Origin of the sequence: Natrinema pellirubrum DSM 15624 (genome assembly GCF_000230735.2) — an archaeon.
Lineage (GTDB): Archaea > Halobacteriota > Halobacteria > Halobacteriales > Natrialbaceae > Natrinema > Natrinema pellirubrum.
This window is the reverse complement of sequence record NC_019962.1, coordinates 1,850,212-1,965,554: the sequence shown is the minus strand read 5'-3', so window position 1 is coordinate 1,965,554 and position 115,343 is coordinate 1,850,212. Positions and strand designations below refer to the sequence as shown.

Annotated in this window: 97 protein-coding genes and 16 pseudogenes; 54 read left to right on the top strand and 59 right to left on the bottom strand. The window is 58.1% G+C overall.

Annotated elements, in window-relative coordinates; translation table 11 throughout:
- Positions 1–88: 88 nt before the first annotated feature.
- Positions 89–364, bottom strand: coding sequence for a PadR family transcriptional regulator (locus NATPE_RS09430; RefSeq protein ID WP_006180711.1), 276 nt, complete (start codon positions 362–364; stop codon positions 89–91).
- A 189-nt stretch (positions 365–553) separates the two neighbouring features.
- Between NATPE_RS09430 and NATPE_RS09425 the strand changes: the two genes are divergently transcribed.
- Both NATPE_RS09425 and NATPE_RS09420 read left to right on the top strand, forming a co-directional pair.
- Positions 554–880: a hypothetical protein gene (locus NATPE_RS09425; RefSeq protein WP_006180712.1), complete on the top strand. Its 327-nt coding sequence runs from the start codon at positions 554–556 to the stop codon at positions 878–880.
- 132 nt (positions 881–1,012) lie between these two features.
- On the top strand, positions 1,013–1,648 hold the full coding sequence (locus NATPE_RS09420; protein WP_015298673.1) for an IS6 family transposase: 636 nt from the start codon (positions 1,013–1,015) through the stop codon (positions 1,646–1,648).
- A gap of 231 nt (positions 1,649–1,879) precedes the next feature.
- Here NATPE_RS09420 and NATPE_RS09415 read toward each other — a convergent pair whose 3' ends face one another.
- The gene (locus tag NATPE_RS09415) at positions 1,880–2,836 is read right to left on the bottom strand and encodes a permease (RefSeq protein WP_006180713.1); all 957 of its coding nucleotides are present in this window, start codon (positions 2,834–2,836) and stop codon (positions 1,880–1,882) included.
- A gap of 2 nt (positions 2,837–2,838) precedes the next feature.
- On the bottom strand, positions 2,839–3,222 hold the full coding sequence (locus NATPE_RS09410; protein WP_006180714.1) for an ArsR/SmtB family transcription factor: 384 nt from the start codon (positions 3,220–3,222) through the stop codon (positions 2,839–2,841).
- A gap of 1,083 nt (positions 3,223–4,305) precedes the next feature.
- Here NATPE_RS09410 and NATPE_RS09405 point away from each other — a divergent pair.
- On the top strand, positions 4,306–5,202 hold the full coding sequence (locus tag NATPE_RS09405; protein ID WP_006180715.1) for a hypothetical protein: 897 nt from the start codon (positions 4,306–4,308) through the stop codon (positions 5,200–5,202).
- Between the two features lie 277 nt (positions 5,203–5,479).
- Here the strand turns inward: NATPE_RS09405 and NATPE_RS09400 are convergent, their stop codons facing one another.
- Positions 5,480–6,796 (bottom strand): RNA-guided endonuclease InsQ/TnpB family protein, encoded by a 1,317-nt coding sequence (locus tag NATPE_RS09400; RefSeq protein ID WP_015298989.1) that lies wholly within the window; start codon positions 6,794–6,796, stop codon positions 5,480–5,482.
- Between the two features lie 240 nt (positions 6,797–7,036).
- On the opposite strand from NATPE_RS09400, the pseudogene NATPE_RS09395 reads away from it, so the two are divergent.
- Positions 7,037–8,030 (top strand): annotated as a pseudogene (locus tag NATPE_RS09395) (transposase).
- 194 nt (positions 8,031–8,224) lie between these two features.
- On the opposite strand, the gene NATPE_RS09390 reads toward NATPE_RS09395, so the two are convergent.
- Positions 8,225–8,503 carry a PadR family transcriptional regulator gene (locus NATPE_RS09390; protein ID WP_015298988.1) on the bottom strand — a complete coding sequence of 93 codons (279 nt, stop codon included), beginning with the start codon at positions 8,501–8,503 and terminating at the stop codon, positions 8,225–8,227.
- Between the two features lie 227 nt (positions 8,504–8,730).
- Between NATPE_RS09390 and NATPE_RS21360 the strand changes: the two genes are divergently transcribed.
- Positions 8,731–9,003 carry a HalOD1 output domain-containing protein gene (locus NATPE_RS21360; protein WP_015298987.1) on the top strand — a complete coding sequence of 91 codons (273 nt, stop codon included), beginning with the start codon at positions 8,731–8,733 and terminating at the stop codon, positions 9,001–9,003.
- A 477-nt stretch (positions 9,004–9,480) separates the two neighbouring features.
- On the opposite strand, the gene NATPE_RS23560 is transcribed toward NATPE_RS21360, so the two are convergent.
- Both NATPE_RS23560 and NATPE_RS09385 read right to left on the bottom strand, forming a co-directional pair.
- Positions 9,481–9,624 (bottom strand): DUF7563 family protein, encoded by a 144-nt coding sequence (locus tag NATPE_RS23560; RefSeq protein WP_015298986.1) that lies wholly within the window; start codon positions 9,622–9,624, stop codon positions 9,481–9,483.
- Between the two features lie 124 nt (positions 9,625–9,748).
- The gene (locus NATPE_RS09385) at positions 9,749–10,204 is read right to left on the bottom strand and encodes a hypothetical protein (RefSeq protein ID WP_006180718.1); all 456 of its coding nucleotides are present in this window, start codon (positions 10,202–10,204) and stop codon (positions 9,749–9,751) included.
- Between the two features lie 316 nt (positions 10,205–10,520).
- Here NATPE_RS09385 and NATPE_RS09380 point away from each other — a divergent pair, with 316 nt between their 5' ends.
- Entirely contained in the window at positions 10,521–11,048 is a 528-nt protein-coding gene (locus NATPE_RS09380) for a DUF7342 family protein (RefSeq protein ID WP_006180717.1), read from the top strand.
- A 741-nt stretch (positions 11,049–11,789) separates the two neighbouring features.
- Here the strand turns inward: NATPE_RS09380 and NATPE_RS09370 are convergent.
- On the bottom strand, positions 11,790–13,016 hold the full coding sequence (locus NATPE_RS09370) for an MFS transporter (protein ID WP_015298983.1): 1,227 nt from the start codon (positions 13,014–13,016) through the stop codon (positions 11,790–11,792).
- Positions 13,017–13,139: 123 nt separating this feature from the next.
- On the bottom strand, positions 13,140–13,274 hold the full coding sequence (locus NATPE_RS23250) for a hypothetical protein (protein ID WP_006180725.1): 135 nt from the start codon (positions 13,272–13,274) through the stop codon (positions 13,140–13,142).
- Between the two features lie 58 nt (positions 13,275–13,332).
- Between NATPE_RS23250 and NATPE_RS09365 the strand changes: the two genes are divergently transcribed.
- Positions 13,333–14,574: an RNA-guided endonuclease TnpB family protein gene (locus NATPE_RS09365; RefSeq protein WP_015298982.1), complete on the top strand. Its 1,242-nt coding sequence runs from the start codon at positions 13,333–13,335 to the stop codon at positions 14,572–14,574.
- 24 nt (positions 14,575–14,598) lie between these two features.
- On the opposite strand, the pseudogene NATPE_RS21355 reads toward NATPE_RS09365, so the two are convergent.
- From NATPE_RS21355 to NATPE_RS09335, 6 genes and pseudogenes are all read right to left on the bottom strand, one after another.
- A pseudogene (locus NATPE_RS21355) lies at positions 14,599–15,356 on the bottom strand (cation transporter); the annotation flags it as partial.
- A gap of 12 nt (positions 15,357–15,368) precedes the next feature.
- Positions 15,369–16,195: pseudogene (locus NATPE_RS09355) on the bottom strand (sulfite exporter TauE/SafE family protein).
- Between the two features lie 181 nt (positions 16,196–16,376).
- Positions 16,377–18,365 (bottom strand): copper resistance CopC/CopD family protein, encoded by a 1,989-nt coding sequence (locus NATPE_RS09350; protein WP_006180723.1) that lies wholly within the window; start codon positions 18,363–18,365, stop codon positions 16,377–16,379.
- Between the two features lies 1 nt (position 18,366).
- Complete coding sequence (locus NATPE_RS09345; protein WP_006180722.1) at positions 18,367–19,572, bottom strand: YncE family protein; 1,206 nt, start codon at positions 19,570–19,572, stop codon at positions 18,367–18,369.
- Positions 19,573–19,693: 121 nt separating this feature from the next.
- Positions 19,694–20,218 carry a winged helix-turn-helix transcriptional regulator gene (locus NATPE_RS09340; protein WP_006180721.1) on the bottom strand — a complete coding sequence of 175 codons (525 nt, stop codon included), beginning with the start codon at positions 20,216–20,218 and terminating at the stop codon, positions 19,694–19,696.
- A gap of 293 nt (positions 20,219–20,511) precedes the next feature.
- Positions 20,512–21,510: an IS5-like element ISNpe2 family transposase gene (locus NATPE_RS09335; protein WP_015298795.1), complete on the bottom strand. Its 999-nt coding sequence runs from the start codon at positions 21,508–21,510 to the stop codon at positions 20,512–20,514.
- Between the two features lie 38 nt (positions 21,511–21,548).
- Here NATPE_RS09335 and NATPE_RS09330 point away from each other — a divergent pair, with 38 nt between their 5' ends.
- The 6 genes and pseudogenes from NATPE_RS09330 (at position 21,549) to NATPE_RS21335 (ending at position 24,932) form a co-directional block, all read left to right on the top strand.
- Positions 21,549–21,773 (top strand): winged helix-turn-helix domain-containing protein, encoded by a 225-nt coding sequence (locus NATPE_RS09330; RefSeq protein WP_006182401.1) that lies wholly within the window; start codon positions 21,549–21,551, stop codon positions 21,771–21,773.
- Positions 21,774–21,946: 173 nt separating this feature from the next.
- Positions 21,947–22,087 (top strand): annotated as a pseudogene (locus NATPE_RS22235) (integrase core domain-containing protein); the annotation flags it as partial.
- A 505-nt stretch (positions 22,088–22,592) separates the two neighbouring features.
- Positions 22,593–23,096 carry a winged helix-turn-helix domain-containing protein gene (locus NATPE_RS21345; RefSeq protein WP_081597637.1) on the top strand — a complete coding sequence of 168 codons (504 nt, stop codon included), beginning with the start codon at positions 22,593–22,595 and terminating at the stop codon, positions 23,094–23,096.
- Entirely contained in the window at positions 23,096–23,602 is a 507-nt protein-coding gene (locus tag NATPE_RS21340; protein WP_015298980.1) for a hypothetical protein, read from the top strand. Before NATPE_RS21345 ends, NATPE_RS21340 begins: the two co-directional genes overlap by 1 nt.
- Positions 23,603–23,779: 177 nt before the next feature.
- Positions 23,780–24,715, top strand: a complete 936-nt coding sequence (locus NATPE_RS09315) for an ArdC-like ssDNA-binding domain-containing protein (protein WP_006182398.1) — start codon at positions 23,780–23,782, stop codon at positions 24,713–24,715.
- A gap of 10 nt (positions 24,716–24,725) precedes the next feature.
- Positions 24,726–24,932 (top strand): HalOD1 output domain-containing protein, encoded by a 207-nt coding sequence (locus NATPE_RS21335; protein WP_081597636.1) that lies wholly within the window; start codon positions 24,726–24,728, stop codon positions 24,930–24,932.
- 57 nt (positions 24,933–24,989) lie between these two features.
- On the opposite strand, the gene NATPE_RS21330 is transcribed toward NATPE_RS21335, so the two are convergent.
- Positions 24,990–25,217: a MarR family transcriptional regulator gene (locus NATPE_RS21330; RefSeq protein ID WP_006182396.1), complete on the bottom strand. Its 228-nt coding sequence runs from the start codon at positions 25,215–25,217 to the stop codon at positions 24,990–24,992.
- A 165-nt stretch (positions 25,218–25,382) separates the two neighbouring features.
- Here NATPE_RS21330 and NATPE_RS09305 point away from each other — a divergent pair, with 165 nt between their 5' ends.
- Complete coding sequence (locus NATPE_RS09305; protein ID WP_006182395.1) at positions 25,383–27,125, top strand: sensor histidine kinase; 1,743 nt, start codon at positions 25,383–25,385, stop codon at positions 27,123–27,125.
- 102 nt (positions 27,126–27,227) lie between these two features.
- Here NATPE_RS09305 and NATPE_RS09300 read toward each other — a convergent pair whose 3' ends face one another.
- The gene (locus NATPE_RS09300) at positions 27,228–27,500 is read right to left on the bottom strand and encodes a hypothetical protein (protein ID WP_006182394.1); all 273 of its coding nucleotides are present in this window, start codon (positions 27,498–27,500) and stop codon (positions 27,228–27,230) included.
- Between the two features lie 117 nt (positions 27,501–27,617).
- On the opposite strand from NATPE_RS09300, the gene NATPE_RS22230 reads away from it, so the two are divergent.
- Positions 27,618–28,238, top strand: coding sequence for a DUF4267 domain-containing protein (locus NATPE_RS22230; RefSeq protein ID WP_152422604.1), 621 nt, complete (start codon positions 27,618–27,620; stop codon positions 28,236–28,238).
- A gap of 1,265 nt (positions 28,239–29,503) precedes the next feature.
- The gene (locus NATPE_RS21320; RefSeq protein ID WP_006182392.1) at positions 29,504–31,225 is read left to right on the top strand and encodes an MBL fold metallo-hydrolase; all 1,722 of its coding nucleotides are present in this window, start codon (positions 29,504–29,506) and stop codon (positions 31,223–31,225) included.
- 8 nt (positions 31,226–31,233) lie between these two features.
- Here the strand turns inward: NATPE_RS21320 and NATPE_RS09275 are convergent, their stop codons facing one another.
- Entirely contained in the window at positions 31,234–32,226 is a 993-nt protein-coding gene (locus NATPE_RS09275) for an IS5-like element ISNpe17 family transposase (protein WP_015298976.1), read from the bottom strand.
- Positions 32,227–32,556: 330 nt separating this feature from the next.
- Here NATPE_RS09275 and NATPE_RS22225 point away from each other — a divergent pair, with 330 nt between their 5' ends.
- The 9 genes and pseudogenes from NATPE_RS22225 to NATPE_RS23035 all read left to right on the top strand — a co-directional run.
- Positions 32,557–32,706 (top strand): hypothetical protein, encoded by a 150-nt coding sequence (locus tag NATPE_RS22225; protein WP_015298975.1) that lies wholly within the window; start codon positions 32,557–32,559, stop codon positions 32,704–32,706.
- 21 nt (positions 32,707–32,727) lie between these two features.
- Entirely contained in the window at positions 32,728–33,423 is a 696-nt protein-coding gene (locus tag NATPE_RS21315; protein ID WP_152422608.1) for a Shedu anti-phage system protein SduA domain-containing protein, read from the top strand.
- Positions 33,375–34,010, top strand: coding sequence for an IS6 family transposase (locus NATPE_RS09270; protein ID WP_015298673.1), 636 nt, complete (start codon positions 33,375–33,377; stop codon positions 34,008–34,010). The genes NATPE_RS21315 and NATPE_RS09270 overlap by 49 nt, the downstream gene beginning before the upstream one ends.
- Before the next feature lie 880 nt (positions 34,011–34,890).
- Positions 34,891–36,166 (top strand): annotated as a pseudogene (locus NATPE_RS21310) (IS4 family transposase).
- A 15-nt stretch (positions 36,167–36,181) separates the two neighbouring features.
- A pseudogene (locus NATPE_RS09250) lies at positions 36,182–36,809 on the top strand (IS1595 family transposase); the annotation flags it as partial.
- A 308-nt stretch (positions 36,810–37,117) separates the two neighbouring features.
- On the top strand, positions 37,118–37,582 hold the full coding sequence (locus NATPE_RS21305) for a hypothetical protein (RefSeq protein WP_015298974.1): 465 nt from the start codon (positions 37,118–37,120) through the stop codon (positions 37,580–37,582).
- 127 nt (positions 37,583–37,709) lie between these two features.
- Positions 37,710–38,015 (top strand): toxin-antitoxin system TumE family protein, encoded by a 306-nt coding sequence (locus tag NATPE_RS09245; RefSeq protein ID WP_006182387.1) that lies wholly within the window; start codon positions 37,710–37,712, stop codon positions 38,013–38,015.
- Positions 38,016–38,037: 22 nt separating this feature from the next.
- Complete coding sequence (locus NATPE_RS09240) at positions 38,038–38,442, top strand: HVO_A0114 family putative DNA-binding protein (protein ID WP_006182386.1); 405 nt, start codon at positions 38,038–38,040, stop codon at positions 38,440–38,442.
- 238 nt (positions 38,443–38,680) lie between these two features.
- Positions 38,681–39,070, top strand: a pseudogene (locus NATPE_RS23035) (hypothetical protein); the annotation flags it as partial.
- Between the two features lie 79 nt (positions 39,071–39,149).
- Here NATPE_RS23035 and NATPE_RS21295 read toward each other — a convergent pair.
- The 3 genes and pseudogenes from NATPE_RS21295 to NATPE_RS21290 all read right to left on the bottom strand — a co-directional run.
- Positions 39,150–39,705 (bottom strand): annotated as a pseudogene (locus NATPE_RS21295) (IS5 family transposase); the annotation flags it as partial.
- A gap of 83 nt (positions 39,706–39,788) precedes the next feature.
- Positions 39,789–41,033: a digeranylgeranylglycerophospholipid reductase gene (locus tag NATPE_RS09235; RefSeq protein WP_015298973.1), complete on the bottom strand. Its 1,245-nt coding sequence runs from the start codon at positions 41,031–41,033 to the stop codon at positions 39,789–39,791.
- A gap of 142 nt (positions 41,034–41,175) precedes the next feature.
- Positions 41,176–41,508 (bottom strand): DMT family transporter, encoded by a 333-nt coding sequence (locus NATPE_RS21290; protein ID WP_006182383.1) that lies wholly within the window; start codon positions 41,506–41,508, stop codon positions 41,176–41,178.
- Between the two features lie 83 nt (positions 41,509–41,591).
- Here NATPE_RS21290 and NATPE_RS21285 point away from each other — a divergent pair, with 83 nt between their 5' ends.
- Complete coding sequence (locus NATPE_RS21285; protein ID WP_006182382.1) at positions 41,592–42,380, top strand: TrmB family transcriptional regulator; 789 nt, start codon at positions 41,592–41,594, stop codon at positions 42,378–42,380.
- Between the two features lie 333 nt (positions 42,381–42,713).
- On the top strand, positions 42,714–43,598 hold the full coding sequence (locus NATPE_RS09230; RefSeq protein ID WP_006182381.1) for an IS1595-like element ISNpe23 family transposase: 885 nt from the start codon (positions 42,714–42,716) through the stop codon (positions 43,596–43,598).
- A 12-nt stretch (positions 43,599–43,610) separates the two neighbouring features.
- Here NATPE_RS09230 and NATPE_RS21280 read toward each other — a convergent pair.
- Positions 43,611–43,962, bottom strand: a pseudogene (locus NATPE_RS21280) (zinc ribbon domain-containing protein); the annotation flags it as partial.
- 22 nt (positions 43,963–43,984) lie between these two features.
- Positions 43,985–44,785 (bottom strand): sulfite exporter TauE/SafE family protein, encoded by an 801-nt coding sequence (locus NATPE_RS21275; protein ID WP_015298972.1) that lies wholly within the window; start codon positions 44,783–44,785, stop codon positions 43,985–43,987.
- 444 nt (positions 44,786–45,229) lie between these two features.
- On the opposite strand from NATPE_RS21275, the gene NATPE_RS09225 reads away from it, so the two are divergent.
- Together NATPE_RS09225 and NATPE_RS23360 are read left to right on the top strand one after the other, a co-directional pair.
- Entirely contained in the window at positions 45,230–45,754 is a 525-nt protein-coding gene (locus tag NATPE_RS09225; protein ID WP_172637288.1) for a hypothetical protein, read from the top strand.
- Positions 45,755–45,881: 127 nt separating this feature from the next.
- Positions 45,882–46,166 (top strand): annotated as a pseudogene (locus tag NATPE_RS23360) (DUF6884 domain-containing protein); the annotation flags it as partial.
- Here NATPE_RS23360 and NATPE_RS22220 read toward each other — a convergent pair.
- The 5 genes from NATPE_RS22220 to NATPE_RS09205 form a co-directional block, all read right to left on the bottom strand.
- Complete coding sequence (locus NATPE_RS22220) at positions 46,130–46,282, bottom strand: hypothetical protein (RefSeq protein WP_015298970.1); 153 nt, start codon at positions 46,280–46,282, stop codon at positions 46,130–46,132. The pseudogene NATPE_RS23360 and the gene NATPE_RS22220 overlap by 37 nt on opposite strands.
- A 690-nt stretch (positions 46,283–46,972) precedes the next feature.
- The gene (locus NATPE_RS09220) at positions 46,973–47,482 is read right to left on the bottom strand and encodes a hypothetical protein (protein WP_006182378.1); all 510 of its coding nucleotides are present in this window, start codon (positions 47,480–47,482) and stop codon (positions 46,973–46,975) included.
- Positions 47,483–48,086: 604 nt separating this feature from the next.
- A complete protein-coding gene (locus NATPE_RS09215; RefSeq protein ID WP_015298969.1) occupies positions 48,087–49,370 on the bottom strand; it encodes a Cdc6/Cdc18 family protein in 1,284 nt (427 codons plus the stop codon).
- A gap of 390 nt (positions 49,371–49,760) precedes the next feature.
- Positions 49,761–49,952: an HNH endonuclease gene (locus NATPE_RS09210; protein ID WP_006182376.1), complete on the bottom strand. Its 192-nt coding sequence runs from the start codon at positions 49,950–49,952 to the stop codon at positions 49,761–49,763.
- 36 nt (positions 49,953–49,988) lie between these two features.
- Positions 49,989–50,723: a helix-turn-helix domain-containing protein gene (locus NATPE_RS09205; protein ID WP_006182375.1), complete on the bottom strand. Its 735-nt coding sequence runs from the start codon at positions 50,721–50,723 to the stop codon at positions 49,989–49,991.
- Between the two features lie 89 nt (positions 50,724–50,812).
- On the opposite strand from NATPE_RS09205, the gene NATPE_RS09200 reads away from it, so the two are divergent.
- Positions 50,813–51,925, top strand: a complete 1,113-nt coding sequence (locus tag NATPE_RS09200) for an MBL fold metallo-hydrolase (protein ID WP_015298968.1) — start codon at positions 50,813–50,815, stop codon at positions 51,923–51,925.
- 3 nt (positions 51,926–51,928) lie between these two features.
- Positions 51,929–53,218 (top strand): MFS transporter, encoded by a 1,290-nt coding sequence (locus tag NATPE_RS09195; RefSeq protein WP_006182373.1) that lies wholly within the window; start codon positions 51,929–51,931, stop codon positions 53,216–53,218.
- A 317-nt stretch (positions 53,219–53,535) separates the two neighbouring features.
- On the opposite strand, the gene NATPE_RS09190 is transcribed toward NATPE_RS09195, so the two are convergent.
- Positions 53,536–53,883, bottom strand: a complete 348-nt coding sequence (locus NATPE_RS09190; protein ID WP_241432770.1) for a hypothetical protein — start codon at positions 53,881–53,883, stop codon at positions 53,536–53,538.
- 327 nt (positions 53,884–54,210) lie between these two features.
- Here NATPE_RS09190 and NATPE_RS09185 point away from each other — a divergent pair, with 327 nt between their 5' ends.
- The 7 genes from NATPE_RS09185 (at position 54,211) to NATPE_RS09150 (ending at position 64,067) form a co-directional block, all read left to right on the top strand.
- Positions 54,211–55,692 (top strand): SLC13 family permease, encoded by a 1,482-nt coding sequence (locus NATPE_RS09185; protein ID WP_006182371.1) that lies wholly within the window; start codon positions 54,211–54,213, stop codon positions 55,690–55,692.
- 109 nt (positions 55,693–55,801) lie between these two features.
- Complete coding sequence (locus NATPE_RS09180) at positions 55,802–56,452, top strand: helix-turn-helix domain-containing protein (protein WP_006182369.1); 651 nt, start codon at positions 55,802–55,804, stop codon at positions 56,450–56,452.
- 117 nt (positions 56,453–56,569) lie between these two features.
- Positions 56,570–58,480, top strand: a complete 1,911-nt coding sequence (locus NATPE_RS09175) for an ABC transporter substrate-binding protein (RefSeq protein WP_006182368.1) — start codon at positions 56,570–56,572, stop codon at positions 58,478–58,480.
- A gap of 193 nt (positions 58,481–58,673) precedes the next feature.
- The gene (locus tag NATPE_RS09165) at positions 58,674–59,669 is read left to right on the top strand and encodes an ABC transporter permease (protein WP_006182366.1); all 996 of its coding nucleotides are present in this window, start codon (positions 58,674–58,676) and stop codon (positions 59,667–59,669) included.
- Complete coding sequence (locus NATPE_RS09160; protein WP_006182365.1) at positions 59,666–60,586, top strand: ABC transporter permease; 921 nt, start codon at positions 59,666–59,668, stop codon at positions 60,584–60,586. Before NATPE_RS09165 ends, NATPE_RS09160 begins: the two co-directional genes overlap by 4 nt.
- Positions 60,583–62,682 carry a dipeptide ABC transporter ATP-binding protein gene (locus NATPE_RS09155; protein ID WP_006182364.1) on the top strand — a complete coding sequence of 700 codons (2,100 nt, stop codon included), beginning with the start codon at positions 60,583–60,585 and terminating at the stop codon, positions 62,680–62,682. The genes NATPE_RS09160 and NATPE_RS09155 overlap by 4 nt, the downstream gene beginning before the upstream one ends.
- A 5-nt stretch (positions 62,683–62,687) precedes the next feature.
- The gene (locus NATPE_RS09150; protein WP_006182363.1) at positions 62,688–64,067 is read left to right on the top strand and encodes a hemolysin family protein; all 1,380 of its coding nucleotides are present in this window, start codon (positions 62,688–62,690) and stop codon (positions 64,065–64,067) included.
- Positions 64,068–64,086: 19 nt separating this feature from the next.
- On the opposite strand, the pseudogene NATPE_RS23465 reads toward NATPE_RS09150, so the two are convergent.
- Positions 64,087–64,209 (bottom strand): annotated as a pseudogene (locus tag NATPE_RS23465) (universal stress protein); the annotation flags it as partial.
- A gap of 580 nt (positions 64,210–64,789) precedes the next feature.
- Complete coding sequence (locus tag NATPE_RS23460; protein WP_006182361.1) at positions 64,790–65,155, bottom strand: hypothetical protein; 366 nt, start codon at positions 65,153–65,155, stop codon at positions 64,790–64,792.
- A 254-nt stretch (positions 65,156–65,409) separates the two neighbouring features.
- On the opposite strand from NATPE_RS23460, the gene NATPE_RS09140 reads away from it, so the two are divergent.
- From NATPE_RS09140 to NATPE_RS09125, 3 genes are all read left to right on the top strand, one after another.
- Positions 65,410–65,994, top strand: coding sequence for an LURP-one-related/scramblase family protein (locus NATPE_RS09140; RefSeq protein WP_006648190.1), 585 nt, complete (start codon positions 65,410–65,412; stop codon positions 65,992–65,994).
- 9 nt (positions 65,995–66,003) lie between these two features.
- Complete coding sequence (locus NATPE_RS09135; RefSeq protein ID WP_015298964.1) at positions 66,004–66,555, top strand: hypothetical protein; 552 nt, start codon at positions 66,004–66,006, stop codon at positions 66,553–66,555.
- Positions 66,556–67,097: 542 nt separating this feature from the next.
- Positions 67,098–69,536: a heavy metal translocating P-type ATPase gene (locus tag NATPE_RS09125; RefSeq protein WP_015298963.1), complete on the top strand. Its 2,439-nt coding sequence runs from the start codon at positions 67,098–67,100 to the stop codon at positions 69,534–69,536.
- A gap of 8 nt (positions 69,537–69,544) precedes the next feature.
- Here NATPE_RS09125 and NATPE_RS09120 read toward each other — a convergent pair whose 3' ends face one another.
- The 4 genes from NATPE_RS09120 to NATPE_RS09105 all read right to left on the bottom strand — a co-directional run bounded on the left by NATPE_RS09120 (position 69,545) and on the right by NATPE_RS09105 (position 72,460).
- On the bottom strand, positions 69,545–70,207 hold the full coding sequence (locus NATPE_RS09120) for an SOUL family heme-binding protein (RefSeq protein WP_006182359.1): 663 nt from the start codon (positions 70,205–70,207) through the stop codon (positions 69,545–69,547).
- A 233-nt stretch (positions 70,208–70,440) separates the two neighbouring features.
- Entirely contained in the window at positions 70,441–70,731 is a 291-nt protein-coding gene (locus NATPE_RS09115; protein WP_006182358.1) for a YgaP family membrane protein, read from the bottom strand.
- Positions 70,732–71,033: 302 nt separating this feature from the next.
- Complete coding sequence (locus NATPE_RS09110) at positions 71,034–71,363, bottom strand: hypothetical protein (protein ID WP_006182357.1); 330 nt, start codon at positions 71,361–71,363, stop codon at positions 71,034–71,036.
- 293 nt (positions 71,364–71,656) lie between these two features.
- Entirely contained in the window at positions 71,657–72,460 is an 804-nt protein-coding gene (locus tag NATPE_RS09105) for a hypothetical protein (RefSeq protein WP_006182356.1), read from the bottom strand.
- Positions 72,461–72,563: 103 nt separating this feature from the next.
- On the opposite strand from NATPE_RS09105, the gene NATPE_RS09100 reads away from it, so the two are divergent.
- Entirely contained in the window at positions 72,564–72,971 is a 408-nt protein-coding gene (locus NATPE_RS09100) for a CopG family ribbon-helix-helix protein (protein WP_006182355.1), read from the top strand.
- 185 nt (positions 72,972–73,156) lie between these two features.
- On the opposite strand, the gene NATPE_RS09095 is transcribed toward NATPE_RS09100, so the two are convergent.
- On the bottom strand, positions 73,157–74,017 hold the full coding sequence (locus NATPE_RS09095; protein WP_049804940.1) for an SDR family oxidoreductase: 861 nt from the start codon (positions 74,015–74,017) through the stop codon (positions 73,157–73,159).
- Between the two features lie 351 nt (positions 74,018–74,368).
- Between NATPE_RS09095 and NATPE_RS09090 the strand changes: the two genes are divergently transcribed.
- Together NATPE_RS09090 and NATPE_RS09085 are read left to right on the top strand one after the other, a co-directional pair.
- Positions 74,369–75,376, top strand: coding sequence for a DMT family transporter (locus NATPE_RS09090; RefSeq protein WP_015298961.1), 1,008 nt, complete (start codon positions 74,369–74,371; stop codon positions 75,374–75,376).
- A gap of 117 nt (positions 75,377–75,493) precedes the next feature.
- Positions 75,494–76,738: an inorganic phosphate transporter gene (locus NATPE_RS09085; RefSeq protein WP_015298960.1), complete on the top strand. Its 1,245-nt coding sequence runs from the start codon at positions 75,494–75,496 to the stop codon at positions 76,736–76,738.
- Positions 76,739–77,059: 321 nt separating this feature from the next.
- Here NATPE_RS09085 and NATPE_RS09080 read toward each other — a convergent pair whose 3' ends face one another.
- The gene (locus tag NATPE_RS09080; RefSeq protein WP_006182351.1) at positions 77,060–77,656 is read right to left on the bottom strand and encodes a hypothetical protein; all 597 of its coding nucleotides are present in this window, start codon (positions 77,654–77,656) and stop codon (positions 77,060–77,062) included.
- A 48-nt stretch (positions 77,657–77,704) separates the two neighbouring features.
- Between NATPE_RS09080 and NATPE_RS09075 the strand changes: the two are divergent.
- A pseudogene (locus tag NATPE_RS09075) lies at positions 77,705–78,091 on the top strand (hypothetical protein); the annotation flags it as partial.
- A 146-nt stretch (positions 78,092–78,237) separates the two neighbouring features.
- On the opposite strand, the gene NATPE_RS21260 reads toward NATPE_RS09075, so the two are convergent.
- Positions 78,238–78,726: an AAA family ATPase gene (locus tag NATPE_RS21260; protein WP_081597634.1), complete on the bottom strand. Its 489-nt coding sequence runs from the start codon at positions 78,724–78,726 to the stop codon at positions 78,238–78,240.
- 73 nt (positions 78,727–78,799) lie between these two features.
- Positions 78,800–79,162 carry a DUF5658 family protein gene (locus tag NATPE_RS23025; protein ID WP_006182348.1) on the bottom strand — a complete coding sequence of 121 codons (363 nt, stop codon included), beginning with the start codon at positions 79,160–79,162 and terminating at the stop codon, positions 78,800–78,802.
- A gap of 169 nt (positions 79,163–79,331) precedes the next feature.
- Here NATPE_RS23025 and NATPE_RS09060 point away from each other — a divergent pair, with 169 nt between their 5' ends.
- The gene (locus NATPE_RS09060) at positions 79,332–80,768 is read left to right on the top strand and encodes an IS66-like element ISNpe24 family transposase (RefSeq protein ID WP_015298959.1); all 1,437 of its coding nucleotides are present in this window, start codon (positions 79,332–79,334) and stop codon (positions 80,766–80,768) included.
- A 53-nt stretch (positions 80,769–80,821) separates the two neighbouring features.
- Here NATPE_RS09060 and NATPE_RS09055 read toward each other — a convergent pair whose 3' ends face one another.
- Entirely contained in the window at positions 80,822–81,346 is a 525-nt protein-coding gene (locus NATPE_RS09055) for a type IV pilin (protein WP_006182347.1), read from the bottom strand.
- Positions 81,347–81,660: 314 nt separating this feature from the next.
- On the opposite strand from NATPE_RS09055, the gene NATPE_RS09050 reads away from it, so the two are divergent.
- Positions 81,661–82,452 (top strand): hypothetical protein, encoded by a 792-nt coding sequence (locus NATPE_RS09050; RefSeq protein ID WP_006182346.1) that lies wholly within the window; start codon positions 81,661–81,663, stop codon positions 82,450–82,452.
- Positions 82,453–82,758: 306 nt separating this feature from the next.
- Here the strand turns inward: NATPE_RS09050 and NATPE_RS09045 are convergent, their stop codons facing one another.
- The 6 genes and pseudogenes from NATPE_RS09045 to NATPE_RS23020 form a co-directional block, all read right to left on the bottom strand.
- A complete protein-coding gene (locus NATPE_RS09045) occupies positions 82,759–83,241 on the bottom strand; it encodes a hypothetical protein (RefSeq protein ID WP_006182345.1) in 483 nt (160 codons plus the stop codon).
- Positions 83,228–83,893, bottom strand: a complete 666-nt coding sequence (locus tag NATPE_RS09040; protein WP_006182344.1) for a nucleotidyltransferase domain-containing protein — start codon at positions 83,891–83,893, stop codon at positions 83,228–83,230. The genes NATPE_RS09045 and NATPE_RS09040 overlap by 14 nt, the downstream gene beginning before the upstream one ends.
- Before the next feature lie 232 nt (positions 83,894–84,125).
- Positions 84,126–84,620 (bottom strand): site-specific integrase, encoded by a 495-nt coding sequence (locus NATPE_RS22215; RefSeq protein WP_049804938.1) that lies wholly within the window; start codon positions 84,618–84,620, stop codon positions 84,126–84,128.
- Between the two features lie 4 nt (positions 84,621–84,624).
- Complete coding sequence (locus tag NATPE_RS21250) at positions 84,625–85,062, bottom strand: DUF1810 domain-containing protein (protein ID WP_006182343.1); 438 nt, start codon at positions 85,060–85,062, stop codon at positions 84,625–84,627.
- A 140-nt stretch (positions 85,063–85,202) separates the two neighbouring features.
- Entirely contained in the window at positions 85,203–85,820 is a 618-nt protein-coding gene (locus tag NATPE_RS09030; protein WP_006182342.1) for a peptide-methionine (S)-S-oxide reductase MsrA, read from the bottom strand.
- Positions 85,821–85,995: 175 nt separating this feature from the next.
- Positions 85,996–86,144 (bottom strand): annotated as a pseudogene (locus NATPE_RS23020) (PadR family transcriptional regulator); the annotation flags it as partial.
- A gap of 160 nt (positions 86,145–86,304) precedes the next feature.
- On the opposite strand from NATPE_RS23020, the gene NATPE_RS09025 reads away from it, so the two are divergent.
- Complete coding sequence (locus NATPE_RS09025; protein WP_015298958.1) at positions 86,305–87,735, top strand: S8 family peptidase; 1,431 nt, start codon at positions 86,305–86,307, stop codon at positions 87,733–87,735.
- A gap of 1,451 nt (positions 87,736–89,186) precedes the next feature.
- On the opposite strand, the gene NATPE_RS09020 is transcribed toward NATPE_RS09025, so the two are convergent.
- Positions 89,187–89,603, bottom strand: a complete 417-nt coding sequence (locus NATPE_RS09020; RefSeq protein ID WP_006182339.1) for a cobalamin B12-binding domain-containing protein — start codon at positions 89,601–89,603, stop codon at positions 89,187–89,189.
- Positions 89,604–89,732: 129 nt separating this feature from the next.
- Positions 89,733–91,430, bottom strand: coding sequence for an acyl-CoA mutase large subunit family protein (locus NATPE_RS09015; protein WP_006182338.1), 1,698 nt, complete (start codon positions 91,428–91,430; stop codon positions 89,733–89,735).
- Between the two features lie 187 nt (positions 91,431–91,617).
- On the opposite strand from NATPE_RS09015, the gene NATPE_RS09010 reads away from it, so the two are divergent.
- A complete protein-coding gene (locus NATPE_RS09010) occupies positions 91,618–93,255 on the top strand; it encodes an acyl-CoA synthetase (RefSeq protein WP_006182337.1) in 1,638 nt (545 codons plus the stop codon).
- A gap of 48 nt (positions 93,256–93,303) precedes the next feature.
- On the opposite strand, the gene NATPE_RS09005 is transcribed toward NATPE_RS09010, so the two are convergent.
- Both NATPE_RS09005 and NATPE_RS09000 read right to left on the bottom strand, forming a co-directional pair.
- Positions 93,304–93,690: a Zn-ribbon domain-containing OB-fold protein gene (locus tag NATPE_RS09005; RefSeq protein ID WP_006182336.1), complete on the bottom strand. Its 387-nt coding sequence runs from the start codon at positions 93,688–93,690 to the stop codon at positions 93,304–93,306.
- Positions 93,690–94,856: a thiolase C-terminal domain-containing protein gene (locus NATPE_RS09000; RefSeq protein ID WP_006182335.1), complete on the bottom strand. Its 1,167-nt coding sequence runs from the start codon at positions 94,854–94,856 to the stop codon at positions 93,690–93,692. The genes NATPE_RS09005 and NATPE_RS09000 overlap by 1 nt, the downstream gene beginning before the upstream one ends.
- Positions 94,857–94,986: 130 nt before the next feature.
- Between NATPE_RS09000 and NATPE_RS08995 the strand changes: the two genes are divergently transcribed.
- Together NATPE_RS08995 and NATPE_RS08990 are read left to right on the top strand one after the other, a co-directional pair.
- Positions 94,987–95,850 carry a 3-hydroxyacyl-CoA dehydrogenase family protein gene (locus NATPE_RS08995; protein ID WP_049897277.1) on the top strand — a complete coding sequence of 288 codons (864 nt, stop codon included), beginning with the start codon at positions 94,987–94,989 and terminating at the stop codon, positions 95,848–95,850.
- Positions 95,851–95,899: 49 nt separating this feature from the next.
- The gene (locus NATPE_RS08990; RefSeq protein ID WP_015298696.1) at positions 95,900–97,012 is read left to right on the top strand and encodes an IS630-like element ISNpe13 family transposase; all 1,113 of its coding nucleotides are present in this window, start codon (positions 95,900–95,902) and stop codon (positions 97,010–97,012) included.
- Between the two features lie 10 nt (positions 97,013–97,022).
- Here NATPE_RS08990 and NATPE_RS08985 read toward each other — a convergent pair whose 3' ends face one another.
- Complete coding sequence (locus NATPE_RS08985; protein ID WP_006182334.1) at positions 97,023–98,147, bottom strand: acyl-CoA dehydrogenase family protein; 1,125 nt, start codon at positions 98,145–98,147, stop codon at positions 97,023–97,025.
- 138 nt (positions 98,148–98,285) lie between these two features.
- Here NATPE_RS08985 and NATPE_RS08980 point away from each other — a divergent pair, with 138 nt between their 5' ends.
- Positions 98,286–99,854 (top strand): acyl CoA:acetate/3-ketoacid CoA transferase, encoded by a 1,569-nt coding sequence (locus NATPE_RS08980; RefSeq protein ID WP_006182333.1) that lies wholly within the window; start codon positions 98,286–98,288, stop codon positions 99,852–99,854.
- A gap of 141 nt (positions 99,855–99,995) precedes the next feature.
- Complete coding sequence (locus tag NATPE_RS08975; protein WP_006182332.1) at positions 99,996–100,784, top strand: enoyl-CoA hydratase/isomerase family protein; 789 nt, start codon at positions 99,996–99,998, stop codon at positions 100,782–100,784.
- Positions 100,785–100,800: 16 nt separating this feature from the next.
- Here NATPE_RS08975 and NATPE_RS08970 read toward each other — a convergent pair whose 3' ends face one another.
- The 8 genes and pseudogenes from NATPE_RS08970 to NATPE_RS08930 all read right to left on the bottom strand — a co-directional run bounded on the left by NATPE_RS08970 (position 100,801) and on the right by NATPE_RS08930 (position 113,302).
- The gene (locus tag NATPE_RS08970) at positions 100,801–101,553 is read right to left on the bottom strand and encodes an IclR family transcriptional regulator (RefSeq protein WP_006182331.1); all 753 of its coding nucleotides are present in this window, start codon (positions 101,551–101,553) and stop codon (positions 100,801–100,803) included.
- Between the two features lie 1,313 nt (positions 101,554–102,866).
- Entirely contained in the window at positions 102,867–105,512 is a 2,646-nt protein-coding gene (locus NATPE_RS08960; RefSeq protein WP_275040179.1) for a hybrid sensor histidine kinase/response regulator, read from the bottom strand.
- 58 nt (positions 105,513–105,570) lie between these two features.
- A pseudogene (locus NATPE_RS08955) lies at positions 105,571–105,957 on the bottom strand (IS6 family transposase); the annotation flags it as partial.
- A gap of 451 nt (positions 105,958–106,408) precedes the next feature.
- Positions 106,409–107,575: pseudogene (locus NATPE_RS08950) on the bottom strand (ISH3 family transposase).
- A 121-nt stretch (positions 107,576–107,696) separates the two neighbouring features.
- Positions 107,697–107,864, bottom strand: a complete 168-nt coding sequence (locus NATPE_RS22210; protein ID WP_015298955.1) for a hypothetical protein — start codon at positions 107,862–107,864, stop codon at positions 107,697–107,699.
- Positions 107,865–108,861: 997 nt separating this feature from the next.
- A complete protein-coding gene (gdhB, locus tag NATPE_RS08935; RefSeq protein ID WP_049804936.1) occupies positions 108,862–110,163 on the bottom strand; it encodes a glutamate dehydrogenase GdhB in 1,302 nt (433 codons plus the stop codon).
- Positions 110,163–110,306: a rubrerythrin-like domain-containing protein gene (locus tag NATPE_RS22205; protein ID WP_006182322.1), complete on the bottom strand. Its 144-nt coding sequence runs from the start codon at positions 110,304–110,306 to the stop codon at positions 110,163–110,165. The genes gdhB and NATPE_RS22205 overlap by 1 nt, the downstream gene beginning before the upstream one ends.
- Before the next feature lie 113 nt (positions 110,307–110,419).
- A complete protein-coding gene (locus NATPE_RS08930) occupies positions 110,420–113,302 on the bottom strand; it encodes a bacterio-opsin activator domain-containing protein (protein WP_015298954.1) in 2,883 nt (960 codons plus the stop codon).
- Positions 113,303–113,632: 330 nt separating this feature from the next.
- Here NATPE_RS08930 and NATPE_RS21230 point away from each other — a divergent pair.
- Positions 113,633–114,792: pseudogene (locus NATPE_RS21230) on the top strand (MFS transporter).
- The last annotated feature ends 551 nt before the right edge of the window (positions 114,793–115,343 follow it).

Below are 115,343 nucleotides of genomic sequence, written 5' to 3'. Positions count from 1 at the left end.
GGATCCACCGACCATGTCCACCTCACTGTTTGAGGTCACCATCCCAAGAGTGAGTTGGAGAGTGGGAGCAACTACTCTCTGCGAAGAATCAAACTTCGACGTATTGTTCCTCCCATTCACGCCGTTCTTGGATTAGGTCACGCCCGGCGTCCGTGATCGCGTAATAGTTCGTCCGGCGGTCTAACTGCCCTTTTTCGACTAATTCCTTGTTGACAAGCGTATCCAAATTTGGATACAGCCGGCCATGATTGATCTCGGAACTGTAGTACTGCTCGACTTCATCTTTGACGTCCTGGCCGGATGGCTGGTCGGCACCTGTGATCACGTACAAGAGATCGCGTTGGAAGCCAGTCAAATCGTGCATATGCTGTTCTCCAGAACCAGCGTATTTGTTATCGTGCTTGTATATGCAACTCGTGGAGGTTATCGCCTGCTAAATACATTCTACCCGTAGCTCTCATCCCTGTTCCAATTCCCGGATTCCACAAACTCTCTCGTTCATGTATTTTTCCAGATAAGAAGGCCTATACAGAGGTGATCGAATTATCGAGGTATGACACGCACCAACGGGAAAACCGCATCAAGCGAGTCAAATACTCAACTCCTGCCGAACCGCATTACGGTTGTCGGACGCGGCGTCCCGTCGAACTTCGAACTCTCAGTTGCCGGCGACATCGAAATGATGACAGCCGATCCAGTGAAAGAGGCGACCGTCGTCACGAAGAACGCCGTTGAAGGATCGATCGAGGTCGGTGTCCAGCGCTTCCGATTCTCCGGTGAGTTAGCAAACATCCACGTCACCGATTGGAACGGCGTCGAAGGGGCCGAATCCGCGAGTACGCCAACTATTCACGTCGATTATGGCGTCCCTGAACAGTAACTACAGAGCGACTGGCTGACAGTCGGTTGCTTTCTTCTGCTGTTGCTGCTCAGTAATCCAGGCGATGGATCGAACGAACGGCGGTGTTCAGATAAGGATGAAGGGTGAGGCGGAACGATTTTTGAGTGGTCTATGCTCGAAACCGCCCGCCTCAACAGAGGTAGCGACTGCTTCGAGTTAGATTTTCTGGAGCGAGAGGCGACACCCGAGCCCGCGATGAAGCTCGGTATCCGGCTCCATCTGGCTGGACTATCACTTTCGGATACCATCTCTATTCTCGAGAGGTTGGGTGTCGAACGCTGTCGATCGACCGTTCACAACTGGGTGCAGAAGGCAGATTTACAGCCGCTTGATGGCGCAAATCCGGATCACGTCGCGGTTGACGAGACCGTGATCCAACTGAATGACGAACGATTCTGGCTGTACGCCGCCGTTGATCCCGCAACAAACCGCTTGCTACACGTCAAGCTCTCACCGACGAGAAATCAAGCAATTACCGAGATGTTCCTCGCGGAACTCCGCGACAAACATCTCGTCGATGACGCGCTCTTTCTCGTCGATTCTGCACCGTGGCTGCAAGCGGCACTCCACCGACATGGCCTCGATTACAGATACGAAAAACACGGTAATCGGAACAGTGTCGAACGTGTATTTCGAGAACTAAAACGCCGAACTAACCAGTTCTCAAACTGTTTTAGCCATGCTGAAGCAGACACCGTCGAAAATTGGCTCCAAGCGTTCGCCTTCGCATGGAATCAGCTTATCTGAACACTACCCGTGGGGTATTCGGCCTGCAACCGACGGTGGAACGCGAGGCAGTTGTCGGCTTCACGCCCGCCGTGAACGGCGGGATTCTCGCCTTGAAAAAAGATAGGAAGTACAAATGGTTGAACTGACCAGAACGGAACAGAGGAGCGTGACTAACGTAACAACGAAGACTCAACGGCGGTTCTGTATCGTCTATCTTGTAGTACACTTCTCAAACGGATATGAGACTGATTAGGCGATAAGGAAGTTGAATACGACGCCAACGAATATGCCTATCGTCACGACGGTTCCCGCGTAGACGAGCAAAAGCCTGCGCTTGAACAACTTATTTAGAAGGATCAGATTAGGGATGCTAACTCCGGCCCCGCCGATGACAAACGCCAATACGGTTCCGATGGCGATCCCCTGCTCGCTGAGAGACGCCGCGATAGGCAACATCCCACTGAGACTGATGTATACTGGTGCACCTGCCAGGGCAGCCAACGGAACCGCAAGCGGATTCTCCGGCCCAAGCACTGCGTGGAGGAGTTCAACCGGGATGACACCGTGAATCAGTGCACCGATTGTCATGCCGAGAAGGAGGTATGGGAGCGTATCGATGAAGAACGACCACGCTTCGCGGGCCGCAGTCTCGATGTGGTCACGGTGCGTCGTTGTCGGCGTCGTCTCAGCAGCACAGCAAGCGGTTGCCCCACCATCCGCAGCAACCGCTTGTCCTTGGTCATCGCCGATTCGAACATCCTTCACGTATTCTGAAAGCTCAAGCCGACCGATGACGAACCCACCGACGATTGCTGCGAGGAGCGTGATTATGACGTACCAGACGGTGATTTCGACGCCGAAGAGCCCGAGCAGCAGCAGAACGGCAATCCAGTTGACCAGTGGCGATGCGAGTAAGAACGAGAACGCCAGTCCGAGTGGTGCGCCTGCTTGAAGCAGCCCTGCTAATACCGGGACGGTCGAACAGGAGCAAAATGGCGTTACTGCGCCGAGACCAGCGGCTGCGATGTTGCCGGTGCCTTCGTCGTGTCCACGGAGTTTCCGTTCCACTTTTTCTGGGGGAAGATACTCTTGGGCGAGCCCGACGAGGAAAGACGCGCCGATGAACAGGGGGATGAGGAGGACTGCGAGGTGAAGGAAGTAGTCCCACGAGTCGAGGAGTGCGTTGGAGAGACTGGGAGAGAGCATTCTTAGGCGTCCTCCTGAATTGCGTGGGCGAGATCGAGTAATTCGAAGACGGCGGTATCAGCGATACGGTAGTAGCTCCATTTGCCTTTCTTCCGGGACTTGACCAACCCTGCGTCTTTCAGTTTCCGGAGGTGGGTGGCAACTGTTGACTGTGGTGCATCAAGGACGACCTGTAGCTCACAGCCGCAGCACTCGGATTCACGGAGTGCGCTGAGAACGCGAAGTCGGTCTTTATTCCCAAGTGCCTTGAAGACGGACTCCTGACCGGAGACATCTTGCTCGGGTGGTTTGATCTCTTGGAGCGCGGTGACTCGTTCGTCTGGATCATCGTAGAGGCGATCCAAGGCGTTGTAGGCGTCGTCAGGTGGTGATTCAGTTCCAGTCATATCGTGGATTTCCGATTCGATTTATTCACAGCAACTGTCCGGTTTGTCCTCTTCCGAGTCAGATTGAACTTCTTCGATGCGGAGGCTGCAGCAGCCTGACTCGCCATCTTGGTCGTAACGGTTTATGAGGCGATTCCAGATGCGGTTGAGGACGCTTTTAGCCATTACCTCATATTGTATTTTCTCGATGTGAATAAACCTTTGGGAGGTAGATTACCGACGAATTTGTTATAATGCATTGTCTGCCGCAAGAGTATCGAAACATCCAAACTGATAGAATATTTAGCGATTAGTTCGCATCTGTAGTGTGCGGATGGGTCACTGAAACAGTTGTGAAGGAGTAGGTCTCGGTAAGTGGCTTGCAACCATCGTTTTTGATAACAGGGAGAAAGCCCTTGGCACGCTCGAGTCCCGCGTCTCGCTGCGCACCTCACAGGTTGCGGTGCTTGCGTCGGCGGGGTTCCTCGAGTGCGCCAGCCCCTTTTGATCCCACCCATGTGGACTGATCGGGCTGCTGTTGCGTCGGTTGCTCGCGCTTGGGTATCGGCCCGCCCCGCTCGCCGCGTGCCGCCCTCCGCGTCGCTCGCGACCGACCATTCCGGGCTGCGGTTCGCTCCTGACGTCGCTCACCGTTCCGGGCTCCAATGAATCTGGTCTCGACGCCAGCATTAAGCGCGTTTTCGGTTGCGCTCCTCGCGGGCTTTCGCGTTCCAGCGCTTGGTGCCGCCTGCGCTGTCGCGCGCCACACCGCGGCGCGCGTTCTCGACGACAGTCGCGCTGGAACCCGCAGTCCGGGCCGGACACGAGAAACGGCTTAAAGCTGGCCGCTCGCTCCGGGCGGGTCGCCGAGGCGCTCACTCCGTTCGCGCCTCGAGTCCTGCCTCGCTCCGCTCGGCAGGACACCGCGCGGTGCTGGTTGGGACACCGCATTCAGGCCCGCTCTCGCTCGCGCCCAGATGGGCGCTCACGAAGGCGCGAGCGAGAGCGCGCAGATAGATCTAGTCGGTCGGTGTCGTCGGAAAACCGCGATGCAGGGACATCGCGGTGGCAGGCGCGTGAGCGCCTTCGGATCAGTGAGATCCAATGTCTAGTAACAACTCGAGTAACAAGGTCGTTACGGTCGATGAACAGGCACTCAAACAGGCGGACGAGCAGGCAATCGATGAAGACGGCTTCCCGGTCGTCAACGAGGCGCCGGAATTCGAGGCAACGGTCGAACAAGAGGTCCAAGCAAAGGTGGATGCAAACCACCCAGACGGCATTACAGATACGAGCGATGAGCGGGTTCACGGTGCCACCCTCAAGCAGGAAGAGCGCATTCGAGCACGAGAGGACGAACTCGAACTGATCAGTGCCCAGGCCGAAATGGGACCGCAGGAAGGTCGTGCAAAGCGGACACGAGTGATCGCTGCGAACCAGAGCAAAGTGCGGCGTGTGGAATTCCAGAAACGGGCGGCGAGCGTGGACCCAATGGCGGATCCGGAGCGACCAGATCCCCGGACAGAACTCTCTCGAGAACAGTTGGCGGCTGTGAACAAGCAGTCGATGCGACTCACAAAGCAGTTAGATGGCTGGTCCCGAGCGGCGATCAGCCGGCGGTTGGGAGAGGCCGTCGTCAGTGGTCAGGACCTGACGAGTGCGGTCGTCAACGTGTTCGAGGAGCTGCAGACGGCGCCCGGACACGTCATCCCCATCGGAAAACTCGAGGAGGTTTCTCGGAAAGAGGTGAGCATCGAAGGGCGTGTCGAAACCCTGTGGGATCCCTCGCATCCAAGCATTGCACAGGTTGGGCTCATCGCAGACGACAGTGGACAGACACGCGTGACGATCTGGAAGTCCTCAGACGCGCCGTGGATCGAGGAAGGTGAGCAAGTGCGCATTCACAAGGCTGCCCGGAACTGGCACGAAGGCCGTGTCTCACTGGCCGTGACTGGCTGGACGACGATCCACTTCCCCGAGCGCGGTCGTTGGTGGGAATAGCCAGGCCTGTGCCCCTTTTTTGTTGGTGTGAACGCAGTCACCGCTACCTCCCACCACCTCCATGGTCCGGGCTGCTCACGGCCGATGGCCGTTTCGCTGCCGGGCTTTCGCCACCGCATGAATCCGTCCCACGACTTCTTCATTCAGAAATATGCCTGAAACTGAATCGAGCAATTCGGTAACTACAGAGGCTGTACAGACCAGCTTTTTCACCCACTACTCTGATTGACATCCTCCTCCGCCTGAAGGCGGAGGAATCCCGACCGCGGTTGGGATATTAGGGTTTGCAGTCCACCACCTCTGTCTGCGGTTGGAATCCGCAGGAGAGGCTATGAAGGTAGACTTCGGGCTGTGCCAACCAGCCGGTACTCCTATCTCCACCCAAACTGGGTGCAGACTCGGAGTTACTTTCGTCGTTGATGTTGAGACGGATGTTCTCAGCCCCGTTCACGTCAGCGTTGAACGCCGCGTCACACGCCTCGCACACGTACAAGCCGCGTTGAACACGCTGACTATCGTCTTCCCTACCGCAAATACAACACGTCTTACTCGTGTCCCGTTCAGACACTTCTACGACTTCGATACCCTCGACCTTCGCCTTGTACGTGAGAATCTTGGTGAAGCGATCGAATGCCCACCCGTGTAGGTCGAGGTTGCCGTGCTTACCCCAGTTTTTCGACTCGCCGTGTTCGTCCTCTCGAACCCCCTCCAAGTCCCCGACGTTGATGCGGCAAACGCCGTTCTCCACGCATCGTTGGATGATGTGTTTGGCGAGACTGTGGAAGAAGTGAGTACGGCGTTCTGACCACTTGTGGTGCAAGCGGGCGGCCCGTTCACCACCGCTGTCGTCACAGTTAGCGATTTCTTTCAGGAAGTAGTACCCGTCTTGCTTTAGGCGGTTGCCGGGGTACAGGTCGGCTTCGTTTGTGCTGTATGCGACAGCGGCGAAGTTGCTGATACCAAGGTCAATGCCTGCTGTCTCCTCGCCGGGAGCGTTGGGTGTCTCGATTTCGTCTTTGCAGACGAGGTGGAGTTCCCACCGCTCGTTCTGCTGATCGTAGACGGCGCGGACTTGTTGCAGGTTCTCGACCGTGACTCCAGGTCGTGTCTCGTACTCGACAAGGATGTATTCCCATGCTCGAGGGTGTTCCTTGTGGTTCGCCCCTTTCGAGAGTCGAACTCGGTTATTCTTGGTGTCGTGACGGATGCCGTTCTGTTTCCACGTGACCGTGCTGCGTGGGTGTTCTTCGTGGACGCGACGGCCTTGCGAGTCGTAGTAGTTTTCTTTGCGGTAGCCGGGCGGATTGTCCCTGTCATCGTCACTGGAGTACCACGAGTGGAAGGCTTCAGCGAGTTCCTCCAGAACCCGCTGACTGGACTGACTGTGCAGTCCCTTGTACTTGTCGTGACCTTTCAACTCGTCTTTCAATTCCTTATGGTCCGGAATTTTGCCCGTCTCCTCCCAGACTTCTCGGGAGTGGTAGTTGGCGACGTTCCAGAGTTTGCTGACACTCCAGCCATGCCGGTCGAGCGAGTCCGCTACCTGTGAGTGGTTGCGGATTTTCGCTCGGTGGGTGCGGTGGACTTCCAGCATTCGTGGAACGCCTCTATAATCACTTATACTCGCTCAAATTGTAAAAGTTTGGATTAAGAACAATAGAATATCCAGCCCTGTCGGGGACTGTGGAATGAGTCACGGAGTGACGGCGCGTATCCACGGCCTTCAGGCCGTGGTATTGCGCCTGTTCAGCGTATAAAGAAAGCGTATTGGCAACTACTGAGGGCGTCATAGAACAGTTACCACACCAAAGAGCAGGGTGAATGCTGAGGTGGCATGTACTCAGCGACCCTGCAAGATGATCCTTCGGTAGAGTCGTTCTTCAATGTCGTGGAGACAGAGACGCTAGCGTTGTTTGAAGCATCTCTCCTTCGGGTTTCTCAGAGAGTTCGACGTGTTCGCCCCGGCGGAGACGGGGCGAACACGAGACCACGAGGCACCAGAGTTGATGCGTGGTTTTCTCCACTGCTACTACAAGGACATCTACGGTATCCGTCCCGTTGAGCGAGAGCTTCAGAACACGATAGTCTGGCTCAGCTGTGGCTTCGATCGACCGCGTCTCTCGACGGCGGTCGATCGATTTCTCACCGACCTCGAACATGTCGTTGACGATGTCTTCGATAGACTCGTCGAGCAGGCCACCCGCCGCGGCCTGCTCGACTTGACCTACTGCATCGATTCGACCGACGTGAGAGCGATGCCTGCCAACCAAGATGCGTCAAACTGCTATGATCCCACCGCGGACAAGTACTACTACGGCTACGGCTGTACAATCGTCTCGACCGGACAAAAGATCCCGATTGCAGCCGAGTTCACCGAGAGTAAACAAGCGCCAGAAGAGACGGCGATGCGCGTCACACGTGACGCGCTCGCCGTCAAGAAACCAATGTGGATGGTTGGTGACAGCGCCTGCGACACGCTCGACTGGCACGACCACCTGCTGGCCGCAGGGGTCGTGCCAGTCGCCCCATACAACGCGCGAAACACTGACGAGCCGAAAGACATCGAGTACAGGGTTGAAGACCGTATCGAGGAACACAGCGAGGACGTCAAGTTGAAGAAATCGACCCTAGACGAGACGTACAACCGTCGTACGGGCGTCGAACGAACCAATGAATCAGTCAAAGACTGCGGCCTCGGGCGCACCCACGCCCGAGGCCGCGTCCACGCGCGAGCACAAGTGTTCCTCGAGCTGTGTCTGCGCCTCGTCGTCGCAATCACCAACGACGAACGAGGAGACAATCCGGGAAGTACCGTGATCACGGTGTGAGAAGTCTTCTATGACACCCTTGTCTTTTGATAGTGGTGTATTTTTGTCCATACTCGAAACCACTTTCCCATACCAATCAAACGGCTATCAGCAGTAAGGATTTTTCGTCGTTCAGTTCGCACACGTAGTTACTGAACCGCCCGATTCAGTTTCAATCAGAGTTCTGAATAAAGAAATCGGGCTACTATCTACTGCTATACGTCTTCGACGTACTGACTTTCCCACTCACGGCGGGCCTCGAGTTCTCGATATCCCCGATCGGTAATCGTGTATGAATTCGTCCGTTTGTCGAGTGTCCCCTTCTTGACCAGCCCTTTCTCGACGAGCGTATCGAGATTTGGGTAGAGCCGTCCGTGGTTGATCTCTGCTTCGTAGTAGTCTTGGAGTTCATCTTTTATCGCCAAGCCATGAGGCTCTTCGTGGCCAGCAATGACGTACAGCAAGTCGCGTTGGAAAGCTGTTATATCATACATGAGAGTGAATTTATCGTTCACAAGAATAAAACTGCCCGTTTGGCTCTGTTGAAATCCACTTCTTTAGAGAATTATTCACGTGAATCTACTGCACACTACACGTGCTTACTGACCGATTTAGAGTCGTCAAACCACTAATAAACTCATTTGAGAGATTATTTCAACGATAGTCTCATGATTTCCTATCTGAACAGTTATACCAGCGATTCACAATAGACTGTACCGCAATGTCTGATCAACCTGATAGGGAAGTTATCAATCGAGAACTTGACCCAGATGACGAGAATCCTTCAGTACAGGTAATTGAAGCGATCATGAATTTTGAAGGAGCAACTTCTACCGAGTTACCCACGATCTACGACTGTATTGATGGAACTCTTAATGAACTCTTTTCTAATCCACCGGCACCAGAAGCCCAAATGGAGGTCACGTTCAGTTATCACAGGTATCGGATTACTGTCGAGCAGAACGGTAATGCGAAGTTCGTGAAAACAGGGTAAACGCTTGGCCCCCGCTAATAGCCGTAGAGCGCACAATACTTGCCCTAGACTGAGCAGTTGATGACGGTCACCCAATTCATCACATAACAGTTATAGCGGCTCTCAATCAAAAATAGAGGCTCTGTTGAAATCCTTTAGCGTTGACATTCAGAAGAGCCACTCTTCCCACCGAGTTCCGCGGATCCGATGCGAAACTAGCTTCTGAGCAAATCGCAAGACGACAAGAGGGTTTCAACAGAGCCGCCCGTTTGTAACGGGGCTCTGGCGACGATCTTTCGCGATCAGCGCTGGGTCTCGACTGGATCTTTCGCCAGGAGATATGCGTCTGGATTTCCTTCTTCGTGGACACAGAGCCCCGCTCGAGTAAATGTCACCGCCAATCGTGGTGCATGGCCAGCAGGGCCTGGAATATGACCATGTTCAAGGCCGTGAGCTGGAAGAACGAATTCAGATTTCATTGGTTCGTTTCTTAAATTGTTACGTCTCTTCTGCTGACTCACCGTCTGAGATCTCGGCGTAGGTCATACAGGAGGGACATCCGTGGACGTTATTCTCATCAACGGCAAAGACACGGACGAAGGCTGAGGTAACATGGCTTCCACAGTTAGAACATTCAGGCATGTTGATTGGTTAGTTTCGATATTCAGGATTCAGCATCCTTGAGTGTTACGTAGTTCGCCTAAACAGAGCGATCTTGCCAGCCATCGCCCGTCGGGACCTGGCCTATTGATTCTGAGGGCCGCGCTCATTCAGTTCCGTAGTTACAGACGGTATCTGGAGTCTCTGCTTCGTAGCGCTCACAGTCGTCCCAGCTGAACCCGAGTATTCCAGACTCTTCAATGCGTAGAAACACCATCTGACAGGGGTCATCGCCTTTCGAATCGTCTGATGCTGTTTCTACCCACGAGTCATCTCCGGTCAGACGCGCAGTGATTTCAAATTCGCCGGGTTCGTCGTTCGGCCACGCACACTCTACGAATTCCGTGTTCAACACGTTATCGTCGTCTTCCATACCGGGGATCTCCACAGTAGTTCCGTGAACTTGATCTCCGTCTTTTCGCACCTGTATATCGACACTTTGAGTTGTCTCAGCAATATTTTCGAGACGTAACGCACCGAGATAGACTTCTTGATCGAGGCGTTCAAGACAGCCAGAGAGACCGATAGTAACCCCGAGAGCGAGATACGAGCGCCGGTTCATATTATACGACAGTCAATAGACTGTGATAAAATTGATCGGTACTGATCGATCCAGATTGTCTGTGCGAGATACGCGCCCTGTATCTTGCACGACGCTTAGAACATCATCTGCTACTGGTAGGAAATCCAGCGGTATGTTCGAAGTCCTACTTAGTGGCTGTTCCAGCGGCGAAATCGTCGAATTAATAATATTTCAACAGAGCCACTTATTCCCATTCTAGATGGGACTCTTCAACGATAAGACATTAACTAATCTCGAATATAACGAACCATTCTCAATCTATAAGGGTGCGCAGGTCAAACTCTTGAGCAAGCCCATGGATGACTGGACTGAAACGATGACCGCCCGCGATCGGATCGAGGACGTTGCTCTCACACTCCGCAAGCCGCGGTCAGTTAATTGGATCAAAGAGCAAGCAGAAGTTGGCTCCTGGGAAACGGCGAAATCCCATCTCGAGTCACTTGTCGACGCTGGACAGTTGACTGTCGTTACAGTCGACGGGGATACGCTCTACAAAATCGATCCGATGCGCGCATATCTCGATCACATCCAGGAGCTCGTTGTCGAGAACACGAAAGACGAACTGCGAGACGAACTCGAAGCAATCGCCGCAGAAATTGCAGACTGGAAGCGCGAGTACGACGTCGACTCTCTCGAGGAACTCGAGGCATCGCTCGGCGAGGAACTTCCGCCAGAGGAAATCCGAGATCGCCGAAAGGTCATCACCTACTGGGAAGAGAATAACCACCACCGACAGCTAATCACGAACGCTCTCGGGTTGTACGACGATCTCTCGGCACAGAGTCACGCTTCGGATTCCAATCACCCCCAATACGCGGATTAAAATGGGACGGTTCACCAGCGGTGGGAATCCGTACGACAAGCGGCGTGTCTACAAGCGAATTCATCAACGACTGAGTACGCAACCGGAGTTCTCTGACGTCCAGTATCTCCCCTCCAAAAACCGACCCCGCGAGATCCATGCTGATGTTGACGTTGCGCAGTTTCTCCAGCAGTCGTATCCGTCGACGACCGCTCGAGTCGAAATCGAATTCATGTTTCGGCAGGACTGGAGCCACTACTGGATTCAGTGGGTTGAACCCGAACGTGGCCTTTCCTGCGGGTGGCACCAGGACAATACTCATTCAGACTTAGGTCAGTGTCACTTCCAGATTGATTATCCAAATGGGTGCGTAGACCGAGAGGAAGCCACATTTCTAGATGCTCATCCGCTATCAGTCGTCGAAACTCGACTCCAAAGTCTTCCAGAGAAGCTTGTGGAAATCTCTATTGAGTAGCCCCTAAGAAGTAATAGAAATCCCAACTAAGTTAACGAGGTTGCCAAACAGGTTAGTCCATCAGAATATAAAGTCATCAATGCATCGGGGATCGCCGACGCGCCACCGGTCGCAACGGAGATCCCCTCCGAGAGTGCGGTGAACGCTTCGAGGAACGGGAACATCGCACCACCGGAGACGTCCGGACCGAAGTTGATGTGGAGTGCCCAACAGGCCATCTACGTCCGATTTTCGTGGATGCAAGGCGACCGTGCTCGGGACCGAGACACGCTCGTAGAGCGGATCGATCACTCGTTTGTGAATGGGCGACGGTGAGTCTCCCGCCCAGCCTCTGAGAGGGAGAGAATGCCGAACGCGGAACCCCCGAGAGCGAGGGCAACGAAACCGGCGAGGAGGAGTGTATCGGTGTAGCCCACGATCGAGGCGACGGCAACGAACACTGGTGGGCCGAGGGTCGTTCCGAACTGCAGCACGCTCGTTCGGATACTCATGATTCCACCGCGGAACGCATCGGGCGCGAGCATGTTCAACGCCGTGTCGGTGATCGGTTCCGCGAATCCTTGACCGATACCGAACAGAAACAGTGCGCCGGCGAGGACGACGATCGAGTTGGTTACCGCAGCAATCGTCATCCCGATACCGTAGGTCACAAACCCGAGTGTGATGAGCCGCGGGGGTGAAAGGTGATGCATGAGACGGGACGACTGTGAAGATGTCACCCCCATCGTCACCGCCGGAAGTCCGAGCAACAGTCCGATCGTTCCGGAGGAGAGGCCGTACGATGCGTCGAGAACGAACGGAACAAGCGTGAGCTGTGCGCCATAGAGAACGAAGAAAATGCCGAAAATAGCCACGTACAATCCGAGGGCCGCCCGTGTTGGGATCGATCGTGCTGCGTTAGCGACGTACGAGAGTCCGGATGAACCCACGCTGCTCTCGGGTTCAGGGAGCACCGCAGAGCTGGCAACGGCGACGACGATACCGAGTGCGAAGCAGACGAACGGCGCGGCCCACGAGAGCTGTGCGAGGCCACCGCCCAGTAAGGGGTAGCCAGCCGCGCCGATGGCGAGGATCGCTGCATTCAGTCCGATAAGGCGACTCTGTTGTTCGCCCGAGAACAGGTCCCCGAGCAGCGTCACGGTGAGGCTCATGATAGCACTGCCGGCAGTTCCCTGTACGACGCGGAGCCCGAGAAGCGTCGTGAACTCCTCGGCGAACACGACTGCGATGCCACTCACGCCGAACAGGAACAGCGAGGGGACGAGCACACGCTTGCGACCAACACGGTCGGCGATGAGTCCGACGAACGGCGTGAGAACGATGCCGGGCAAGGTGAATGCAGAGACGAGGAGACTCGCTTGGCTCGCCGAGATGTTCCACGCCGTCTGAATCGTCGGCAGTGCTGGGCTGATGAGGGAGACGCCCATCACGCTCACGAGCGTGCTCGCAAAGATGATGATGACTGTCTGTGATTGGTCGAGGTCAGCAAGCGGGCTAGAGTAGCGTGATCTCAATGATAGTGTCTCTTAGAACTCGAGTAGGAAAATGGCACCGAAGCGGTTGTCTACATTATATACGATGGTATGGGAACGATCTCAACGCGCGTGCCCGACGAGTTCGTGTCTCAATTCGCCCTGTTATGGCTCCCCGGTGTCCAACGCTTCGACACCTTCGAGCATCAGCCCCTTCCAAGTGTAGCCGCGCTTGTCTTTGATCGCTTTCAGTCGCTCGTACTGTTCGTCGTCTACCTCGAATCTGATTTCTGTACCCATACATACGTGTACTACCCGTGTGGTTTATGTGGGTTGCGGTCGTAGCCTGTACTGTCGAATGGTCGCTGAAACTACCGCCACGAAAACGCTCGAAGCTACTCTCGCGCCACCCACTACGGGCAAAGAGCAACGTCTCGAGCGCACTGTGGCGACTTACCGCCGCGCCCTTGAGGATGCCTTCGAGAGTGGCGCGGATACGCAGAACGCAGTCAACGAGATCGTCACGCCGTACACGCTCACGTCCTACGCCAAGGACGCGCTCAAGAGCTACGTCCCACAACTCCGCCGGACGTACAACACCTCGGAACTCGGGGACGACCACCCGGTTCGATTCACGAACCGTGGCTTCCGAATCGATCACTCCGACGAGCGTGCGTACGAGTTCTGTTGGCGCGTTCCACAGGCTGGACGTGGCAACGCGTTCTGGATTCCACTTCGAATTAACCCCGAGCAGGAATCGCTGTGGTTCGATCTGCTCAACGGCGACGTGTCGGTCGGTGAGTTCCGACTGCAACAGTACCGAACGAACTGGGTGCTGCACGTCACCGTCGAGTACGACGTAGCCGAACCAGAGACGCCGGACGATCCGACTCGAATCGGTTTCGATATTGGCGAGTCTAAGCTTCTGACGGGCTGTGCCTGTCAGAACGACACTCCGACCCAACCATACATCTACGACGGCGGCCGTGCGCGGGCACTCCGCAAGGAGATGTACACGACCCTCAAGCGCCTGCAGGAACGTGACGCCGCCCAGTGGCGGATCGACGAACGTTTCGACCACTACCAGAACGCGCTCACGGATATCGTCGAGAAGGCGTCTCGCGAAGCCGTCGAGTACGCCGAGTCTTTCGAGGACCCGGTAATCGTACTCGAGGACTTGTCGTACATCCGCGAGAACTTGGACTACGGGAAGTACATGAACCGGCGCTTGCACTCGTGGGCGTTCGCTCGCCTCACCGACCGCATCAAGGACAAGGCTCTCGAAGCCGGTATTCCGGTCGGGTTCGTGAACCCACGCTACACGAGCCAGACCTGCCACGAGTGCGGGCACATCGGAAGTCGTGGGTCGCAAGCCGAGTTCAAGTGTACGAACGCGGAGTGTTGGGTCACGGAGTATCAGGCAGATATCAACGCGGCCGCGAACATCGCCGGTCGCTTTGACCCGTGGGGAGAGAGTGTTCCTTGGAAATCGGAACGCGATGACTCGCCTCGGGATGGGAGCCGTTGTGACACGGCCACAGGACACCGCACGCCGAGTCGGCAATCCCGACAGACGACGCTTGCGGCCTTCGGGTCCTAAAACCTCCAACGCGAGTCTTCCCTTGTAGGAAGCCCCGCCGTTTACGGCGGGCGAGGATGTCACGTTCGGCGTGCGTGTCTGGATGGCGACATAGGCGCCCTGCAAGATCGGTTTCCCGGTCACCAACAGGATGATCGTCGTGAGCGCAAAGATAATGAGGTAAAACGGCGTCGCGAGAGAACTCGCGAGGGTTTCCTCGAAGAACTGCGTCGTCCGCTCGTCGTAGAACAATCCGCCGAAGTAGGTAGGATAGATAATCACCAGATACTGCATCATCACGGCCATTCCCATGAGGGCGCCGACGGCAATTCGACCGACTTCCCAGTCGTCCGCCCGCCGGCGGCTGAAGGCATCGTCGCGGTCGAAGGCACTGTAGCCGAGGCCGCTGATCTCTGCCTTCAGGTCGTCGACGGAAACGGCGTCAGGATCGTGGTCGATCCGCACCGTGTCGGTGACGTAACTCGAACTGGCGTGGCTGACGCCTTCGGTAGCCGTCGCGACCGACTCAATGAACGCCTCGCAGGACGTACAGTACATCCCGTCGACTTCGAGGAACCTCGTCACATGGCCGGGTGAGGTTCGTGATCGCGGTCGTCCTCGTCGGTCCCCGTCCGCCCCGCGCGGACGTCTTCGGCGTCGACGTCCGCCACGTCGTCGAGGGCCTCGTAGACGTCGCGACAGCCGACACAGCAGAAGCGCTCTCCGTTGAGGACCACGTCGCTTCCCTCGACCGGGAGATCACACAGCGTACAGCCGTCGTCGGTCGGCGAGTTCGAAGTCATCGTACTAGTAGTCTAATGGCCGTGTCCGCCCGCTGCGGGCGCGTCGATCCCGTCGTAGAACGGGAGTTCCGGGTGCGGCAGGTGGATTCCGACGCTCATCAGCCCGTGTGCCAGAAGGACGTACCCCAGGACGACGAATGCGAGACCGAGCAGGCGGTACACCCGGCGGCGGTGAACGACGTCGACGGCCTCGATGACCGTCCCGTAGGCGAAGACCGCGGGAATCGTCCCGATGCCGAGGGACGCGAGCGCGACCGCCCCGCCGGTCGGCGATCCGATGGCGAACGCGTAGAGGTACGCCGGGTAGAGGACCGGACACGGCAACAGGCCGTGGAGTACGCAAGTCCGACGATCCCAGGACCGCTCGCGAGCCGATCGACGTACCCCGTCAACCAGCCGGTGAGTCGTTCGAGTCCCGGCAGGTGAACGCCGCCGGTCGTCCGACCGAGCAGGTAGTACACGCCGGTCGCGACGACGAAGCCGCCGATGACGATGCCGATCCCGCCGCGGACCGCGTCGACGATCGGCGTCAACTGGTCGGTCGTCAGGACGACGGCGGCACCGAGCGCCCCGAACGCCGCCCCCAGCACGGTGTAACTGGCGGCCCGGCCGAGGTTGAACAGCGCGTGTTGGGTTACCTCGTGGACCGTGAAGTGGCTCCGGCGTCCGCTCGCCGCTCCGGTCGACGGTGCGGTCCCGCCGTCGGTCGCGGTCCCGCCCATCCGACTCGAATAAAGCGTCACGAGCGGTCCGCACATCCCGATACAGTGGGCGCCCGCGAGGAGTCCAATGACGACGAAGAGAACGACGTCGGTGCCAAAGAGCGTGAGGGGATCCATAGTGTCTCAGATTTCGATCGTTCGACGGTCAGTCTCGTCTCTGTCTACACACCTGCGGACGTTGTGCGTTTCGACTTCGACTTCAATTTCGACTTCGATCGGCCGCCCGACCGCCAACCGCCCGCCAACCGCCCGACCGACCGAACGCCGACCGTCGTCCGCGACCACCGGCCGGCAGCGGTTACGACCGCTTCCGGAACTGCGTCGCCTCGACGGCCACTGCGACCGAGCCAACCACCCCGACCGCGACGGCCCCGAACTGAAGCAGTGTCGCGAACGGCGAGGCGTCGCTGCCAGTGCTGTGGTCCGTTTCGTCGTGGTCGTGGGTACCGGCATCGGATTCCACGTGCGCGTCGACCGTTTGGGCGACGAACTCGCCGCCGGGCTCACCGGTAATCCGTAGCTCCCAGTCTCCGTCCGACGGCAGCGTCTGGACGGTCGCGTAGGTGCCGTCTTCGGTCTCGTCGAGTTCGATCTGGAACCTGTCACCGGCCTCGCTCTCGGCGAGCAATCGGACGACCCGTTCTGATTCGAGGTAGTCGTCGCCGTCTGTGAACGCGACCTCGAGGACGACCGGTTCCCCTTGTTGCAGACGGAAGCGCTCGTCGTTCGCCTCACGGTCGGCGGGCGTCGCGGTCAGTTCGAGATCGACATCGCCCTCGCGCTCGATCGTCGCCGTTCCGGGGCCGTCGTCACCGCCGACGACGGCTGCCGTCGGGACGGACGTGAGCAGTCCCGAGAGGAGGACGATCAGGACGAGGATTGCAACTTCGAATCGAACGGCGCGGATGAAGACGGCGATTGCGCCGTCGGCGGACTGACCGCCGTCCTCGCAGATTCGCGTCCCGGCGCCGCCCAGCACGCTGCCGAGGACCCCGTCGCGATCCGCGCCGTCGGGCGATTCGAGTCGCCGGAGGAGGACGAGCCTGGTGAATCCACCCAGGCCGAGCCCTAGCAGGACCAGCAACGTCTTCACCGAGAGGGCGGCACCGTAGACGCTCTCGCCGAGCGCCGCGAGAGACGGGACGTGCCAGGAGGCGAGTCCGAGTCCCGTCGCGACCGCGAGGGTCACGCCGGCGAGCGCCAGCAGCGAGTACCGTCGGATCGCACTCGCGGCGGCGCTCGTGCGGTCGGCTGGCGCCGTCTCGCGGAGCAAGAGCGGGACGACCAGGGCGAGGACGACCAGGCCGCCGACCCACAGCCCCGCGCCGGCGACGTGCGCGAAGTCGAGGACCGTCCCCTGCAGGCGATCGATCGCAGTCGCCGAGTGGCTTCCCCAGCTGACGGCCGCACCGACCCCGAGCGCTCCGGCCAGCGAGCCGCCGAGCCAGACGCGTCGGGGAAGCCTACCGACGACGGCGGCTCCGAGGAGGGTCAGCACGGCGGCAGCGAGGGCGAGCTGAACCAGCCACGCTCGGCCGAGGGGCATGCCGGCGAACTCGAGGATGGTCGTCGGTGAGAGCGATCCGACCGTCGTCGCTCGAGTGAGTCCGAGTGCGGAGACGGCGACGAATAGTAACGCACTTGCAACGGCGAGTAGCCGTTTCAGTCGTCGGTCGACCGACCGCGTCGACGAGCCGACGCGATCGGCGATGGGGTAGACGGCGACTCCGGCCGTGATCGGACCGCCGACGAGACCGACGAGTGCGACCAGCAACAATCCCTTGGCGGCGGTCTCACCAGGTGGCACCCCCTCATCCGTCTCGTCGTCCGCGTATGCCTCGAGGACGGCGTCCCGGTCGAGCGGTTCGTCGCCGACGCTGAAGACGAACGATCCGGTCACCGTGTGGCCGTCGTCGGCGAGAATTTCCCACTGGACGCTGTACATCCCCTCGGCCGCCTCACCGTCGGTGGCACTCTCGAGCGGCGTGTGTACGAGCTGCGAGTCGTCGGAGTCGACCGTGGCGTCGCCGCTGACGTCAGCGCCGTCAGGGCCGGTGACCGTGACGTCAGCGGTCTGGACGCCGTCACCCGAGAAGGTGAGTGTTATCTCGTCGGGGAGTGCCTCGACCTGCTCGCCGTTGGCGGGATCTGAATCGCTCAGGTAGGCGTGGGCCGCGACCGGCGTCGCGACGCTCGCCGAGACGACGACCGCGACGACGAGGAGCGCGAACAGCCACAGCCGGCGTCGGCTTGCAAAGCCGTGTGCGAGCGATTCAGTACAACTCATGCTACTCGGGGACGTATTGGACGGTGTCGACGCCGTCCTCGACGGGAACGTGCTCGATCAGCTCCTGGTTCGCCATGTCGATCACCGCAACGGTGCCGTCGGCGCTTGCGGGCGTGAAGAAGTAGCCGTCGCCCGAGACGCCGGATCGGTGGATGCTGTGCGCGTCCTCTGGACGTTCGATCTCACCGGCGTCGATTCGGTCGACTACCTCGAACGCGTCGATGTCGACGACGGTCGCGTCGGGGCTCATCGTGTTCGCGGTGAATCCGTACAGCGTGCCGTCGGCTTCGTAGTACTCGAGGGCGTCGGGGCCGCCCTCGACGGCGACAGCGCCGACCTCCTCGCTATCCTCGCTCGTTGCGTCGAGGAAGCGAATCTCCTCCTCGCCGATGTTCCCCAGCAGTTGCTCGTCGGGGGTGAGATACATTCCGCCGGTGAGCTCGAGTTCGTCAACGACCTCGTTGGACTCGGTGTCGACCACGGCGGTTGCGCCGACGCCGCCCGAGCGCTCGAAGTAGGCGAGCCCAGTCTGTGGACTGTAGCCCTTATAGTGGGTGCCACCTTCGTCGCCGAGTTCGATGGAGTCGACTCGTTCGTAGGCGTCCATGTCGATGACGTGTGCCGCCGGGTCGTTGACGTTCGTCGCGTACCCCGTCGAGCCGAAGTCCTCGTGATAGAGGAGTTTGCCGTGACCCTCGGCATCGAGGCCGGCTTCGACGGTCTCGACGACCTCGTGGTCCGTCGTATCGATGACGTAAAAGGTCCCTTCGTCGTCGGAGTGAGCCCACATCTCCTCATCGTTCGGGTGGTACATGTGGGTTCCAGCGGGTCCCATCGCGACTTCAGTGACGATCTCGCGGTTCTCGAGGTCGATCACAAGTACTTGGGAGGCCGACGTCTCGATGACGAAGAGGTGACTGCCGTCGTTCGTCACGACGGCGTCACCGTATGCGTAGCCCTCAACGCCGTCAGTGATCTCGTCGACGACCTCGCCCTCGGCCGGATCGATCAGGGCGATCGTCTCCGGACCGAACGCATAGGCGAGTCCGGCGCTCCCCTCGTTGTTGGTTCCGTTCCCGGTACTGTTCTCGTCACCGTCCTCGCCACTGTTCTCGTTCCCATTACCACCGGTACAGCCAGCGAGTCCGATCCCGAGGCCGCCGCTCAGTACCTGTACAAATTGCCGTCGATCGACGGATCGGTCCATATCGGGAATACTGTCGCCAAGGTAATTGTGATTGTGGTGCGATTTTCGAATATAGTTCGGTCAGTCGCCGGGATCCTATCGTGACTATCAGGTCATCGAACCACTCAGCCGATCGGCCCTATCACGGTTCGGGATTCCGCTCTAGCAGGTCATCGATGAGTCGGGTAAACCGGTCTACCAGACGATCTGGGGCCGTGGGCTGGACCGTCGCTAGCAACCGTCCTGTCTGTTCATGGTTTTCGAGACAAAGCTCGACGCAATTGCGCTCTCCGTACCGCTTCGAAACGACCTCCCGTTCGACCAGTCGCTCGAGGTGGTACTCGAGGGTACTTCTGGCGATATCGAGGGCATCAGCAACCGTCTCCGGGTCGGCGGGCTCGTCTTCGATCAGATAGAACACGATCTCGCGGCTGGTCTCTCGCCGAAACAACGCCAGTACGGCCCGCTCCTGTGCATCGTACGTCCTGGGGTAGTAGTGAGTCCGGCCATAATGCCCTTCGCAGACGAGTTTGTCGTCGTCGATCAGTTTGCGGAGGTGATACTGGATCTGCCCCGTGGCGAACGCTGACGTTCTGACGAGTTCGTTGAAGTGGATGCCAGCGTCCGCATGGACGTGACGCTCGATTCGTCGACGTGTGTCTGACATTGGTATTTCTCGTCCCGTGAGATAGCGTTCACTAGCAGTGTCGACGCCATAACGAAGCCTGCTGGTTCCTATCACCCGGGAATGCGGCGCTGGATGGTTTAACTACCGCTTCGCTACTAATGGGCGTGTCTTGAGGTGAGTTCTCCACAGCCTTCTAACAGCGCTCTATCCCTCAAAGAGAGGACCACAGATGATTTGTGGATTCGCGCTAGATGGTGACGCATCCATTGAATGTCGGAAAATGAACTAGATATGTCAGAGTTGCCGCCCAGGAGCGTGTCATAGAATCCAACTCATAGCTTGAGCATCTCACGTCCTGGATCGTGTCCTCGCTCGTAGTTGGTGATTGCAATGACGATCCGAAGACATAGCGCAACGAACACTTCTGTTCGTGCGTGGACGCGGCCTCGGGCGCGGACGTGCCCGAGGCCGCAGTCCTTGACTGCGTCGTTGGTTCGTTCGATTCCTGTCCGGTTGTTGAACGTCTCGTCCAAGATGGATCGTTTCAGCTGAACGTCCTCGCTGTGTTCCTCAATGCGGTCTTCGACCCTGTACTCGATGTCTTTCGGGTCGTCAGTGTTTCGCGGGTTGTACGGAGCGATTGGCACGACTCCTGCGGTCAGCAGGTAGTCGTGCCAATCGAGGATGTCGTAGGCGCTGTCTCCAAGCATCCAGATCGGTGTATCGACGGCGAGCGCGTCACCCGTGACGCGCATCGCCGTCTCTTGGTCTGCTTGTTTGGCCTGTGTGAACTCCGCTGCTATCGGGATCTTTGCACCGGTTGAAACGATCGTACAGCCGAAGCCGTAGTAGTACTCTTCGGCTGTTGGATCGTAGTTCCATGAGGCAGCGTCGTTGTACTGGATCGCCTCGATGTGCGTCGAATCGATAGAGTACGTCGAGTCGAGCAGGCCGCGGACGGCGGCCTGCTCGACGAGCCTGTCGAAGACATCGTTGATAATGTGTTCGAGATCAGTGAGAAACCGGTCAATGGTGTCTCTCGATGGCGGTTTGTCGAGTCCGCAGTAGTACCAGACAAGGCCGTGCTGGAGTTCTCGCGTGACTGGGCGTGTTCCGTAGATGTTCTTGTAGTAGCAATGGAGAAAGGCGCGAAAGAGATCAGGTGGCTGGTGAACTCGTGTTCGCCCCCGGCGAGCGGGGGCGAACACGTCGTACTCCAGTAGAAACTCGAACTCAAGATACTCAAACAGCGGAACTGTTTCCGTAGCCGCTGCATTCAAAAACTCATCGACCGAAGCAACGTCTTGCAGGGTCGCGGTTGTGCTGGACACACTTTCCGCACCCTGCTGCTTCGTACGTGACGCTTTCTATGACACGCTCGCCCAGTGCTAAACTCGTCTACAAAGTCTTGGAAAGCGAAGAAGAGTTGACGCAGAAGGAACTCGTCGAGGAAACCCTTCTCGCATCCCGTACAGTCCGATATGCGCTGAAACGACTCAAAAAGATAGGAATCGTTGAAGAAGACATATACTTCGCCGATGCTCGGCAAAGCCTGTACAAAATAACGGAATCAAAACACACTGCATGTGAGTAGACGAGCTCCACTATTCGATTATTTACCATCTGTATTTTACATTATAGACGGCTCTGTTGAAACCCTCTTGTCGTCTTGCGATTTGCTCAGAAGCTAGTTTCGCATCGAATCCGCGGAACTCGGTGGGAAGAGTGGTTCTTCTGAATGTCAACGCTAAAGGATTTCAACAGAGCCGGATCGACCGCTTCCATACTTCGTGGGTGGGCAGTCGGGCGAGCGTCAGAGAATGGCTTGAACAATTTGTACACTACTACAACACACAGCGACCGCACCAGTCACTCAACAGACAGATGCCAGCGGAGGTGCTAAACTAGACAGTGCCCCCAAGAGCGATCTATTTTTGTACTAACGCACCTCAAACAGATGGTATCTGCCTGTACTTGTCGATTCGGGAGACCTCAATATGGACAGTGTGAACAGTTAGATGATTCACTCTGAGGAGAGTGATTCTCGAGCAGGGCGAGTCCAACACCATAGGCGAACCTGTAGATGTATCCCACCTGGTACAGAGAGTGACAGAACCGTAATGAGACGCCAGACCACCCCGTCCGCAGAAGTTGGTATGCGCCGGTGATGGATGCCGGCGCACTCGCGCCGGAGAAATCGATGGCAACCCGAAGTCAACTCCGATTCGTCCACCGGAACGAGTCTGCAGCAGAATAGCCGATTGCAATGGAAAATCACCACGAAAAGCACAGTTCAGGTACTAGACCGCTATCGCTACTGTATGATTATTTGAGCTAGAGAAAATTATTTGAGTCGCATAGTACAAGTGGTAGTACGATGGCTGAATCAAATCCAAGGTCATGGAGGGAAGACATGAGTGGCCGTGAGCGTATCCGGTACGTCGTAGAATTATTGGAGGAGCCTACGCCAGTGCAGGAAATCGCAGACCGGGCGAACGTTTCACGTGCAACAGCCGACGATGAACTCCAGCGACTGCAGAGCGATGACTGGGTTACAGAGACGACTGTCAATGGAACAAAAGCGTATGATCTGAATCCTGTTCGGATGCTCTTCGATGAGGTCACCAATCTGATCGAGAAGCATTCACGCGACGAACTGGAGAGTCAACTCACAGATTTGAAACAAGAGCAGGAAGAGTTGGCAGACGAGTATGCCGTCCAGTCACTCAACGAGTTTCGGGAGCAATTCGCTGCAGACGAACTCTCGGCCGACGAGCTTCGTGAACGCCGCAACGTGATCGCGACGTGGGAGTCGATCAACACGGAACTCGGGCTCGTGAAGCATGCATTGCAGTTATATGGTGATGTGGTTGAACTCTCCTCACCCAAAACAGACTCACACTCGGCACTCGTCTAATGGCTGTCTTTCTCGCTAACCGGAAGAACTTGCAGAGTAAGCGGCTTCACGACCGTATCCAGAATCGACTCAGCAGCGAGTTCGACAATGTTCGTCGACGACGTTCCGAACCGCGTGAAGCTGGCCCGTATCGGGTCGTCGGCGAAGTAAACCCACGACAGTACCTTGGCGACGGCAACTATCCAGCAACAGTAGCTCGCATCGAGATCGGCTTTCAGCTGCAGACCGGAGACCCATACGAGTACTACTGGTTCAACTGGATCGAACCAGAACAAAACCTACTTGTCGGCTGGCATCAGGACGATACGCATGACGACCTTGGGCCAGTTCATTTGCAAGTCAACGATGGCTCAATGGCTGTCACTCATCAACCGGCGCAGTTTGTTGACTCACATCCGCTTGATGTCGTCGCACACAGGCTTGCAGCTCTTCCAGATGCAGTCTCAGCTGTGTGGGAGAACGGACACCCTGCTGGACTCGACTCATCTGTCTCTGTCACCAAGTGAACCGTCACGGGGTTGGCCCCAACACATCCGACCTGTTCCGCCTGTAGAGATCCACACAACTGCTTAACTAACAGCTCTTCAGCTGCTCGAGCCAGACGTGTTTTTGAGACCCCTGAGGGGTGGCGGTCTTCTCGAGTTCAGTTCGATTCGATCCGACTCGGGAAGCAGTGATCGAACATGGCTACGAGCAGCAGCTCCCGGGAAACGTTCGATGATTCGGACACCCGGCACGACGAGATGCACAGTACGATCGAGGCATGGATCCAGGACCTCATCAACCAAGTCGACGACGCCGTCTCGAGCGAACAGTTCACAGAGTGGTTGGACGTCCAGAGTTGCTTCCACGACTACTCGCACCGAAACACGCTGTTGATTAAGCTCCAGTGTCCGCAGGCAACGCGCGTTGCCGGCTATCGAACGTGGCAAAACGAGTTTGACCGGCACGTGAAAGAAGGGGAGACAGCGATCTGGATCTGGGCGCCGATCATCGCAAAGCAGTGTCCTGACTGCGGAAACTCGCCGTCGTATCACGAGCGCAGTGACTGTGAATACGATGAAACCCCTCCGGACAGCTGGGAAAAAGGACTCGTTGGCTTTCGGCCAGCACCCGTCTTCGATATCTCACAGACTGACGGCGAGCCACTGCCCGACCTCGAGACCGAAGCCAGGGGACAAGCTGACGAGTTACTCCCCGCACTCCTCGTGGCAGCAGACCCACTCGAGGTAGATGTAGAGGTCGTGCCACCCCAGGACTGGTCGCATGGGAACGCCAAGGGCGTCTGCCAGTATCGGCCAGCGAAACGGCCACGCGTCGCCGTCCGAGATCGCGAGAACAATGCTGATCTCGCCGTCACGCTCGTTCATGAGTACGCCCATGCGCTGTTACACAGCGGCGTCGACGACGAGGCTGAGCGATCGAAACGTGAACTCGAGGCCGAAGCGGTCGGTTACATCGTTGGGCGGCACTTCGAGTTGGATACCAGTGGGTCAGCATTCTACCTTGCCACGTGGCACGGTGACGAACCGGAGACGATCCTTGACCGTCTCGAGCGGATCAGTTCGACCGCCCAAGAGATCATCGACATCGTCAGCGAGGTGATCGACAACGAGTGATCGACCGCTTCTGCTCGAGATCATCACTGCACTCGAGGAACAGGGCCTCGATCGAGACGAGTACCAACTCCAGCGGATGATCGACGCCGAAGCCCTCGAGCGGCTTGTGGACTCGACGGGCCCACAGACCGATACTAATCTCGAGATTCGACTCTCGGTTGGCGAACTCCATGTAGTGGTGACACCATCCGATGTGGCCATACTCAAAACTTCGTAGAACAGGCTACCAAGACAAGGCCGTCAAAGGGTTTCCAGAGTCCACGTGAACTATTGGCTACTCCGCAAGCGAATAGAGCTTCTGACGGGCGTCTCGAAAGGACACTCGTTGCTCAACTAACTCCTTTTCCTCAAGCCGAGAGATCGCATATCGAACAGTCCGAGATGAGAGTCGAGTTTCTTTGACCAGTTCTTTCTGTGTACACTCTCCCTCGAATTCCAGCGTCTTGTAGACCAACTTCGCACTCGGTGGCAAGTCCTCGAGCCGTTCTTTTGCGCTGCTCACTGTCTGTAGTACTTCTTCGAAGTAGACGCTATAGGTCGTTTCGCTTCGGCAACTCGGCTCATTCCTCGAGAACACCAGAAGACTACGTCAGGTTGAACCAGAGTTCATTCCTGTTCCCAAGTGACCGCACGGTTCGGTTTGTGTGGTGCCAGATGGGTGGACACCATGACAGATCATCCGACGTTATCGGAGTTCGCGACGAACGAAGCGACTGACTCGAGGCCGGCCAGTCAGCCATCGGCTGACGAGACCGTGACGATGACGGCTGACGAGCGGGTCGCAACGTACCTTATCGAAGACCAGATGGCGGATCTCACAGACGCGATCCGTGAAGCGGTCCAAAACGGCATCGACAGTCCTGGGTCATCCCGTGTGTTGGTCAGCATCTCACCCGAGCGATCGATCATCCTCGACGACGGTGCTGGCGTTGACCTCGAGTCGACCGAGGGACGACGCAACCTTTCGGTGCTTGGTGCGGGAAGCAAGCAACGGTCGGACGACGAGACAATCGGCGAGTGGGGCATCGGCAAGGGCGCGATCATCGCGAAGGGTGCCGTTCGTATCTGGAGTCACGACACCGCATTGTGTTTCGACTACCGAGATCGACGCGACTCTGGGCCGTGGGCAGACGTCAGCGGTCGCGATGGCCAACTCGTGGACGCTGAACATCATCTCGAGGGGATGCTCGTCGAGATCGATCACTACGAAGACGAAGTGCCGGACCCGGACAGCTACCGCTGGCGGCGCTACGTTCGCGATCTTCGCAAGCGCTTCGCGTACGTGCAGTCACGAACCGGCGTCTCGGTCGTGATCAATGGCGAGCCGGTTGACAAGGGCGATCCATTCGAAGCGGTGGCTGACTCCCCACATCCGTCGATCACACGGAAAACGGAAGATGCGATCCTCGCACTCGAATACACACCCCACGAGGGACTCGATATCTACAGTAACGGGTTGTACGTGACGACGAAACGCGAGTACGGACTCGGCGGAGTCGTCGTCTCGAAGGGGAACTTGATGCTGAACTTTGCGCGCAACGACATCCAGTCAGGCTGTGACCGTTGGCAGCGGATCGACGATGCACTTGAGCAGGCACGTGACGATCTGTATGCGGATGTCTCGGACGACCGGCTGACTGCCGAGAGTCGGGAGGTGATGATCGAAGCGATGGCATCCGACAGCAGTGATGCATCGGACGAGCAGTGGGCCGAGCGCAAGCTGTTCCAGTTGGCAACCGAGTCCCGTATCAGCCTCGAGGAGATCCAGGCGGCCCCAAAGATTGGATGGGTCGATGGAGCCCAGAAAAGGGCGGACAAGCTCGTCGAGCGTGGCTACGTCGTCCTCGACACGAGCGATGCAGCAACCCAACGGCTTCGCGATCTCGCCAATGACGAAGATACATCGATAGCGGTACCGGAGACGTTCGATGTCGGCGAACAAGCAGAGTCGGAGGGCGTCTGGACTGGCTATCATCGCGTCGAGGATGAATCGCAGTTGAACGCTGATCAGCAGCGCTATCTCCGCTTCGCTCGAGTGCTCGTACGAGAACTTGGGATCGAGCGAGATGTGTACTACGGCGAGGCGAGTGCCGATGCCTGGACCGACGGCAGGACATACATCGTGATTACCGACTCGGCGGTGACGAGCCGCCAGCGTGCGGTCTGGATGCACGACCTGTATCTCGTGATGTTGCACGAAGCCGCTCACGGAACCTCAAGTCGGGATCGGCCCTCGCATGGGCGTCACTTCGAGAGCACGTATCGGTCGCTCGTTGAGGAGCCAAATAATCGACGTTCGTTCGCGAAGCTTGTCCAGCAGGTTGTCGACGAGGGATTCGAGTCCGTGTTCGAAGAGTATGAGATAGATCTCCAGCAAAGCGAAGACGTCTCCTCTGGCCAAGTTCGATAATGGGGCGGGGAGGTGGAAGACCGACTCGAGTCGAGTGCAGTGGCTCGAGTTCGGCATAGTGCGTTGATCTATCGATACGCAGGATAGCTCTTCGAAGAGCCGTCAACACTGCTCTTCTGGGGATGTGATCCGAAGTTCGTCTTCAACTTCGTAGAAGTAGCCTCGTTCGAGGAGGCGGGTAAGTGCATGCTCGACGTCCCGTTGCTCGAGTGCTAACTCTGAATCGGAGATCAGCACGTCAACGGCGTCGTCGTAGTCGATCAGTGGAACACTGTCTTCGCCAGCATCTGGCCGACATGCCTGCGTACACAGCCGATCGTAGCACTCGAGAATCCACTCCGGAAGTGGTGGCCGTGGATCTGTAATGCCAGCCATTGTAGTTCTGTATGCAGTTTTGATAGACAGCTGTTTAAACTTCCGCCCAAGCTGCTTTCGGTCGGTTGGATATCACGGAATCAATACTAAGTAGTGAGAGTTTCAAGCAGTTTGGGTATGACTAACGAAGAGACAATATTGAAGGAAATTAATGCGAACTATACGCAGTCCGAAGACCGGGCTATTGGTGGTATACTCACAATCACACCTGAAGCAGTCAAATCCTCGCCAAATAAAGTGGATGAACTAACTGGTGAGAATGAACTCTACATTCCTGTAAAATATATTGAAAGTATAGGCATAGAAGAGAAATTCAGCAATGGTGTGAAATCTAGTTTAACAAATGGTGGGTTACGAGACCGTCTACGTATCAAGCGTAAAGATGGTCAGCCGGAATTCTTTGTGATAAGTAATTTGACCGAGGTTGTTGATGACCTACAATTAGTAATAAATGGTGATACTTTGAATCTAGATGAAAATAACAAAAATCCTGAATTAGGCAGTCTGCTACTGAAAGGGATAGCATATTTGTTCGGTGGAATTGCGCTATTGCTCGGTGTCCTATATTTGGCGTCAAGTAACATTGCTGTCGGCATATTGCTATTGTTTGCAGCTATCATCGGAATGCCATATACAAGAAGGATTGTAGGAGATGCCCTTGGTGTTCGAATCAACAAATGGACGGCGACAGTCTTGTTTATATTATTCTGGATTACCGCTTCGCAATTATTAGCATGAAATAAGTACAGGGCCTGTACTTATCGAATTAGAGCAGTTGATAGTAGGTGTGAGAGCCGTTCTATAGCACCGACTACCAGTCACTGTTTCCAAGCTTTCTCTATCTGTTACAGCCAACTTATCTAATATCACGGACACTCTTAAGGATAAGAATTTAGTATATTCATTCACTTGTCCAGAATAGTTGACTCGTGTTCTGGCATTCGTGGAAACGGGTGCGAGAAGACGAGTCCTCATAGAACAATGAATGGAAATTCCAACACAGCATCTAGCGCTCTGTCAGAGCGGGAACGCGCTATACTGCTTCAAGAACAGGATCCCATTGCTGTCCTCCAGTCCCTCCCTACAACAGTATTCCCCGTGACAGCGACGGTGAAACTCGATCGAACTCAGAGCGACGACCAACCACATTCCGAATACCAAGAACCGTCTTACCCGGTGGAAGTTCAACAACCCGTAGATACCCCATACATTCCTGAGACGAGAATTTACTTCGACAATCCCGCTGAACGCGCTCCAGATGGAGCAACAGTTTGGGGTAGACGTCACTGTACGAATGAACTCCAGACTATTGTTGACTATCTTGATACGGAGAGCGACGCAGATCCGGATCGACTGAAGTTATCAGACATTGTCTTTGTCGAAGTCCCGCCCCGATATCTGACCTCGAATAGCGGTGAACATGGTGTCAGTCCTGAACTGTATAACGAGAACGGTGAAATGACTCTGGCATATTTCCAGAAAGATTCCTCGCTGTCCGCACACAATGTCCGAGATGACCTCGGGGACGCACTCCCTGGCCAGTCCAGAAGCCCACTCCAGCTTATACGAGTCGACGAAGTAACAGCAAAGCCTGCTCGAACAGGCCAGAATACGACACGGCAAGCCAGTCGATGCCAGTATTATACCACCTCAGAGGCAGAATCGCATAACAAATTAGACGCAACACCGGGTATCTGGCAAGCGCGTCGTGTATCCGATTCGAGCGAGAATATCCGTCCGCTCTCTCCCGTAGTCCAGGACTTCAATTCTTTCCTTCCGGCATTCGCAGATTCTGACCTGATCGAATCGGTGACGTTCAGCGGACAGACACAGACACGAGAACGGTTCCACGCCGAAGAGATCCTCGGAAGCTAATTTAATCTCCTATGACTCACAGCACAAATACCACTAACGAAGCCCAAGATCACGGAATAGACGAAGATGGAGACAATGACCCACCCTCACCAATAGACGTAAGTGATAGTGTCGATGGTGAGAATCCGATGGTTGTCTTGCCACGAGGTGGAGCACGCGAAGTTGGTCGTAGTTGCTACCAAGTGGAAACCCAACAGGGAACGTATCTCGTTGACTGCGGTCTCAAGCAGGGCAAAAACGGACAATTCCCCGATCTCTGCGGTCTTGAACCTGAATCGATCAATGCGGTCTTCCTTACACACGCTCATATTGATCACTCTGGCGGGCTTCCCGTCCTCGAAAGTCGAAATTTGCTCGCTCCGGACGCAAAGATCATCTGTACGAGGGGGACTGCCGCACTGACTCACGTCCTCTTACACGATTCGCTGAAAATTCATCAGGAAGAAGCAAAGAAGCCCGGCCGGGACAGCCGCTTTACACGGAATGATGTCGAGGATGTACTTGCCCGCTTTGAGCCTCTAAACGGTTATCGTAGTGGTCGCGTCAGAGAACACATCAGAACGCAAGACGAAGATCTTCAGTATTGCTTTGGTGATGCTGGTCACCTCCTCGGAAGTGCTTGGGTGACATTAGAGGCCAGCGGTCGACGAGTATGCTTTTCGGGTGATCTTGGCGGACGGTCAGCTCATCTTCACGATATTGAAGATCCACCAAGTGCAGACACGCTATTCCTCGAATCGACCTATGGCAACCGAGACACCCACGACTCGTTCCAAGACGCTCGAACGGAACTCTATAACACTGCAATTTCCTGTATTGAGGAAGGAATCCCTGTCTTAATCCCGACGTTTGCGGTCGGACGCGCTCAAGAAATTCTCCAGATTTTCCGAGAGCGTTGGCGGACCCTCCCAGAAGAGACCCAGGAGAAATTACAAATCATCTATGATGGGATGGCAACAGACGCGACGGATCGCTATCACGCCTACACGTCACCAGCTTACATCAACGAGAGCGTGATGAACTACGTGGAAAATGCTGCTGACTTCGAACCATTTGTTCCCGAAATTGCTCAACGCCCTTCACACGCTCGTGATCGCCGTGAGTTACTCACTTCAGATACGGCCCCAATCATTGTCTGCCCTTCAGGGATGCTTACTGGAGGTCTGTCACCTGCTTATCTCCTTGAATTGGTCGAAAACTACGACGAGGCCCGTATCCTCTTTACTGGTTATCAAGCACCTGGTACGCCCGGTTACGATCTCCAGCAAGCAGAAGGTGATATAGCAACTGTCTCGGTTTCATGTTGGCCAATCTCGAATGACTTTGACGAGAACTTCTCGTCAGGCGAGAAGATGAGTTCAGAGGAAACAGATGGTCCGTCGACGTACACACTTAATGTTCCCACTGATTGGGTTGATACTGTCTCTGGACTCAGTGGGCATGCGGCTCGTAACACACTCCTTCAATTCGCCCGAAAGGTTGATGCCAATCACGTTGCGCTTGTACATGGTGATCCAGAAAATCAGCGCCCGATGGTCAATTATCTTGACGGCAATGTCTCAGCAGATATCGTAACTCGTGCAGCTATGCATTCCCCCATTCCGGTGTACCCATCCAGTGAAAATCTCATCACAGTCCAAGGCGAAGATGACGTCGCCCATTCGCAAGCTGAGATTCGGCCTGCAGACGAAGACGATTCAAACCACGTAACGGATGAACTCACACAAGATGATACAGACAGGAACGGTTCTTCGACTAGCAGTGTTGATAACGACATGGAGAAACCGCCCGAAGAGCGAATCGCTACGCTCTCTGGGCGGATTCAAGCAATAGATGAGAGGGTGTCATAGAACTCTTGTCACACCGTGATGATCGTGCTTCCCGGATTGTCTCCGCGTTCATAGTTGGTGATTGCAATAACGAGGCGAAGGCACAGCGCGAGGAACACCTGTGCTCGTGCGTGGACGCGGCCTCGGGCGTGCGTTCGCCCGAGGCCGCAGCCCTTGACTGATTCGTTGGTTCGTTCGACGCCTGTTCGGCGGTTGTACGTCTCGTTTAGCGTCGATTGCTTCAGCTGAACGTCCTCGCTGTGTTGTTCGATGCGGTCTTCGACCCTGTACTCGATGTCCTTCGGGTCATCAGTGTTCCGTGGGTTGTAGGGGGCGACTGGCACGACCCCTGCGGCCAGCAGGTGGTCGTGCCAGTCAAGTGTATCGTAGGCGCTGTCACCAAGCATCCATATCGGTTTAGCGACGGCGAGCGCGTCACGGGTGACGCGCATCGCCGTCTCCTCTGGTGCTTGTTTGCTCTCGGTGAACTCCGCTGCAATCGGGATCTTCGAGCCGGTCGAAACGATCGTGCAGCCGTAGCCGTAGTAGTACTCTTCAGCCGTTGGATCGTAGCATTTCGATGCGTCAGGATCGGCAGGCATCGTTCTCACGTCTGTCGAATCAATCGAGTAGGTCAAGTCGAGCAGGCCGCGCAAGGCGGCCTGCTCGACGAGGTGGTCGAAAATCTTGTCGATGACGTGTTCGAGATCGGTGAGAAAGCGATCGACCGCGTCTCTGGACGGCGGTCGATCGAAGCCACAGCTGAGCCAGACGACTGTGTTGTTCAGTTCTCGTGCAACCGGACGAATGCCGTAGATATCCTTGTAGTAGCAGTGCAGAAACCCACGCATCATTTCGGGTGGTTTGTGAACTCGTGTTCGCCCCGTCTGCGCCGGGGCGAACACGTCGAACTCTTCGAGAAACTCGAAGGAGAGATGCTCAAACAGCGCTAGTGTCTCAGTTTCCACGACATTGAAGAACGTCTCTACCGTAGGATTCTCTTGCAGGGTCGCTGGGCTCATACCACCTCAGCGTTCACCCTGCTCTCTGGTATGAGAACTGTTCTATGACATCCTCAATAGATGAAGAAATTGCTGCTCTAAGGAATGATAATAATCGATCAGAGGCAGAGCTCCGTGCACTGATCCGAGACGAACTTACTACAATACTTGATGAACGTGGCTTGAATGATACTTGACAAATAAATTCCAGGACGTTTCTCCCATATAAAAGTAGACAGTAAATATTCATTAAATTTTCATGTGAGTTATTGAATTGATATATAGTATACTATTCCTAACTAAAGCCAGATAGGGTTGGGATTTATAGACCTATCATGAGATCCAAGTTATATGGAAAATGTCGTAATTGACGGAAATGAATATGCCGTCCAGACATTTGAGGATTCAGATGAAGGGGGCCAGTTACAGAACGGGATACAGTTGACTATTGAACAGGACAACAATGGAAAGCAACGTGCCTCAGTATGGGAGATTCCGTGAACTGGAAAGCACGTCATCAGTTTGGAAAGAGGCGAGGAAACAGTATTTGGCGGGTTTGAACAGGATTTTGAAATTCAGGTAACTGGTAGTGAGTCTGTTGCGCTACGCGAATTTATTAAGAACTTTGAGGAAATTGCTGAGCTTGATAGCCGAGACTATATTCTAACGAGTGACGATTCAGACCTTGTTGAAATTCTATCTCAAATCATTGAGCGAGTCGAAGAAGTCGATGGTGACCGTCCACGAGAAGTACTAGACGAAATGATCGAATGTATCGCTGCTCTAGGTGACAGTCTTGACGGTATGAACCTCTCCCAAGAGGTCCTTGACACAGATGCTCTTCGTGCAGAAAGCATGATACAGCAAGCAAAAATCAGCAATGCTGTCTCTCGATTAGAATCCAAAATTGAAAAATACGATTCAGAAGATGACTTCCAAGATCTCTTTGAAAAGCATCCATGGTTCTTTGGTAATCAGTATATTGAGCGTGTTGACCGAGAACTACTGCATGGAGCACAAGTAGATTTTGCGCTTAAATCAGTAAACGGTTATTTGGATATTATCGAACTCAAAACGTCAGATGCGAGTGTGGTTAAGTTTGATGGTTCTCACGATGGCGGTGTTCAGATGAGGATGAAAGGTGAGGTGGAACGATTTGTGAGTGGTCTATGCTCGAAACCGCCCGCCTCAACAGAGGTAGCGACTGCTTCGAGTTAGATTTTCTGGAGCGAGAGGCGACACCCGAGCCCGCGATGAAGCTCGGTATCCGGCTCCATCTGGCTGGACTATCACTTTCGGATACCATCTCTATTCTCGAGAGGTTGGGTGTCGAACGCTGTCGATCGACCGTTCACAACTGGGTGCAGAAGGCAGATTTACAGCCGCTTGATGGCGCAAATCCGGATCACGTCGCGGTTGACGAGACCGTGATCCAACTGAATGACGAACGATTCTGGCTGTACGCCGCCGTTGATCCCGCAACAAACCGCTTGCTACACGTCAAGCTCTCACCGACGAGAAATCAAGCAATTACCGAGATGTTCCTCGCGGAACTCCGCGACAAACATCTCGTCGATGACGCGCTCTTTCTCGTCGATTCTGCACCGTGGCTGCAAGCGGCACTCCACCGACATGGCCTCGATTACAGATACGAAAAACACGGTAATCGGAACAGTGTTGAACGTGTATTTCGAGAACTAAAACGCAGAACTAACCAGTTCTCAAACTGTTTTAGCCATGCCGAAGCAGACACCGTCGAAAATTGGCTCCAAGCGTTCGCCTTCGCATGGAATCAGCTTATCTGAACACTACCCTCACGATAACTGGGTCCCCAGAGCGGGACTGACAAAAGCAATTGTTCAACTCCAGAACTATATTCAAGAATCTGAACAACTTCAAATTATATCGAAAACGAACAAGGAGTTCAGGTTCTCAAACCTCGCGGTACAGTAGTCATTGGATCCGACCTCACTCAGGAGCAGCGAGACGGACTACGCATAATTGAAAGCCATCTTACACGAGTGAATCTCGTGACATTCTCTGACTTACTGGAACGAGGTAGACGAATGGAAGAGTTCTATCGAGAGGGAGGGACTATTTCAGCCGAAGAGAGCGATTAAGTATCTGGCGTGACCTCCACTGGATGTACGTGGCGGTACCCCGCCGTAGCGCCGCCTCTGCGAGTGATCGTTCACGGGTTCTGTAGATGGTAGTTCATACTACCTGACCAGCCCTCGTTGTGCGCAGAGCTGTCCCAGCGAATCACCCACTTGACGACCGGTTCTTCCGGTAACTGTCTCTGAATTGTGGCAGCGCTCGTGAGTCTCTCGATGTGATCGACTGAGTCTTGATTGGATAGATCATGCATAGTCATCTGCTCAAGCTCGTTGTCCTCGAGGGTATCCCCCACAGATGACATCTCGTTTATCACTACTCTCTTTCTCAATAACGGAAGGTACGCGGTGCCACCGATCGGTTGCATCCTTCACCCACGATCACTCGAGATCGTTTTCATCGACGGGATCAAGTAGATAAAGGATAGTCAGCGAACAATACCATACGGAGGCCGCCATCCGTCTTTAGCTAAGAGGAAAACCACGTGACAGCGGCGGCTTATCGAGGCTTCTTTTCGAGAGGGATGAGGAGGTATCCGCTGTACACACAGACGCCTCCTCATCGAGAATCATGCGTCGGCTTACTACACTGTTTCCATCCGAGTTCCTCGAAGAGCACGCCGAGGAACTCGGCGTGGTCGAACGGGATGGCAAGCTTCAGATTCCAGTCCTCGTGTGGGCGCTCGTGTTCGGCTTCGCCGCAGGCGAGAGCCGAACACTCGCTGGGTTCAGACGCAGCTACAATTCGACTGCTGACGAGACGATCTCTCCCGGGGGTTTCTACCATCGGCTGACGCCGTCACTCGCAGAGTACCTCTGCGACCTCGTCGAGCGTGGCCTCGACGAGGTCGCTGTCCCTGACGCTGTTGACGCTGATATCGACCGGTTCAGAGACGTAATGATCGCTGATGGTACCGTGTTGCGGTTACACGAGTTCCTCTCTGAGGAGTTCCAAGCCCGCCACGAGGAGCAGGCTGGAGCGAAGCTCCACCTGCTCCACAATGCCACCGATCAGACGATCGAACGCATCGACGTGACCGACGAGAAAACGCACGACAGCACGTTGTTCAAGACGGGTTCGTGGCTGTGCGGACGGCTCGTTCTGCTCGATCTAGCGTACTTCAAGTACCGTCGCTTTGCATTGATCGACGAGAACGACGGCTACTTCGTGAGTCGGCTGAAGCAGAACGCAAATCCGGTGATAACGGCAGAATTGCGGGAATGGCGCGGTCCGCGCCATTCCCTTGGAGGGCAAGCAGATCCACGATGTGGTCGATGATCTCTCGCGGAAGTACATCGACGTAGAGGTCGAAGCGGAGTTCAAACGCGGGCCGTACAATGGAACGCAGTCACTGGATACGAAGCGTTTCCGCGTCGTCGGCGTCCGCAACGAGGACGCCGACGACTACCATCTGTACATCACGAATTTACCGAGAGAAGAGTTCCTCCCGGAAGATCTAGCAACGCTGTATCGGTGTCGATGGGAGGTAGAAACGCTGTTCCGTGAGCTGAAGACGCAGTATGAACTGGACGAATTCGACACAAGCAACCGTGATGTCGTAGAAATCTTGCTGTACGCGGCGTTGCTGTCACTGCTGGTGAGTCGTGAGCTGTTGGATCTGGTCACCGAGCAGGCCAACGATGAGATCGTGTTTCCGCCGGAACGCTGGGCGGCGACCTTTCGGTCGCACGCCCAGCTCATCCTCCACGAACTCGGAGAGTACCTTGGCTACTCGCCACCGCCGTTGCTGGAGCGGCTGATCGAGGATGCTCAGAAGATCCACCAACAACGACCGATCTTGCAAGAGACGCTCGCTACCGCTACACAACCGAGGTGTGAGTCTTAGCTAAAGACGAATGTTAACACGAGTCTTCGCCAACTCCAGCTAGAAATCGACGTTCAGTACAAAACGATCTACCAGCGCGTCGAGCGCTTCGAAGGCGCTCGACGCGCCTTCACTTGACCTCGTCGATCCCGTCGAAATCGACGAAGTGTACGTTTCTGCAGGGCTGAAAGGCCGCGAGCGCGACCGACCGTCGCGCTCGCGTGGCCTGTCCACGCGTGGACGAGGATCGTACGATCAGGACAAACCGCCGGTGTTCACGATCGTCGATCGCGGCACCGACAATCGGTACGTGATCCCCGCGAAATCCGCCGACGAATCGACGGTTCGGCTCCTTCTCGCAAACCTCGAGAAGGAGCCACTGACTATCTACACGGACGGATTTCGTGCCTACGACCCACTCAACGAGGACGATGCATTCGACCGCGAATACGTCGTCCACGGCGACGGCGAACACGCGGATGAAGACGTCCACGTCAATACCTGCGAGAGCCACGGATCGCTGCTGCGACCGTGGCTCTCGCCTCATCGAGGCGTCTCAAAAGATAAGCTCACACAGTATCTCCGAGCGTTCCAGCTTCGACGAAAACTACTGCGGAAACCGGGAAGAGAAGCGCTCAAACACGCTATCAAAGCTACGCTGTGAGATCAACAAAGTGCTACACAAGAGCGTTCATCGAATCTACTGTGGTGAATGCAGCTATAGAGGATCTTTTCGTAGGCACAGTCGTCTATTTTGGTATCAAAAATCTCAAACGTTCTGTGGATTCACAGTAGTTCAACTCAGTATAGTGGGACACGGGCTACTCACACCTGTAGTGTGCAGTAGTTCCACGGAAATAAATATCTAAAGAATAGGGTTTCAACAGAACTACGTATTCTAAAACGATCCCACCGGAGTATTTTCTCGCCCTGAGATGGGTGCGGGGCGATCGAACTGCCCCGAGATAGCGAATGACCACTGAGCGACAGCATCCACGAGATCGTGATATTGATCGGACACCAACTTACCGACAGCCCTCCGAGCCACCCTGGTCTGACCTCGAGTTACGCGTTCCGAACGACCGAAGTCGGGAATCACTCATTTCATTCGTCGAGTGTGTTCTCGTCGAACTCACGCATGCAGACGTCGGTGCCGAGTATCGATCGTCGAACGTCTGGGGAGTTAAACTGACGCAGTACATCGCTGCCGATACGGTTGGCGAGAGATTCGAGAAGCGCCATTATGACGAACGGCTCGGCTGGCACGAGCAGACGATTTCTCGGCAGGACGTCCGTGATGAACTGATCAATCGCCTCGCACGGCCCGCGTCACTGGCGGCGAATCAGAGTCATTCCCATCCTGTTGAAGAATCAGATACGTTCAGGGTGAAGCCGACGTGGCAACTGCGAACAGATCTGTGGGCCAGCGAGAGGTGAACTCGCTCTCAATGTCTCTGAATCAGGTTGATCAAGCGTCTCATCCTCTCGTAAAGAAGCAAACCACATACCTATGTTATGAAGTCCATAGATTTATGCCTATGGAGGCCATCACATAAGATGACGGATGGCGTCCTACACCACCATTGAAGATTGGCAGGATGTCGAAGATAGGTACGTCATCGATGTGACCATCCGGCAGACGGAGGATAAGAAGTACCCGTGTGGATGGGACTACAGCCTCCACCACGGGGAAGTCGGCGGCGACACCATCCTTCGATACGGCAACGCCCATGAACAGACGAAAGGCCATGAGCGTCACACCCGAAACGGTGTTGAAATCATCGAATTCCCCGGGATGTTGACGCTCTACGATCGCTTTCAACGCGAAACCGAGGAGATGTCGCCTGTCTCATGGAACTGGTCGGAGTAGGACGTCTCCAGGAGGTATACACATGCCCACGCTCAAAGTCACCGTCGGTGAACGTGATCGCCTCAACCAGCGCACGCGTAGCCGCATCAAGGCCGCCCAGGAGGGTGAAGATCTTGACGATGCCCAGCCGGTGTTGAACTTCGGATCGTATGCAGAACTCAGTCGCCTGCTCAGCCCAAAGAATCTAGAGCTGTTGGAAGCAATCTCCAAACACCAGCCCGAGAGCATCCGCGAAGCCGCTGATCTGGTGGAACGAGACTACAAACAGGTCCATCGGAACCTTTCCGAACTTGAAGACATCGGCGTCATTGAGTTTGAAAATGGCGGGCCTGGTCAGGCAAAGAAACCGAAACTGGCCTACGATGGTCTTGAAATCGACATCCCGTTCGCAGGATCGAACGGGAGTGTCAGTGCAGCAGCACCCTGAAAGATCCTGTTCTTGGACATCCAGTAACCGAACCCTTCGCTTTCTGTTCTCGCTACACGTGGTTGACGGACGTACGTGATGAACTACTCAACCACCTCGCACGGCCCGCGTCACTGGCGACGAATCAGAGCCATCCCCATTCTGTTGAGGAACCAGATACGTTCAGGGTGAAGCTAACGTGGAAACTGCGAACAGGACCACGGACTGACGAGAGATAATCACCAGTCGTCAGTACTTCGAGGAACTCCGAGAGATCGCCTCGTATGATGACGTACACGGTCGGGCTGCAACGACCGTCCTCGATCGAACTGAGACGCTCGAGGCACGATCGGTCGATCTCGACGCCGAATTTCCGCTTGATGACGGCGAAAACGCTGCTGTCACCCTCGCGAATGACCTTGACGCCACACTATTGCTCTGTGATGAGTTCAATCAACTCGGTCTAGTCCACGCCTCGCTCTCCGATACCCGGCTCGTCACGACGCCAACGCTGCTCTCAGTACTTGTTCGCACCGAACAGCTGTTAGCTGCCGATGCTCGTGCTATTCTCGACGAGATCAGCGATGCCCGCAGCTGGGACACAAACAGCTACGTGCAACGTGCCCGGTCACTGCTCGAGGAGACCTGACACCGACGCTGTCGCCTATCGGTTCTCATCATAATATCTGATCGGGAGGCTGTGTTGAATCGCCATACTGTATTGGATTTCACTGTTTGACGGCCTGCTTAATGTCCCATATGATATATATCAAGGCAATTTTACGGAATTCTCGATACCAGGTACGCGCTCGTACGGCGTAGCCGAGCGAGCGCTTGACAGCTGAATTGACGGTTTCGGTCATTGATCGCTGAGCGTACCGATCTTCGTCAATGCGGGCGGTATGTGCGTGATCGTACGGAGCGAAGATCCGGTGTTTGATCAGTGGCGAATGTCGAGTTCACGCAGTCGTTCTCGGAGTTGTTGCTTGTCATAGCCTTTGTCAGCGGCAAGTGACCGCAGATCGCCCGTATTTCGGCGGGCGATCTGCTCGGCGAGGTCTGCGTCGCTTCCTTCTAACGTCGTCGAACAGTGGAGATCAAGAACGGCTTGCGTTGCTGTATCGACGAGTTTTGTGACTTTGAGCGTTTGAACGCGGTAATTCGTTCGGTGGCAGTATGGCGGCTCGCACGGTCACGTTCGTAGAATGTTGCGTCGATAGCAACGTGTTCAGAAGGGTTGTGCAACTGCGCTGAGTGGCGCAGTAGCGCTCGACAGACACTCATTCGATCTGATCAAGCGCCCTTAACCCGGCTCAGAGACCGAATCAGGCTCCTGGCGGAAACGTGCCAGTTTAGCCGGTGCAGAACTAGACGGCGCCGAAAATTCCAGGTTGTATTTCTTGCCAATACTTCCAGAGATAGGATAGATCATTGGGGTACAATAGTTTTACAATTCCCCGCTTGCTCCCATCGTTAATATCTGACAGGGTATCTCGAGAGAGCTTGTTCAGATCTCTCATTAGCAGGTCGTATCGTTCGTTTGGTGCAAGGTATAGCAACCTCGTCATCATCAATCGACGGTCTTGTTTGGGGGCGACTTGCTCCTCCCAGAGGTCGTCGTAGACTCTCATCTCCTCAGCAGAGGTGTCTATCTTCCTCGTCAGACAACGATCGGCTGTCATCGCAGCTGCTCGAGCTGATTTCATGCACTTGTAGATTCCCTCACCCCAGACAGGATCAACCGATGGGACAGTATCACCGATCGCCATAAACGAATCAGTACTCATCGATCCTGGTGGCTGTACATGTGCTGATCCCCGAACCGGACTCGCTGCAATTTGTCTGGCATTCTCGAACCGCGGATCAGTATCGAGCCAATGTTCGAGATACCCGTCGACGGTGCGATCGTGAATGGCGTTTTCTTGATAGCGTTCATTCTGGATATAACAGATACCGACTTTCGCTGTGTCGTTGCCCGTATGGAAGATCCATGAGTAACCCCCAGGAGCGTATTCGTGGTCCAACCGCAACATCATCGCATCAGTGAGATCAGCAAAATCAGGATGATTGAGATCGACGCCCTCGAATAAGTATTCAATACCAATCGCGTGGTTCTCCCGCTCAAGATTGGCTATCCCCAGATCTTTGGCCAATGGCGCGGCCGGACCCGTACCATCGATGATGATTTCGCCAAAGACCTCCTGATCACGATTATAACGGACACCGACGAGATCACCATCTTCGACGATTGGGTCACGAACGCGAGCATCAAACCGATACTCAGAACTCTTGTGACGACCATCCTCGACAAGGAACTTCTTGAACGCCTCAAAATCCAAGACAAATCCCGGCTGGTCCTGGATAAAGTATTCATTTGGAGACTCAAGAACTACTGATTCAGTCGCGTGCATGACGACATCGTCCGGAATGCCGAAGGAGGTCATCATCGATGCAAACGTTCCGCCAGTAGATTTGTTACTTTGAGCTGGGAACTCATCTTCTGCTTCGGTTTCCAGAACAACAACATCGTATCCACGGTCAGCCAGATCTCGTGCACACTGTGCCCCCGCTGGACCTGCCCCAGCGATGATCACATCATAATTGTTGGACATCGTTGGAGAACAACTACTCAAAAGAGGACGAACAAGATGTTGGAACAGAGTGCCACTTTTCGGTTGTTTCTACAGATCAGCAAGGCGAGTGTCTCGGGACTTAACCCCGAGGTGGGTCACACAAATCCCGGTGTCCACCATCTTAGTGGGCAGACATCTGTGACACCACGTTAACGCAGTAGACGCCACCGATAATGAGACCAATTCCGAGAAGGCCTGCAAGGTCAACTGATTCACCAAAAACAATGGTCCCGATACCTGCCACACCAACAATACCCAATGCTGCCCATGTCCCATAGACGACACCCATCGGTAATTCTTCTAACGTCAGGGATAGTAGATAGAACGCCGCTCCATATCCGAGGACAACCCCAATACTGGGAACCGGTTGTGAAAATCCCTCAGAGAGTTTGAGGGCAGTTGTCCCGAATAATTCGGAGAGTATTGCGCCAGCGAGCAGTACGTACGGATGCATACCCTTAGGTCTCGAAGCCGCTAATATACGGCTATTGAAACAAAACAGCACTTACAATTTGTTTGGAGGTACAATAATAATCTATGACGGAATTGAGCGAGCTTGGACTCTCAAGTTACGAGGAGAAGGTCTATCGAACGCTTCTCGTGACAGGAGCAGTGACGGCAGCCGAACTCTCTGATACTAGTGGGGTTCCAAAAGGACGTATTTACGACGTTCTAAACGGCCTTGAGTCTCGCAAACTGATCTGGAGACAGTCAAGCAATCCAAATCGATACGTGGCCGTACAGCCAGAAACCGTCGTCGACAGACTTCTGGCTGAACGAGCATATGAGCTGAAACAAGAGTGGGATCGTTACCGCAAGAAAGCAGACACAGTTCGTTCGAACCTTTTGCCGACACCACCAACAGAGAGTAGTTTCTGGCTTGGATCTCTCGGGAGCGATGAAATGAGTACAGCACTCCAGCAGCATATGCGAACTGCGGAGAACGTTGTCCAAGCAGCTATTGGGCCTCCATACGAAGATGCGACGTGGGAGACACTCCAATCTGAAGTGGAAGGCTTCTTCGAAGGCGCTAATGCAGATTTGTCTGTCAACCTCCTTTTCAGTGAAAAAGCAGTTACTGTACTCCCTGACCGATTCCCACACCTAATTGAAAGTCAGTCTACAGACATAACTGTCAGAACGATTCCTGATATTGCGCTTTCGTTTGATATCGTGGACAATGTAGAGACGACGATTGATGTTTTGCATCCAGTATCTGATGAAGACCGAATCGGTGTAATTGGAATTAAAGATCCGCAAGTTGTCTCCGAGTTTGAGAAACACTTCCAACAGCTGTGGTCCAATTCTGTACCCCTCCTTGATTAAGGGGATGGCAGTGAGAGAAAAGTGCGTCTCTGATCGAGGCTATCAACACCAAGGAATGTGTTTTTGACATCCTCCGCCGGTTGAAGGCGGAGAAGTTCCGAGCGTTGGGATAGTAAGGTTGCAGACTCCCTGTTCTCTCGTCTTGAACGTCCCACTCTCCCAGTCAAACACGAAGACACCGGGCTGTACCAACCAACTTTACTCATATCCCCTGTCGAAGGACTCTGAGTTATCTTTCGACGACGCTCATCCGTAGGTGATTGTTGATACTACTGAGCGGTCGCTGTGGAGTCGAAGAGGACAAGGGCACCGCGTCAGCGGTGTCCGACACGAATGATTCCGCTAGATGTGTTCGGGTCGGAATCGATCGCAGTGGACCTGCTGCAACAGGTTCGCTGGCGTGACGGTGTTACCTGTCCTCGCTGCCGTTCTGACCGTACGGTCAGAAACGGCAGCTACAGAGAGTTTCAACGATATCTCTGTAAGAATTGCGACCGCACGTTCAACGACAAGACAGGCACGATCTTCGCTCACTCGAAGATTGCGCTCCGTCGGTGGCTGTTCTCGACCTACGCGTTTCTCCGCTTTAACACGAGTTTTCGGCAGCTACAGTACGAAATCGAGGTGACACACAAGACGATCCACCGGCGCATCGAGCGCTCTGGTGAAGCGCTCGATGCGCCTTCCCTCGATCTTGTCGGACCAGTCGAAATCGACGAAGTGTACGTCTCTGCTGGGAAGAAAGGCCGCGAGCGCGACCAACCGTCGCGCTCGCGTGGCCTGTCCACGCGTGGACGTGGTCTATATGATGGCGACAAGCCACCCGTGTTCATTCTCGCTGACCGCGGAACTGGACAGCGGTACGTGATCCCAGCGAAAGCCGCCGACGAATCGACGATTCGACTCCTCTTGGCAGACCGCCAAGAGGAGCCGTTGACTGTCTATACTGACGTCTTTCGAGCGTACGAGCCACTCGAAGCGGACGACGCATTCACCCGTGAATACGTCGTCCACGGTGACGGTGAATACGCCGACGAAGAGGTCCACGTCAATACCTGCGAGAGCCACGCGTCGCTGACGCGACGGTGGCTCTCGCCCCATCGAGGTATCTCGAAAGATAAGCTGACACAGTATCTCAGAGCGTTCCAGCTACGCCGAGAACTATATCGAAAACCGGGACGAGACGCACTCAAACACGCTATTCGAGCAACACTCTGAAATCAACAATGAACTACGCAAGAGCGTTCGACGAATATTCACCGCACCGTTCACGTCCGCGTTTATCGTCGTTTCACAGAGCTCGCAGACGTACAGCCCACGTTCCGCGTGGTTCGTATCTCGAATCTGAGCGCAACACGAACACGTCTTCGACGTGTTTTCCTCATCTACGCGGTCAACGAAAGTGCGGTCTTCCTCGGCCTTGTATTCGAGGAGTCGGGCGAATCTCCCCCAACTCCTAGCCGTGCGACTTCTTGTTCCCCGACTGGCCCCAGTTCCGCGAGTCGCCGTTATCGTCTTCGCGGACGTTGCTGAGGTTGCCAACTGCTATCTCCTCCACACCTTCTTCGATACACCGTTGAATTGCTATGAACTGTGACTACTGGTCAGTGATTCATTGCTTTCCCAAGAGGTTGATAATGCGGAAGCATCGGATGAGGAAGGTAGATACCGATCGCCATCAATCCATGTGCTAACAGGATATATCCGAGTATAATGAAGACGATTCCGAGAAGACGATGGAGTCGTTGGCGATGGATAGTGTCAATCGACTCAATGAGTGTTCCATAAGCGAAGACGGCTGGAATTGTTCCGATTCCGAGCGTCCCTAACGCGAGAAATCCGGATACAGCAGAGCCGGTCGCGAACGCGAACAAATATGCTGGATATAGAATGGGGCACGGCAGCAATCCGTGAAGCGCACCGAGACCGATGATCCCGGGACTATTCACGTATCGATCGATACGAACAGCAATCCAATTTGTTATCCACTGAACACCCGGAATTCTAACCCCGGAAACCCCGCCTAAAAGATATTTCAAACCAGATATGATTATAAACACACCGATTAGAATTCCAACACTTCCGCGAACAAAATCCGCGATTACTGTCAACTGCTCCGTCGTGACAAACACGAAACCACCAAACGCGCCAAATGCCCCGCCGAGAAGTGCGTAACTGAGTGTTCGTCCCACGTTGAATAGAGCATGTTGACGAACCTCATATGGCGTCAAATGTCCACGCCGATTTTGGGATCCTGTTGTTGCTGTTCCCCTATCCGGACGTGAAGACATCTGCTCGGCATACATCGTCACTAGCGGCCCACACATTCCAATACAGTGTGCTCCGCCAAGCAGACCGATAGCAACGAAAAGAACAATGTCCACACGGAGGAGTGACTCGAGCATAACAGGTACTTCATCTGTTCAGGACGCTTTCTATTGTTCATTCTGGTCCAGTTACCGAAAGCACGCTAAACAGGCGATAATGACATTTTGGCATTATCTATAGTGAACTGCCACGGGGTCAAGCCTCGAGGCACTCGCCTTTCTCATCGGTAGACGGAACTGTTGAAATCTTTCAGTGTGGCTCTGTTGAAATCCTCTTGCAGTCTTGCGATTTGCTCAGAAGCTAGTTTCGCATCGGATCTGCAGAACTTGGTGGGAAGAGTGGCTCTTCTGAATGTCAACTCTAAAGTATTTCAACAAAGCCCGCAGTTCCGAATCGGATGTGACGGGGACTCTCCTAAACAGACGATCCGCTTCGGTCCCGAGGTTGCCGACGGGCTGGCAACCACGTCGCCGCTTGTCTTCGTGTCGACGGGACAGGTCCAACTCGAGTTTCCGACGTTTATGGCCCGCGCATGGCGACTCGTCGACTGCGCCGCAGCGTGGGACGAAGGTTCAGTCACGATCGACGAAGAAACTGGAAGCAGGACAGTTACGGCCCCGATCGAGGAGTGGGAGTCGCCGGTCGATCTCGATCTCTTCTCACTCGCGAAAAGCGAGCCGTATCGGTCGACGATCCAACGCGCCGGTGACGAGCGACAGAACACGATTTCCATGCTCCCGATGGAGGGCGTCCGGAAGATTGGTATCGAGCGAGGTGGCTCGACGCTTGTCGAGCCCTCGTTTGCCTGCGTTGATGGGCAAGCTGTGGTCGTACTCTCCTGGGTTGACAAACTGAGTCCGACGAGTCAATCGATTGTCTTCGCCGGGCCCTCGAACAGCCAACCCCGGATCGCCGCCGGCGAGATCACGGTCGGCCTCGGTGTCAGTGAACTCCTCGAGCGCGGCGAATCGATTCCGATGCGCTGGGTTGTCCAGGGTGAGGAACTCGTCGGGTTCGTTGCCGACGAAATAGACGTGGGGGCATGACGATAGGGACCGAACAGACCACGCTCGAGGGCAAGCCAGCCGGTTTAGAACCGGTCCGAAGGATCTCACGGTCGTCTCCTGCGGCCAGAGTAAACAGGATCTCGACGACAGCGAGACCGTTCCCGCTCGCGAACTCTATACCTCCTCGATCCACGTCTGTAAGGACCGTTACGGACAGCAGTCACACGGCTACTATATCGCGAGTGCGAAGTTCGGACTTGTTCATTACGCCACGGAACTGCCCTACTACGATCAGACGCTCTCGGAGATGCCCGATGAAGAAGTTCGGGAGTGGGCCGAGGACGTAGCCGGCGATCTTCGTTTGATCGTCGATCGCGAAGGCTTCGACGCCGTCGTGATCATCGCAGGGAAAGACTATGTGATCACTGCTAGTTTCGTCCGGCTGACATAGTAGTACGCGACCGGCGAGAGGACGAACGCCAGCAGGATCGCCACGGGCGTGGACTTCTCTGTGAGCGCCTGTGCTTGTCGGCTGTCGTCGTCAGCGGGGGACCTATTCGTCGCCATGGCTGTCAGAGGACTCGATCGAGCGGCGCTGATAGAGCGCGTATCCGAGTGCGGTCGTGACCGCAACGATGCTCGCTATCCTCGTCTTGCTCACCTCCATGTCCGAACGATGGGACGGGAAGCAAATAGGCCCCGAGCCAGTGTCTCAACGCCGGAAACACCGGTGGGTTTTCGAAGTATTATATTTATGCAAAATTCATGAGACAGATGAAAATAGCTCACGTCCGTAGTATCGGCTGAAAGTAGGAAGTACTGACGCAACTACGATTTATTCTGTGGTGACTCTTCCTGCCTTCCAAGGAGCCAGTAAAGCGCCAACCCCAATACAGCTTCGAGTGGCCCAATGAAAACTGCGCCAAGAAGAAACAGAAAATACGCCGCGAGACCATGGTTGGAACGGCTGGTATCCATCCCGTTCTCGTATTCCGTTGATTCCACAAAAAGTTCTTCACTCAGTTCGCACACGCAGTTACCGCGAGCGTTGTGTCTGAGAACTCCACTAGGGTCAGACAGGAGACCGTGAATCAGCGGTAAGTACAGAAAAACTACTTACCAGCTGTCCAAACGGAGAGAATTGAAACAAACCACTTGTGGGTCTTTCTAGGACACGCTCAAGATTCCTACAGTGGCGCCCATCGTCAGGGAAGCTACTATAGATCACATCAATAAAGTATAACGTCGAGAGACAAGTTAGCTCTCGTAGCCGTTGAGTTGGAACTCCGCCTGTGCGACGTAGCCGGTGACGCCCGCCGGGTGGGGAACCTCGTCCATCGAGGCCTCCATGATGAGCCAGAAGATGACTCGCTGATCCTGAATGCTCTCGCCGTCGACGTACTGGGCGGGGTGGTAGAACTCTCTTTCCACCTCCCTGTCATCTGTCCGGGTCACCTGGTCCTGCGCAGGGCCGATTTCGTTGGAGTTGGGCCGGACGACGACGGCCTCAAGGTCGCGGTTCAGCGGCACATCGATCTGCTCACTCCCGTCGGGATTGGAGAACCGGACCTTCTGGCTCGGTTCGCCGACGAGGTAGAACTCGCTCTCAGGGGTGATCCACTCCTTCCCGTTGAAGACCTGCGTCCGGACGCCGCTGTCGGTCGTCCCGGGTGTCGGCTCCAAGGCCGTGAAGTGGAGGTACTGCTGGACGACGGTCTCCTCGCCTTCCCAGTCCTCGGGGACGCCGTAGTTACGCAGCGCTTCCACCACGTAGCCGGGTCCGTGCCGGCGCCAGATGGGGACCCGTTACCGTCGACGTTGAAGAACTCTCGGACCCGCTTCGGGAAGTCCGAGTCATCCCACGCCGTCAGGATCGTTTCCTTCGAGACTCGCGTCTCGAGTTCGACGATCTCGGTTTCCTCCTCTTTCACGTCCTTCTCGTCACCGAGGTACGTGTGACCCTCGTGACGGCCGAGTTTCATCGACGGGGCCCGTCCTCGCGGTCGAAAAGCGTGATCGCATCGACGGTGGTCATGCTGCCACCTCGACTCTACGGACGATCAACGCCGCTCGGGAATTGTGACTCTGTTCGACACTGCTCTCAAAGGGGTGTGTGCAGTTTCGCATCGTTCAGCGACGGTTGGGAACATCTATCAAGACAGTCATACGATTTGACTATAAAGCTACGGGTCGCCAAGGTGCCAAGAGAGAGCTACTACCGGACGAATATAACGGATCCGCCGGTATTCCGATACTCAGGTGGACACCCCTCGTTTTCATTGAAAGCGGATTGGTGGACACCCCTGATTTTCAGTGAAAGAGCGACCAGTGCGAGAGGGACACCCCTCGTTTTCAGTGAACCGCGAGAGAACTACACCGACGATTCCGAAAGTGCATCCAGCACATCCCGTTGAGTCTCCGACGATTCGAGGCAAGCAGACATGACTACGTCAGGATCGTGCAGTAGGCGATGCGTCCGGTAGCTTCCCTCTCCTTTGCCACCGCCCGTGTGCTTGCTTTCCGTTATTTCTGGGAGCGTCCATTTTTTCATCAAATCCAGTACCCGCTGGTGGGTGAGCGATTCGCCAGCCGCTACCTCAGCGACGATGCAGTAGGCATCATACAACTCTCCCGTCGAGAAGGAATCCTTGAGCTTCGATTTCGTCAGATACGCGAGTGCATACAGCGCGTACCGGGAGTGAGGCGTCCCATTCTTGATGACCTGGATCGATCGGTTGAGATCGCTATACTCGTCGGCCTGTCGGACGTACTCTTCGGTCACCCGGTCGCTGTCGTCTTTCTCCGCGAGTTTGCCCGCGGAGCGAAGGATATCGAGCGCGCGGCGGGCGTCGCCGTGATCACGGGCAGCGAGCGCTGAAGCGAGCTGGATCGCGCCCTCTTCGAGTACGCCATCCTTGAACGCGTCACTCCGGCGCTCGAGGATCGCCTGCAACTGGTTTGCGTCGTAGGGCGGGAAGATGATCGGATCGTCCTGAAAGCTCGAGGCGACGCGCTCATCGGGAGCGTCGGAGTAATCCGTCTTGTTGCTAATCGCGACGACTGAGATGTAACAGCCCGTTTTCCCCGCTTCTTCCGATCGCGAGAGTTTCGAGAGGATTTCGGCGGTATCGTCGCCGAGTTTGTCGATCTCGTCAAGGATGACGATCAGTGAATCGCTCTCGTGGAGAAGACCGTCGGAATCCCAGAGGGCGTCATAATACCGACTCGCGCCGATACCCTCTTTCGGGATGTAGCGGTCCGGATCGATCGCATCACGAACCTCGAAGGCCATCGTTCGGGCCGCCCGCGTCTCCGTGTTGTACTGATCACAGTCGACGTAGGCCGCCGTCAGATCGGTGCCTTGCATCTGCGCGATACCTCGAGCCCGACCAGTGACGTGTTTTGCGACGAGTGATTTCCCGGTGCCCGTCTTCCCGAAGAGAAAGCCACTCTCCGGTGGATCGCCGAAAGCCGCTGGTTTCAGGAGTGCCTCGACGGTCTCGATCTCGCGATCCCGCCCGACGATCCGATCTTTCTGTGGGACGTGCTGGGGGCGAAGGAGTTCCCGCCGACGGAAAATAGACGTCGCTTCATCCGCCATCGGGTCATCCTGAAGATCCTCGACCGAAGGGGTCGGGATTGGATCGTTACCCATTGGCTATTTCATTACAGACAACCATAATAAACCCACCGCACCCCGTTTTCAGTGAAAAGTTGGAAATGGAGGGTTTGAGGGAGTATGACGGACCAGCCGAGAGAGAAGGCCCAGACACACCCACCCCTGATTTTCAGTGAAAGGCCCGAAAGAGTGTACCTGCTGTTCGACTTGAGCCCGACTCTCTTGATCACGTTATTATATTATTTATGGTATAGGTAAAGTAGTAGTGTAGAAGTAAGTAGAAACGCTCTTAGAAGACAGATTAGATAACCACGGTTTCCGGACAGCTATCTCTTTATACGCGGTCCTCTTTGCGTTCGAGATTGCTTTCGGATGTGTCCTGCCTTTCACTGAAAACGAGGGGTGTGTCTGTATCGCTCCAGTGGGTCACTGCTCCAAATCCAGGTAATCGTGGAGTGTCACGTCCGGTGTGGTCTCTCGAGTCGTTTTGCTGTTCTCGTCTGCTGTCTTGTCCTCATGGCAGTCCGCACACAGCGTCTGGAGGTTCGACTCATCGAGTGGGTGGCCGCCGTCGGCGATCCGTTCGATGTGATCGACCTCCGACGAAGTATTGACCATCGGCTGACGCTACGACGGTGTTGGCTCGTCGCGTGGTCAGTCGGCGCTCTGTTCGGGCGTCTGTGGTTGCTCAACGTGCAGCGGGTCTCCCGTGGAAGTCGCCGTCACCAACCGTAAGAACTCGCCCGCGTTTGTGAGGAGTTTGTTCTCGGCTTTCCGAAGGTGCTCCTCGTACGTCGAGCGAGCAACAGATGTCCGCTCAGCCAACTCGCGAAGTGACGTCTTCCGGGGCTGTTCGTAGTACCCGCTTTCGAGGGCCAACCGGAGCGCCGCCAGCTGTCGGTCGGTGAGATCCTCGAAGAGCTGATCGACAGGGGCTAACATGCTGTGTGGGATCTGCTGTTCCTCGATGGCGGTCTTCGAGAGAACATCGATGTCCCGATCGGACTTGAGGTCCCGAATCAGCGCTCGAACGTCGGCCTCGTCGAACGCGATCACCGAGTAGTGCTCCCAGCCCTGCCGGTGGATCGTCGGCGGTTGGTACAGGCAGTTGTACTCCTCGAACCGGTCGATGATCGACCCTTCCAGCGAACAGAGACACGACTGCGTGACGATGTGCAATCCGGAGTCGTCGACCGATCGGTGCAGAATCGTTCCCAGACTGTCAATCTCCTCGAGCAGATCGTCCGTCGGGGTTTCCGAGGACGTGATTTCGAGCACTTGGCAGTCGTTCAAGTACCACTCGCGTATCGTGAGGTCCGGGTGCCGTTCCGAAATCTCCCGATAGGGACATTCGTGTTTTACCCGGAACGAGGCCTCGTACAGGCTCATACACTACTATTCGATCTCTATCGCAATAGCTGTGCCGGTCATGACCGGCACCACCCATATACAGATATGCCTCTTATGGGTGAATACCGATGACAGAAGTTACTCCGGACGAACTCAGTGGACGATTGCAGGCTAATGGGGATGACGTTCTCGTCCTCGACATTCGGCACCAAGCGGACTACGACGAATGGCATATTCCGGACAGCGTCAACGTGGACGTCTATGACGAACTACAGGACGATCCGGAGACGGCAGAGGATGCGCTCGAAGACCTGCCGGAAGAGAAAGAGATCGTCACCGTCTGCGCCGCGGGAGTCGTCTCACAGACGGCGACGGACGTCCTGCGAGAGATGGGTTATGATGCCGCGACGCTCACCGATGGGATGAACGGGTGGAGCCGCGTCCACCGGGGCGCGTCTGTTGAAACCGATCTCGACGGGACGCTCGTTCAGGTCGCCCGCCCCGGGAAGGGGTGTCTCTCGCACGTCCTGATTTCGGACGGCGAAGCCACCGTGTTCGATCCCTCTCACTACCTCGACGAGTACGATGCAATCCTCGAGGACTACGACGCCGACCTCGTCGGCGTCTTCGACACGCACGCGCACGCCGACCACGTCTCCGGCGGTGCGGAACTCGCCGAGCGGCACGATGTTCCCTACTACCTCCACCCAAAGGACGCGCTCGCGATCGACGCAACCCCGGTCGAAGACGAAGCGACGATCGAAGTCGGGTCCGTCGACGTCGACGTAATCCACACGCCGGGACACAGCGAGGGCAGCGTCTCGTTCGATCTCGAGGGAGAGGCGCTCGTCACGGGCGATACGCTCTTCCACGAGAGCGTCGGCCGCGTCGAACTCGGCGTCGAAGCCGGGATCGAAGACTCCGACGTCGAAGGGAACGCGGCCACGCTCTACGAGAGCCTCCAGCGCCTGCTGGCCCGACCGGACGACGCCCTCGTCCTCCCGGCACATGACCCCGGCTCACCCGAGCCACCGGTGACTGCGACACTCGGTGAGGTCAAAGCGCAAAACGCGGATCTTAGCCGTGACCGCGAGGAGTTCGTTGAGACGCTCGCCTCGGACATCCCGGACCATCCGCCGAACTTCGAGCGCGTCAAGCGCACGAACGTCGGGCAGGAGGACGTCCCCGACGACGAACTGTCCGAGCTCGAACTGGGTCCCAACCGCTGTGCAGCCGAATAATCGATGAGCGAGCAAACTGACCTAACACAGGGCATTCGCGAACACCTCGGACAGTTCTCGCTGCACGTTCTGCTGGTGTTCGCGACGGGGCTGACGATCGGTTCCGAGCGCACGGTTGTCCCCGTGCTGGGTGAGGACATACTCGGCGTCGAGTCGTTTTTCGTCATCGGCTCGTTCGTCGTCTCCTTCGGCTTCGTCAAGGCGCTGCTCAACCTCTACGCCGGCAAGTGGGGCGAGGAGTACGGACGCAAGCCGGTGCTCGTGCTCGGCTGGCTTACCGCCCTGCCGATCCCGGTGATCCTCATCTATGCGCCGAGCTGGAGCTGGATCACCGTCGGAAACATCCTGCTGGGAATCAACCAGGCGCTGACCTGGAGCATGGCGATCAACGCCAAGATCGACCTCGCGAGTCCCGACCAGCGCGGGCTAGCCGTCGGCATCGACGAGGCGTTTGGCTACACCGGCGTCGCAGCCGGGGCGTGGATCACCGGCGTCATCGCCGGGCAGTGGAACCTCCGGCCCGAGCCGTTTTACTTCCTCGCCATCGTGGTGGTGCTGGCGTTCCTCATCTCGATCTTCCTGATCAAAGAGACGGTCCAGCTCGCGCAACTTGAGGGTGACGACGAGCACCACGACGCGAATCTTCCGTTCGTCGACGTCCTGAAGCGCGCGACCTACGGCGACAAGACGCTGTTCGCGGCGGCGCAGGCCGGCCACATCGAGAACTTCGTGGACACGCTGTTCTGGATCGCCGTCCCGCTGTATCTCACGAGTCAGGGGCTCGCAATCGAGGCTGTCGGCGTCGTCGTCGGCGTTCACAGCGCGATGTACTTTCTCCAGATCGGGACCGGCGGCCTCGCCGACCGCATCGGTCGCCGCCCGCCCGTCGTCGTGGGGATGTTCATCGCCGGTGCTGGCGTCCTCGGAATGGTGTTCGTCGACAGCTACCTCCCGTGGGCCGTTTTGGCTGGCGTCTCTGGCCTGGGGATGGCGCTGCTCTACCCGAACCTGATGACGGTCCCGAGCGACGCGGCCCATCCGACCTGGCGGTCGGCAGGCATGGGCGTCTACCGGATGTGGCGCGACTCGGGCTACGGCGTCGGCGCGATCCTGATCGGCCTCACGATGCAGTTCGTGAACACCGAAGCTGCGTTCTACATGACTGCGATCTTGATGTTCATCTCCGGGGCAGTCGTGTACGTCTGGATGGAAGAGACCCATCCCGACTTCGGAACTCACGAGCCTCCAGCTCCGGCCCAAGAAGCACCGGGGCAAGTCACACCTGAGGATTGAAGACCAACCTATTTTCTAATAACGCTGAAGTCCTTTATTTATAAGATTCAGTTTCTACCCTTCAGTCAGTTTCCGCCGCCGATGCCGACAGTGTGGGTGGCGAGAAGTTCGAGAATTAACTGTTTCTATAACAAAGAAGGGGTTACAAGAAAGGACACCAGAAGAAGATTCACCGGAATCGGGTCCAAAGACATTAGACGAATTATTTGACTCTTGACTCTATGTTCTTATATATTTCTGAGGTTTCCCAAAGCAGGAGTAGCCCGTCGATTGGACCGAGGACATCGCTGATGAGGAATCTGATGAAGATATAATCGCTACCCACTAAACTCAGCACTAAGATCCTCCAAAAACTCTTCTTGGAGATCTGCACTCGTATCGAACCGGTCGTCATAGAATTCACCAGCACTACTACCAATCAGTCCGGCATGTCTATTTCCGAGGAATATGAGCGCCTGCGTAGAACGGACCATAGTTGTCTTCCCCTGTTTTGGTATATCTATGGCCTCTTTTTCCTCCATATCGGGGTTCAATACGATTTGCCAGTCTTGGTTAAACGCGGATGCTGGGATAAACTCCCTAATGAGGTCCTCTGAAGCGGGTTCCTCAGGCAGAAGATATTCATTAAGCAGTAGAAAGTGGTGCATTGCCTCAATTGAATCCATGATGTAGAAGTAGTTATAATCTAGAGTATTTATATGTGATGCTACTACCAGATTGTTAAGAAATTGGAGCATTTCACTCCCAACCCCTTCCAGAGTGGCTAGCTTCAAGTCGCTATTTAAATAGCTCAAATCCGTCGATCCGTCCGATCCCGTAACACTCGAGTCCTACCGGATCTCGATGGCGTGGACGTCGAGCCCGCCGCGGAAGATAAACGGGAACCCGAGGTCGCTGTTGACCTAATTCGGTAGTCCGAGCGCCAGTGTTCTGAGTTCGGTCCTGATGCGGTGTCATCAGTTTCTTAGGCGGAAGCGGCAACGGTTCAATTGATGGATGATCGAATCGATGAACGGTCGGGAGTGGAGCTACCGGCACCGTCGTGGCAAACGGCCGGACTGTTCGCGGCTGTCGGCGTTCTCGTCGTCGGAACGGCGCTCGACTCGCCATCGGCGCTGTCCGTTGAGGGACAGCGGACGCTGGCGGTATTTCTCTCGGCGCTTGTCCTGTGGCTGACCCGGCCAGTACCGTACGTCATCTCGAGCGTCCTCAGCGTCACGTTGCTGTTCGTGCTGGGGGCCGTCGACTCGTTCGGTGCGGCGACGACCGGCTTCACCTCGACACTCGTGTTCTTCCTATTGCTTCTCTTATTGCTTGGCGATGCAACAGCGAGCGTCGGTCTCGATCAGCGGCTAGCGGGGCAACTGCTGACGGCTGAGAGTACACCGCGGCGGGCGCTGCGGTCAGTCGCTGGGAGCGTCCTCGCGCTGGCGCTGGTGATGCCTTCCGCGATGGCTCGAGCAGTGACGTTCGTGCCGATTGTGAAGCGGCTCGCGGGCGCATTCGATACGGAGGACGGGTTCGAGAGCGCGGCGTTTCTCATCCTCGGCCACGTCAACCCCATCGCGTCGATGGCACTGATGACTGGCGGCGGGATGGCGCTGGTCACCGCCGAAATCGTCTCGACGTCGGTAGGGCCGATCACGTGGGTCGACTGGGCAGTGTTGATGGTACCGCCAACGGTCCTGCTGTACGCGCTGGCGGCCCTCGCTGCAGGACTCTTCGCTCGAGTCGACGGAGAAACGACGGTCAGCACGACCCGGGTACCCCGAACGGAGGCAGGTGACGACGGACTCCAGTTACGGACGGACGGTGACGAGACGCGGCCGACGCCGGAAGACGGATTGGCTACGCTGACACGTGACCAGCGGCTCGTGGCGGTCGTTCTTCTCGGTGCCGTCGCAGCCTGGATCGGCGGCTCGTTCGTCGGGCTCCCGACGGTGGTCCCCGCAGTCGCGGCGGTCACGGTCCTCTCGCTGCCGTCCGTCGGCGTCATCACGGCCGACGACATTGCGGACGTGAACTGGGGCATTATCTTCCTCATCGGTGCGATGTTGTCAATACTGGACGCAATGAACGCGACCGGCGCGATCACGGCCGTCGTCGACGCACTAACGCGGCTAATCCCGTTCGCGGCGCTTTCCAACTGGCAGATCGCCGCCGTGTTGATCGCGCTCGCCGTCGCCATCCGCGTCCTGTTCTCGACTGGGTCGGCGGCGATTGTCGTTGCGCTCCCGATCGTCCTCGAGTTCGCGAGCAGTTTTGGGATCGATCGACTGCCGCTGGCGTTGACCGTCCTTCTGGTCGTTGGCTCGACGACAATCCTGCCGTTCAACACGACCGCGGTGCTGGTGTCGATGGACCGCGGACCGCTGTCACACCGCGATATCGCCGCCTTCGGCCTGGTGACGATGGCCCTCTCGATCGCCGTCGCTGCGCTCTCGTGGCTGGTCTATTGGCCGCTGGTGCGCTGAACCACTCGACCGCGACAAGCGTGAGCTATATATGAACGGACGGGACTCTACCCTGTACGGAGGGTCGCCAATTCTACGCGTTGAGTTCACAACGGTGCCGACGGGCGTGATGGCGAAGCTCCAGCGCGAACTCGACGCCGTTCGGAGCATCGAACTTGATAACGCATTCTACGTCGAAGACGGGACGTGGCTCGAGTCGCTAACGGTTGCCTCGAACGGCACGTTTGACCCCGAGACCGCCATCGAGAGGATCTCCGGGGCGTCGCTGTTCTACAGTAGCGAGATCCCGACCGCGTCCGATGACCTCCAACTCCGGCGGCTCACCATCCTCGCGAACGAGTCGTATCCGTTCATCCTGAGTCTGGTGTTGCGTCAGGAGGTGATACCAAACCGGATCGTCCTCCAAAACGGCGTCTTTGAGGTCGTAGTGACCGCGCGCGACTGGGATCAATTCCGCGCGATGGCCGACGAAGTCCAGGAGACGCTGGGCGAGTTCGAACTGCTGTCGGTCAACAAGGACGAGGAACCGGGCGAACCGCTCGACAGTGGCCGGTTGACCGAAGTCCTCGTCTCGAAGCTCACCGACGACCAGTTAGCGGTCCTCGAGACGGCCTACGACAGCGGTTACTTCGATATTCCTCGCGAGGCGTCTGCGACGGACCTCGCTGATGAACTCGACGTCGCACAGTCAACGGTGAGCGAGCGACTTCGGACCGCCGAGCGCACGCTGCTCGAACTTATCTACGGACCGCGGGAGTGACGACCGATCGGAAGTCGGCCAGCGAGGTGAAATATATCCGCCCCGATTTAAATTACGATAGCTATCGAGGGCGATAGGGAGTAAAACGATCCTCGATAGCCCGTAACGTGGGGGTGGATGACGCAGCAAGATAATCATGACAGTTCGGTCGCGAGGGGTCGCGGCCGGCTCACGCGACGGGGCTATATTGCCACTGCCGCCACGGCGCTCGGAACGGGTGCGCTCGCGGGCTGTACCGGGAGCCGCGGACAGAGCCTCGATCCGGACGTGCCCGATGGGGTACCGGAGACGGTCGAAACGCAGTACTGGCGCGAATGGGAGACGATCGATGCCGACTCGCCGCCGCTCGACTATAGCGCGACCGCGGGCGCGGTCCTCGATCGGTTGCCTGTCGAGTTCTCGAGCGAAGACGACCCCTGGATGCGCGAACACGCGTTGATGGTCAAGCGGGGACTCGACGACCTCGGGATCGCGGTTGAACTCAACGACCGGCCGCTGAACCAGCTCTACGCACAGAGCTGGGCGACGAAGGGGCTCGAGGCAGTAATTTCAATGAGTACGCACGGGCCCGATCCCCAGCGCGGGCTCGATCCGAACCCGCTGTTGATGCGCCGAACTGAGGGGTCGCTCTCGAACTACGACAACTACTACCACCCGAAGCTGCAGGAACTGCTCACTGAACAAGCCCAGACGACCGACCGGGCCGAGCGTGAGGAACTCGTCGCGCGGGCACAGGAGATTTTCGCAGAGGACGTCGGGGCGTTGATCACGCTGTTCCCCAACATTGTGACGGCGGTCAACCGGGACCGGTGGGCCGGCTACGTGGAGACGCCAGGGAACGGGCCGACGATGGACTCATTCGTCTGGACCGAGGTCAACCTCCAGCCCGAGACGGACAACCGGACCTACGTCAAGGGCGTCTCGACGTCGATGAACTCGCTGAACCTGCCGTGGGCCGCGGGCGGGGCAGAAGCCAAGCGGCTCACGTTCATCTACGACGGGCTCTTCGACGCGACGCCGGACCTCGACGTCGTCCCCGCGCTGGCGACCGGTGGCGGCTTCGTCGGCGAGACGACCGTCGAACTCGAGCTGCGCGAGGGCGTCGAGTGGCACGACGGCGAGGCGTTCACCGCCGAAGACGTGAAGTTCACCGTCGAGATCTACCAGGAGTACACCTCCTCGAGCCAAGTGCCGTTCTACGAGCCGATCGACTCCGTCGAGGTACTCGGCGATCACGAGGTACGGTTTAACCTGACGAACCCGGACGCGTCGTTCATGACCCAGCGGGTCGTCCGCAGTGTCATCCTTCCTAAACACCGGTGGGAGGATATCGACAACCCGTCCCAGCACAACCCGGACAAGCCCGTCGGGACCGGCCCCTTCGAGTTCGATACATGGGAGCAGGGGACCCGCTTTGCGGCCTCGCGAAACGACGGCCACTGGATGTTTGACGACGACTGGCGGGCCGATGCACTGGGCGACCAGGCCGAACGGGGCCCCGGCATCGAGCGGGTTATCTGGATCAACGTGAGCAACGTCGACGCCCTGATCGGATCGCTCCAGAGCGGCGCGATCGACGCCATCGGGACGAACCTCTCGACGCTGCAGGCCGAGCGTGCGGCCAACGCCGACGGGATCGAACAGGTATCAGCCGGAAGCTACGCACCGCTCGACGCGAAGCTCATGTTCTCCTGTCCGCTCGTCCGGGACAAGGAGTTCCGCATCGCGCTGTCGAAGGCGGTCGACTCGCAGGGGTTCGTCGAGGATTTCCTGCAGGGCGAGGCGACCGTCCCGGCCGGCGAGAATCCGATCTCGCCGCTGACCCAGTGGCACAACCCCGATACGACCGACTACGAGGTCGACGTCGAGGAAGCGCGAACGATCCTCGAGCAGGCGGGGTACACTTGGGACGGCGACGGCAACCTGCGGTACCCCAACGGCGAGGCATGGGGTGCGTTCGTCGAACGGATCCAGCCCGAGAACACCTACAAACGACGCGACGAACTCGAGCAACCCGATTTCTCATGAAAGACCGAACCACAGTACCGCGCCCGCGACCCCCGCGGGACGGGAACCGACTCAAGGCGAACCGCCATCCCGACCGGGCCGAAGCTCGCGCCGAACGTGCAGCGGCCAGCGGCCACGACTCGATCGGCGAGACGCGCCCCGATCACTACGGAGCAACCGACGCGATCTCAGTCGCACCGATAGGTGGTAACCGATGACGAAGTTCCAGCGGTTCCTGCTCAAGCGGCTCGCGATCTCCGTATTGCTAACGCTGATCGCCGTCTCAGTCATCTTCGTCGTCCTGCGGCTGCTGCCGGGGAGTCCCTTCGAAGCGCTCGTAACCTCCGGGAACCTGAACCAGGAGCAGATCGCCGAGATCCGAGCGATGTACGGGCTTGACGAACCGATATGGAAACAGTACGTCAACTACCTCACGAGCCTGCTGACTTTCCAGTTCGGCTACTCAATCCTGCGAAGCCAGCCGGTCTGGGCGGTCCTCGAGCCACGCCTGATCAACTCGCTGATCCTGCTCGTGCCGGCACTGGTGACGACGGCAATCCTGAGCTCCCTAGTGGGGATGTACGCCGGCTGGAACAGGGGGAGCCGCCTCGAGAAGTTCAGCATCGTCTCGACGACGCTGCTGCGCTCGACGCCAGTGTTCATCACGGCGATCTTCTTCATCATCGTCTTCGCGTACAACCTAGAGATTGTCCCGGCGCTCGGGATGCGATCGATCCGGGCGACGCCCGAGGGCTACCTCGACACGTTCGTCTCGCTGGACTTCCTGCATCACTACCTCCTGCCGTTTACCGTCGCCGTCCTCTACTACAGCGGCGACTTCCTGCTGCTGGCCCGCAACGGCGTCGTCGAGAAGCGGGGCTCAGAGTTCCTCAAGCTCCACCGCGCGAAGGGGCTCACCGAGATGCAGCAGTTGGCCCGCGCAGGGCGGAACTCCATGCTGCCGATTCTCACCTACTTCACGCTCCGACTGGGGATGATCTTCCAGGGGCTGATCCTGCTCGAGGTCGTCTTCAGCTGGCCCGGTATCGGCCGCGAACTCGTGTTGGCGATCCAGCAGCAGGACTACCCGCTGGTGCAAGCCGCAGTCTTCATCATGGCGCTGGCGGTCATCCTCGCGAACCTCCTCGCTGACGTCCTCTATGCGTACTTCGATCCGACGGTCTCGACCGGCGGAGGTGGTTCGGCATGAGTACCGACACGAAACAGAAGGGAGCGATGTACAGCCGGATCGACGAACTGTGGACGACCGTCCGCGACCAGTTCGTGTTCCTGCGGCGAGATCCGCTGGCGTTCGGCGGGATGATCGTCGTCGCGACGTTCGTGTTCCTCGGGCTGTTCGGGCCGTTCCTGGCTCCCCACGATCCGATCGAACACACCGTCCGCGGCGGCGACGGCTCTGTCCTCCGGCTCACGGCCCCGAGCGCGGAGGCGTTCTTCGGGACGACCTCGTACGGCAAGGACGTGCTGAGCCAGTTCCTGGCCGGCGCGCGGCCGACGCTGATCGTCGGCCTGTTCGGTGGGCTGGGCACGGGCGCACTCGGCTTCACCGTCGGCGTCGTCAGCGGCTACTACGGCGGCTGGGTCGACGAGCTGCTGATGCGGCTGACCGACCTGACGTTCTCGCTGCCGTTCATGCCCATGGCGCTGCTGTTGCTGACGTTCATGACGCCGAACATCTGGCTGATCACGGCGATCATCGCCGCGTTCCTCTGGAAGATGCCGGCCCGCGTCGTCCGCTCGGAGGTGCTGTCGGTCCGCGAACGGACCTTCGTCAAGTCCGCCCGCGCCAGCGGCGCGAGCGACCTGCGGACGATGCTGTACCACGTCGCGCCCAACGTCCTGCCGATCGGGTTCCTATACACCGCCTACGGCGTCGCTTGGGCGATCGCCGCGCAGGCGAGTCTGGCCTTCCTCGGGTTCGGCGATCCGACGATGACCAGCTGGGGCCGGATGCTCCGGCAGGTGTTCGCCTCGGGCAACATGCGCGTCGCGTGGTGGTGGGTACTCCCGCCAGCCATCGGTATCGCCGCGATAACCACCTCGGTGTTCCTCATCGGCCGCGCCTACGAGGAAGTCATCAACCCCGAAATTCAGACAGACCAATGACGCTACTCGAAGTCGACAACCTAAAAGTCACGTACGAAACCGACGACGAGCCGGTCCATGCCGTCAACGACGTCTCCTTCACCATCGACGAGGGTGTCAACTACGGCCTCGCCGGCGAGTCCGGCTCCGGCAAGTCGACCGTCGCGGAAGCCCTGCTGGGCCTGCTCCCAGGCAACGGAACCGTCGAGCGCGGTACCATCGGGTTCGACGGAAAAGACCTCACAGCCCTCTCCGAGGCCGAGCGCCGCGACATCCTCTGGGAGGACATCGCCTACATCCCCCAGAGCGCGATGGACTCGCTCGACCCCGTGATGTCGACCGGCGACCAGATCGCACAGGCGATCCATACGCACCGCAACGTCACGGATTCCAAGGCGCGCGATCGAGTCCGCGAACTGTTCGAGATCGTCGGCCTCGACCCCGATCGGATCGACGACTATCCCCACGAGTTCTCCGGCGGGATGCGCCAGCGGGTGACCATCGCCATGGCGCTGGCCCTCGAGCCTGACCTCATCATCGCCGACGAGCCGACGACCGGGCTGGACGTGATCGTCCAAGACAAAATCATCGACAAGATCCTCGAGATTCAAGAGCGGATGGACAGTTCGCTGTTGCTAATCACCCACGAAATCGGCGTCATCGCCGAGACCTGTGACGAGCTGTCGATCCTCTACGGCGGGAAAGTGATGGAACAGGGCAGCGTTGACAACGTACTCGTTAACCCCACGAATCCGTACACGATGGGGCTGAAAAACTCCTTCCCGGAGATCGACGAGGGAGAGGATCCCGTCGCAATCCCGGGTTCGCCGCCGAACCTGAACGGGGAGCCGACGGCTTGCGTCTTCGAGGATCGGTGTCCCTTCGCTACCGAGGAGTGCGGGGCGTCCCATCCAGACCCGGTCGACCTCCCGAACCGGAACCACCGATCAGCCTGCCATCGCGTCAAGGAGGCGGCCCAGCTCCGGCAGGCCGCTGACGATCCGGAGACGTGGGACATTCCCGACGACGGCGACGACGACTCCGACCGCGGCGAGGTCATTCTCGAGACCGACAACCTCGAGAAACATTACGAACAGAGCCAGCCGCTACTCGACAAGGTCCGCGGCGAAGAGACCGATTACGTGAAAGCTGTCGACGGCGTCTCGCTGTCGGTCCGCCGCTCGGAGGTCCTCGGAATCGCCGGCGAGTCCGGCTGCGGGAAGTCGACACTCGGCGAAACGATGGCCCTGCTCGAAGAGCCGACCGGTGGAGAGTTGACTTTCGACGGCGAGCCCTACGAGTACTATCAGGACGGAAACGTTCAGGAGTTCCGGCGAAAGGTCCAGATCGTCTTTCAGGATCCCTTCGACTCGCTGAACCCCCGTCAGACCGTCCGGAAGCTCGTTGGCGAGCCGCTGACGATCCACGACTATCGGACCGACGAGAAGGAGCGAGCGATCGTCGAAACACTCGAGAAGGTGGGGCTGACTCCGGCCGAGGAGTACCTCGATCAGTACCCCCACGAACTCTCCGGCGGACAGCGCCAGCGCGTGGCAGTCGCCAAGGCGCTCGTCCTAGATCCGGACTTCCTGATCTGTGACGAGCCCGCGTCGATGCTGGACGTCTCGCTGAAGGTCAACCTGCTGAACCTGCTTCGAGGGCTGGCCGACACTGAGGACATCGGCATCGTCTACATCTCCCACGACCTCGCGAGTCTGATGCAAGTATCCGACCGGTTGGGCATCATGTACCTCGGCCGGATCATCGAGGAAGGCGAGGTCGATCGGATCGCGACGCGGCCGAAACACCCCTACACGGCGTCGCTGCTCTCGGCTGCCCCGGAGAAGGACCCGACCGTTGACCGGACGCGCGTCTTGCTCGAGGGGGAGCCGCCGGACCCGGTTGATCTCCCCTCGGGCTGTGCGTTTGCCCCGCGCTGTCCGAAGGCCGAGGACTCGTGCTGGGAAGCCGAGCCGGCGATCGACGAGGCGGGCGACGACAGCCATCGAGCGGCGTGTTATCTCCCGGAGGACGGGGACGGAACGGCTCCGACGGACACCGCGACTGCCGACGACGAGTTCCCGACGTCGGCCAACACCGACTCAGTGGGTGACTGAGTACCATGTCCGGCCTCGAGACGATCGTAGCGGGAACCACTTCGGTCGACGTCGGTAGCCCGGCCGTCGTCGGCGTCGACCCGTCGACGAACCTCGTGGCCGCCATCGGAGTCGGGACGCTGCTGGTGTTGCTCGTACTGTCGGGGTTTTTCTCTTCGGCGGAGATAGCGATGTTCTCGCTGGCCCAGCACCGCATCGAGGCGCTAGTCGAGGAGGGACGACCCGGTGCCGAGACAGTACAGGAGCTGCAGTCGGATCCGCATCGGCTGCTGGTGACAATTCTCGTCGGAAATAACCTCGTCAACATCGCGATGTCGTCGATCGCAACTGGCCTGTTCGCGATGTACGTCGGGCAGGGGCAGGCGATGCTGGCGGCGACGTTCGGCGTGACCGCCGTTGTCCTGCTGTTCGGCGAGAGCGCGCCGAAGTCGTACGCAATCGAGAACACCGAGTCGTGGGCCCTCTCGGTCGCCCGTCCACTCCAGCTCTCAAAATATGCGCTGTATCCGCTGGTGGTCACGTTCGACGCGTTGACCCGTCTCGTCAACCGTCTCAGCGGCGGCGGAACCGCTGTCGAGTCGTCCTATGTGACGCGAGACGAAATCCGGGAGCTGATACGGACCGGCGAGAACGAGGGGATAATCGAGACCGACGAACGTGAGATGCTCCAACGCGTGTTCCGGTTCAACGACACCATCGCGAAGGAGGTGATGACGCCACGACTGGACGTGACCGCGGTCCCCCGAACGGCGACGGTTGACGACGCCGTCGCGAAGTGCGTCAAGAGCGGTCACGCCCGCCTTCCGGTGTACGAAGGCGGCCTCGACACCGTCGTCGGCGTGGTTGCCCTCAGCGATCTCGTCCGCGACTACCGGAGCGGCGATTCGACCGACGACGCCTCACTCGAGCCTCATATCGAGGAAACTCTACACGTCCCGGAGAGCAAGCACGTCGACGAACTGTTTCGCGAAATGCGCCGTGAGCGCGTCGGACAGGTCGTCGTCATCGACGAGTTCGGGACGACGGAGGGGATCGTCACGACCGAGGACATCGTCGAGGCAGTTGTCGGCGAGATCCTCGACGCTCAGGAGGCCGAACCCATCGAGACGATCGACGAGCGCACGGTCCGAGTCGACGGGGAGGTGAACATCGAGGACGTCAACGACGTCACCGGCGTCGAGTTCCCCGAAGGAGAAGAGTTCGAGACGATCGCCGGCTTCGTCTTCAACCGCGCCGGGCGGCTGGTCGATCCTGGCGAGACGTTCGCCTACGACGGCGTCGAACTGACCGTTGAGCGCGTCGACAACACGCGGATCAAGCGCGTCCGCATCACCGAACCCGACCCCTCGACGGCCGACGAGTCCGGCGTCGCCGCCTCGAGTTAGTCCCTCGGTTCTCTCCCTCGGACACGACTGCCACAACCGGGCGATCGGCATCAAGTAGGACCGATTGCGTTGTATTCCAAAACAGCGCTTTCCCCGCTGGCGCCCGCTTTTGACCGCCGATAACGATGTATTCGGCGTCGATGCCATCGGTGACGGCTAAGATTGACGGAACCGGCATCGAGCAGAAGCTGTCATAGAACGGTTCACATACCCCTATTATATCATAAACAGATTCGGCAAGTACAGCTACTGTATTCAGCACCCCGGGCTGCACAGTATAAAGAATTGAATTGTGAACGTTGAAACGATAGCACTCGCAACGAACACGACTCCGCCTGTGATGAGAGACCATTTCTGTGTGTATAAATATTGAGCAGCAACAGTGGGGATGAGGGCAAGAGTGAATGCTGGGAGGATGTGCATAAAGAGCAAGTCTGGCGCGTACACGTCCAGTCCCGAGGAATCGAAGATAACCATCCACACAAACTGTGCAATGAGGGTGAGCGCAACCGAAACAAGACTTAAGAGACCAAACCCGAGGTCTCGAACTCCAATACTACTATTGGCGGCCATACGAGAATTTAATCAGTAATTCACATGAATATTTTGACTGTATTGTGACTTCAATAGATGATGTACATTGCGTGCTGACTACGCACCTGTAGTTGCTGTTCAGTATAGAGCGTGAATTGAACGGTGAAGAGAGAAAGACGAGCGCGGTGTCAATGTAGGCTCGACGAAAACAGTCCAAGAACTGTGATACTCCAGAAAAGGAGTCCAAGCCCATAGAAGAGGAGACGCACCCGAACTGGCATGTCGGAGGATACCCCTGGCCAGAGTTCCATATGTCTGGTCATATTACTTACCTCACTACTCTCATCGTGCCCAGTCCTCCCCAAAACAGCAAATCCAGAACCACTACCATGCCCAGTAGTACCACCACCCACCCCAATACAGAGGATGCCAAGGCCAGCCAGTCCGACGATTACTGCCCCCGAATGGGTGAGACCGTACACAAGACCGACGGTTACGCCACCTATCACGCCAGTGTCCCGCACCAGTGGTTTCAACAATCGTGTCAAATTCATATCCAATACGTACAGACAATCAACTGGAGGTTATCAACTTTTGGTACCTGATGATTGATTCGCAGTCCTACGTAACGGCCTTTTCACCGAGGACAGTGTCTAACAAATGGGTTTCAGCAGAGCCGAACGCTTTGCGACCGCGCACGAGGAGCGACAGGTGACGGCAGACGTAGTCGCTGAGACAGAAACGGACCTGTTTCGGAGCGAGAGACACCGCAACCGGGTTCTTGCTTCCGTGGCCACAGGGACTGTCCATGGAGGCGTCGAACTACGATATCGAGGGGCTCGACCTCTCGGCCGACCAGTACACCGTCGAACAGAACCTGATACGGAACGAGTACAGGGCCCTCGACGACCGCGGTAATACGGTCCTCGAGGGGAAGCAAAAGACGTTCAAACTCAAAGAGGAGTTCCCGTTCGTCGATGCGGACGGCGACGACGTGTTCACCGTGACGGCACAGCAGATCCGGGACTACGAGGGTCAATACGTTCTCACGGACGCTCGAAGCGACGAGGACGTCGTCGTTCTCGACCACGAGTACTCGCTCCTCGAGCAGATTACGGGAGCGACCTGGACGATCCGTGACCCCGAGACCGACGCCGAGCTGGCGGCGATCACGTCTCGGAAGTTCGTCGGTCTGTTCCGGACGGGGCTCTTGGGGAACCTGATCCCACACCACTACGAAATCACCGACGCCGACGGCGGCCACGTGGGTTCGATCTCGGGGCAGCTCTCGATGAAAGATCGGTACGACATCGAGATCGACGACGCTAGTTCCGTGCCGCGGGTCCCAGTCGTGGCCGCCGCGATGGTCATCGACGCGATCGAGGGGCACTGAGTTCGACCCATGGAACGGAACGACGCCTCGAGTGACGGCATTCACCGCCGAGATCGCAGTCGGGAACGGACGCCTCGGGACACCACCCACACCAGACGGGCGGCTCTCGCTGCGAGCGCAACGGCGCTACTGACGGCGGCAGCCGGCTGTACGACCGCAATGGACTTCATCGGAGACCGGTTGCTCGAACAGGTCAACGTATTCAACGAAACCGACCGACGAGTCGCCGGCTCCATCGCCGTCGGCGACCCCGCCGGTGAAACGGTTCTCGACGAGACGTTCGACCTCGCTCCGTCGGAGTCGGGGAACGACAACGAAGGGTCGGCCTCCGGAGACGACGAACAGTCCGTCGCAGTGTACGACGACGTGTGGGGCGAGGCCGGCTCGTACGAAGTGACCGTCGAACTGACTGACACTGAAATAGACGGGCGATCGCGGGCGAGCGAAACGGTGACGATTAGCGATCCCGACGAGCAGTTACTCGGTGTCGCACTCGGCTCCGAGGAGGTCGGCGAACCGATCGGCTTCCGCGTCGGCGAGAGCCTCTCGGATCTGGCGTAACGCGAACCGCTATATAACACTATTCCCAGACTTACGCGTGATTGGGCATTTCGCCCCTCGAGTAGCGATTTTCAGCAGCCAACGGAAGCGCAAGAGTGTTTCCGTCCGTTGGGGACGGAATTTCTGAGAGGGTGGCCAACCGCGCTACGCGGCCCAAACAAGGAGTTTTCCAACAGGGTGTTGGTTCGATAATTCCCGGGAGAGGAGACGAAATACATTACCCTTCCGAGCGACTAGCTCGGCCGATATCACGGTCCGAACTGATCGACATGTACCAGGTTCCACGCTTTGGCAGTGCCGTGGCGTTGTTTCTCGCGGGAGTGTACTGTATCGGAACGGACATCTCGCGTGCCGTGATCGATGCCAGTGATGGCAGTCGGTGCCAGCGAGTACATCGATTACGTGGAGTCGCGGTCGTCGCGCTCGAGGACGTCCTGCTGGCACACGAGATGAGAAGACCACGGATACGACACTCGAAACGATCGTTCTACGGCGGGATCGACACACAACAAATCGCGGCAACGGCCACTAGTGACTAACGAATGTCCGACACTTCGCCGTCAGAACCCAGCTGTACACTCTGTGACCTCCCCGTCAGTGGGAGTGACATCGTATCGGACGGCAATCGGTTCTGCTGTACTGGCTGTCGAGATGTCTACGTCACCCTCGGGGACGTCGACGACATCGACGCCGACGACGTCCGCCGCGCTCGAGACGATTCACAGTCCGATCGCGAGGTCCCGTCGGATCACGACGCGACGTTTCTAGAAGTCGACGGGATGCACTGTGCGACCTGCGAGGCGTTTATCGAATCGGCCGCGACGACGATCGACGGCGTCAGTGACGCCAGCTCGAGTTACGTGACCGACACGGTTCGAATCGATCACGATCCGGACCGCGTCTCGGCGGCCGACCTCCAAGAGGAGATCAGCGGACTCGGCTATAGCGCCTACGCCCGCGACGATACGTTCAGCCGTCGGAGAGCAAATAACTGGGAGATGGGGCGAATCGCAGTCGGCGTCCTCATGGGAATGTCCGTCATGTTGCAGTACCTCGTCATCATCTACCCGACGTATTTCGGCGGCCTGTTTTACGGCGATCGGGTCACGGAGTTTTTCGAAAGCGCGCTCGCGAGTTCCGTCGCCACGCCATTCTACGTCGTCATCGCGGCGCTCACGACGATCATCCTAGGCGTGACTGGCAAGCCGATCCTTCAGGGAGCGTACGTCAGCGTGAAAACGCGGTCGCCGAACATGGATCTCCTCGTCGCGATCGCGGCCGTGAGCGCGTACCTCTACAGTACGCTCTCGATCGTATTCGGTGGCGAACACATCTACTACGACGTGACCGTCGCAATAATCGTTATCGTCACGGTCGGCAACTATTACGAATCGTCGATCAAGCAGGAGGCGACCGAGCGCCTCTCCGACCTGACTTCTATCCAGGTCAACGAAGCCCGTCGCGTTCGCGAGGACGGTGAGGCAGAAGACGTCGGAGTCGAGGACCTCGAGGTCGATGATCGCGTGTTGGTCCGGTCCGGGGAACGAGTCCCCGTCGACGGGACGGTCGTCGACGGTGACGCAGCCGTCGACGAGGCGGTCGTCACCGGTGAGTCCCTTCCCGCTCGGAAGACCGCGGGCGATGCCGTCGTCGGCGGCTCGATGGTGACGGACGGCGCGGTGACCGTCCGCGTCGGAGCGGAGGCGACGAGTAGCCTCGATCGGATCACCGAACTCGTCTGGGACCTGCAAAGCGGCTCTCATGGGATTCAGAAACTCGCGGACAAACTGGCGACGATCTTCGTGCCGGTCGTTCTCGCTCTCGCAGTCGTCGTTACGGGCGTGAACCTCCTTCTCGGGAACGGCGTTTCCGCCCTTCTCGTCGGACTCACGGTGTTGATCGTTTCCTGTCCCTGTGCGCTCGGGCTGGCGACGCCGCTTGCAGTCGCCGCAGGGGTCCGCGACGCGTTGGAACGCTCGATCGTCGTCTTCGACGATAGCATCTTCGAGCGAATCCGCGACGCGGAGACCGTCATCTTCGACAAGACCGGCACACTGACGACGGGTGAAATGACCGTCATCGAGACCGATCTCGGGACGGCGTTGCTCGAGAAAGCGGCACTTCTCGAGCAGCGCTCGTCACATCCGGTCGGTGAGGCCATCGCCACCGAGCGACCGGTGCCCGACGGTGGATCGGTCGAGTCCGGGTCGGACGCCGATTCACCAGCCGACCGTGTCGTCTCCTTCGACAGTTATCGGAACGGCGTCTCGGGTATTGTCGACGGAGACGAGATCATCGTCGGCCACCCAGACCTGTTCCGCGATCACGACTGGGACGTTCCCGCGAACATCACCGATCGAATTGCGAACAGCCGTGAAACCGGACGAGTTCCGGTTGCTGTCGGTCGCAACGGGACTGCTGAAGGCGTCATCGTCGTCGGTGACAAACTGCGGGAGAACTGGGACGAGACGGTGGCATCTATTTCCGACGATGGGAAAGATGTGGTCGTTCTCACCGGTGACGATGCCCGGGCGGCACAGCAGTTTCGGGATCACGCTGCCGTCGACGACGTGTTTGCGGGCGTTCCGCCGGAAGGAAAGGCCGAGACCGTCACGCGATTCAACGAGACGGGACGGACGGTGATGGTCGGCGATGGAACCAACGACGCACCGGCGCTGGCCGCGGCCGATCTCGGCATCGCTCTAGGCGGTGGGACTGCGATGGCCGCTGACGCCGCGGATGTCGCCCTCGTCGATGACGACCTCGCGTCCGTCGGGACGGTCTTCGAACTCGCTCGAGCGACGAACCGCCGTGTGAAAGGCAATATCGCGTGGGCGTTTTGCTACAACGCCATCGCGATCCCGCTTGCCGTGATCGGTCTGTTGAACCCGCTCTTTGCAGCGCTTGCGATGGGCGGAAGCAGTCTGCTGGTCGTCGTGAATTCGACTCGTCCACTACTGTCCGACGAAGATACCGCCTGAGTTCCGGACTACTCCCGTGTTACCGTTAGACTATGGTCGCTGTGGCGGTCGTCCGGAACGTCCGCGACGGGGACTTCGATCTCGTTGGTTCGCATAAACGGCGGCGTCCACGGGTCGTTGTACTGGAGCAACGCCGGCTCGCCGTCCGTCTCGAGACCTCGTCGTGTGAGTTCCTCGCTGAGCCGCTCCCGTTCCCGACGGACGCGCTCGTCCGTCGCGTACCACGAGAAGCGGCGGACTGCGACCGTCCGCGGCGGTTCGACGACGAGTCGAACGTCGGCATCGGTCGGCGTCGGCGCGGTTTCGGACGTGTACGTCTGCGGGAGGTAGAACGCCATCATCACGTCACCACCGTCGGACCCCGTTCGCACGGGCGCGGTCATCGGAATCGCAGTACCGCGGACCGCCACCGGTGCGGTCATCGACAACTCCTCGCGGCGCGCGTTCGCGCCCGAGATGTAGCGAAAGAGGCGTCCAAACGCCGTCCGCGAATCCCCTGCCGTCGTTTCGGCGACAATCGTCCTGGGATAGCGACGGATCTCAACGCCGTCGAAGCGATCCAGCGTTTCCGACGGGACGCGTTCGGTCGTTCGGTCGACGTACGCGCCCCAACCGATCCACAAAACGAGCAGGCCGCCGATACCGAATAGTATCTTTCGTGCCGATCGCATAGGGTCCGTACTCCGTCCCGGTCAATAGTCCCACGGGGTACCCTCGAGGACGGTCACTTCCGGACAAAAGCCAGGAACCAACGCGTCTGGGTTCCGCGCTGTGGTCGCGCACCGCGAGCCGCCTTTGCCGTCGGAACCGACAGTCGGACGCCGCGAGAACACCTTCTCGGTCACATTCCAGTTGTGAAACGGGAAACCGATACCGATTGCATCGAAAAATTGGCAGTTCGGTCCTAGCTCAGTCGCCCGGCCCGGCGGTTTTCTTTTTTGCCGGCCTCAGAGCGGGACTCGACCTCGTTTCGATACGTATCGATACCGAGGCGGGCGTTCATGGGGCATTTCTGCGTGACCGCGGTGACGGTTAACACCGCGCCAACGACGAGAGCGAGAGCCGCGAGAGCGACACCGAGCATCCCCGCTGTCAAGGAAAGTACGCCACCGAGGGCCGCGATACCGACGATCGCGAGGATCGGTCCGAAGACGAACCGGGCGCCGCGGTCGTATCCGCCGACGTTTTTTTGCATGGTTCCGTTCACCAGTCCTACGTAGGACGTCTGCGTATATAATCTATATTTGCGGTTTGAAGACATATCGGGGGAAAGCACGACGTTTACTTTCCATCTGTTATGTCTGCGGAGTCTGGGATCCATGGATTAACTATTCAGGCACCTGCCGACGGGTCCGTCCCCATCCGTTCGGTCCCGTGTCGATTACCTCGAGGGTCGGTACCTCTGTGTCCGTCGCTTCGATCGACGGGCGCGACTCATGACCGTCGACCGATTCGGGGGACTCGCCTCGTCTATAGACGGACGGTCTCCGTCGCGACCTAGATCTCTTCCTCCGGATTCACCGGGCCTTTGTACTTCGATGTCACCGTATCGCCGTCCCGCCACTGCCAGTAGTAGTACCGGTTGTCATTGATCTCCTTGATCGTGACCGTCGCCTTTGCGGGGACATCGTCCGGGAGATCGTCGGCCCGGTCGTCGATCTCGTTGTCACTCGGCTCGTCCTCGAGACGGGTCTCGCGGTCCTTGTGTTTGGCTAGCGCCTCGGCGTACGCGGCAACGTCCCGCAGCCGCTCCGGAGCGGACTCGTTGAGCGCGTCGACGACCTCTGGTGGGAGGTTCGCCGGTGGAGCCGGTGGTTCATCAGGCATCGGCGACTCTCGTGTTAACCAACACGGAACGCCAATTGCATAGTTCTGTTGGTTAAGACAGTGGCGTCGGTTCCCATGCCTGCTAACTGTCACACTACTCGAAACGTCGTTAGCTACTAGTTCCGTATTGAGGTTCTCGCCACTGTCGACCGCCGCGACACGATTTCCGAACCCGTCGATGCCCCGCTCTGGCACCTCGAGACACGACGAGGTACCGATTCCGGACGCCGCCGCTCTCTGACGGCGCGAAAGACCCCATAGAGGAAGAGACGGGGAGGACGGTATGGCCCGGTTCAGAAGAAGCCAGCGACGAAGCCGAGCCCCATAACGACGAGGACGGTCGCCGAGAACAGCGGCAGGTACGGCGTGTACGTCTCGACCGTTTCCTCGTACTCCTGATAGCCGGCGATGAGAAGCATCGTCAGACCCACGATACCGACGATGACCGTCAGGGCGTACGCAGTCATCAGCTCCAGACAGTACGTCGAGCCGGCACAAAGCCCGATGATTTCGAACTCCTCCTCGTGGGCGAATCCGAGGACGAACGCGAACCAGGCGATTCCGAACAGTCCGCGGTCGGCGTCAGCGGCCGTTTCAGTCCCGTGCCCGTGAGAACGGCCCCCGCTGTCTCCAAGCCGAGTTTTCACCCGTTCAAGGAGCCCATCTGAAAAGCGGTCCCCCGTCTGCTCACCGGCGTCGTGATCGTGGTGGGTGAACTGGTCTCCCGTCTGCTCGTCGTGGTCGTGACCGTGAGAGTGGCCGTGTGTGTACTCTCGAACGCCGAGGCCGATGAGTAATACACCTGCAACGATACTTACCGGACCGCCGATGGAGACGCCGAGGATCGAAATCGGCTCGTTCACCCGGGTCAGTTGGAAGTAGGATTTCGCGTAGAAGAACACGCCGACCATCGCCAGACTGCTGATGAGGTGGCCGATACCGATGAGGAAGCCGGCGGCGAACCCGTAGCGCCACTTGTTGGACCGCTCGAGCGCGTAACTCGCAGCGACCGGCCATCCGTGCCCGGGTTCAATGCCGTGTACGAACCCGAGCGAAACCGCGCCGACTAGTAGTGGAAACGCCTCACCGTAGAGCATTCACGTACACTTTCATCACCGCGTTGTATAGCGATTGTTAAGACTAGAACGCGGTTTCCGTAATAATCGAGTACTCAAGACAGCGGGGACCCAACTGTGAGGTATGCGAACGAGTTTGAACGTATCCGCGGACGTCCTCGACGAGTTCGACGAGACGTGGCAGGCCGAGGGCTTGGACTCTCACTCGCGAGCAGTTCGTGAAGCGATGCAGGAATACATCGAGGGGCATTCACAACTCGAGGAAGTATCGGGTGAGGTCGTCGCCGTTCTGGCCTTCGATTGCCGGCATCACGAGGTGATTCACGATCTCCATTCCGTCCAACACCAATTTCAAGACGTCATCGAGACAATGAGCCATACCCACCAGGACGAGTGGTGTTTAGAGACGGTTTTCTGTCACGGCGATTCAGAACGGGTTCGCGAACTCGTGTATCGACTCCGCGATTTCGATGGGGTTGGTCGCGTAAAGACGATGCTCCTCCGGGATGCTACGCCGGGCGACGCCCCTTGAGGTCGTACTCGAGACAGGGGACTCCCCTGGACGTATCGTACCAGGGTGTTGGAATGAAGGGGTGGTGACCGCAACGTGAGCGACAGCAGGCGGCTCGATGATCTCGGACGCTGTTTCGGGAGTAGTGGTCCGCAAGTTTCGACGTACCCGCTCTCGGCATTTCTCCCTGTCAGTGTCGTGTTCGGCTACGAGTCGGCTTGAAACTCGGCTGCGTAATCTTCGATAAACGCCCGCATCGTTCGCGGCGGCCGTCCGAGGAGCCTGCGGCTGTCTTCGGTCACGCGAGCAGCCAACCCGAGCCGCGCGGTGGTGTAGATGCCACACATCAGTGCGATAAATCCGAGCGGTTTTCCGCGTCGACGCATTCGCCGTGCGAACGCCAACAGTGACGGGTTTGGATACGTGATCGGTCGATCCAAGACGTCACTACAGATGGTGGCAACCGTTCCGTAGTCCAGCGCCTCAGGCCCGGTGAGGTCGTACGCTCGGTTGGTGTGACCGGATTCAGTTAACACGACCGCGGCTGCTTCGCCGATATCTCGTGCATCGACGAAGCTCGTTTCGCCACGCCCGGCCGGGACGAATATCTCGTTGCGTTCGACGATATCCGGCCGGTGGACCTCGAGGAGGTTTTGCATAAAAAACGACGATCGAAGGAGCGTATACTGGATGTCCGTCCCCATAATGTGTTTCTCGATCCGGTGGTGGGGAATGAGGACGTTCTTTTCCGCACCGAGCGTCGAAAGGTAGGCGACGTGGTCAACACCGACGCGGGCCGCTGCGTCGACGAACGAGTTGATATCCGCTTCGCTCACGGCTGGAGGTCGCACGAGAAAGACGCCGTCGACATCGACCAGTGCATCTCCCCATGTCTCGGGCTTCGTGAAGTCGAACGCGACCACAGCCCCGGCGTCCGCGATCTCGGTGGATACAGTTTTCGGGTTGCGGACCCCGCTCTTGACGGCGACATCGCGGTCTGCAAGCGCAGCAACCGCATGCTGACCGACAGTCCCGGTTGCCCCGGTGACGAGTAGAACTTCCGTCATGGTTTGGCCCATCAGTATCTGAGTAGCCAAACGACCATGCTGGCAACCATGGTGGACAGCATCATGAGGGCAACGATGGCAAGATTGCATGCGATGGATGGTGGGAAACCCGTTCGTCGGCTTTCTCCCTCAGTGAATTCACCAGTAACCGCACAGCAGCTAACGGACAGTTAGTCGGCTACTGAGCGAAACCACCGCCACTCATTCGTGCCGAGCTGCATGTCTAGATAATGATTACCAAGGACGGACAGCCGTTGAGTCGTGTTATCACTGTCCCCGCAAATCGTTTAGTTGAGCCGCTTATAGAGACTACATCGACTTTGAAGCAATGACATACTATGCAATGGTAACATGACAAAGTTAGAAGACGTGCTGTTGTTCGGTGCGCTTGCACTCGTCTGGGGAACGGCGTTCACAGCGATCGAAATCGGGCTCGAAACGCTCCCACCGCTTCTCTTCGCAGCGGCCCGACTAGATATCGCTGCGGTCATTTTTGTCGGCGCGGTGCTACTCGGCCGGCTTCGGTGGCGTCCCCGGACGAAAGCCGACCTCGCTCTTATCCTCTCGAACGGCATCCTCGTCATCGGAGCGCACTTCGCGTTCTCGTTCATCGGCCAGAGCTACGTCACGAGCGGTGTCGCTGCGATCGTCCTCAGTTTCACACCGATTATCACGCCGATCATCGCCATTCGAGTCCTCTCGACGGAACGGATCTACGTCACGGATGTCGTCGGGCTTTGTGCTGGGCTTGCCGGCGTAATCGCGATTGCAATTACCGGTGGGTCCGTTGATGGACAGTTCCTCGGTATCGGGCTTCTCTTGGCGTCCGCAGTCGTCTTCGCGCTCGGCTCCGTCCTGACCGAACGCTGGTCGGCGGACCTCCCAACGATGGCACTCCACGCGTGGGCGATGGGTACCGGTGCAGTGTTCCTCCACGTGACGGCGTACGCCTATTCTGGAGCAACGCTCCGAAACGTAACGTGGACGCCGTCGGCAGCCGCTGCGCTCACATACCTCGGGATTTTCGCGACAGCGGGCGGTTTCCTCCTGTATTTCACGTTGCTAGAGAGAACCGGCGCAACGAACATTAGCCTCATCAACTACGCAACACCGATCGTCGCGACGGTCTTCGGCGCAGCCCTGCTCGGGGAGGGAATCACGATGGCGACCGTCGCCGGATTCGCGCTCATCGTCGTCGGATTCGCGCTTTGTAACATCCGGCCGCTCTGGCGGCTGACCCAGGCCACTTCGAACACAGCCGACCACGATCGGTTGCTCGAGCGGGATGAAGTCCGTATCCAAGGGAACGTGTACAAGACGGAAACCGACTCCCAGACCTCACTGCAACCAGGCGATTGACCGCTGTTTAGTAGTCCGCTCGAGACCCGCTGAACTAACGAAGTAGACAAAGAGCAGCAACGCGGTTCCGGCGTCAGGGATTATATAAGGTAGTCAGATAATCTTGACTCAGATACGATGGTTGTGCTGCTAACTGTCGTCGGCATCGGTGTCGCGATATTCGTCGGGTTCAACATCGGGGGGTCATCAACGGGCGTGGCGTTCGGTCCGGCAGTGGGCTCGCGCTTGGTCCGAAAGACGACCGCTGGCGCATTGTTCGTCGCTTTCGGCTTTATCGGTGCGTGGACCGTCGGTCGGAACGTCATCGCGACGATGAGCAGCAGTATCGTGCCGGCAACCCAGTTTACGCCCGCTGCAAGCGTCGCCGTCCTGTTTTTCACGGGCGCGTCGTTGTTCGTGTCCAATCTCTATGGCGTTCCAGCTTCGACCTCGATGACGGCCGTCGGGGCGATCGTCGGATTGGGTCTCGCATCCGACACTCTCAATCGGGCGCTGATGTTCGTTATCGTCTCGGCGTGGATCGTCGCACCCCTATCGTGTTTCCTCATCGGGGCCGTAGTCGGACGCTACATCTACCCGTATCTCGACCGTTACATCGCGTTCACGAAATTCGATCTCCATTTCGTCCAGCTTGACCGGTCGGGAACAGTTCCACGTCCGTATTTGAATAAGAACGCGTCACCACAGGACATCGTCGGGTCACTCTCAGTGGTCGTCATCGCCTGTTATATGGCGTTCTCGGCGGGGGCGTCGAACGCGGCGAACGCAGTGGCTCCCCTCGTCGGTTCGGGGGGATCGCTCACTGTCAATCAGGGCGTCCTGCTTGCGGTGGCAGCCTTCGGGTTGGGAAGTTTTACTATCGCCCGTCGCACACTGGAGACGGTCGGGGACGATATTACGGAACTACCGATCCTCGCATCGCTGATCGTTTCCGTCGTCGGTGGGACAGTGATCACGATCCTCTCCTATTTCGGGATTCCCGCGAGTCTCGCGGTGAGTACGACATCGACGATTATTGGGCTCGGGTGGGGTCGAGCGAGTCGGGCGGCGACACTGGTGGAGTTGGCAATCCCAACACCCGAACGGCCGGAAGTAGACGTCGCAACAGGGGCATTGGTCACCTCCCGCGCCGAGGGGGCTCCTGCTGGCCCGACCATCGGGGACATCGCTCGCCAGGAGAAGCCGGCAGAGAAACCAGCGGACGTCCCAGACGTACCGGATGTCGGCGCGGAAGGACCGGCTGATCTCGACGAGCGGAGCCTCTTCGATCCGAGCGCAGCCAAGCGCATCGTAACGATGTGGGTGTTGACGCCGGCACTGGCGATTGCCACCTCGTACCCGGTGTTCGTGTTCCTGCTGTGAGTGGCACTCACCGAGACACCGTCCTCCACATGGAACGGATCCGGTTCCAGTGGGGTGTCGAACGAGTAGGCACTCGGACTCTAGGTCAGTCCGTCGTCGCTGGCCGCAACGGGGATTTCACCCGCACGGCCCAGTGCCTCTCCCGTCCCGCCGATTGCGATGTCAGCCGCCGTCACGTTAGCCTCAGTCCGGCCCTCAATCGAATCGGATCACCTTGAGGATACGTCTACAGTCCTCGGAGATCGACCGGACCGCTGACGTCATCGTGTTTAGTGCCGTATCGGCTTGTAGGGTGGATCGTGTCCGGACAGCCGTCGCGTTTCACGTAGTTACCAGTTCGAGAGAATTCTCCTCGAGGCGGGCTCGCAGCTGGGCAACGTAGGGGCTGGTGTCCCAGATTCGGTGCGGACTAATCGGTGCCAACAGCGTTCGCGCTTCGTGGTCGGTCATATGGCTGTTTCGGGCGTAGTCACAGATGAGCTGCGGCACCGGGACGATCTGTGGGCCCTGTAACACCGCGTGGATGAGCGGAAAGTTCGGCCCGCCGAACTCGTCGGTCAGGAAGCCATCGATGTCGAGTACATTCACGAGGACGATCCCATCGGTTTTGCCGTCATCGAGGCCGAACGTCAGTCGCGAGTCCGACGTCTTCACGCGTTCGTATGGCTCCTCGACGGTGTAGTAATCGCGAGCCGCAAGGACGTTCGTCGCTGCAGTGCCGTGGATATCCTGATACTGAGTGAGTGCTTGGAGTTCCATAGTGACCTCCGGCGGGATAAACACGTCACACGAGGTGAGCAGATACTGCAATGGGCCCGGAGCGGCGTCGGTGTCGTACGCTGTGTCTGCTCGCGGAACGGCCAGACTGATCAGCGCGCTCGTGTCGGCGACGACCGTCCGCAGTCGCCGATCCGTCATCGCTCGTCGTCAGCAGCGTCGGTCGTCGCCGCGTCGTCATCGTTGATGTCGACATCGTCGCTCCCCACGACTTGCTGCAAAGCTCTGGAAGGCACGCACGGATCCAGGCGTCGGAGACAGTGGGAGAAAGGGAGTACAGGTGTCCATGAGTACGTCGCAGAAAGCGATCTGAAACACTGGATCCGCCGCCAGGAGAAAGGGATCAGCGACGATTACGCAAAAAATGTCATCTCGAGAACGATGAATACGTTGCTTGATCTTTCGAAGAACCGGCTGGCAATCAACCAGAAGCGCCAGAGAAAGAACGGCCTCGAGTACACTGAACGGGGCGTCTTGCTGATGGAGGATGCAGACATTCCTGACGAGGGGGCAGCGACTGGACAGACCGATTCGGGGACAGGTGAGGCTGTCGCCGGGTTACTCACACCACCCTGAGAAGGATTCACTCTCCACGCCTAACACGAATCCAGCTCGATTGCGGTTGTTTGCTTGTCTTATTACTTGTGTGTCTATCGCTCGATCGGTCGTCGTCGGTCAATGACCAACGACGGTCCGAGAGCGTCCACTGAAGACGTCAGGTGTCACCGGGAGTTGCAAGCTAGACGTCCAAGCGACCGTCGGCTGTTCGTGAGACCTCGCCGAGGGTGCAGACGTCCTGCCGCTACTGTCCTCCCTCGAGGACGTACCCGTTCTCGATTTGCGATGTAGGGCGACTCGAGAGCGTCCCGCAGTCGCTCGAGGAGATCGTAGCCCGCAGCGTTGTTCGGCGCTGGCACCCCGAGGCCGGCGAGTAGTTCTGAGACGATCGCCGTCGTCGTATTGCGTTGCCAACAGTCGATATGCGCGTGCTGGACGTGCCCGGCGGCTTGCTGGAGTCGCGAGGCCAACAGGCGGGCGGCATGTGTTTTCCCGGTGCCCGGCGGGCCGTGGATAAAGGTCCCCGAGACGGGGTCGCCGAACTGGATCGGCTCGAGGATACTGCGGAGGTGGTCGAGTTTGGCGTCCCGCAGGAGCATTTCGTCGGGCGGGATCTCGGTCCGCAGGACGCGGCGGTTCGTGACGAGGGGCATATCGGGCTACATGACTGTCCGCAGTGAAAGCATGTTCGGGCGGGTGTCCAAAGTGTTCGAAAGGCCACCGTGGCTATAGTGGCGCGCTCCCGGTCAGCCCCACCGACAGGTTCCACACCGAGACCACACAGCCCAACAGCGCGAGCCCGATCGGGACGCCGACGCGCCACGTTCGCGGGACCACACGATAGAGCCCGTAGAAAAACACGAATCCGACTGCCTTTATCGGAATCAGGACCCACACACCAAATTCGGCGAATAGCGTCGCGAGTATCGGATTCCCCTCGGCAAATGGAGTTGTCGTGACGAGATACGTCGTCGTGGCGATATCGGCGACGCCAAAGAGGGCGATCGCAGCGAGCCAGAGTCTCGAGGGACGGGAGTGGCGGATTTGCTGATACCCGACTCGGAGACGATGTGCGACACTCGCGAACATACACGAAAGGTATGTGTTTAGCCCGAGCTGATTTCGCCACCATCTCATAGGAGGCGCACAAATCGGGCTGTATGAGCTGGCAGCGGAGGTTCGTGATGATCCACAGGGATGGGCTCCGTCGCGGAGCCCATCCCGTTGCCTCCGCTGTCTGTACTGGAAGGTGGGATCTGTGAACGGAGATGATCTCACCAAGGACGAGTTGCTCTCCCGGTTTTTGCAACTTGAACAACGAGTCGAAGAGCTTGAACAAGAGAACACACAGCTCCGAGAGAAGTTGCAAGAGAAAGACGAGCGGGTCGAAGAACTCGAAACACGTCTTCGCAAATACGAGAATCCGCACACTCCACCCAGCAAGCGACGGTCGGGGACCGATGAGTCCCCGACCTCGCAGGACGACGAAGACGACGATGTCCGAACTGATGGCGGTACTCCTGGTCGAAAGGACGGTCACGATCCGGAGTGGCGTTCTACAGCTGATCCCGACGAAGAAATCGAAGTCACCTGTGACTGTTGTCCTGAGTGTGGCGACCACTTCGACGAGTCGGTGGGCGTCAGCCCCCGACTCGTCGAGGAGATTCCTGATCCGCAGCCCCCAGAAATCACCCGGTACAACCGCCACTACTACCAGTGCGATTCCTGTGGAACAGAGACAGTTGCGGCTCACCCCGACTGCCCCGATGAGGGGCAGTTCGGGGTGAACGTCATCGCTCAATCAGCTCTGTCACGGTACGATCATCGCCTTCCCTACCGGAAGATCGCTGACCGCTTCGAGCAACTGCATGGACTCGAACTCTCGGGTGCATCCGCGTGGCACGCGACCGAGCGCGCTGCGCGCGCCGGTCGCTGTGAGTACGACCAGATCCGTCAAGAGATCCAAGATGCCGACGTGGTTCATATCGACGAAACAGGTATCAAACGTGAGGGTGAGCAGGCGTGGATCTGGACGTTCAAGACCGCTCAGCATACGTTATACGCGGTCAGAGAGAGTCGTGGAAGTGATGTTCCCGCGGAAGTCCTCGGTGAGGACTTCGCGGGAACGGTCATCTGTGACGGGTGGACGGCGTACCCAGCTTTCAGCAGCAACCTCCAGCGGTGTTGGGCGCACATTCTTCGAGAGGCTGAAGACGCCGCGGAAAAGCAGGCAGAAGGTGAACCGATCTACCACGCTCTCAGACAGGTGTACGTCGCTCTCCAGGCCCGGCTGGAGAGCGACTTGACAGTCCGTGAGCGAGCAGACCTCCAGCGTGTGGCGCGAAGAGAGCTTGAATCGCTGATTGAACGGTCAGTACCCGACGGACCAGTGGCAACACTGCTCGGGAAGATCGAAGGAGGTCTTGACCACTGGCTCACCTTCGTCGGTGAGCCAGCGGTCTCTCCGACGAACAATGCCGCAGAGAACGCGCTTCGTGAACCAGTGGTTCTCCGGAAAATCATCGGAACGCTCCGTAATGACCGAGGAATGTTCGTTCACGAGACGATCTTGTCCCTGCTGGCGACGTGGCGCCAGCAGGGACGCAATCCATACGAAGAGCTTCGTCGAGTCGTCAGCAGCAATGATATGATCTCACGGGCTCACGCTGTGCCGGCTGTCGAGACCTCGGGGTAAACACATACCACGAAAGAAAGAACGACACCGGTTGTATAGCTATCGGCGACTGGTTACGTCGTCTTGTCGTAGGTCACGCCTGGGTCCTCGAAGGTAAATGTCTCCGTCGAGACCACTGTTGTCGATCCACCGTCGATTTTGGCTGTTACGGTAATCGTGCCAGTAATCTCGTCAACAGTATTGGTATCGCCGCTGGTGTCAAGATCCGCTTTACTAACTAGAGTTTCGGAATCCCACGAAGCAGTCTTTCCAACGCTACCGATTTCTTGAGAAACCTCACTCTCATGGGTATCGTCTGATTCGCCCGTAACCTCGTACTCGACACTCACGTTCAGCTTGTCGGAGTTACCCTGCGAAGTCCATGACGCAAGAATCTCGTGGTTCTTGGTATCTACAGAGGCACCTGCGTTCGCCTCTTGTTCTGCGGCGTCGTTCCCGATATCCATCACCATGGTCGCGATCACAGCCGCGAGTATGACAGTGATTGCCACCATCAATATCACCCCTATGACGGGGCTCACGGCGCGGTTTTCGTCGTTTCCGATCAGTTTCTTTCGTACTGATTTACCATCAATCATCTGTTATCACGCACCGGCCGTGAACGGTGAGAAAGCTTATCTATCGCCTCGGCGAACCGAGGCATGCAGGTAGGGGGATTGGACCAACCCATCGTCCCCGCTTTCTCGCCGCCGTCGTCCGATGCTCACCAGTAACCAGTCCGCCGGGGACATATATAGATACCTGATAGTCCCACTTTTCACACTTTCAGTTCTGAGAATCAGCGGCTGCTATCCCGGTTCCAACACCCGCTTGAACCCGCCGCTGGCGGGCGATTTCGACACGAACACCGGGAATCGACATCAATTTGCAACCACGCCCAAACCGTTGTCCTATGCCCGATGCCGATCTCGTCACCGAACAGGCGCTCGCGCGCACCTACGACAGTCGCGCCTACGCCGACACCTACGACGCTGTCACAGACTACCGCGAGGTCATGGACTACGCCGCGCGGCACCCGGACAAGGGCTCGAGTGCCGTCGCCTCGGCGCTGGAGTTGCCCCGCAGTCGCATTCGCCCGTGGCTCGACGGCGCGAAACCCGACGCGGTGCGCGGGCTCGAGACCGCCCGCGAGTACGGGTGGCTCGAGGCCGAGTACGGCGACCCGGCGTTTACCGCCCTGAATACACTCGTCGCGAACGTCTTTTCGGGTGGCTCGATCGCCGAACAATACCACCAGCCGAGTTTCGCCCTGAACCACCGCGGAGAGGAGAGTCACGTGATCGACGCCCTCGAGCTAGCCGGCCTCGAGTATCGGATCGTCGCCGATCGGGACGGCCGTGCCGACGAGGCCCGCCCGACCGAGGATGCGTCGGTCTTGGGTCGCGTGCTGGCCGTCCTCGGTGCGCCGGTCGGGCCGAAGGCCGACCACCGACTCACGCTCCCGGCGTATCTCGAGGGTGCGCCCGCCGACGTGCGCGAGACCTTCGCCTACGCCTATCTCGAAAATCGGGCGGTCGAACACCAGGGCAAGGCCACACTCACGCTGCGGGAAAATCGCAACCGGGACTATCTCGAGTCGCTGGCCGCGTTGATCGACGACGTGGCCGGCGGCGGCGTCTCGCTGCGGGAGCGGGATATCGTCGTCTCGGCGGACGCGGCCCGCGAGTTGGGCACCGTGCGATAGGTGGGATGGGTCCGGCCCCGTTACCGATCTCTTTTGCGACCGACTCGCGGCCGTGAGACGGCTCCGGTCGTTGGGCATCGCTCCACGAATTCGCCGTATACGCCGGTGACTTGCTCCGCCGAGGTCTGCTGGAGCATGAACTTGGCGAGCAGTATCTCGAAGGGAGAGGCACCCGGATCGCGCCACGGTAGATCATGACATCCGTTTTCGAGTGCCACTCGAGCAAGATTTCGACGAACTCGTCACCGTCCTCAACACGCATGCCAGACGTGGCCCCCCGCATCGCACTTAGGGGGTCAACCGTGGTCACTCGCAGAGGCAGTCCCGGGTCCGAGTCAATTGGACAATCTCGTCGTGGAGCTGTACCGCGAGTTCGTAGATCGTCTGCGCTCGGTACTCGCCGGCGACGCCGGTCCGATAGTAGGATTCTGACCGGTTCTCGCGCCAGAGTTCCTCGAGCCGGTCGGCGACGTCCCGCGAGAAGAGCCCCGCTTGCACTCCCAACTTGTAGATATCAGTGTGGCGCTGCCCGGCGACGTCGTATCCCTTCTCCTCGACGTAGAACTGGATCGAGCGTTCGATCGCGACGAAGGAACTCTCGATAATGACGGTGAAGTGGCCGTTCCGATCGAGGAGGAAACCGGCGGCATCGAGGAGGCGACACGACTTCCGCAACTGGAGGGCGGCCGGATCGGAGACGTGTTCGAGTCCGACCTCCGGGTTCTGTGGTTTCCACTGGAACGCGTCCTCGGCGTCTCCGAGCGCCGCCTCGAGTTCATTCGACGTCATCGTCCACCCCGAAGATGTCGCGCTTCACCCGCCGGAGCGTCTCACTTTCGACAAGGGGAACCCCCTCCTGTAGGAGGGGGCGCAGATCCTCGCCGCGCTTGCGGGCGCTCTCAGGTGATTCGATGAAGACCTCGAACTCGTACCGATCGCCGTCGATCGGCTCTTCCTCGAGATCGCGAACGACGTCCGAGACAGTTCGTCGCACCGAAACCGGATCCTCATCCTCGTTGACCAGGACGAAGAGGTCGATATCGCTTGCGCGATCCGCCTCGCCGCGTGCCACGCTGCCGAAGCAAAGGATTCCAGCGACTGGGGGCACTTCGTCGTTCACTCGGTCGACGAATCGCCCGAGTGGTTCACGAAACTCCGCCTGCGGGATTTCGAGAAGCGGATCGTCGGCGTCGCGAAGCCGGCGTTCGTCGATCCGATAGAGGGTCCGATTCCCAGCGTCGCGCCTGACGATGAGTCCCATCGCTTCGAGGAGGGAGAGCCCCTTCGAAACGCTGGGACCGCCGTACCCGGTCAGTCGCTGGAGATCTCGGTTCGAGAACTCCTCGGTCGGGTTGCGGGCGAGTAGCTCGACGATGTCGTCCATCGCCGCGTACCGGAAGACCTGCTCGTCCGGGAGCGGGAGTCGTACTTCGACGGCCATTTGTTATATGCTGTATAACGCGTTGCACTGTATATAACGATTTTCGTCTCGGAGCCCGCTCAGATGGTCCCCAGATGCTCCCGCCGCTGCTCCATCTTTTCCCTTTCAGTCCGTCGGTCGTAGTGCATCTCGAGCATTCGCTGGCTTACGTTCGTCTGGTCTCCGACGGTGGTTTTCGGCACGTCGCTATTCAGATGGTGCGCGATACTTCCCCGCCGGATCGCATGCGGATTCACGTTCGACGGGCACTTCGACAGTTCGTCGGTGTTGGTGGCCTCACAGGCCTTCGGATCGCGGTCGTGTGGACACTCCTACTCGACGGCGCACGGTCGCGTGTACTGATAGTCGTATCGTCCGAACGGTTCGACTTGGATGAACGGCCGTACGGCGTCGTCAGGAGCAGCTCCCGACCGTACTCGTCCGTCACATCTGGGTGCTGATCACGGTCGTCCAGCAGCAAGCATAGCTCACCCGACAAAGCGACGTGTCGCTCGCCCTGCGTCTCCTTCTTGACCGGCGTCCCAGTCACAGGCCTGTGTTCGACGGTCAGATACTGTTCCTCCGGCGAGTAGTCGCCAACGTCGAGCGCTCGAGTTGCACCGAGCCGCATCATCGTGTGCCAGAGGAGCGCGATCGTCACGTGGGGCAGCGACGCGTATTCGTAGCGCTCGAGGTAGATCTGGACCGGCTCGGCTTGTTCATAGTCGAGCATCTCCTTGATTCGCATCACCTCAGGGGTCCTCCAGCAGTTCTAACGTTTTCGAGTCACGCTCCCCACTGTAATATCGCTCCAGGGCCGTTCTGAATACATCAGGATCGTCAGCGACTGTCTCAAAGAGTGTCATAGAAGAACGGAATTTCAGGTCATCTGGCAATCCGAATATATCGTTCGCAGAACGTCTTTCGACGGAGTTTACGATCGCTGTACATTCACGCAGTCGCGGGCCAAGTGTCGAGTGCGATAGATACGCTTCAGCCTCATCCTGTGACGAAATCGCGTAGCGCTGTGCCATCTGACTCCGACCGAGTCCCTCCATCTGCGGAAAAACGTACCACATCCAGTGAGTGCGTTTGCGGCCCGATTGCAGTTCTTCCTTGACATCTTCTATTACGGGATTCTGAGCTTCAACAAACCGCTGCAGGTCATATGGATCATCAGAGCCTGTCATCCTCTCTAATTCAATTCTTGCGACATTTCAGTGTTAAAGCACCCGGTGAATTATCCGGAGCGTTTCTCTACTCAACTGCAACTGGCTTGGCCTGCTTCAGGACCGAATTTTCTACTGAAGATTCCAGATGGGCACAGGGGTCACCTTGACTGTCGATCGTAGGGCTGCTGCAGGAAGGGGACATCCACGTCGTAGCCCGCAGCGTGAGCGTTTAATTTCGCCGCTGCCGGTGACTCCCTGACTGCTTCAGCATCGTAGTTTGCTTCGTCGAAAACATCGGTGATCCAGCGTTTCCCCCGAAGCTGAAACTTCTGATGGTAGTCCTCCGCAACATAGAACTCATTAAGTTCTTCAAACCGCGTCTCGAGTCGCTCCCGATCGAACTCGCTCTCATCCAAGAACGCCTGCAGTTGTTCGTACTGGTCGTCCGTTTCGGTGAAGACGATGTTCTGGTACTGACGTTTGGTAGGCTGACGGGAGGGCTGGTGTTCCGAGAACGCCCACTCGAGAAGATCCTCAAACCATAGCTGGTCAGGATCGTACTCCACCTGAACGACCTCAGTATGATCACCGATGACCTCGTAGGAGGGGTCGGGCTTTGTTCCACCTGCATACCCGACTCGCGTACGAATAACGCCATCTATTGCGCCGACTGCCGCATCGGGCCCCCAGAAACATCCGAGTCCAAACGTCGCTGTCTCAGTGTTTTCAGGTGCCTTCGAATCGAATTCGGAGATGAGTGGTGGGGTAAGCATCATAGGCGGGGATCAACCAGTAGCTTCTCTCGGGGACAGGAACAGTTAACCCTGACTCATACGTGGATCCGTACAGCCATTCCGTCTGGAATCGCCAGTTGAACCCTATCCCATCATTCAGACAACACATCCAGATGATCCAGCTGGTATTTATCAGAGCCAGGTAGGTTGGGTGCGGCTATTCCGAGAGTAACTCGTTGGTGTCCTGTTGTTCCCACTCCGACGTGCTTCGAATTCACGTCGACCGCGGGTAGTCAGTGTATAGAAGTTCGTCCACCGATCGGCACTGCCTTTCTCGACGACCTCATCGAGGTTCGGATACAGGCGGCTGGGTGAGTCACTTGGTGGGCGGGCGTTCCACAACCACCTCGCCGAACTGTCGATGCTCGGCATTCTCGATCGGACGAAGCAAAACGACACCGCCCAGTTATCAAACATTCTATAATTAAATAGTTTTATTACTTTTGTGATTATGATTGTGCATGGTATGTCAAACCAAAGTAGGCGGAGGCTTCTTCAAACAACGGGCGCAGTGATTAGTACAACAATACTCGGGGCCGGAGCGGCCAGCGCACAGAAAGCCGACTCCCGATTCCTGATCGACCTACGAGAGGTCTCACGGGCGCAAGTCCCCGAAGACGTAGAGATCGTCCACGACCTTTCCGAAATCGATATGCTTGCTGCACAAGGCGATGAGAGCAAGGTTGGCGGGCCGCTCGCGACAACGCCGGATATAAAGGTCGACTGGAGCGGTGACAAAGGTGGTGCAGTCAAGGAACAGTCGGGTCCCTCCGTTGACGAGCGGAGCAACAGCCATAATCACGATGGTCCGCCAAAGAACACCGAGTACCAGTGGGACAAACGGGTACAGGACGTCGGGGACTACACCGACAAGCCCGACGATAGAAAATCCGTCCATGATACGACCACTGGAGAGGGAACTCGCGTCGCAGTTGTCGACACAGGGGTTTACCCGAACCATCCGGACCTCGAAGGCGTCGTGAACGAGGAGTTATCAGCCAATTTCACGACCGATGGACTCGGGTTCGAGCCGAACGGTGCAGGCGACCACGGCACCCACGTCGCTGGTATCATCGCAGCGACGAACTCCAACGACGGTCCTGCGGGGGGTGGCCTCGGGACCGCACCGGATACGGAAATCGTTTCACTCCGAGTGTTCTCTCGGAAAGAAAACTACACGAGCGATTCGCTGGCCGCGTTTCTCTACGCCGCAGAGGTCGGCTGCGATGCCGCGAACTACAGCGTCGGCTACCCGGCCCCGTACGTTGATCCGGAGGAGTACCCGTGGCTCATAGGTATCAGAGACGCATACCGCCGGACGGCGAAAGCCGTCCGCAAGAAGGGAATGCTCATCGTCAATTCCGCTGGCAACGATGGCCTGAACATGGACACGGAGAACATCCTCAGCCTCCCGACGGAGGTTGAGGGCATCTTCGGGGTGAGCGCGACCGGTCCGATCGGCGTCGGCTGGGGCGACAAACAAAGTGACAACGAGGAGAAGTGGCTGACGGGGGACCGGCTGGAGGAGCCGACGACCCAGCCAGCTTTCTACACGAACTACGGGAGTGCCGTCGACGTGAGTGCTGCCGGTGGGAACGCAGATGTGGAGGCGCTTTCGGAGAACCCCGACGCGTACAACGATCTCGTCTATTCGACGGTCATTTCGACGGACGAGCAGGGGAATGTCGTCCCCGGCTACGGGTGGAAGGCAGGTACATCGATGGCGGCACCGCAGGTAACGGCTGCGGTCGCACTTGTCCGGTCGCTCCGCCCCGACACAGGTGTCGAAGAGGTTGAGCGTCTGATCAAAGATACTGCAACCATGCCCGAGGAAGGCGAGTTGTACCACGGCGATGGGCATCTCGACCTCGAGCGTCTGGTCAAAGCCGCGAAGTAACGCGAATTAGCCTTTTTCGGTCATCCTTCCCAGATGCATGTTTACGTCGGCCTACAGTTCTGCCTTTGGTCATTCGTTCTCCATCTCGAGTCTTGTTTTGGCGGCCGAGTAGAAGCACCGATCACGTGTTTGATTTTCGCGAGTATACTCGAGATGGATGACCAAATCGAGGGCATTGATCCCTGAACTGCTTCCCAGTCTTGGATTCGTGTGTAGACTTGAACCACTGTGGACTCCGCACCACGAGTGCGATACGGGAAGTAGCTCTCAGTCTCTGTTCTTGCCACCGTGACCGAAAATATCAGATAAACGGCACGTGCTGTGTATGCAGCACTCCTCGAGGCCGCGACCGACGGCGGCACGTCCATTGGCAACGCAGCCGACAGTGCTAACGCCTCACACGCCGTATGGAAGACTGCCGAATCGGGCGAGAGTAGCATGAGACACCGACCCCCGATTCGGCATCCGATTCTGACGACCTGCACCCGGACGCGAAGGACCTCGTGATCGGCGAAGTCCTCGGGTTCGATCGCGACGGGACGGACCCGCGACGAGGTCGCACAACGGCCGATCAACAACACCGATCCACAGCCGATCAACGAGGTCGACGTACAACCGCCGGCGAAGGCCGCGACGAACGGCGGTGACGAGTAGCTGTCCGACCGCCTCGCTGACCGTCCATGGCTGTCTGAAACCGACCGGCAACCACCTGAACTACGCAGTCCTGTACGGCAACGAACTCGCTCGAGCGGTGAGGGTGACGGTGCGGAAGACCATATGGTCGCCGAGTGTGCGGTCCTCAACGACGAGAACACACGCATTCTCGTTTAGTTGCATATCCAACTTTAGCTGTGCTAACCATCACTTTTAGATACTGTATATATCTCATATAGTTCGGTGTCAAACGGGCACGATCGACCGTCTAGAACTCTGCAAAAATCCGACCGACAGCCGACAGATGGGAACCAATCTGATCACGTCGTGCGTGACGAAACCGTGATCCAACTCGACGATCAGCGGTACTGGCTGTACGCTACTGTCGCTCCCGAAACTGATGAACCTCCACGGTAAATACTTTCCAACGCGAAATTTGGACTCATCAGCCAATTTCTCGTTGAACTACCCGAGAAAGACGGCGTCGAAGACGCTGTGTTTCTCGTCGGTTCAGGCCCCTGGCTCTACGCTGCACTCCACCGACATGGGCTCCGATTTCGAAACGAGACTCATGGAAATTGGAGTACTGTTGAACGTCTCTTTCAAGAGGTAAATAGTTATACCTACCAGTTTAGATACTTTTTAGAAATGCAGAACTAGCAACCGCCGAAACCTGACTCCAGAGCTACGCGTATTGCTGGAACTAGCTAATCTGAACATCGCCTGTGGCCACTATCCGAGAGTTTCAAACATAGCGATAGATGCCCGCTGTGATCGCGATCGACCGCCATCCGTGGTTACCGGTCGGGGACGTTTTTACGGACAAAGTCGATCGTCTCTTCGATCGACGTTCCGGGACCGAAGATCGCAGCAGCCCCTGCCGCTTTGAGGTCGTCGCGGTCCTCTTCCGGAATCACGCCGCCGACGAGTACGAGCGTCTCCTCTTTCGCGCCGTATTCCTCGAGGCCGTCCATGATTTTCGGGACGAGCGTATCGTGCGCCCCGGAGAGAATCGAGATGCCGAGGACGTCGATGTCCTCTTGCACTGCAGCCTGGACGATGTCGTCGGGTGCTTTGTGTAGTCCGGAGTAGATGACCTCGAAGCCGGCGTCACGGAACGCTCGAGAAATGACGTGTGCGCCACGGTCGTGGCCGTCGAGACCGACCTTTGCAACCATACATCGAATTGTCCGCTCATCGTTCTCGATACTCATGGGCCGCGGTTCGAAGAGGAACCGTATGATTCTATCGGAGTCTGCCAGGTTCGCCCGCCGAAACGGCGCTTCAGACCGGGGAAAGACCGACTCCGGAAGGCGGGGAGCGACATCCGATGGGGGACCGGTTCAGACTGGGCTGATCTCCTCTCGATACGCGCCGTGGTGGTCTTCGAAGACCTGCATGATCTCCCCCATCGTTGCGTAGGCCTTGACGGCGTCGACGATGTACGGCATGACGTTCTCGTCGCGTTCGATCGCGTCCGACAGCGCCTCGAGCGTCGCATCGACGGCCGCATCGTCGCGGTCGGCTTTGACCTGTTCTAAGCGCTCGAGTTGGCGGTCCCGCGTCGTTTCGTCGACGTGTAACAGCTCCGGCGAAGTGTCTTCCTCGATGGTGTACTCGTTGACGCCGACGACGACTTCCTCGCCGCGTTCGACGCGTTGCTGGTACTCGTAGCTCGCTTCCTGAATCTCGCGGTGATAGTAGCCCTGGTTGATGCCCTCGAGGACGCCGTCGCGGATCGAGCCGTCGCCCATTGCTTTGATCTCCTCGAGATAGTCCATGATCTCGGCTTCCATCTCGTTTGTGAGTTTCTCGATGGCGAAGGAGCCGCCCATGGGATCGACGATATCGGCCGCGCCGGATTCCTCGGCGATTATCTGCTGGGTCCGCAAGGCGACGCGGACTGCCTTCTCGCTTGGCAGCGCCAGCGCCTCGTCGAAGCTGTTGGTGTGCAACGACTGGGTTCCGCCGAAGACGCCTGCCAGCGCCTGAATCGTCACCCGGACGATGTTGTTCAGCGGCTGCTGGGCCGTCAGCGATTGGCCCGCCGTCTGGGTGTGGAACTTCATACGCTTGGATTCGGGCTCGTCCGCGCCGTACCACTCCTCCATCAGACGGGCATAGACACGGCGTGAGGCCCGGAACTTCGCGATCTCTTCGAAGATGGAGTTGTGTGAGTTGAAGAAAAACGACAGCAACGGGCCGAACTCGTCGACATCGAGTCCGCGCTCGAGACAGTCCTCGACGTAGGCGAAGCCGTCGGCGAGCGTAAAGGCGGCCTCCTGGGCCGCGGTCGAGCCGGCCTCCCGGATGTGATAGCCCGAGATCGAGACCGGGTGGAATTTCGGCGTCTCCTCGACGGCGAACTCGATCGTGTCAGTGACGATCTTAAGGGAGGGCTCCGGCGGGATGACCCACTCTTTCTGCGCGATGAACTCCTTCAGCATGTCGTTCTGGAGGGTCCCCCGGACTTCGTCACGGGGGACGCCCTGCTGGTCGGCCAGCGCGATGTACATCGCGTAGATGACCGCTGCCGACGGGTTGATCGTAAACGAGGTCGACACGTCATCGATGTCGATGCCGTCGAACAGGATTTCCATGTCCCGGAGCGTGTCGACGGCCACACCCTCCTTGCCGACCTCGCCTTCGCTCATTGGGTGATCCGAGTCGATCCCCATCAGCGACGGCATGTCGAACGCCGTCGAGAGCCCGGTCTGGCCCTCGTCGATCAAGTAGTGAAAGCGCTCGTTGGTTTCCTCTGCGGTCCCGAACCCGGCGAACTGGCGCATCGTCCACGTGCGCCCGCGGTACATCGTCGGGTACGGCCCCCGCGTGTACGGTGGCTCACCGGGGAACCCGAGGTCCTCGTCGAACTCGAGGTCGGCGATGTCTTCGGGCGTGTAGAGGCGATCGACCTCGTGGTTCGAGACCGTCGCGAATCGCTCTTTGCGCTCGCCGCGTTCTAACGACGGATCGAGCGTCTCCGCTTCCCACGACTCCCGTTGTTGGGAAATCTCCGCCAGTTCTTGCTCGTCGAACATTGTCTAGCGTATAGATGCAACTCTTCTAAAATGTTGTGCCGCTCGAGGCGACTCTCCGGCGCAAGTGACGATCGACGGCCGGAGTCGGCGGCCGACACCGGGAGTACGATGGATATGGAATATATAGATGATACAAATTACCAATTGTAACAAAAGATTCAAGATTGCGCGTTCTGATTGGCAGCGTATGGGTGTTAATTACACTACAGAAGCAGACAGCTTCGAGTGGGATATCCCGGATTCGTATGCGATCACGTCGGTCGTCACGGACCACGCCGACTCGGTCGGCGATCGCGTCGCCGTCCGGTTCTTGGACGACGAGGGGGGCCGTGAGGAACGGACCTACGCCGAGATCCGGGACGACATGAACCGCTTTGCCAACGGCCTCGAGTCCCTCGGCGTCACCGAGGGCGACCGGGTGATGCACCTGTTCCCGCGCCATCCCGACGCGTTCGCTATCCAACTCGGTGCGCTGGCGACCGGCTCGCTGCTGGTCCCCTGTTCGTCGATGCTGCGCTCGAAAGACATCGCGTTCCGAGCCGACGACTGTACCGCGACGAGCATCGTCGTCCACGAATCGCTGACCGACATGGTCGAACCGGTACTCGAGGAGACCCCACTCGAGCGGGTCATCGTCCTCGACGGTTCCGAAGACGATCTGCAGGGCGAGGGATGGACGACGGTCGCGGACGTCATGGCCGAGGAGTCGACCGACTACGACGGGCCCGAGTTGGCTGCCGAGGATCCGATGACGATCAACTACACCAGCGGAACGACCGGCCAGCCCAAACCGGTGCTGCATAAACACCGCTGGCAGTACTGTTTCAACCGGATCAACGCCCCCTACTGGTGGGGTGTCGACGAGGACACCGACCTCGAGGACGAACTGCTGTGGGCCACCACGGGGACCGGCTGGGCGAAGTGGTTCTGGAGCCCGGTTGGCGTCGGCCTGACGACGGGCGCGACCCAACTCATCTACGACGGCGAGTTCGAGCCCGACACGTTCCTCGAGATCATGGAGGCGGAAGGGGTCACCAAGCTCTGTGCCGTCCCGACCCAGTACCGGATGTTCGCCAACGCCGACCTCGAGGACTACGATGTCACCCTCAACGACGCGCTGTCGGCGGGCGAGCCACTCAACCGCGAGCCGATCGAGCGCATTCAGGACGCCTGGGGCGTGACCCCGCGTGACGGCTACGGCCAGACCGAGACCGTTGCCTTGGTGACGAACTACCCCGGAATCGACGTCAAACCCGGCAGCATGGGCAAGCCGACGCCCGGTGTCGGCGCAACGATCATCGACGTCGACGACGAGGAACCGGTCGAGCCCGGCGAGATCGGTGAGATCGCCGTGCCGGTCGACTCGCCGGCGATCTTCGATGGCTACTACGAGAAACCGAACCTCGACGAGCAGAAACTCTCCGGCGACTACTACCGCACGGGCGACCTCGCCTCCCGCGACGAAGACGGCTACTTCTTCTTCGAAGGCCGGGCCGACGATATCATCATCTCGTCGGGCTATCGCATCGGTCCCTTCGAGGTCGAGGATGCCCTCGTCACCCACGATGCCGTCGCCGAGGCCGCCGTCGTCGACAGTCCACACGAAGAACGCGGCAGCGTCGTCAAGGCCTACGTGATCCTCGCCGAGGGCCACGAGGGCACCGGCGAACTGAAAGACGACTTACAGTCGTTCATGAAAGAAGAAACGGCCCCCTACAAGTACCCCCGCCGGATCGAGTTCACCGACGAACTCCCCAAGACCTCGAGCGGGAAGATCCGCCGCGTCGAACTCCGCAAAGAAGAGCAGCAGAAACACGGCCTGTAGCCGGGTCGACGACCGTTCGAATGGCGTTCGTATCGCGAATCGGGCCCGTTATTTTGCCGGCCGGAACACGATCGTCCGCTCGCCGTCAGTCTCGTTGGATTCGACGGTCGCGGTGACGCGGTCACCGATTTCGACGGCCGTTTGATCGATGCCCCGCACGACTCCCGTGAGTCGGACGCCGCCGAAGTCGACGACTGCGGTGACATAGGGGGCGTCGTCTTCGAACTGCGGCGTCGGGACGGACACGGTCGTGTGCGTGACGATCTCGCCGGCCGACGGGAGGTCCCGCTCCGTGAGATTGCGATCGCCACAGTGCGGGCAGGCACGCCGTGGTGGCAGCAGGCCGTGCCCGTTCTCGCAGACGCGGTAGTAGCCCTCGCCCGCTGCAAGCGCCTCGAGGAACGCGTCGTACTCGCCGTTGGTCACGTCCGTCATCACTCCATCACCTCCAGAACGTGAACGGTCGCACTGGCGACGGTCCCACCGGCGTTCTGGGCGACGCCGACCGTGGCGTCGTCGACGGCGTCGGCCCGCGGATGGGTGCCGTCGAGCAGCGTCGCGATGGCAGCCACCTGGGCGGCCCCGGTTGCGCCGACGGGATGGCCCTTCGCTTTCAGGCCGCCGGAGAGGTTCACCGGCAACTCGCCGTCACGGCGCGTCTCGCCGCGGCGGGCTGCCCCGATCGCCTCGCCGTGACTGTAGAGGCCAAGCCCCTCGAGGGCGAGGACTTCGGCGATCGTAAAGCAGTCGTGAACCTCCGCGACGGAGATATCGCTGGGTTCGATGCCGGCGTCGTCGTAGGCGTCTACTGCCGCGTCGCGGGTTGCAGGCGTCTTCGAGAGCGACTGGCGATCGTGCAGCGCCATCGTATCGCCGCCGTGGCCGGCACCCGTGATCGCCACGTTGGCCTCGAGGTCGTGTTCCGCGGCGTATTCGGGGGTGGTCAAGACGATCGCGGCCGCCCCGTCGCTGATCGGACAGGCGTCGTACAGGGTAAACGGTGACGCGATCTCGGGTGCATCGAGTGCGTCCGCAACCGTGATCTCCTGCCGGAGATGGGCGTGGTCGTTGGCGAGTGCGTTGTCGTGGTTTTTGACCGCGATATGGGCCAGATCCTCGTGGGTGCCGCCGTACTCGTCGAAGTAGGCCCGAGCCATCAGCGCGTACGCGCCGGGGAAGGTGACACCCGCCCGGACTTCATAGAGATCGTCGGCCGCACTGGCCAGCCCTTTCGTCGCCCCGGCCGTGCCCATGTTCGTCATCCGCTCCATACCGCCAGCAACGACGACATCGGACTCGCCGTTTCGGATCGCACGCACGGCGTCGTGGACCGCGAGCCCGCTCGAGGCACAGGCGCTTTCGATCCGTCGCGATGGGACGGTCGTGCCGAGTGCCTCCGCCATGAGCGGCCCCTGATGACCCTGTCCTTCCGAGAGGGTGCCGACGAAGTTGCCGTAGAAGAGTTCGTCGACGTCCCCAGCCGGGACGCCGGCGTCCTCGAGAGCGGCGAGCCCGGCGTCTGCGAACATGTCCCTGCCCGTCCGATCGGGGTGAGAGCCAAACGTCGTCATGCCTGTGCCGGCGAGTTGCACCTGTGTCATTAGTTATCACCGTCTCATATCAGTTCGTGCGGTATAGCTGTGTCGGACGACGGCCGGAGGTTGTGACCGTCGGTTCCGTCACTGACGAGAGTCGGGACATTTACTACGACAGTCCGACCACCACGGAATGATGGTTGCAGACGTAGAGACGATCGACCGTGTCGGCGTCGTCGGCGCTGGCACGATGGGCAGTGGTATCGCACAGGTCGCCGCAACGGCAGGCTACGACGTCGTCATGCGCGACGTCGAACAGGAGTTCGTCGACAGTGGCTTCGAGACGATCGACGACAGTCTCGGCCGACTCGTCAGCAGAGACGCTCTGACCGAGGACGAAGCCGACGCGGCCCGCGACCGGATCACCGGCACGACCGACCTCGAGGACCTCGCGGACTGCGATGTCGTCGTCGAGGCTGCCGTCGAGAACCTCGAGATCAAACGCGACATCTTCGCCGACCTCGACGAGACCTGTCGCGACGACGCCGTCCTCGCGACGAACACGAGTACGCTCTCGATTACCTCGATCGCGAGCGCGACCGAGCGACCGGCGGCCGTCGTCGGGCTGCACTTCATGAATCCCGTCCCGGTGATGGAGGGCGTCGAGATCGTCGTCGGCGAGAAGACCGACGACGACGTCACCGAGCTGGCACACGAATTCGCCGAGGATCTCGGGAAGACGACCTGGGAGGCCGACGACAAGCCCGGCTTCGTCACCAACCGGATCCTGATGCCCTGGATTAACGAGGGGATCCGGGCCTACGACGAGGGCGTCGCCTCGAAGGAGGACATCGACACGGGAATGGAACTCGGGACCAACGTGCCGATGGGGCCGCTGACGCTGGCCGACCACATCGGCCTCGACGTCTGTCTCCACGCCTCCGAGACGCTCCACGAGGAGTTAGGTGATCGGTACAAGCCGGCCTATCTCCTCAAGCGCAAGGTCGAAGCGGGAGATCTCGGCAAAAAGACTGGACACGGTTTCTACGAATACGAGTAACGCGTAGTGATTCGGGAAAGTTATTGAGTAGAAGTATCTCTTTAGTGTAGTGACTGGTCGAGAGAAGAAAATCGTGCGACACCTGAGTGAAGAAGATCTGGATCGTCTTCTCGGCGAGGCAGACGATCAGAAGGAATTCGAACGCCTCGTGTTCATCAAACGGCTGTACAAGGGTGCCACGCTGAAGGAAGCCGCCGACGACGTCGGGAAATCTGAGGGCACCGCCACGAACTGGGTTAACCGCTGGAACGAAGGAGGTCTCGGCAAACTCACTCCGAACTTCGGGGGCGGTCGGCCCCCGAAGCTCGACGAAGACCAACAAGACGAACTCATCGATCGACTACGTGAGGGACAACCGTGGAAAAAACAGGAGATTCAGCACCTTCTCGACGAGGAGTTCGACGTCGAATATCATCCACACTACCTCCCAACGTTCCTACACAATCTCGGCCTTTCCTACGCCATTCCTCGGACAAAACGGCCTGATCGACCCGACAACGCCGAAGAGATCCTCGACGAACGCGTTGAGTACGCGTTCGACGAGGATGCTCACGACCAGCCACATAATAAGCGCGAGAGTGACGACGATGACGACGAAGAGAAGTGGCGTACCGATGAGGATATCTGCACTGATGGCGGGACTGTGGTGGGATTTTTCGATGTCTCGCATCCACAACCATGGGACAACTCTCAGCGACTGTATACGGTCGATGAACCACATATCACTCGGCCGCTGGTGAAAATCGATACACCAGCGGCCGGGTTCTATGCGCTCAACGGAGAGAGCGTGCTGTCGTTCCCACCGAACCAGGAGAAAGAACAAATCTGTGGGTGTTTCGAGGAGATCCGCGAGCAGAATCCCGGCAAGCGGATTCTGCTCGTGTTGGATAACTTTTCGTCACACGTCTGCAAGCACACGCGCAAGCGTGCTCATGAACTCGGGATTGATCTGGTGTTCCTTCCGGTTGGTTCCCCGGACCTCAACCCAATCGAACCTGTCTGGAAGAGTCTCAAGTGGGAGTCTTCGCCGTTGATTGTTAACGGCGAAGACGAGTACCGGAGACTCCTTGACGAACTGTTCGACCAACTGACCGAGAAACTGAGTTTCGCTGCATCGTGGATTGACAATCACCTCAGTGGATTTCTCAATAAGATTTGCTAATCACTACGCGTTACTCGGTCAGGTGCCGTGAGATAACCTCCTTTTGTATTTCGGAGGTCCCCTCGTAGATCGTGGTGATCTTGGCGTCGCGGTAGTAGCGCTCGACGTCGAAGTCCTTGGTGTAGCCGTAGCCGCCGTGGACCTGTACCGCCTCGTTTGCGACGTCGACCGCCGTCTCGCTGGCGAAGTACTTCGCCATGCTCGCTGCCTGCGGATCGAGGCCACCGTCGTTTTTCCGGGCGGCGTCACGTGTCAGCAGGCGTGCGGCCTGCACGTTCGTCTGCATGTCCGCGAGCTTGTGGGCGATCGCCTGATGGTTGCTGATCGGCTCGCCGAACTGTTCGCGTTCGTTGGCGTAGCTTACGGCAGCGTCGAGAGCCGCCTGGGCGACGCCGACGGCCTGACTGGCGATCGCGATTCGGCCACCGGTCAGGATCGAGAACGCCGCCTTGAGCCCGTCACCGACTTCGGTCAGGCGATTCTCCTCGGGGATCCGCACATCGTCGAAGAGCAGCGTCGTGGTGTCGCTGGCACGCAGCCCGAGCTTGTCCTCTTTCTTGCCGATCTCGAGGCCGGGCGTGTCCTTGGGCACCAGAAACTGAGTCACGGTGTCGGGATCGTCGCGGTCGGTCTTCGCGAACAGGATAACGACGCCCGCACGTTTGCCGTTCGTGATCCACTGTTTCTTCCCGTTGATGACGTATTCGCCGTCCTCGAGGCGGGCCTCGGTACTCATCTCGGCCGGGTTCGAGCCGGCGTCGGGTTCCGAGAGCGCGAACGCGCCGACAGGGCGACCGTCGACCATCTTCGGCAGCCACTCCTCTTTGTGTTCGTCGGTGCCGAACTGGCGGATACACGAGGTGGCCAGACAGTGGACCGACAGTGCCGTCGCAACTGCCAGATGCCCCCGCGCAATCTCTTCGTTAACGATGCTGTAGGTCACTTTGTCGGCGTCGAACCCGCCGTACTCTTCAGGGACCGTGAGTCCGGTCAGATCGAGTTCCGCGAGTCCGTCCCAGACGTCTTCCGGAAACGTCTGGGCCGCGTCGTGTTCGTCGACCGTCTCGACGACTTCCTTCTCGACGAACTCACGGACGGTGTTCCGTATCAGCTGCTGATTGTCTGTTAGCTCCATACACACTGATTCGGGGGCGGGATAGTAAAGCGTACGATTCCGCTGTGAGAACGCCGTCGATACCGGTGCGAGCGCTTGTTACGGCAGCGTGGCGCTGAGATAGGTAACTAAAAGTAGCGGCTCCCGTGAGAGTGAGGTATGACGATTCGACAGTCCAGAGAGGCGGCAGTCGAACGTATCGACGACGGCGATACGGTCGGCGTTGGCGGCTTCGTCGCCGTCGGGATTCCCGAATACGTTCTCGAGGCACTCGGTGAGCGATACGCCGAAACGGGCCAGCCCCGCGATCTCACCCTCTATCACCCCGCCGCGGAAGGCGACCGGCAGGGCCGTGGGCTCTCGCATCTGGTCCAAGAGGGGATGCTCGAGCGCACGATCGCGAGCCACTGGGGCTTTACGCCCGACCTGATGGCAAAGATCGTCAACAACGAGATCGAGGCCTACAACCTCCCCTTCGGCGTGATGGATCACCTGCTTCGCGATACCGCCGCGGGCAAACCCGGCACGATCAGCCACGTCGGGCTGGGAACGTTCGTCGATCCGCGCCAGGACGGTGCGAAGGCCAACGACATCACCGACGAGGATATCGTCGAGGTCATGACCGTCGACGGCGAGGAGTATCTCTTCTATCACTCGGTGCCGATCGACGTCGCGATCATCCGTGGGACGACGGCCGACGAGGACGGCAACATCACCATGGAACGGGAAGCCCTCGACTCGAACGTGTTGGCGATGGCCCAGGCCGCCCACAACTCCGGCGGCACGGTGATCGCCCAAGTCGAGCGCGTCACGGAGTCGGGCACGCTCACCGCCCGCGACGTGGCCGTCCCCGGCGTGCTGGTCGATTCCGTCGTCGAAGCCCCGCCGAGTCACCACCAGCAGACGTACGCGGAAGATTACAACCCCGCCTACAGCGGCGAGATCAAGCAGCCGACCGACGACGACAGCGAGCCGCTCCCGCTCGACGAGCGGACGATCATCGCCCGCCGGGCGGCGATGGAACTCGAGCCGGATTCGGTCATCAACCTCGGCGTGGGCGTCCCGGAACTCGTCCCGGTGGTCGCGGCCGAAGGCGACATCGCAGACGAAATCACCCAGACCGTTGAGTCGGGACCGGTCGGCGGCGCTGCCTCCGGCGGCATCAGCTTCGGGACCGCGGTCAACCACGAGGCGCTGGTCTCCTCGACCCAGCAGTTCGACTTCTACGACGGCGGTGGCCTCGACATGGGCTTTCTGGGGATGGCACAGGTCGACGCGATGGGCAACATCAACGTCAGCCGATTCGGCTCCCAGCTCCCCGGCTGTGGCGGCTTCATCAACATCACGCAAAACGCCGAGAAGGTCGTCTTCTGTGGCACGCTGACGACCGACGGCCTCGAGATCGAGGCCGGCGACGGTGAACTCTCGATCGAGAGCGACGGCTCGAGTTCGAAGTTCGTCGACTCGGTCGAGCAGATCACGTTCAGCGGCGAGTACGCCGTCGAAATCGACCAGCCGATCGTCTACGTGACCGAGCGCGCGGTTTTCGAACTCACCCCCGAGGGCCTCGAACTCACGGAGGTCGCGCCCGGGATCGACGTCGAAGCCGACGTGATCGACCAGTTGGGCTTCGAGCCGCTCGTGGCCGACGATCTCACGGAGATGAACCCCGCACTGTTTGCCGACGAGTCGCTCGACCTGACCGACGCGATCGATAGTAGCTCTTGAAACGATTTACACACCGATCGCAACGTGGTCCTGCGATCGGGTGTGCATTGACTTTCAAGAGCTACTATAGACGGGGCCGCACCCGTTCTCGAACCGACAAAGCAGGAACCGTTAAGCGAGATTACGTCAAATACCGATCCGATGGTTGCATACGACAACCTCTCGATCGATCACGACGACGGCGTCGCAACGGTGACTCTCGAGAGTACTGCCGGGCGAAACGCGCTCACACTCGAGATGGCCAACGAACTGGTATCAGCGGCGACGACCCTCGGCGAGGACCCCGACACGCGATGTATCGTCCTCACGCATGCGGGCGATTTCTTCGGCTCCGGCGCGGACCTCGGCGCGCTCTCCGGTGACGAGTCCGACGCGGCCCACATCCGGGAGCTGGCTGGACGGGCCCACGAAGCGATCGTCCAGTTCCACCGGACGAAGACACCAGTCGTCGGCGGCGTCAACGGCATCGCCGCCGGGATCGGCTTTAGCCTGACGCTGTTCCCGGACCTGCTCGTCCTCGGCGAGGACGCGACGCTCAAATTCGCGTATCCCGGGATCGGCCTGACCGGCGACGGCGGCGCGACGTTTTTCCTGCCGCGACTCGTCGGGCTGCGGGCCGCCAAGGAACTCGTTCTGAAAGACGACCCCATCAGCCCTACGGAGGCCCACGAGCTGGGACTGGCAAACGAGGTCGTCCCCAGCGACGAGTTCGACGACCGGCTGGCCGAACTCGCCGCCGAGCTTGCGGCAGGGCCGACCGCGGCGTTCGGGACGACGACCCGACTGCTGACCGACAGCTACGAGCGCTCGCTTGAGCAACAGCTCGCGGCGGAGACTGACGGCATCGCAGACGCGACCCGAACGGAGGACTACGAGCGCGGTCTCGATGCCTTCTTCGACGACGGCGAGCCCGAGTTCGTCGGCCGCTAGAGGGGACGGGACCGGGTTAGACGTAATCTAGATTGACCTGCGTCACGTTCGCCGATCGCTTGACGATGTCGGCGATCTCGTCGCGGCGTTTCTCGTCGATTCGACTCTGTGGGCCACAGACACAGATCGCCCCACGGATTTCGTCGCTTTTGTCCAGCACCGGCGCGGAAATACAGACCATGCCGGCGATGCGTTCGCCCTCGTCGATGGCGTACCCCTGCTCGCGGATCTCTGCGAGCTGCTCGAAGAGGGCGTCGGGGTCGGTGATGGTCCGGTTCGTCATCTCCACGAGGCCCTGCCGGTCGATGATCCCCTGAACGCGGTCCTCGGGCATGTGTGCCAGAATCGCTTTCCCGGGGGCTGCCGCGTGCAACGGCATGCGCGCACCGGGATACGCGAACAGGTTCACGGCGTCGGGACCTTCCTGGACCGCGACGATCACACACTGGTCGCTTTCCTCGACCAGCAGCGTCACGTGTTCGCCGGTCTCGGCTGCGATATCCTGAAGTTCGTCGCTGACGGCCTGAAACACCTCCAAGCGATGGCGCTGTCGGTGACCGACCTCGAGAAACCGGGTCGTCGTCGAATACTCCTTGTCCTCGACCGTGACGTAGCCCGTCTCGACAAGCGCCTGGAGATAGTTGTGGACGGTACTGACGGGCATCTCGAGACGATCCGCGAGTTCCGATACCCGCCCGCCCCCGTTTTCCGCGAGTTCGTCCACGATCCTGAACGCCCGTTCGACCGATCGGTTTGCTGTGCCCGTCATCACCCTCATCATTCCACCGCGTTCATAGAAATGTTTCGGCTCTGTTGAATGGTGTTTCGAGTTGTACCGGTCGATCGTGACTGGAACTCCGAACCGACCGCGGCCGCTATGGACTCGAGCCGTCGGTTTCTGCCGGATACGACTCAGCAGTACTCGGAGGGTGATGCCGTCGCTGTGTGATCGCCGTCCGGGCGCTGCAGTCCGTTTCGGGTGTGACGAAATGCGGCAAGCCGGATATCGGCGATTATTTTCCAGACACCGCTCGCTGAGCGCATCTCGTTGTCGAAATCGACCTATTCCGCTCTCCCGAAACTAGATCCGCGCGCCGACGGTCGTGTGACTGCTCCGAAACGACCACGCGACGATGCTCGAGCGGTCGATCCGCCCGACATTTACGGTCGTATGATTGTAATCTATGGGGGGGGAGTTGACGGTGAACTGATCATTGAGGAGTCCACTAGAGTCGCGGACAGACAGCACTCGATCACGAACAACGCCAGTCGACAAGCTGACCCTACACTACATCGGTACGATTTTTAGCCATGGTAAAAACCGACCGACTCAATGGTTGTGCGATTGGGTCGAGTTGTGTCGTATCGCTCGAGAGCTGACACCGCGTCAGTTGCTGGAACTCAGGATTCGGTTTCAGTCTGCCAACCTCTCGCCTTCGAACACTACTCGACAATTGGATAGTTTAGTGTCGAACGCAGTCGTGAGGCAGTCCATGGCTGGGCTCGCACTGTGATCAACAGCGGAGGGAAATTCGGGGTACGCACGCTTGAGGGGACGATGCTGCAACTCCGTGGGTATCGCTATCGGCTGGACGCTGCTATCGATCCGGAAACGAACGAAATCCGGCATTACCGGCTGTATTCGACGATAACGGCCACGTCAACAGGATGATTTCTTCACGAACGTACGGTGGACCATGCGTTCGATGATGCCGTGTTTCTCGCCATGGTGCAATCTCCCACCAGACTGTACACTATCGATCCGGGGCTTCGGCTTCGATACAAAACCGCGGAAGTCGGTGCGCTATCGAACACATCACACTTAATATAAAACGGCCAACATTCTCGTTCTCAAAGTATTCGTCCCCGGAGATCTCACCGGTCTGAGCGTCCAGCCCCGCGACGATCGGCCGATCACGGAACGGGCTATGCGAGCCAGTCAAGAGCTGCCCGCCAGCAGTCATGGCGACGGACGACGGCGCACGGCCCCCGTCTGCCACGACCGTTGGATGGGGACCGATTCCTCCTCGAGGAGACCAGCACAACCGGCAACGCTGCCGGCGAGCGAGAATGCCACCGACCTCAGTCCGCTTTCGGAAGTGTGACGCTGAAGACGGCTCCTTCCGGTTCGTTGTCCTCGACCTGGACAGTACCGCCGTACTGGTCGACGAGCGTCTGCACCAGATAGAGCCCGATGCCCGTGCCACTGCTTTCGAGCCCCATCTCGTCTTTTCCGAATATCCGCTCGCGCTGGGTTTCAGGAACCCCCGGTCCGTTATCGGCGACTGCTACGTACACATCGTCTTCTCGTTCTTCGGCAGCAATCTCGACTATCGGCGTGTCCTTGTCGTTGTGCTGGACGGCGTTGTTCAAGAGGTTCCGAAACACCGAGGAAAGCATCTCGTTCGCCCGAACGGTGACAGCCGGAATCGGTTCGTCGACGCTGATCTCCGCGTCCGGGTGTGCATCTCGACGAAGGGCGATTTCGTTCGTTAGTACTTGCTCTAAGCGCGTCGGCTTGACGTCTACCTCACCGTCACTCGTCAGCGTCTCGATGTAGTCACGGGCGATCTCCGTGAGTTCGACGATATGTTCGCCGCTCGTGAGGATGTTCTCGAGGTGTTCTTCCCCCGCGTCGTCGACGTGGTCTTCGAGCAGTTCGCCCCACCCGAGCATGACCGCCATGTCGTTGCGGATATCGTGACGAACGACTCGGTTTAGCACCTCCAGTTCCTCATTGAGACGTTCCAACTCGTCTTCGTACTGCTGTCGTTCGGTTACGTCTCGGATCGACACGAGATCTGCCGGCGCACCTTCATACTTGATGTCGGCGAAACTTGCTTCAGCGACTCGCTTGCGTCCATCCTTGGTCTCAAAGGTCAGCGTATATCGCGACGGCGGCGGGTCGACAGCTGGATCGAGTCGCTGTTCGTACCGCTCCCGGACGAGTTGGCGGTCCTCCGGCGCGATTAGCTCAGTGACCGGCATCCCCCAGAGTTCGTCCGTTTCGTAGCCGGTGATAGCCGCCAGCCGGGAGTTGACGAAGACGGACTTCCGGTTCTGGAATATCGCGATGCCGTCGTGGCTCTGTTCGACCAGCGTCGCGTATTTTTCCCGCTCCTCTTCGAGTTCCGCCTCGCGTCGCTTTCGGTCGGTAATGTCCTGAAAGACGCCACGAACGAGTTCCGTCTCCCCGTTCTCGTCCGTGCTAACTTCTCCCTGTGTACGAACGTTCCGGACTGTGCCGTCGGGGCGGACGATACGCAATTCGAGGTCGTACTGCTCTCCGTCCTCGATCGCACGGGTAACTGCAGCAGCAATCTCGTCGCGGTCATCAGGGTGATAAAAGTCGAGTCCGTCCGCTAAGGCCGGCTCGTAGTCATCAGCGACCCCGTGAATGCGACAGATACCGTCTGACCACGTGAGTTCGCCCGTTCGTGTATCGTATTCCCAGATGCCGATGTCAGCGATTGCTTGGACCCGACTGAAGAGAAATTCCTGTTGTTCGAGTTCCCGCTCGCGCTCTTTGCGCTCGGTGATATCGCGGAACACCCACAACCGGCCGTAGTGGGTTCCCTCGTCACCAATGACCGGAGCTGAATAGCGGTCGAAGACCCGGCCGTCCCTAAGCCGGACTTCGTCGCGACTCGTTTCCTCGGGGCGTTCGTAGAGATTGTCGACTAACTCCATGAACGCTTCCGGCTCCACAAGCTTGTGTTCGACGATCCAGTCCAACAGCGCCTCGTCCGATTCCGTCTCGACCACCTCTTCGGGTATCTCCCACATATCGACGAACTTGTCGTTGTAGGCGGCAACAGTGCGGTCCTCGTTGACGACGAGTAGTCCATCGATCGTGGTCTCCATCTGGGCTTCCAACAGAGAAGACTGATACTCGAGTTGTTCCTGGGACTCCGATCGCTCCGTTATATCCGTGACAAACCCCTCAATAGCGACGACCTCGCCGTCTTCGAACACGCCCTGACCCTGCTCCCAGACCCGCTTCTCCGTGCCGTCAGCAGTCCGGATGCGATATTCGACGCGGAACGGCTCTTGGGCCTCCAAAGCGTCTTGGACAGTGTCCCAGACTCGGTCGCGATCATCTGAATGCATTACGTCTCGGCCGTAACGACGGTCGCCGTCGAGGAGGTATGCCCGCTCATATCCCGTGAGATCGGCACAGTCATCGCTGACGAAGAGCATCGGCCAGCCACGTTCGTTTCGACATCGATAGGCCATCCCCGGAACGTTGTCGAGCAGCGTTCGGAAGCGTCGCTGACTTTCCTCGAGGCGGTGTCCCGCTCTGGTTCGGTGGACCGCGTTTTCGATGCGGTTGGCTAGGACGGAGAACTGGTCAGAACCGGGCTTCTTTTGGAGGTAATCGGTGACACCGGCTGAGATAGCGTCACCCGCGATGTCCGAATTCCCGGTGAACAGAATGAACGGCACCTCCGGATACGCTTCTCGGACAGCCTGTAGAAATGCTAGGCCGTCCATGTCTGGCATCTGGCACTCACTGACGACACAATCGAACTCCGATTGGGAAAGTCGATCAAGCCCCTCACTGGCACTGGACGCCGTCGCAACATCGAACCGCTCATCGTTCGCCTCGAGGAACTGGGAAGCCATCTCGGCAACGATAACGTGACCGTCAACGAGAAGGACAGAAATCGTATTTTTGCCGCTTGTATTTCCTGGAGAAGTAGTATTCTCTCGGCGAGGGGCAACCATGCTCAGACAATTATCGGGAGAGGACATATAAATCTGAAGGGCAATTTATCCGCCGTGTTCAGATAAGCTGATTCCATGCGAAGGCGAACGCTTGGAGCCAATTTTCGACGGTGTCTGCTTCGGCATGGCTAAAACAGTTTGAGAACTGGTTAGTTCGGCGTTTTAGTTCTCGAAACACACGTTCGACACTATTCCGATTACCGTGTTTTTCGTATCTGTAATCGAGGCCGTGTCGATGGAGTGGCGCTTGTAGCCACGGTACAGAATCGACGAGAAAGAGCGCGTCATCGATGAGATGTTCCTCGCGGAGTTCCACGAGGAACATCTCGGTAATCGCTTGATTTCTCGTCAGTGAGTGCTTGGCGTGTAGCAGGCGGTTCGTTGCGGGATCGACGGCGGCGTACAGCCAGAACCGTTCGTCATTCAGTTGGATCACGGTCTCGTTACTGTAACAAGTACGTCGCGTCCCTTAGCGCGACACGATTGGCATACCACACATCCCGATCGCGAACACACGCTTCCGGACTTCCGCGGCAGTCGCGGGTTTTCGGAAGCGTCGAGGTCCTGCTTCGATCCGAGTGTCTCCTTTATATTTCGTTCATCTATCAAATCCTGAAAGCCTACCCCTAATTAAACCTCTTCGGAAGACCAGGACGACATATTTCGGCAAACCGGACAGAGTACGTCTATCTCAATGACAGACGGCTACACTCAGTACCTCACAAAGCATCCTCGGCTAGCTGTTTCTGCGGCCTGAGTTCTGTGTCGAAGCGGTTGTACTGAGGATCTCGACGAGAGGATTACGGACAGATCGACGGAGAGCTGTCGCTGTCGGCGGCGATCAGCCGCCGACGCGACAGTGTTGCCACTCACAAAGCGGCGTCCTCGGTCGGTGGTTAGCGCTGGAATCGGTCGTCAGGTGGCCGATTTGCGGGGACGGCCCGACGCACCGCGAGGGCCGTCCACGCAGCTCGTCGAACCATATTGACGAACTCCTTGTACGGCCACCACCAGAGGCGACGCCCGCCTCGGCGGGGCGTCGCCGCGCATTCGTAGTGCAGATACCGCCAGACATTCTGCAACAGCAAACTTACCAGGACGTACAGCAGCCGTACCGTTGGATCTCGTGTTGTCGTTGTCGCTATCGCTTGCTCAAACAAACGATAGCTCGACTCGATACCGAAGCGTTTCGAGTAGTGGTATCGAGCATCGCGTGGTGTCTCGATGAACGGCGCGTCACGGCTACGCCGCTGACGCGCCACACCGTTCTCGTCGTACCGTCCATTTAGGTACGTACAGTCGATGTAGACGGGAAACTCGACGGTCCAGCTGTGACCGTCGAGTTTCCCTGTCAGGTCGTGTTGAATGACGCGACTCCACTCTTCCGAGAGTTCCTGCTGAATCTTCTCACCCCACCGGATGATCGGGATAACATAGGCGTAGTTGTGCGCCTGTAACAGCGTGAGACACTTGCTGTCGTAGAAGCCACGATCAAGGTAGACGGCCTTGACCTCGGTGTCAAGGCCGTCAAGCACTCCAAGAAACTCAGCGAGGACGCTGCTGGCGGTGTCGCCGTCTTCGAGACGGCGCACCGCCAGCGTGTAGCGCTTGTTGCTTACGCGTGCATAGAGTGTCGCGTAGGCGTGGAACGCGGTTGTTCCCCGCTTCGCTTCCGAGTGATAGAGACCGTCTGTGTCGTCTTCATCACCGTAGTAGGGCCGCAGGTGGAGGTCTGCGCAGACCTCCACCTACTCGGAGAGCAATTCGACGATATCCTGGCGAAGAAGTGTGTTAGCGACTCGTTCGAGCCGGTCCGGCTCGAACTTCGTCCGCAAGTGGTAGAGGATCGTGTTCGCTGCCGGTGAGTTCTTGCTGGAGCCACACAGTGTCGAGACCGAGGTCCCGTCGGCGCACGCGCCGACGAGGACCTCGTAGATGGCCTCAGCATCGATTTCAGCATTATCACCGAGATTGAGAGCAACTTCCTCACCGAGAGCGTTGACGAGAAAGTTAAGAAGCTGGTCTTCGTGGATTTCATTGTCTGCTTGCTGCTGTTTAGGCACATTCGCAGCAAGCAGACGTTCTAACTAACCGGCTTTGTGAAGTACTGAGGATGTGTGGGATTGGGAGTCCGGTGATATCGAGGCGAGCGACTGGCCGTTACCGCAGAATGATGCTATCGTGTTATTCCAGAATAGCGGATACCGTGTTGTTGTACGTGGCGTGTTCCAATCCTCGGCTGATGCCGAAGTTCTTCCCCGCTAAGTAGTCGTAACTGATGACGGTCTGCGTATCGAACTTGAAGATGTCCGTGAAGTCCTGGATGAACTCGTTCTCGATGTTGCAGCTCACAACCCGTTCAAATCCACGGTCGAAATTTGTAGCGAATTAGATGAATATGATCTTCCTTGCCAAGCTATCGTTGAGTATTATCCCACTGAGGAACCCTTTTTCCAGATTACTTCCGAGCGATAAGTTCACACAGCTATTGATCGGGTAATTCCCCTTCACAAATACTGTAAATAAGCCACGTATCAAATCTACCTCCAAGGTTGTGATCTTTCGAAGGTGTACATCCGCGCCTTCGGGTGTGTCGAGCTTGATAACAGCGGTCCGACGGTATTCCACGATATTTTCACACATCTACTTGTAATTACGTAAGGGTTGGGAGTTAGCAGGTAACAGTCTGGTGGCTGGTCAGTACCGGGTTGGCTTCCTCCCCACCCTACTCGCTTGTTCTTCCGCCGGGGCCGGAAGCCCGGCGCTCCTTAAGGGTGTGGCCTCCGCCTCGAATTAGGTGAACCGACCAGTCATCAGTAGCTGACCCTGCGTCTGGACCCGCTTGAGCAGTTCTTGATGTCAAACGTAGTCTTGATGTCAAACGTAGAAACTACCCCCGATTTTACATTCCACAAAATATATTTGGAAGTTTTATAATAAAATATTCGCTATCTCGGCGAGGCATGCTTGGACGGCCTTGAATGTAACTCGCATGGTAGCAGCCCCAAATCCAACCGCGATCAAACTCATGAGGACGACGAAATTAGCCTTCGAATCATTGGGGGCAAGCAGAACTGTAAGCACTGCGAGCGTTCCCGACGTCGCACAGATGAAGAGCCCTGTCAGAAATGACAGGGTCGTGAAAACTGGGTCAGTGAAACTCATCACGGAGTACGCTGGTTCATAGACCCCAGCGAACGATAAACTGAAGCCAATAACGACGTATCCGAGAAAGCTGAGAGTACTGAGAATAGCTCCAGGAGTTACAAGCTGATACAGTCGAAAAAACCCTCTCTCAAACGGGGTGGTTGGCTGTCGGATCCGTCTGAATGGTCGGTAGTCCATTTTCCTAAGGCCAGAGCCCCCGTGCCTCGTGGGCTTCCGCAATGCGGGACAGTGCCACGATGTAGGCCGCATCACGCCAGGTGACGTCTCGCTGCTCGAATTCCGTTCGAACAGCTTCCCAGGCAGCCTGCATCTCCGTTTCGAGTTCGTCGTTCACCCGTTCGAGCGACCACGATCGGCGATTAATATCCTGAAGCCACTCGAAGTAGCTCACCGTGACACCGCCGGCATTGGCGAGGATATCTGGAATCACCGCGATGTTCCGGTCCGCCAGAATCGTACTGGCCGTCGAGGTGGTGGGCCCGTTCGCGCCTTCGACGACGAGGTCAGCAGCGATCGCATCCGCATTCGCTTCGGTGATTACGTTTCCGAGAGCGGCAGGGATGAGTACGTCGACGTCGAGCATAAGCAACTCATTGTTTGAAATCACGTCGTCCGCGTATTTTGTGACGGCTTCAGGTTCCTCATCGTGTGACGGGACAGCAGCCGTATCGATTCCGTCTGACTCGTACATTGCGCCGTTCACGTCACTGATTGCGACGACGGTCGCGCCCCACTCGTCGAGGAGACGGGCCGCATTCGCCCCGACGCTCCCGTAGCCTTGGACTGCAACCGTCGTTCCATCGAGATCGCTATTATAGTATTCACAGGCCTGCTTGGTGATGATTGCGACGCTCCGACCAGGGGCTTCTTCACGGCCTTCACTCCCACCGACAACCGGCGGCTTGCCTGTGACGACGCTCGGTGTCGTTTCGCCCTCTTGCATCGAGTACGCGTCCATCAACCACGCCATCGTCTGTGGGTCAGTGCCCATGTCAGGCGCAGGAATATCCCGATTCGGCCCGATAACGTCGCGAATCTCTTGGGCGAATCGGCGGGTGAGTCGCTCTTTTTCTCCCGAACTCAACTCTTTCGGGTTGACTGCGACTCCGCCTTTCGCACCGCCGAACGGTAGGTCCATGACCGCACACTTCCAGGTCATCCACATTCCGAGTCCGACACACTCGTCCCGCGTCACCTCGGGGTGATACCGGAGCCCGCCCTTATATGGACCTCTGACGCTATCATGTTGGGCTCGGTATCCCGTGAACACGTCAACCGTGCCGTCATCACGTTCGATGGGAACGGTGACCTCGTGGACCTTCTTGGGATGTTTCAGTCGTTCGACGATGTTCTGGTCGATATCGAGATGGCTAGCAGCATGGTGGAGCTGTCGGCGCGCCGTTTCGAGGGCCGATTCCGGTTCGGTGGATTCGACTGTCGAGTCTTCCATCTCGTCAGGCGTGGCAGTGGATTCAGATGTCATTATTCGAGGGGCATGTGACGGTTCCGCATCGGACCACCACAATCAGGGCACTGGCCTGGGGCGTCTTCTGCGATGATGATATTCCCACACTCGAAACACTCGTACGGTGTTTTTTCGTCTGATTCAGGGTCGACATCTTTCATTGTGAGTTCACGAGTGCCGCCTGATGGAGTAGCACACTCTAGAAAAGAGTAATAAGTGTATAAGGAAATTTTCAGCTGTTGATTACCAAACAGCCGTTCAATCAGTGGGTTTGTTATTGAACTGTCTCCGCAGAGGTCGCCACCGGGAGATTATTCTTTTCGAAGAGTGCAGCAAACAGTTTCCGTTGGACGGTTCGGGCGTGTTGATAGAACGCGGGTGGGGAGATGCCGAGTGTCTCCGCTACCTCTTCCCCCGTGCTCTCACGGGGCGACTCGAAGAACCCACTGTAGTACGCCGTCTGGATCACCTCCAGTTGCCGCTCTGTCACTGAATCGAGGAACTTCGAATAGAGGTTGTATTCTGCGGTCTGATCTAGCGTCTGCTTAGCGCGGAGTTCGACGCCAGCGAACGTCTCACGGACGAGCTGTGTGATTGTTCGGACGTCGATGTTGTCCGGGATATCGATAACGAGCGTCGTCATGGTCGGATCAGCAGTCGCTTCGCGGAAGACGGCTCCGTGATCAGCCAGCTCCAAGGCGAGGAACGGCTGTGTGAGACGAAGCCGCAGCACGCCCCCCTCGCCGTCCGCGCTGATCTGTTGTACCTCGTCGATACCGACCAGCTGCGAGGCAGCATCTGCCACATCAGTTACCGCCCGGTCTTCGACGGTCACGAACACGTAGCTACCTTCCGTGGACTGCTGGACGCCACCCTGATACGAGAGGGTGCACTCCGCGTCCTGTGCGAGTCGTGAGAGGACAAACTTCGGGTCCTCGATGGTGAACTCGACGCGTGTCATCGACGTCGTGAGCAAGGCATTCTTCCGTTCGATCGCACTGAGAGCGGACGCGATGGTTTCGCCGAGTTCCCCCAGGACAGCCTTCGCCGTCTCGTCGAATGCATACTGGGTTGGTGCATACACCGTCAACACGCCGTGCGTGAGGTCGTTGTACACGAGCGGGATGCTCAATACGGAGAGGTAGTCGCGAGCGATCGCGTCCTTCCGCCACGCTTCGTCACGGAGCCCAGCAGCGACGTTCGACACCATCGTCACAGCCCCAGTGGCTGCGGTTTGTCCGGCTGGTTCTACACCCGACGCTTGGACGGCGAACGATTGACTATCCAGATACCCCTGTTCGGTACCGGCCCAGGCCCGAGGATCCAGAATGTCGGTCGTTGGATCGATAGTTCCGATCCAGGCGAATCGAAACCGATCGTCGGCGGTCAGCAGTTCACAGACCGTGTAATCGATTTCCTCGCGCGTCTCCGCCTGTACGAGGGCTTGATCGATCTCTCGGATCGTCTCGTTGATCCGGTTCAGAGCTACAAGCTGCTCGTTTTGGGTCTGGAGTGTTCGGTCCTGTTCCCGGAGTCGTGATTCCCGTGTGACGCGGTCGAGGGCTGCTTCGGCAGTGGCCGCGAGCAGGTCGGCCAACTCTCGCGTTACCTCGTCGAACGCTCCGACCTGGTCCGAGCCCGCAACGAACACGCCATGGTTGCCGAGCGGGATGTAGGCCGCACTTCGGAGGTCAGTTGCCTGATTCTCGAGCCGGTCTGCGTCGTGAACATCGTCGAAGAATAGCGCCTCGTCTTCGACGAAACTGTAGCTCGGGAGCGTTTCGCCGTCGGCGTGCACGGTCGGGAGTGGCCCGTTCAGCTCGGTCATCGCCGCCGAGTGGGCTGCGGGTCGAAGATTATTGGCCTCACCGTCGAAGAGGTAGACCGCACTCGCATCGAGATTGAGCACACCAGGTGTGTCGTCGACGACGTGCTGGGCGATTTCCTGGTGGGTTTCGGCATAGAGGAAATCGCGGGCCGTCTCGTGGAGCGTGGCGAGTGCCTCCTCACGCTGCTTGCGTTTCGTGATATCCCGACAGCTAAAGAGGAGAGTCCCGTCCTGGATCGAGACTTCGCGAACGTTGACGAGGAGCGTGTGCTCGCGCCCAGCTTTATCGGTCGCCGTCGTCTCGATGTTCTTTAGCACGCTGTCTCCCGCGAGCTCCTCCCGGTCGAAGATCTCCTCACCGAGGAGATCATTGATCGTTCCAAGGTTCCGGATCTCATCCACTGTATAGCCGAAGATGAAGTGGACGTTGGGACAAACGTAGGTGTATTCTCCAGATTCGTCTGTGATGAGGATGGTGTCGGTCATGTTGTTGAGCGTGACGCGGTGCAGTTCTTCGGATTCTCTGAGATTGCGTTCGAGGTCGACGCGCTCGGTGATGTCGACGCCTTCCACGACGATCGAGACGAGATCGCCGCGCTCGTTCTCGACCGGGCGGACGGAGAGGTCGATAACGCGCTGCTCATCGATGTGTGGTGGCTGTGTGACGACCGCGTTACCGAACTTCCCGTCGAGTGCTTTCTCCACGAGTTGTTGGACGTCTGTGTTCGTTGCATCGGCCTCTGACCACCACGGAAGCGTCCAGAACGGTTCGCCGACGATTGTGTCGATGTCGTCATCGACCATCTCTCGGGCTATCTCGTTCACACGGGCAAGTGCGCCATCCGGGTCGAGCACCCACGTCGCAGTTCGCGAATCGTTGAAAATCGCGTCGAACTGTCTGGCCCGGTCTTGTTGGGTGGCCGACCGCTGTGCGGATCGGATTGCACGTTCGGTTCGTTCGATGAGTTCGTCGGTCATCTGTGCTGGCGGGTCCGTGAGCGCGATGTAATCGGTAACACCGGCTTCGATAGCTTCGCTGGCGATGGCTTCACTCCCAGCTGTAGTCCCGAGGAGGACTGGGAGCGCAGTCGTTTCCTCGCGGATTTCTCTGAGGAGCTCGAGTCCGGTCGTCTCGTCGAGCGCGTACTCGCTAATGAGGCAGTCTGTGGGGCGCGTCCGGATGGTGTCGATTGCCTCCGTCCTGGTTCGAACGTGTTGTACACTGGCATCAGTCCGTCTCTCGAGCGTCGTAGCGAATTGTGTGAGCCAGTCGTCTGTCCCGACGAGCAACACTGTCGACGAATCCAAAATAGGTGGGGAAGCGGTCATTATTCGACCATTGAGGGACAGTGAATGGTTCTCTCGGTGCCAATTCGAGCTCGCCTCCAGCTCCGGTACTGACCCGGATCGGAAAGTACGTCCATTGCTAGTTAACTATCTAACCACCCTACGATAAAGACATTTGTTGTTTAACCCTTTGAGATAGGGGCGCGATACTGAATATGGAAGCGCGATTATCGGGATTTCTCGCGGTCGTCCGACTCTTCCCGATTTCAGCGTTCCGCTATCCGACCAGACTCCCGAGAAATGACTACCCGACCTACCACCACGCATCCCGAAGATTCCACAAGCAACGAACCGCAACAGCAGCGCCAATCGATGTGGAGACTTGTCGCCGGGGCAAGTCTCATCTCGACAGGGCTCGCTGCCTATGAGATCGTCCCTGCGAGTGTTACCCCACTCATTCGTGAATCGATGTATATCGGGCCGACGATCGCAGGGTTTCTCGTCGGGATCATGTTCGGAACTGCAGTGATTGCAAGCCTCCCTGCTGGAGCGGTGCTCGACCGGACGGATTCCAGAAATGCGATGGCACTCGCAGTTCTTACACTCGCAATCGCCGGGACGTGGGGATGGATCGCTGGGCGGCAAGGGAATTACCAATCTGTGATCGCATCACGGGCACTCGGTGGTGTCGCCTACGTCGTCGTCTGGAACGCTGGCATCAACATCGTGAGTCGGGCAGCGACCAGCGAGAATCGAGCAACCGCCGTAGGCATTTTCACCGCGAGTGGCCCAATCGGATTCGCGCTCGGCCAAGGAACCGGGCCACTGATTGCCCATCGGTTCCGATGGCCCGCGATCTTTGTCGCATTCACAGGCCTCACAGTTGTCGGTCTCGTCTTTTTCTGGCCGGCGAGTCGAGAGCTCAGAATGAGCCGGGGGGACGCTCCCTCGATTCAGGAGTTCGGCGCGGTCTTCCGGAATCGGAGGGTCTGGTCAGTCGGACTGCTCGGCCTTCTCGGCTATTCCTTATACCTATTCGTGAATAGCTGGGGGTCGTCGTATCTCACAACTGAACTTGGACTGGCACTCGCAGTCAGTGGGCTTTTGGTGGCAGTGTTTCCGGCGATAGGAGTCGTCTCCCGGATCAGTAGTGGACTCCTGTCTGACCGTGTCTTCGATGGTCGCCGGCAACCCGTCGTATTCGGATCTTTCGCAGCTGCCGCCCCCCTCGTGTTAATCTTCACCCGGTTTCGGTCACTTCCCTTGCTCGTTGCACTCCTGCTTCTCACCGGATTTGCAGTTCAGTTAACACTTGGTCTGTCCTTTACGTATGTCCGGGAAGCCGTTGATTCACGGTCGCTGCGACAGCCGTTGCCTTCCAGACGAGTGTTGGATTGGCGGGCGAATTCCTTGCCCCGATTGCGGGTGGTATCATTATCAACTTGGCTGGGTTCGATACGGCATTCTTACTCGCTGGAATGCTCGCCATCTTCGGAATCGTGGTTGCGTGGCGAGCACCAGAGCCAGGCTAGTCGTAACTGCAGACTTGCCAGGCCGTGAACGCTCCTGCCCCCGCCACGTATCTGCCTCCCACAGAGCCGTATCAGTATATGTGTCGGATCCTAGTAAATACTCACGTAGGTGATACACTCACACGGTGTCTCCGTATCAGAAGCTGTTGCGATACAGTATCAGTTAGTCGTGTGTTCGGCGCTTTGAGTCGCTTCTTCGTGGGAGCGTCGTTGATCATTTACATTCATTTGAAGAGTTCCCACATGTCTTGACCGCTTCCGCCATTTGACGGTGTGGAAACAGCCAGGATCTGCGTTTCTCGGTATTGTCGTCTCTGTCTACCTCATCGCCGTTTGAAATTGCTCACGTAGCGTGTCCTCACGCTCCTCGAATTGGTCGACCATCTCCTGAAGGTCGTCGCTGACGCGCTCGATGCTCGCGAGCGCCCGCTCGTCGGCCAGCGGCGCGCCTTCCTTTCCCTGGAAAAACAGATGAGTGCGTACGTCGTGCGCTCCCGTTCATCGGTACATCGCGGGAGTGGTGACCCCCACACTCCTCTCGGGGGTTCAAC

Bases quoted from the DNA above. Each gene is read 5' to 3' on its own strand.
- NATPE_RS09430 (WP_006180711.1), bottom strand. From the start codon at position 364: ATGCACGATTTGACTGGCTTCCAACGCGATCTCTTGTACGTGATCACA.
- NATPE_RS09425 (WP_006180712.1), top strand. From the start codon at position 554: ATGACACGCACCAACGGGAAAACCGCATCAAGCGAGTCAAATACTCAA.
- NATPE_RS09420 (WP_015298673.1), top strand. From the start codon at position 1,013: ATGCTCGAAACCGCCCGCCTCAACAGAGGTAGCGACTGCTTCGAGTTA.
- NATPE_RS09415 (WP_006180713.1), bottom strand. From the start codon at position 2,836: ATGCTCTCTCCCAGTCTCTCCAACGCACTCCTCGACTCGTGGGACTAC.
- NATPE_RS09410 (WP_006180714.1), bottom strand. From the start codon at position 3,222: ATGACTGGAACTGAATCACCACCTGACGACGCCTACAACGCCTTGGAT.
- NATPE_RS09405 (WP_006180715.1), top strand. From the start codon at position 4,306: ATGTCTAGTAACAACTCGAGTAACAAGGTCGTTACGGTCGATGAACAG.
- NATPE_RS09400 (WP_015298989.1), bottom strand. From the start codon at position 6,796: ATGCTGGAAGTCCACCGCACCCACCGAGCGAAAATCCGCAACCACTCA.
- NATPE_RS09390 (WP_015298988.1), bottom strand. From the start codon at position 8,503: ATGTATGATATAACAGCTTTCCAACGCGACTTGCTGTACGTCATTGCT.
- NATPE_RS21360 (WP_015298987.1), top strand. From the start codon at position 8,731: ATGTCTGATCAACCTGATAGGGAAGTTATCAATCGAGAACTTGACCCA.
- NATPE_RS23560 (WP_015298986.1), bottom strand. From the start codon at position 9,624: ATGCCTGAATGTTCTAACTGTGGAAGCCATGTTACCTCAGCCTTCGTC.
- NATPE_RS09385 (WP_006180718.1), bottom strand. From the start codon at position 10,204: ATGAACCGGCGCTCGTATCTCGCTCTCGGGGTTACTATCGGTCTCTCT.
- NATPE_RS09380 (WP_006180717.1), top strand. From the start codon at position 10,521: ATGGATGACTGGACTGAAACGATGACCGCCCGCGATCGGATCGAGGAC.
- NATPE_RS23250 (WP_006180725.1), bottom strand. From the start codon at position 13,274: ATGGGTACAGAAATCAGATTCGAGGTAGACGACGAACAGTACGAGCGA.
- NATPE_RS09365 (WP_015298982.1), top strand. From the start codon at position 13,333: ATGGTCGCTGAAACTACCGCCACGAAAACGCTCGAAGCTACTCTCGCG.
- NATPE_RS09350 (WP_006180723.1), bottom strand. From the start codon at position 18,365: ATGAGTTGTACTGAATCGCTCGCACACGGCTTTGCAAGCCGACGCCGG.
- NATPE_RS09345 (WP_006180722.1), bottom strand. From the start codon at position 19,572: ATGGACCGATCCGTCGATCGACGGCAATTTGTACAGGTACTGAGCGGC.
- NATPE_RS09340 (WP_006180721.1), bottom strand. From the start codon at position 20,218: ATGTCAGACACACGTCGACGAATCGAGCGTCACGTCCATGCGGACGCT.
- NATPE_RS09330 (WP_006182401.1), top strand. From the start codon at position 21,549: ATGACACGCTCGCCCAGTGCTAAACTCGTCTACAAAGTCTTGGAAAGC.
- NATPE_RS21345 (WP_081597637.1), top strand. From the start codon at position 22,593: ATGAGTGGCCGTGAGCGTATCCGGTACGTCGTAGAATTATTGGAGGAG.
- NATPE_RS21340 (WP_015298980.1), top strand. From the start codon at position 23,096: ATGGCTGTCTTTCTCGCTAACCGGAAGAACTTGCAGAGTAAGCGGCTT.
- NATPE_RS09315 (WP_006182398.1), top strand. From the start codon at position 23,780: ATGGCTACGAGCAGCAGCTCCCGGGAAACGTTCGATGATTCGGACACC.
- NATPE_RS09305 (WP_006182395.1), top strand. From the start codon at position 25,383: ATGACAGATCATCCGACGTTATCGGAGTTCGCGACGAACGAAGCGACT.
- NATPE_RS09300 (WP_006182394.1), bottom strand. From the start codon at position 27,500: ATGGCTGGCATTACAGATCCACGGCCACCACTTCCGGAGTGGATTCTC.
- NATPE_RS22230 (WP_152422604.1), top strand. From the start codon at position 27,618: ATGACTAACGAAGAGACAATATTGAAGGAAATTAATGCGAACTATACG.
- NATPE_RS21320 (WP_006182392.1), top strand. From the start codon at position 29,504: ATGGTTGTCTTGCCACGAGGTGGAGCACGCGAAGTTGGTCGTAGTTGC.
- NATPE_RS09275 (WP_015298976.1), bottom strand. From the start codon at position 32,226: ATGAGCCCAGCGACCCTGCAAGAGAATCCTACGGTAGAGACGTTCTTC.
- NATPE_RS22225 (WP_015298975.1), top strand. From the start codon at position 32,557: ATGGAAAATGTCGTAATTGACGGAAATGAATATGCCGTCCAGACATTT.
- NATPE_RS09270 (WP_015298673.1), top strand. From the start codon at position 33,375: ATGCTCGAAACCGCCCGCCTCAACAGAGGTAGCGACTGCTTCGAGTTA.
- NATPE_RS21305 (WP_015298974.1), top strand. From the start codon at position 37,118: ATGACCACTGAGCGACAGCATCCACGAGATCGTGATATTGATCGGACA.
- NATPE_RS09245 (WP_006182387.1), top strand. From the start codon at position 37,710: ATGGCGTCCTACACCACCATTGAAGATTGGCAGGATGTCGAAGATAGG.
- NATPE_RS09240 (WP_006182386.1), top strand. From the start codon at position 38,038: ATGCCCACGCTCAAAGTCACCGTCGGTGAACGTGATCGCCTCAACCAG.
- NATPE_RS09235 (WP_015298973.1), bottom strand. From the start codon at position 41,033: ATGTCCAACAATTATGATGTGATCATCGCTGGGGCAGGTCCAGCGGGG.
- NATPE_RS21290 (WP_006182383.1), bottom strand. From the start codon at position 41,508: ATGCATCCGTACGTACTGCTCGCTGGCGCAATACTCTCCGAATTATTC.
- NATPE_RS21285 (WP_006182382.1), top strand. From the start codon at position 41,592: ATGACGGAATTGAGCGAGCTTGGACTCTCAAGTTACGAGGAGAAGGTC.
- NATPE_RS09230 (WP_006182381.1), top strand. From the start codon at position 42,714: ATGATTCCGCTAGATGTGTTCGGGTCGGAATCGATCGCAGTGGACCTG.
- NATPE_RS21275 (WP_015298972.1), bottom strand. From the start codon at position 44,785: ATGCTCGAGTCACTCCTCCGTGTGGACATTGTTCTTTTCGTTGCTATC.
- NATPE_RS09225 (WP_172637288.1), top strand. From the start codon at position 45,230: ATGGCCCGCGCATGGCGACTCGTCGACTGCGCCGCAGCGTGGGACGAA.
- NATPE_RS22220 (WP_015298970.1), bottom strand. From the start codon at position 46,282: ATGGCGACGAATAGGTCCCCCGCTGACGACGACAGCCGACAAGCACAG.
- NATPE_RS09215 (WP_015298969.1), bottom strand. From the start codon at position 49,370: ATGGGTAACGATCCAATCCCGACCCCTTCGGTCGAGGATCTTCAGGAT.
- NATPE_RS09210 (WP_006182376.1), bottom strand. From the start codon at position 49,952: ATGGTCAATACTTCGTCGGAGGTCGATCACATCGAACGGATCGCCGAC.
- NATPE_RS09205 (WP_006182375.1), bottom strand. From the start codon at position 50,723: ATGAGCCTGTACGAGGCCTCGTTCCGGGTAAAACACGAATGTCCCTAT.
- NATPE_RS09200 (WP_015298968.1), top strand. From the start codon at position 50,813: ATGACAGAAGTTACTCCGGACGAACTCAGTGGACGATTGCAGGCTAAT.
- NATPE_RS09195 (WP_006182373.1), top strand. From the start codon at position 51,929: ATGAGCGAGCAAACTGACCTAACACAGGGCATTCGCGAACACCTCGGA.
- NATPE_RS09190 (WP_241432770.1), bottom strand. From the start codon at position 53,883: ATGGATTCAATTGAGGCAATGCACCACTTTCTACTGCTTAATGAATAT.
- NATPE_RS09185 (WP_006182371.1), top strand. From the start codon at position 54,211: ATGGATGATCGAATCGATGAACGGTCGGGAGTGGAGCTACCGGCACCG.
- NATPE_RS09180 (WP_006182369.1), top strand. From the start codon at position 55,802: ATGGCGAAGCTCCAGCGCGAACTCGACGCCGTTCGGAGCATCGAACTT.
- NATPE_RS09175 (WP_006182368.1), top strand. From the start codon at position 56,570: ATGACGCAGCAAGATAATCATGACAGTTCGGTCGCGAGGGGTCGCGGC.
- NATPE_RS09165 (WP_006182366.1), top strand. From the start codon at position 58,674: ATGACGAAGTTCCAGCGGTTCCTGCTCAAGCGGCTCGCGATCTCCGTA.
- NATPE_RS09160 (WP_006182365.1), top strand. From the start codon at position 59,666: ATGAGTACCGACACGAAACAGAAGGGAGCGATGTACAGCCGGATCGAC.
- NATPE_RS09155 (WP_006182364.1), top strand. From the start codon at position 60,583: ATGACGCTACTCGAAGTCGACAACCTAAAAGTCACGTACGAAACCGAC.
- NATPE_RS09150 (WP_006182363.1), top strand. From the start codon at position 62,688: ATGTCCGGCCTCGAGACGATCGTAGCGGGAACCACTTCGGTCGACGTC.
- NATPE_RS23460 (WP_006182361.1), bottom strand. From the start codon at position 65,155: ATGAATTTGACACGATTGTTGAAACCACTGGTGCGGGACACTGGCGTG.
- NATPE_RS09140 (WP_006648190.1), top strand. From the start codon at position 65,410: ATGGAGGCGTCGAACTACGATATCGAGGGGCTCGACCTCTCGGCCGAC.
- NATPE_RS09135 (WP_015298964.1), top strand. From the start codon at position 66,004: ATGGAACGGAACGACGCCTCGAGTGACGGCATTCACCGCCGAGATCGC.
- NATPE_RS09125 (WP_015298963.1), top strand. From the start codon at position 67,098: ATGTCCGACACTTCGCCGTCAGAACCCAGCTGTACACTCTGTGACCTC.
- NATPE_RS09120 (WP_006182359.1), bottom strand. From the start codon at position 70,207: ATGCGATCGGCACGAAAGATACTATTCGGTATCGGCGGCCTGCTCGTT.
- NATPE_RS09115 (WP_006182358.1), bottom strand. From the start codon at position 70,731: ATGCAAAAAAACGTCGGCGGATACGACCGCGGCGCCCGGTTCGTCTTC.
- NATPE_RS09110 (WP_006182357.1), bottom strand. From the start codon at position 71,363: ATGCCTGATGAACCACCGGCTCCACCGGCGAACCTCCCACCAGAGGTC.
- NATPE_RS09105 (WP_006182356.1), bottom strand. From the start codon at position 72,460: ATGCTCTACGGTGAGGCGTTTCCACTACTAGTCGGCGCGGTTTCGCTC.
- NATPE_RS09100 (WP_006182355.1), top strand. From the start codon at position 72,564: ATGCGAACGAGTTTGAACGTATCCGCGGACGTCCTCGACGAGTTCGAC.
- NATPE_RS09095 (WP_049804940.1), bottom strand. From the start codon at position 74,017: ATGACGGAAGTTCTACTCGTCACCGGGGCAACCGGGACTGTCGGTCAG.
- NATPE_RS09090 (WP_015298961.1), top strand. From the start codon at position 74,369: ATGACAAAGTTAGAAGACGTGCTGTTGTTCGGTGCGCTTGCACTCGTC.
- NATPE_RS09085 (WP_015298960.1), top strand. From the start codon at position 75,494: ATGGTTGTGCTGCTAACTGTCGTCGGCATCGGTGTCGCGATATTCGTC.
- NATPE_RS09080 (WP_006182351.1), bottom strand. From the start codon at position 77,656: ATGACGGATCGGCGACTGCGGACGGTCGTCGCCGACACGAGCGCGCTG.
- NATPE_RS21260 (WP_081597634.1), bottom strand. From the start codon at position 78,726: ATGCCCCTCGTCACGAACCGCCGCGTCCTGCGGACCGAGATCCCGCCC.
- NATPE_RS23025 (WP_006182348.1), bottom strand. From the start codon at position 79,162: ATGTTCGCGAGTGTCGCACATCGTCTCCGAGTCGGGTATCAGCAAATC.
- NATPE_RS09055 (WP_006182347.1), bottom strand. From the start codon at position 81,346: ATGATTGATGGTAAATCAGTACGAAAGAAACTGATCGGAAACGACGAA.
- NATPE_RS09050 (WP_006182346.1), top strand. From the start codon at position 81,661: ATGCCCGATGCCGATCTCGTCACCGAACAGGCGCTCGCGCGCACCTAC.
- NATPE_RS09045 (WP_006182345.1), bottom strand. From the start codon at position 83,241: ATGACGTCGAATGAACTCGAGGCGGCGCTCGGAGACGCCGAGGACGCG.
- NATPE_RS09040 (WP_006182344.1), bottom strand. From the start codon at position 83,893: ATGGCCGTCGAAGTACGACTCCCGCTCCCGGACGAGCAGGTCTTCCGG.
- NATPE_RS22215 (WP_049804938.1), bottom strand. From the start codon at position 84,620: ATGCGAATCAAGGAGATGCTCGACTATGAACAAGCCGAGCCGGTCCAG.
- NATPE_RS21250 (WP_006182343.1), bottom strand. From the start codon at position 85,062: ATGACAGGCTCTGATGATCCATATGACCTGCAGCGGTTTGTTGAAGCT.
- NATPE_RS09030 (WP_006182342.1), bottom strand. From the start codon at position 85,820: ATGATGCTTACCCCACCACTCATCTCCGAATTCGATTCGAAGGCACCT.
- NATPE_RS09025 (WP_015298958.1), top strand. From the start codon at position 86,305: ATGTCAAACCAAAGTAGGCGGAGGCTTCTTCAAACAACGGGCGCAGTG.
- NATPE_RS09020 (WP_006182339.1), bottom strand. From the start codon at position 89,603: ATGAGTATCGAGAACGATGAGCGGACAATTCGATGTATGGTTGCAAAG.
- NATPE_RS09015 (WP_006182338.1), bottom strand. From the start codon at position 91,430: ATGTTCGACGAGCAAGAACTGGCGGAGATTTCCCAACAACGGGAGTCG.
- NATPE_RS09010 (WP_006182337.1), top strand. From the start codon at position 91,618: ATGGGTGTTAATTACACTACAGAAGCAGACAGCTTCGAGTGGGATATC.
- NATPE_RS09005 (WP_006182336.1), bottom strand. From the start codon at position 93,690: ATGACGGACGTGACCAACGGCGAGTACGACGCGTTCCTCGAGGCGCTT.
- NATPE_RS09000 (WP_006182335.1), bottom strand. From the start codon at position 94,856: ATGACACAGGTGCAACTCGCCGGCACAGGCATGACGACGTTTGGCTCT.
- NATPE_RS08995 (WP_049897277.1), top strand. From the start codon at position 94,987: ATGGTTGCAGACGTAGAGACGATCGACCGTGTCGGCGTCGTCGGCGCT.
- NATPE_RS08985 (WP_006182334.1), bottom strand. From the start codon at position 98,147: ATGGAGCTAACAGACAATCAGCAGCTGATACGGAACACCGTCCGTGAG.
- NATPE_RS08980 (WP_006182333.1), top strand. From the start codon at position 98,286: ATGACGATTCGACAGTCCAGAGAGGCGGCAGTCGAACGTATCGACGAC.
- NATPE_RS08975 (WP_006182332.1), top strand. From the start codon at position 99,996: ATGGTTGCATACGACAACCTCTCGATCGATCACGACGACGGCGTCGCA.
- NATPE_RS08970 (WP_006182331.1), bottom strand. From the start codon at position 101,553: ATGACGGGCACAGCAAACCGATCGGTCGAACGGGCGTTCAGGATCGTG.
- NATPE_RS08960 (WP_275040179.1), bottom strand. From the start codon at position 105,512: ATGGTTGCCCCTCGCCGAGAGAATACTACTTCTCCAGGAAATACAAGC.
- gdhB (WP_049804936.1), bottom strand. From the start codon at position 110,163: ATGACATCTGAATCCACTGCCACGCCTGACGAGATGGAAGACTCGACA.
- NATPE_RS22205 (WP_006182322.1), bottom strand. From the start codon at position 110,306: ATGAAAGATGTCGACCCTGAATCAGACGAAAAAACACCGTACGAGTGT.
- NATPE_RS08930 (WP_015298954.1), bottom strand. From the start codon at position 113,302: ATGACCGCTTCCCCACCTATTTTGGATTCGTCGACAGTGTTGCTCGTC.